General features: G+C 37.3%; 102 protein-coding genes, 1 tRNA gene and 1 riboswitch (1 of these 104 only partly in view). Of the genes, 46 read left to right on the forward strand and 57 right to left on the reverse strand.

The features are described from left to right. Positions 1 to 237: 237 nt before the first annotated feature. From AC27H3_RS01650 to moeA, 5 genes are all read right to left on the reverse strand, one after another. Complete coding sequence (locus AC27H3_RS01650; protein WP_487103189.1) at positions 238 to 966, reverse strand: M48 family metallopeptidase; 729 nt, start codon at positions 964 to 966, stop codon at positions 238 to 240. A 110-nt stretch (positions 967 to 1,076) separates the two neighbouring features. After that, complete coding sequence (locus AC27H3_RS01655; protein WP_487103191.1) at positions 1,077 to 1,496, reverse strand: YebG family protein; 420 nt, start codon at positions 1,494 to 1,496, stop codon at positions 1,077 to 1,079. Positions 1,497 to 1,671: 175 nt separating this feature from the next. Then, a complete protein-coding gene (gene dbpA / locus AC27H3_RS01660; protein ID WP_487103193.1) occupies positions 1,672 to 3,063 on the reverse strand; it encodes an ATP-dependent RNA helicase DbpA in 1,392 nt (463 codons plus the stop codon). Positions 3,064 to 3,170: 107 nt separating this feature from the next. Further along, on the reverse strand, positions 3,171 to 3,917 hold the full coding sequence (locus AC27H3_RS01665) for an alpha/beta fold hydrolase (protein WP_487103195.1): 747 nt from the start codon (positions 3,915 to 3,917) through the stop codon (positions 3,171 to 3,173). A gap of 117 nt (positions 3,918 to 4,034) precedes the next feature. Then, the gene (gene moeA, locus AC27H3_RS01670) at positions 4,035 to 5,270 is read right to left on the reverse strand and encodes a molybdopterin molybdotransferase MoeA (protein WP_487103197.1); all 1,236 of its coding nucleotides are present in this window, start codon (positions 5,268 to 5,270) and stop codon (positions 4,035 to 4,037) included. Positions 5,271 to 5,437: 167 nt separating this feature from the next. Beyond that, positions 5,438 to 5,590, forward strand: a riboswitch (molybdenum cofactor riboswitch). Here moeA and moaA point away from each other — a divergent pair. The 7 genes from moaA to AC27H3_RS01705 all read left to right on the forward strand — a co-directional run bounded on the left by moaA (position 5,577) and on the right by AC27H3_RS01705 (position 11,198). After that, a complete protein-coding gene (gene moaA / locus AC27H3_RS01675) occupies positions 5,577 to 6,548 on the forward strand; it encodes a GTP 3',8-cyclase MoaA (protein WP_487103199.1) in 972 nt (323 codons plus the stop codon). Its footprint overlaps the riboswitch before it by 14 nt. Then, a complete protein-coding gene (locus AC27H3_RS01680) occupies positions 6,548 to 7,165 on the forward strand; it encodes a molybdenum cofactor guanylyltransferase (protein WP_487103201.1) in 618 nt (205 codons plus the stop codon). Before moaA ends, AC27H3_RS01680 begins: the two co-directional genes overlap by 1 nt. Continuing rightward, positions 7,158 to 7,688, forward strand: a complete 531-nt coding sequence (moaB, locus tag AC27H3_RS01685; protein ID WP_487103203.1) for a molybdenum cofactor biosynthesis protein B — start codon at positions 7,158 to 7,160, stop codon at positions 7,686 to 7,688. Before AC27H3_RS01680 ends, moaB begins: the two co-directional genes overlap by 8 nt. A gap of 62 nt (positions 7,689 to 7,750) precedes the next feature. Further along, positions 7,751 to 8,572 (forward strand): molybdate ABC transporter substrate-binding protein, encoded by an 822-nt coding sequence (modA, locus tag AC27H3_RS01690; RefSeq protein ID WP_487103205.1) that lies wholly within the window; start codon positions 7,751 to 7,753, stop codon positions 8,570 to 8,572. A 1-nt stretch (position 8,573) separates the two neighbouring features. Further along, complete coding sequence (gene modB, locus AC27H3_RS01695; protein ID WP_487103207.1) at positions 8,574 to 9,281, forward strand: molybdate ABC transporter permease subunit; 708 nt, start codon at positions 8,574 to 8,576, stop codon at positions 9,279 to 9,281. Next, the gene (gene modC, locus AC27H3_RS01700; RefSeq protein WP_487103209.1) at positions 9,278 to 10,459 is read left to right on the forward strand and encodes a molybdenum ABC transporter ATP-binding protein; all 1,182 of its coding nucleotides are present in this window, start codon (positions 9,278 to 9,280) and stop codon (positions 10,457 to 10,459) included. The genes modB and modC overlap by 4 nt, the downstream gene beginning before the upstream one ends. Then, positions 10,452 to 11,198 (forward strand): HesA/MoeB/ThiF family protein, encoded by a 747-nt coding sequence (locus AC27H3_RS01705; protein ID WP_487103211.1) that lies wholly within the window; start codon positions 10,452 to 10,454, stop codon positions 11,196 to 11,198. The genes modC and AC27H3_RS01705 overlap by 8 nt, the downstream gene beginning before the upstream one ends. A gap of 152 nt (positions 11,199 to 11,350) precedes the next feature. Here AC27H3_RS01705 and AC27H3_RS01710 read toward each other — a convergent pair whose 3' ends face one another. Beyond that, complete coding sequence (locus AC27H3_RS01710) at positions 11,351 to 11,572, reverse strand: DUF3820 family protein (protein WP_487103213.1); 222 nt, start codon at positions 11,570 to 11,572, stop codon at positions 11,351 to 11,353. A gap of 147 nt (positions 11,573 to 11,719) precedes the next feature. Between AC27H3_RS01710 and AC27H3_RS01715 the strand changes: the two genes are divergently transcribed. Next, positions 11,720 to 12,841, forward strand: coding sequence for a DUF3083 family protein (locus AC27H3_RS01715; protein WP_487103215.1), 1,122 nt, complete (start codon positions 11,720 to 11,722; stop codon positions 12,839 to 12,841). Between the two features lie 417 nt (positions 12,842 to 13,258). Beyond that, positions 13,259 to 13,819 carry a peptide-methionine (S)-S-oxide reductase MsrA gene (gene msrA, locus AC27H3_RS01720; RefSeq protein WP_487103216.1) on the forward strand — a complete coding sequence of 187 codons (561 nt, stop codon included), beginning with the start codon at positions 13,259 to 13,261 and terminating at the stop codon, positions 13,817 to 13,819. A gap of 149 nt (positions 13,820 to 13,968) precedes the next feature. On the opposite strand, the gene AC27H3_RS01725 is transcribed toward msrA, so the two are convergent. Beyond that, positions 13,969 to 14,814, reverse strand: a complete 846-nt coding sequence (locus tag AC27H3_RS01725) for a tetratricopeptide repeat protein (RefSeq protein WP_487103218.1) — start codon at positions 14,812 to 14,814, stop codon at positions 13,969 to 13,971. A gap of 350 nt (positions 14,815 to 15,164) precedes the next feature. Here AC27H3_RS01725 and AC27H3_RS01730 point away from each other — a divergent pair, with 350 nt between their 5' ends. Further along, positions 15,165 to 16,241, forward strand: a complete 1,077-nt coding sequence (locus AC27H3_RS01730; protein WP_487103219.1) for an HDOD domain-containing protein — start codon at positions 15,165 to 15,167, stop codon at positions 16,239 to 16,241. A gap of 152 nt (positions 16,242 to 16,393) precedes the next feature. On the opposite strand, the gene AC27H3_RS01735 is transcribed toward AC27H3_RS01730, so the two are convergent. The 4 genes from AC27H3_RS01735 to folB all read right to left on the reverse strand — a co-directional run bounded on the left by AC27H3_RS01735 (position 16,394) and on the right by folB (position 19,559). Further along, a complete protein-coding gene (locus tag AC27H3_RS01735; protein ID WP_487103221.1) occupies positions 16,394 to 17,548 on the reverse strand; it encodes an acyl-CoA dehydrogenase family protein in 1,155 nt (384 codons plus the stop codon). 330 nt (positions 17,549 to 17,878) lie between these two features. Further along, positions 17,879 to 18,676: an undecaprenyl-diphosphate phosphatase gene (locus AC27H3_RS01740; RefSeq protein ID WP_487103223.1), complete on the reverse strand. Its 798-nt coding sequence runs from the start codon at positions 18,674 to 18,676 to the stop codon at positions 17,879 to 17,881. A 5-nt stretch (positions 18,677 to 18,681) separates the two neighbouring features. Beyond that, positions 18,682 to 19,188, reverse strand: coding sequence for a 2-amino-4-hydroxy-6-hydroxymethyldihydropteridine diphosphokinase (folK, locus tag AC27H3_RS01745; RefSeq protein ID WP_487103225.1), 507 nt, complete (start codon positions 19,186 to 19,188; stop codon positions 18,682 to 18,684). Then, complete coding sequence (folB, locus tag AC27H3_RS01750; protein ID WP_487103227.1) at positions 19,188 to 19,559, reverse strand: dihydroneopterin aldolase; 372 nt, start codon at positions 19,557 to 19,559, stop codon at positions 19,188 to 19,190. The genes folK and folB overlap by 1 nt, the downstream gene beginning before the upstream one ends. Positions 19,560 to 19,770: 211 nt before the next feature. Between folB and plsY the strand changes: the two genes are divergently transcribed. Next, entirely contained in the window at positions 19,771 to 20,343 is a 573-nt protein-coding gene (plsY, locus tag AC27H3_RS01755) for a glycerol-3-phosphate 1-O-acyltransferase PlsY (protein WP_085301376.1), read from the forward strand. A gap of 34 nt (positions 20,344 to 20,377) precedes the next feature. On the opposite strand, the gene tsaD is transcribed toward plsY, so the two are convergent. Next, positions 20,378 to 21,427, reverse strand: coding sequence for a tRNA (adenosine(37)-N6)-threonylcarbamoyltransferase complex transferase subunit TsaD (gene tsaD, locus AC27H3_RS01760; protein ID WP_487103229.1), 1,050 nt, complete (start codon positions 21,425 to 21,427; stop codon positions 20,378 to 20,380). Between the two features lie 338 nt (positions 21,428 to 21,765). On the opposite strand from tsaD, the gene rpsU reads away from it, so the two are divergent. From rpsU to rpoD, 4 genes are all read left to right on the forward strand, one after another. Continuing rightward, on the forward strand, positions 21,766 to 21,981 hold the full coding sequence (gene rpsU, locus AC27H3_RS01765; protein ID WP_011045067.1) for a 30S ribosomal protein S21: 216 nt from the start codon (positions 21,766 to 21,768) through the stop codon (positions 21,979 to 21,981). Between the two features lie 53 nt (positions 21,982 to 22,034). Beyond that, the gene (locus AC27H3_RS01770; RefSeq protein ID WP_487103231.1) at positions 22,035 to 22,481 is read left to right on the forward strand and encodes a GatB/YqeY domain-containing protein; all 447 of its coding nucleotides are present in this window, start codon (positions 22,035 to 22,037) and stop codon (positions 22,479 to 22,481) included. A gap of 153 nt (positions 22,482 to 22,634) precedes the next feature. Further along, positions 22,635 to 24,398 (forward strand): DNA primase, encoded by a 1,764-nt coding sequence (gene dnaG / locus AC27H3_RS01775; RefSeq protein ID WP_085301373.1) that lies wholly within the window; start codon positions 22,635 to 22,637, stop codon positions 24,396 to 24,398. 136 nt (positions 24,399 to 24,534) lie between these two features. Then, positions 24,535 to 26,382, forward strand: a complete 1,848-nt coding sequence (rpoD, locus tag AC27H3_RS01780) for an RNA polymerase sigma factor RpoD (RefSeq protein WP_487103232.1) — start codon at positions 24,535 to 24,537, stop codon at positions 26,380 to 26,382. Positions 26,383 to 26,547: 165 nt separating this feature from the next. Here the strand turns inward: rpoD and AC27H3_RS01785 are convergent, their stop codons facing one another. Continuing rightward, positions 26,548 to 27,687, reverse strand: a complete 1,140-nt coding sequence (locus AC27H3_RS01785) for an MbnH family di-heme enzyme (protein WP_487103234.1) — start codon at positions 27,685 to 27,687, stop codon at positions 26,548 to 26,550. Beyond that, positions 27,680 to 28,591, reverse strand: a complete 912-nt coding sequence (locus AC27H3_RS01790; protein ID WP_487103235.1) for an MbnP family copper-binding protein — start codon at positions 28,589 to 28,591, stop codon at positions 27,680 to 27,682. Before AC27H3_RS01790 ends, AC27H3_RS01785 begins: the two co-directional genes overlap by 8 nt. Positions 28,592 to 28,743: 152 nt before the next feature. Here AC27H3_RS01790 and AC27H3_RS01795 point away from each other — a divergent pair, with 152 nt between their 5' ends. The 7 genes from AC27H3_RS01795 to AC27H3_RS01825 all read left to right on the forward strand — a co-directional run bounded on the left by AC27H3_RS01795 (position 28,744) and on the right by AC27H3_RS01825 (position 38,754). Beyond that, positions 28,744 to 31,503: a choice-of-anchor B family protein gene (locus tag AC27H3_RS01795; protein WP_487103237.1), complete on the forward strand. Its 2,760-nt coding sequence runs from the start codon at positions 28,744 to 28,746 to the stop codon at positions 31,501 to 31,503. A 172-nt stretch (positions 31,504 to 31,675) separates the two neighbouring features. Beyond that, positions 31,676 to 31,752: transfer RNA gene (locus AC27H3_RS01800), tRNA-Ile, on the forward strand. 173 nt (positions 31,753 to 31,925) lie between these two features. Further along, entirely contained in the window at positions 31,926 to 33,170 is a 1,245-nt protein-coding gene (locus AC27H3_RS01805) for an integrase domain-containing protein (protein ID WP_487103238.1), read from the forward strand. Positions 33,171 to 33,808: 638 nt separating this feature from the next. Beyond that, the gene (locus AC27H3_RS01810) at positions 33,809 to 34,507 is read left to right on the forward strand and encodes a hypothetical protein (RefSeq protein WP_487103240.1); all 699 of its coding nucleotides are present in this window, start codon (positions 33,809 to 33,811) and stop codon (positions 34,505 to 34,507) included. Further along, positions 34,504 to 36,534 (forward strand): DNA phosphorothioation-associated putative methyltransferase, encoded by a 2,031-nt coding sequence (locus AC27H3_RS01815; protein WP_487103242.1) that lies wholly within the window; start codon positions 34,504 to 34,506, stop codon positions 36,532 to 36,534. Before AC27H3_RS01810 ends, AC27H3_RS01815 begins: the two co-directional genes overlap by 4 nt. Before the next feature lie 36 nt (positions 36,535 to 36,570). Then, a complete protein-coding gene (locus tag AC27H3_RS01820) occupies positions 36,571 to 37,869 on the forward strand; it encodes a DUF262 domain-containing protein (RefSeq protein WP_487103244.1) in 1,299 nt (432 codons plus the stop codon). Between the two features lie 6 nt (positions 37,870 to 37,875). Further along, complete coding sequence (locus tag AC27H3_RS01825) at positions 37,876 to 38,754, forward strand: protein kinase family protein (protein ID WP_487103246.1); 879 nt, start codon at positions 37,876 to 37,878, stop codon at positions 38,752 to 38,754. A gap of 26 nt (positions 38,755 to 38,780) precedes the next feature. Here AC27H3_RS01825 and AC27H3_RS01830 read toward each other — a convergent pair whose 3' ends face one another. The 3 genes from AC27H3_RS01830 to AC27H3_RS01840 all read right to left on the reverse strand — a co-directional run bounded on the left by AC27H3_RS01830 (position 38,781) and on the right by AC27H3_RS01840 (position 43,158). Then, positions 38,781 to 39,629 carry a phospholipase D-like domain-containing protein gene (locus AC27H3_RS01830; protein WP_487103248.1) on the reverse strand — a complete coding sequence of 283 codons (849 nt, stop codon included), beginning with the start codon at positions 39,627 to 39,629 and terminating at the stop codon, positions 38,781 to 38,783. 68 nt (positions 39,630 to 39,697) lie between these two features. Continuing rightward, entirely contained in the window at positions 39,698 to 41,506 is a 1,809-nt protein-coding gene (locus AC27H3_RS01835; protein ID WP_487103250.1) for an ATP-binding protein, read from the reverse strand. Beyond that, positions 41,506 to 43,158, reverse strand: coding sequence for a DEAD/DEAH box helicase (locus AC27H3_RS01840; protein WP_487103252.1), 1,653 nt, complete (start codon positions 43,156 to 43,158; stop codon positions 41,506 to 41,508). Before AC27H3_RS01840 ends, AC27H3_RS01835 begins: the two co-directional genes overlap by 1 nt. 253 nt (positions 43,159 to 43,411) lie before the next feature. On the opposite strand from AC27H3_RS01840, the gene AC27H3_RS01845 reads away from it, so the two are divergent. Genes AC27H3_RS01845 through AC27H3_RS01855 form a run of 3 tightly spaced genes read left to right on the forward strand, consistent with a single transcriptional unit; the run spans position 43,412 to position 48,624 of the window. Continuing rightward, entirely contained in the window at positions 43,412 to 44,359 is a 948-nt protein-coding gene (locus tag AC27H3_RS01845) for a DUF4007 family protein (protein ID WP_487103253.1), read from the forward strand. Next, entirely contained in the window at positions 44,352 to 47,735 is a 3,384-nt protein-coding gene (locus tag AC27H3_RS01850; RefSeq protein WP_487103255.1) for a P-loop NTPase family protein, read from the forward strand. The genes AC27H3_RS01845 and AC27H3_RS01850 overlap by 8 nt, the downstream gene beginning before the upstream one ends. Further along, positions 47,728 to 48,624, forward strand: a complete 897-nt coding sequence (locus AC27H3_RS01855; protein ID WP_487103257.1) for a phosphoadenosine phosphosulfate reductase family protein — start codon at positions 47,728 to 47,730, stop codon at positions 48,622 to 48,624. The genes AC27H3_RS01850 and AC27H3_RS01855 overlap by 8 nt, the downstream gene beginning before the upstream one ends. A gap of 40 nt (positions 48,625 to 48,664) precedes the next feature. On the opposite strand, the gene AC27H3_RS01860 is transcribed toward AC27H3_RS01855, so the two are convergent. The 5 genes from AC27H3_RS01860 to radC form a co-directional block, all read right to left on the reverse strand. Then, positions 48,665 to 49,786, reverse strand: coding sequence for a cysteine desulfurase family protein (locus AC27H3_RS01860; RefSeq protein ID WP_487103259.1), 1,122 nt, complete (start codon positions 49,784 to 49,786; stop codon positions 48,665 to 48,667). Positions 49,787 to 49,900: 114 nt separating this feature from the next. Further along, positions 49,901 to 52,099 carry an NERD domain-containing protein gene (locus AC27H3_RS01865; RefSeq protein ID WP_487103261.1) on the reverse strand — a complete coding sequence of 733 codons (2,199 nt, stop codon included), beginning with the start codon at positions 52,097 to 52,099 and terminating at the stop codon, positions 49,901 to 49,903. 193 nt (positions 52,100 to 52,292) lie between these two features. Then, positions 52,293 to 52,853, reverse strand: a complete 561-nt coding sequence (locus AC27H3_RS01870) for a tyrosine-type recombinase/integrase (RefSeq protein WP_487103263.1) — start codon at positions 52,851 to 52,853, stop codon at positions 52,293 to 52,295. Between the two features lie 140 nt (positions 52,854 to 52,993). Beyond that, entirely contained in the window at positions 52,994 to 53,413 is a 420-nt protein-coding gene (locus AC27H3_RS01875) for a DUF2787 domain-containing protein (RefSeq protein ID WP_487103265.1), read from the reverse strand. Between the two features lie 76 nt (positions 53,414 to 53,489). Beyond that, the gene (gene radC / locus AC27H3_RS01880; RefSeq protein ID WP_487103267.1) at positions 53,490 to 53,966 is read right to left on the reverse strand and encodes a RadC family protein; all 477 of its coding nucleotides are present in this window, start codon (positions 53,964 to 53,966) and stop codon (positions 53,490 to 53,492) included. Between the two features lie 291 nt (positions 53,967 to 54,257). On the opposite strand from radC, the gene AC27H3_RS01885 reads away from it, so the two are divergent. The 3 genes from AC27H3_RS01885 (at position 54,258) to AC27H3_RS01895 (ending at position 55,886) form a co-directional block, all read left to right on the forward strand. Then, positions 54,258 to 54,983, forward strand: coding sequence for a hypothetical protein (locus AC27H3_RS01885; RefSeq protein WP_487103269.1), 726 nt, complete (start codon positions 54,258 to 54,260; stop codon positions 54,981 to 54,983). A 315-nt stretch (positions 54,984 to 55,298) separates the two neighbouring features. Further along, on the forward strand, positions 55,299 to 55,484 hold the full coding sequence (locus AC27H3_RS01890; RefSeq protein ID WP_487103525.1) for an AlpA family transcriptional regulator: 186 nt from the start codon (positions 55,299 to 55,301) through the stop codon (positions 55,482 to 55,484). Positions 55,485 to 55,574: 90 nt separating this feature from the next. Then, on the forward strand, positions 55,575 to 55,886 hold the full coding sequence (locus AC27H3_RS01895; RefSeq protein ID WP_487103271.1) for an AlpA family transcriptional regulator: 312 nt from the start codon (positions 55,575 to 55,577) through the stop codon (positions 55,884 to 55,886). 72 nt (positions 55,887 to 55,958) lie between these two features. Here the strand turns inward: AC27H3_RS01895 and AC27H3_RS01900 are convergent, their stop codons facing one another. Next, a complete protein-coding gene (locus tag AC27H3_RS01900; protein ID WP_487103273.1) occupies positions 55,959 to 57,428 on the reverse strand; it encodes an ATP-dependent DNA helicase in 1,470 nt (489 codons plus the stop codon). 361 nt (positions 57,429 to 57,789) lie between these two features. Between AC27H3_RS01900 and AC27H3_RS01905 the strand changes: the two genes are divergently transcribed. From AC27H3_RS01905 to AC27H3_RS01920, 4 genes are read left to right on the forward strand one after another with little or no spacing between them, the layout of a single operon-like run. Next, positions 57,790 to 58,587: a helix-turn-helix transcriptional regulator gene (locus tag AC27H3_RS01905; protein ID WP_487103275.1), complete on the forward strand. Its 798-nt coding sequence runs from the start codon at positions 57,790 to 57,792 to the stop codon at positions 58,585 to 58,587. Positions 58,588 to 58,619: 32 nt separating this feature from the next. Beyond that, entirely contained in the window at positions 58,620 to 60,113 is a 1,494-nt protein-coding gene (locus tag AC27H3_RS01910; RefSeq protein WP_487103277.1) for a hypothetical protein, read from the forward strand. Between the two features lie 58 nt (positions 60,114 to 60,171). Further along, complete coding sequence (locus tag AC27H3_RS01915) at positions 60,172 to 60,312, forward strand: hypothetical protein (protein WP_487103279.1); 141 nt, start codon at positions 60,172 to 60,174, stop codon at positions 60,310 to 60,312. A gap of 27 nt (positions 60,313 to 60,339) precedes the next feature. After that, a complete protein-coding gene (locus AC27H3_RS01920; RefSeq protein ID WP_487103281.1) occupies positions 60,340 to 60,798 on the forward strand; it encodes a hypothetical protein in 459 nt (152 codons plus the stop codon). 102 nt (positions 60,799 to 60,900) lie between these two features. Here the strand turns inward: AC27H3_RS01920 and AC27H3_RS01925 are convergent, their stop codons facing one another. Beyond that, on the reverse strand, positions 60,901 to 61,572 hold the full coding sequence (locus tag AC27H3_RS01925) for an inovirus Gp2 family protein (protein WP_487103283.1): 672 nt from the start codon (positions 61,570 to 61,572) through the stop codon (positions 60,901 to 60,903). A 590-nt stretch (positions 61,573 to 62,162) separates the two neighbouring features. On the opposite strand from AC27H3_RS01925, the gene AC27H3_RS01930 reads away from it, so the two are divergent. Continuing rightward, positions 62,163 to 63,215, forward strand: coding sequence for a hypothetical protein (locus AC27H3_RS01930; RefSeq protein ID WP_487103285.1), 1,053 nt, complete (start codon positions 62,163 to 62,165; stop codon positions 63,213 to 63,215). Between the two features lie 428 nt (positions 63,216 to 63,643). On the opposite strand, the gene AC27H3_RS01935 is transcribed toward AC27H3_RS01930, so the two are convergent. The 8 genes from AC27H3_RS01935 to AC27H3_RS01970 form a co-directional block, all read right to left on the reverse strand. After that, positions 63,644 to 65,950 carry a S8 family peptidase gene (locus AC27H3_RS01935; protein ID WP_487103286.1) on the reverse strand — a complete coding sequence of 769 codons (2,307 nt, stop codon included), beginning with the start codon at positions 65,948 to 65,950 and terminating at the stop codon, positions 63,644 to 63,646. Positions 65,951 to 66,003: 53 nt separating this feature from the next. Continuing rightward, entirely contained in the window at positions 66,004 to 67,017 is a 1,014-nt protein-coding gene (locus AC27H3_RS01940; protein ID WP_487103287.1) for an AAA family ATPase, read from the reverse strand. 362 nt (positions 67,018 to 67,379) lie between these two features. Continuing rightward, positions 67,380 to 67,559 carry a hypothetical protein gene (locus tag AC27H3_RS01945; RefSeq protein WP_487103289.1) on the reverse strand — a complete coding sequence of 60 codons (180 nt, stop codon included), beginning with the start codon at positions 67,557 to 67,559 and terminating at the stop codon, positions 67,380 to 67,382. Positions 67,560 to 67,631: 72 nt separating this feature from the next. Further along, positions 67,632 to 68,369, reverse strand: coding sequence for a hypothetical protein (locus AC27H3_RS01950; RefSeq protein ID WP_487103290.1), 738 nt, complete (start codon positions 68,367 to 68,369; stop codon positions 67,632 to 67,634). Positions 68,370 to 68,542: 173 nt separating this feature from the next. Further along, the gene (locus AC27H3_RS01955; protein ID WP_487103526.1) at positions 68,543 to 68,758 is read right to left on the reverse strand and encodes a tyrosine-type recombinase/integrase; all 216 of its coding nucleotides are present in this window, start codon (positions 68,756 to 68,758) and stop codon (positions 68,543 to 68,545) included. Positions 68,759 to 68,929: 171 nt separating this feature from the next. After that, positions 68,930 to 71,209, reverse strand: coding sequence for a xanthine dehydrogenase family protein molybdopterin-binding subunit (locus AC27H3_RS01960; RefSeq protein ID WP_487103292.1), 2,280 nt, complete (start codon positions 71,207 to 71,209; stop codon positions 68,930 to 68,932). A 12-nt stretch (positions 71,210 to 71,221) separates the two neighbouring features. Then, positions 71,222 to 71,716: a (2Fe-2S)-binding protein gene (locus AC27H3_RS01965; protein WP_487103293.1), complete on the reverse strand. Its 495-nt coding sequence runs from the start codon at positions 71,714 to 71,716 to the stop codon at positions 71,222 to 71,224. Between the two features lie 426 nt (positions 71,717 to 72,142). Then, positions 72,143 to 72,811 (reverse strand): glutathione S-transferase family protein, encoded by a 669-nt coding sequence (locus tag AC27H3_RS01970; protein ID WP_487103295.1) that lies wholly within the window; start codon positions 72,809 to 72,811, stop codon positions 72,143 to 72,145. A 194-nt stretch (positions 72,812 to 73,005) separates the two neighbouring features. On the opposite strand from AC27H3_RS01970, the gene AC27H3_RS01975 reads away from it, so the two are divergent. Beyond that, a complete protein-coding gene (locus AC27H3_RS01975) occupies positions 73,006 to 73,839 on the forward strand; it encodes a helix-turn-helix domain-containing protein (protein WP_487103297.1) in 834 nt (277 codons plus the stop codon). A gap of 149 nt (positions 73,840 to 73,988) precedes the next feature. Here the strand turns inward: AC27H3_RS01975 and AC27H3_RS01980 are convergent, their stop codons facing one another. Together AC27H3_RS01980 and AC27H3_RS01985 are read right to left on the reverse strand one after the other, a co-directional pair. Further along, the gene (locus tag AC27H3_RS01980) at positions 73,989 to 76,601 is read right to left on the reverse strand and encodes a TonB-dependent receptor plug domain-containing protein (protein ID WP_487103299.1); all 2,613 of its coding nucleotides are present in this window, start codon (positions 76,599 to 76,601) and stop codon (positions 73,989 to 73,991) included. 423 nt (positions 76,602 to 77,024) lie between these two features. Beyond that, positions 77,025 to 78,611: an isocitrate lyase gene (locus AC27H3_RS01985; protein WP_487103301.1), complete on the reverse strand. Its 1,587-nt coding sequence runs from the start codon at positions 78,609 to 78,611 to the stop codon at positions 77,025 to 77,027. A gap of 342 nt (positions 78,612 to 78,953) precedes the next feature. On the opposite strand from AC27H3_RS01985, the gene AC27H3_RS01990 reads away from it, so the two are divergent. The 5 genes from AC27H3_RS01990 (at position 78,954) to AC27H3_RS02010 (ending at position 84,523) form a co-directional block, all read left to right on the forward strand. Then, complete coding sequence (locus tag AC27H3_RS01990) at positions 78,954 to 79,889, forward strand: LysR family transcriptional regulator (protein WP_487103302.1); 936 nt, start codon at positions 78,954 to 78,956, stop codon at positions 79,887 to 79,889. A 76-nt stretch (positions 79,890 to 79,965) separates the two neighbouring features. Beyond that, positions 79,966 to 80,322: a CidA/LrgA family protein gene (locus AC27H3_RS01995; protein WP_487103303.1), complete on the forward strand. Its 357-nt coding sequence runs from the start codon at positions 79,966 to 79,968 to the stop codon at positions 80,320 to 80,322. Beyond that, positions 80,312 to 81,028 (forward strand): LrgB family protein, encoded by a 717-nt coding sequence (locus AC27H3_RS02000; protein WP_085301356.1) that lies wholly within the window; start codon positions 80,312 to 80,314, stop codon positions 81,026 to 81,028. The genes AC27H3_RS01995 and AC27H3_RS02000 overlap by 11 nt, the downstream gene beginning before the upstream one ends. Positions 81,029 to 81,412: 384 nt before the next feature. Next, a complete protein-coding gene (locus AC27H3_RS02005; protein ID WP_487103305.1) occupies positions 81,413 to 83,587 on the forward strand; it encodes a malate synthase G in 2,175 nt (724 codons plus the stop codon). A 453-nt stretch (positions 83,588 to 84,040) separates the two neighbouring features. Further along, on the forward strand, positions 84,041 to 84,523 hold the full coding sequence (locus AC27H3_RS02010; RefSeq protein WP_487103307.1) for a hypothetical protein: 483 nt from the start codon (positions 84,041 to 84,043) through the stop codon (positions 84,521 to 84,523). A gap of 114 nt (positions 84,524 to 84,637) precedes the next feature. On the opposite strand, the gene AC27H3_RS02015 is transcribed toward AC27H3_RS02010, so the two are convergent. The 4 genes from AC27H3_RS02015 to AC27H3_RS02030 form a co-directional block, all read right to left on the reverse strand. Continuing rightward, positions 84,638 to 85,591 (reverse strand): hypothetical protein, encoded by a 954-nt coding sequence (locus tag AC27H3_RS02015; RefSeq protein WP_487103308.1) that lies wholly within the window; start codon positions 85,589 to 85,591, stop codon positions 84,638 to 84,640. A gap of 3 nt (positions 85,592 to 85,594) precedes the next feature. Then, entirely contained in the window at positions 85,595 to 86,332 is a 738-nt protein-coding gene (locus AC27H3_RS02020; RefSeq protein ID WP_487103310.1) for a hypothetical protein, read from the reverse strand. Beyond that, positions 86,322 to 86,873, reverse strand: coding sequence for an RNA polymerase sigma factor (locus AC27H3_RS02025; protein ID WP_487103312.1), 552 nt, complete (start codon positions 86,871 to 86,873; stop codon positions 86,322 to 86,324). Before AC27H3_RS02025 ends, AC27H3_RS02020 begins: the two co-directional genes overlap by 11 nt. A gap of 73 nt (positions 86,874 to 86,946) precedes the next feature. Continuing rightward, positions 86,947 to 87,840 (reverse strand): hydrogen peroxide-inducible genes activator, encoded by an 894-nt coding sequence (locus AC27H3_RS02030; protein ID WP_487103314.1) that lies wholly within the window; start codon positions 87,838 to 87,840, stop codon positions 86,947 to 86,949. A gap of 297 nt (positions 87,841 to 88,137) precedes the next feature. Between AC27H3_RS02030 and AC27H3_RS02035 the strand changes: the two genes are divergently transcribed. Next, positions 88,138 to 88,419, forward strand: coding sequence for a peptidylprolyl isomerase (locus tag AC27H3_RS02035; protein ID WP_487103316.1), 282 nt, complete (start codon positions 88,138 to 88,140; stop codon positions 88,417 to 88,419). A 148-nt stretch (positions 88,420 to 88,567) separates the two neighbouring features. Here AC27H3_RS02035 and msrQ read toward each other — a convergent pair whose 3' ends face one another. The 7 genes from msrQ to AC27H3_RS02070 all read right to left on the reverse strand — a co-directional run bounded on the left by msrQ (position 88,568) and on the right by AC27H3_RS02070 (position 94,935). Next, a complete protein-coding gene (gene msrQ / locus AC27H3_RS02040; RefSeq protein WP_487103318.1) occupies positions 88,568 to 89,206 on the reverse strand; it encodes a protein-methionine-sulfoxide reductase heme-binding subunit MsrQ in 639 nt (212 codons plus the stop codon). Then, on the reverse strand, positions 89,206 to 90,216 hold the full coding sequence (gene msrP / locus AC27H3_RS02045) for a protein-methionine-sulfoxide reductase catalytic subunit MsrP (protein WP_487103319.1): 1,011 nt from the start codon (positions 90,214 to 90,216) through the stop codon (positions 89,206 to 89,208). Before msrP ends, msrQ begins: the two co-directional genes overlap by 1 nt. 143 nt (positions 90,217 to 90,359) lie before the next feature. After that, positions 90,360 to 90,722: a glutaredoxin family protein gene (locus AC27H3_RS02050; RefSeq protein ID WP_085301346.1), complete on the reverse strand. Its 363-nt coding sequence runs from the start codon at positions 90,720 to 90,722 to the stop codon at positions 90,360 to 90,362. 55 nt (positions 90,723 to 90,777) lie between these two features. After that, positions 90,778 to 91,329, reverse strand: coding sequence for a DUF2058 domain-containing protein (locus AC27H3_RS02055; protein ID WP_487103321.1), 552 nt, complete (start codon positions 91,327 to 91,329; stop codon positions 90,778 to 90,780). Positions 91,330 to 91,493: 164 nt separating this feature from the next. Next, a complete protein-coding gene (locus tag AC27H3_RS02060; protein WP_487103323.1) occupies positions 91,494 to 93,749 on the reverse strand; it encodes a xanthine dehydrogenase family protein molybdopterin-binding subunit in 2,256 nt (751 codons plus the stop codon). 2 nt (positions 93,750 to 93,751) lie between these two features. Further along, complete coding sequence (locus AC27H3_RS02065) at positions 93,752 to 94,222, reverse strand: (2Fe-2S)-binding protein (RefSeq protein WP_487103324.1); 471 nt, start codon at positions 94,220 to 94,222, stop codon at positions 93,752 to 93,754. An 86-nt stretch (positions 94,223 to 94,308) separates the two neighbouring features. Then, positions 94,309 to 94,935, reverse strand: a complete 627-nt coding sequence (locus tag AC27H3_RS02070) for a nucleotidyltransferase family protein (protein ID WP_487103326.1) — start codon at positions 94,933 to 94,935, stop codon at positions 94,309 to 94,311. A gap of 216 nt (positions 94,936 to 95,151) precedes the next feature. On the opposite strand from AC27H3_RS02070, the gene AC27H3_RS02075 reads away from it, so the two are divergent. The 3 genes from AC27H3_RS02075 to pheA all read left to right on the forward strand — a co-directional run bounded on the left by AC27H3_RS02075 (position 95,152) and on the right by pheA (position 99,590). Further along, entirely contained in the window at positions 95,152 to 97,623 is a 2,472-nt protein-coding gene (locus tag AC27H3_RS02075) for a penicillin acylase family protein (RefSeq protein WP_487103328.1), read from the forward strand. A gap of 47 nt (positions 97,624 to 97,670) precedes the next feature. Then, positions 97,671 to 98,054, forward strand: coding sequence for an MAPEG family protein (locus AC27H3_RS02080; protein ID WP_487103330.1), 384 nt, complete (start codon positions 97,671 to 97,673; stop codon positions 98,052 to 98,054). Positions 98,055 to 98,411: 357 nt separating this feature from the next. Continuing rightward, complete coding sequence (pheA, locus tag AC27H3_RS02085) at positions 98,412 to 99,590, forward strand: prephenate dehydratase (protein ID WP_487103332.1); 1,179 nt, start codon at positions 98,412 to 98,414, stop codon at positions 99,588 to 99,590. Positions 99,591 to 99,669: 79 nt separating this feature from the next. Here the strand turns inward: pheA and AC27H3_RS02090 are convergent, their stop codons facing one another. The 3 genes from AC27H3_RS02090 to AC27H3_RS02100 form a co-directional block, all read right to left on the reverse strand. Then, positions 99,670 to 100,071 carry a hypothetical protein gene (locus tag AC27H3_RS02090; RefSeq protein ID WP_487103334.1) on the reverse strand — a complete coding sequence of 134 codons (402 nt, stop codon included), beginning with the start codon at positions 100,069 to 100,071 and terminating at the stop codon, positions 99,670 to 99,672. 194 nt (positions 100,072 to 100,265) lie between these two features. Further along, positions 100,266 to 103,370: an efflux RND transporter permease subunit gene (locus tag AC27H3_RS02095; RefSeq protein WP_487103336.1), complete on the reverse strand. Its 3,105-nt coding sequence runs from the start codon at positions 103,368 to 103,370 to the stop codon at positions 100,266 to 100,268. Then, positions 103,367 to 104,425 (reverse strand): efflux RND transporter periplasmic adaptor subunit, encoded by a 1,059-nt coding sequence (locus AC27H3_RS02100; protein WP_487103338.1) that lies wholly within the window; start codon positions 104,423 to 104,425, stop codon positions 103,367 to 103,369. The genes AC27H3_RS02095 and AC27H3_RS02100 overlap by 4 nt, the downstream gene beginning before the upstream one ends. A 223-nt stretch (positions 104,426 to 104,648) precedes the next feature. Here AC27H3_RS02100 and AC27H3_RS02105 point away from each other — a divergent pair, with 223 nt between their 5' ends. Together AC27H3_RS02105 and AC27H3_RS02110 are read left to right on the forward strand one after the other, a co-directional pair. Then, the gene (locus AC27H3_RS02105; RefSeq protein WP_487103339.1) at positions 104,649 to 105,383 is read left to right on the forward strand and encodes a hypothetical protein; all 735 of its coding nucleotides are present in this window, start codon (positions 104,649 to 104,651) and stop codon (positions 105,381 to 105,383) included. A gap of 86 nt (positions 105,384 to 105,469) precedes the next feature. Beyond that, entirely contained in the window at positions 105,470 to 106,066 is a 597-nt protein-coding gene (locus tag AC27H3_RS02110; protein ID WP_487103340.1) for an outer membrane beta-barrel protein, read from the forward strand. A gap of 130 nt (positions 106,067 to 106,196) precedes the next feature. On the opposite strand, the gene AC27H3_RS02115 is transcribed toward AC27H3_RS02110, so the two are convergent. From AC27H3_RS02115 to rpsP, 9 genes are all read right to left on the reverse strand, one after another. Further along, positions 106,197 to 106,670: a thioredoxin family protein gene (locus AC27H3_RS02115; RefSeq protein WP_487103342.1), complete on the reverse strand. Its 474-nt coding sequence runs from the start codon at positions 106,668 to 106,670 to the stop codon at positions 106,197 to 106,199. Positions 106,671 to 106,726: 56 nt separating this feature from the next. Next, the gene (gene tyrA, locus AC27H3_RS02120; RefSeq protein ID WP_487103344.1) at positions 106,727 to 107,869 is read right to left on the reverse strand and encodes a bifunctional chorismate mutase/prephenate dehydrogenase; all 1,143 of its coding nucleotides are present in this window, start codon (positions 107,867 to 107,869) and stop codon (positions 106,727 to 106,729) included. A gap of 29 nt (positions 107,870 to 107,898) precedes the next feature. Beyond that, positions 107,899 to 109,008 (reverse strand): 3-deoxy-7-phosphoheptulonate synthase, encoded by a 1,110-nt coding sequence (locus AC27H3_RS02125; protein ID WP_487103346.1) that lies wholly within the window; start codon positions 109,006 to 109,008, stop codon positions 107,899 to 107,901. Between the two features lie 329 nt (positions 109,009 to 109,337). Continuing rightward, positions 109,338 to 111,281, reverse strand: coding sequence for an acetate--CoA ligase (gene acs, locus AC27H3_RS02130; RefSeq protein WP_487103348.1), 1,944 nt, complete (start codon positions 111,279 to 111,281; stop codon positions 109,338 to 109,340). Positions 111,282 to 111,574: 293 nt separating this feature from the next. Further along, positions 111,575 to 112,267 (reverse strand): PEP-CTERM sorting domain-containing protein, encoded by a 693-nt coding sequence (locus tag AC27H3_RS02135; RefSeq protein ID WP_487103350.1) that lies wholly within the window; start codon positions 112,265 to 112,267, stop codon positions 111,575 to 111,577. Between the two features lie 374 nt (positions 112,268 to 112,641). After that, on the reverse strand, positions 112,642 to 112,995 hold the full coding sequence (gene rplS / locus AC27H3_RS02140) for a 50S ribosomal protein L19 (protein ID WP_487103352.1): 354 nt from the start codon (positions 112,993 to 112,995) through the stop codon (positions 112,642 to 112,644). 12 nt (positions 112,996 to 113,007) lie between these two features. Next, on the reverse strand, positions 113,008 to 113,817 hold the full coding sequence (gene trmD / locus AC27H3_RS02145) for a tRNA (guanosine(37)-N1)-methyltransferase TrmD (RefSeq protein WP_487103528.1): 810 nt from the start codon (positions 113,815 to 113,817) through the stop codon (positions 113,008 to 113,010). 43 nt (positions 113,818 to 113,860) lie between these two features. After that, positions 113,861 to 114,391 carry a ribosome maturation factor RimM gene (gene rimM, locus AC27H3_RS02150; protein WP_408607653.1) on the reverse strand — a complete coding sequence of 177 codons (531 nt, stop codon included), beginning with the start codon at positions 114,389 to 114,391 and terminating at the stop codon, positions 113,861 to 113,863. Between the two features lie 29 nt (positions 114,392 to 114,420). Next, positions 114,421 to 114,669, reverse strand: coding sequence for a 30S ribosomal protein S16 (gene rpsP, locus AC27H3_RS02155; protein WP_077286254.1), 249 nt, complete (start codon positions 114,667 to 114,669; stop codon positions 114,421 to 114,423). A 245-nt stretch (positions 114,670 to 114,914) separates the two neighbouring features. On the opposite strand from rpsP, the gene AC27H3_RS02160 reads away from it, so the two are divergent. Continuing rightward, a protein-coding gene (locus tag AC27H3_RS02160) for a DMT family transporter (RefSeq protein WP_085301328.1) crosses the window boundary here: on the forward strand, positions 114,915 to 115,343 show its beginning. The gene runs 549 nt beyond the window's last position; only the first 429 of its 978 coding nucleotides appear in the window; it begins with the start codon at positions 114,915 to 114,917; its stop codon lies off the right edge, out of view.

Consider the following 115,343-nt stretch of genomic DNA (forward strand, 5'->3'; position numbering starts at 1 on the left):
TGTGGGTAATTATTGATACTGAAGCACATTAAATTTTATTGTTTTGATTTTTTAATCGCTTAATTGTTCAATTGTTCAATTGTTCAATTGTTTAATTGTTTAATTGTTCAGTAATAAACAGAAGCAGATTTTGTGCCAATCATTTTTATTGAAAAGATAGCTAGAATAATACATTAGGAGCTTTCTTTAGGGTTGTTATTTTTGAAGGGCTGTCAGGTGATCAGAGTTTTAAAGCGACTAAGACCATTTAAGATTGGGCTGATTTTGATGCATCCAAATTTTAGCGTTTTTATATTCAGGACAATATATAGCAACCAGCTGCCAAAATTTTGTCGAATGGTTCATGTACTCAATATGGCATAACTCATGAATAATAACGTAGTCAACTACCCACGTTGGTAGCATTTTTAGTAAGTAATTAAAGCTTAGTTCAGCCCTGCTATTGCAACTTCCCCATCGGGATTTGTATTTTCTAACTTTGACTGATGAAGCGTGCAATGACATTTTGTTTGAAAAAAGCGCTAAGTGGTTTGCGAGATAATTCTCAATGCTGACTTTAAACCAACGCTCAATTTGCGACTTAATTTTCGACACAGTTATATCACAATGCAAACCGAGCGCATGGTAACGATTATTAATAATAACCGTTAAACTTTGCTCAAGTGGATCATGAATAACATTTGGGCTACCAAAGCTAACAATAATGCGATGGGGTAAGCCATCGATAAAAACAGATGGCTGTTGCTTAGCGTTTTCACGCTTAAATTGCTCGCTAAAAGAAGGATTTACTAAAGAGTTTTGCTGTTGTTCAGCAACTTTTTGATTTAGCCACTGTAATTTAGCTTGGATTAAACTTTCAACATACGACGTTTTAACAAATGTTGGTGCTCTGACAATAACTTGAGCATTTTTAACTTGTAAGCCAATTGTTTTTCTTCGCTCACTGCGTATTAACTGATATTCCAAAACAGCACCATATTACATCCAGTTTAACTGAGCGTTAATCAAATTAAATACACCTAAGTATGGTGGTTTACTTCAGAAAATACGCTTAATTGTGCTCGAAAAGTTAGCGACTATGCAGCAGATTTAGCTTTCGCTTTTGCTTTAGTACTTGTTGCCTTAGCTTTTTTAACGGTCTCAGTAGCAGTGCTAACACTTGGTGCTTCAGCAGTATCTTCAGCAACTTTTTCTACTGCTTTTTCTACTGTTTCGTTTTTAGCTTTATTTGAGCTAGGCGCAACAACTTTTTTGCTCTCTGCTTTAGCTTTTTTAGCTTGTAATGCAATAAGCACGTTATCTCGGTTTTGTGCTAAATAAACAGCAAGCTCTTCACGAATACTTTCAGAAAGCTCTACAGGTGCTTGTTCAAACATTTCAGATAAATTGTCTGCCATATCAAGCATTTTATCGTATTCATCTGCGGCTTTTTTATCCATGAATGTTTCTACCTCCACACCTTGTCTTATGACGACAAATCGACTTTCAACTGCCATTGTTATCCCTTATTTAACTATTTACCAAACTCTAGTTATTGCCAAAATGTATTTGTAGCACGCAGTATACATCCAAACAATAACTGTACATATTAACAGTATCATACCTAAGTTTTATCAAATTACCAGACAATGTTATCTGGCAACTGATAATTTATAAGGTAAAAAATTTAAGTTACTTTAATTCGCGTATTCTAAATGTACGGCCTTTTAGCTTACCGTGCGTTAGTTTGTTTAACGCTTTTCTTGCCACCATTTTCTCAACCGCCACATAAGCCCAATTTGGACCAAGTTGTATTTTCCCTACTTGCTCAAATGTAATACCATTTTCGCCCGTAAGTGCGCCAACAATATCACCCGGCCTAACTTTTTGCTTTTTGCCGCCATCGATTTGTATTGTGGTCATTTTCGCGCTGAATACGCTTTGCTCTAGCACGTCGCTACTCGGGAGCTCTTCACCTTCAATGGTGCGCTCTAAATAATCTTCTAATAAACCAATTTTATACCTGTCTTTATTACTAAACAAAGTAAACGCCTGTCCAGTACTACCTGCACGCCCCGTTCGGCCAATGCGATGCACATGCACTTCGGTATCATGAGCAAGGTTATAGTTAAATACCGCATCAAGCGCTTCAATATCTAAACCACGCGCCGCAACATCTGTGGCAACCAGTATTGAAGCACTTTTATTTGCGAAACGCACTAAGGTTTGATCTCGGTCTTTTTGCTCCAAATCGCCATGCAATGCCACAACACCAAAACCGTATGCGGCTAATTTGTTCGCAACATTTTGAGTTTCAATTTTGGTATTACAAAAGATTACGCTCGACTCTGGCTTGTGTGTTAACAACAGTAAACGAATAGCCAACAGACGATCTTCATCGCTTTCTACTTGATAAAAGTGTTGTGATATTGTGCTGCTTTCATGAGTCGATTCTACTTTTATCACCGCAGGCGAATGCAAGTATTTATTGGCAATTTTTTGTATTTGATCAGGGAAGGTTGCACTAAACAATAAGGTTTGTCTTTGCTGTGGCATGGTCGCAATAATATTATCTAGAGCTGCTTGAAAACCCATGTCTAACATACGGTCAGCTTCATCTAGTACGAGTGTATCAACATGCTCTAGCGACAAAGTGCCACGCCCTAAATGATCTTCAATTCTACCCGGTGTACCAACAATTATATGCGCGCCGTGCTCCAATGAGCCCACTTGTGGTCCAAAAGGTGTGCCACCGCAAAGTGTTAGCACTTTAATGTTATGTATAGCACGCGCTAGTTTTCGAATTTCTTTAGCTACTTGGTCAGCTAATTCACGTGTTGGACAAAGTACTAAAGTTTGAATTCTAAACTTTTTAACTTGTAGTTTATTTAACAAACCTAGGCCAAAGGCTGCTGTTTTACCAGAGCCTGTTTTACCTTGAGCAATAACATCTTGCCCCGCTAAAATAGCCGGCAAGCTCTTAGCTTGTATCTCTGTCATCTCGTGGTAACCAAGAGATGAAAGGTTTTCTAAAATTGCAGATTGCAAGGTAAGTGATGAAAATTTGCTGTCGCTCAACGTCAAAGTCCTAACGTAAAAAATAATTGTCGCTATTTTACACGCTTTCGCTCACGCAAGCACAGCTTTACGCAATTATATTAGTCGTTAAAATAAAAGCATGAAAAACAAGCTTAATTTACTATTAGGTTTGAGAGTACTTTCGCTAAGGCTTTTGGCGACTCTAGCGGTAACATATGGCCGGTATTAGCAACGTCTTCTATGGTAATATTTTCTGCAACAATAGGCGCTTGTGTTAACTCTGCCCTTAACGCAATAAGATCGACTAAGTTATCTTTATCACCGACAAGAAATGTAATTGGTAAGGTTAAATTGGCCAATAAAGGCAATAAATCAGGCCTGAGCAAAGAGACCTCAATTTGATGCAATAATACATTTCCGCCAAGCTCTTGGTCCATGGCGGTAATAATTTTTTTAATATCTTGATAGCGAGACAAACTGAACGCTTTAATATTTGGATGCAACAAGTCATCAATGCGCTTATCCGGAATGCCAGAGTAACCACGTTGCTTTATCCAACTAACCGTTCGTTGGCGTTGCTTAACTTCTGCTGCCGGCAGGTTTTGCGGAAAGTTTGACACTATGAGCAAATGCCTAAGTTTATTGCCAAGTTTTAACGCGATTGCACTCGCAATATAACCGCCAAGTGAAAACCCAACCAATATTGCATTATCGTGGGTTATTTTGTTAGCCAAGTTAGCAACCACTTCATCCATGCTACCGGAACTGGGTATCACTAAATGAATCAGCTGATAATCGCAGTTACATTCAACACTTTGCTGCTGTAGCAATTGCCAAGCGGGTTGCCACAGCTTTTCATTGCACATAGTACCGGGAATAAAGTAAATGACTTTTGACAAACTTAATCCTACTTTTTTAAAATTGGAATTGACATAATTACAGATAAACAATCACTAACAAACGTTATTTATAAAGCATTAACCGGTGATTTCCTGAAAATAACGTCATAAAAGTGATCAAGCAAAAAAGCGTTCAAATAAACGAATATTCACTGTTGCATTCGCTTTAACTCGACCTTGCTCCGCTGGCAGAACAATATAACAATTAGCAGCAGCAATACTGGTTAATATGCCTGAACCTTGGTTGCCAGTGCTAGTTACCATTAACTCACCTTGCCCGTTATAAGATAAAACACCCCGCTGAAAATCCATACGCCCTGGTGCTTTTCTTAAATCAGTTACCGTTTTTGCGCGTAAAGTTATTGCAGGGGGAGTTTGGTAGTTTTGCAGCTTCATTAATGCTGGCATTGCCAATAAATCAGCGGTAACCATCGCCGAAACAGGATTACCCGGTAGACCAAAGAAAATACTGTTGGGAAGTTTACCAAAAGCGAAAGGCTTGCCGGGTTTCATTGCTATTTTCCAAAAAGCTATTTCACCAATTTGCTCAAGCACTAACTTAGTATAGTCGGCGTCACCCACTGAGACCCCACCCGAAGAAATAACCGCATCGGCTTGGGCATCGGCTTGTAAAAATGCCTCTCTAATCGCCTTTTCATCATCTGCAATTACCCCGAAATTAATTACATTTACGTTAAGGTTTTTAAGCATTGCTGATAAAGCATAACTGTTACTTTCAAAAATATCGCCGCTCTCTAGCGGTTGTCCTAAGGCTTTTAATTCATCGCCAGTAGCAATTAAAGCCACATTAAGTTTTCTATAAACACTTAATTCATTAATACCAAGTGATGCTAATACGCCAATATCGATAGCTGACAATCGACGTCCTGTTTTAAATACAACTTGGTCACGACTGATATCTTCGCCTGCTAATCTAACATTATCGCCAAGATGTCTAGGTGCTAAAAAATGAATATTTTCACCATCTACTTGACAGTTTTCTTGCATTTCAACCGTGTCACAATCAGCGGGAATTTTAGCGCCAGTCATAATACGAATGCACTGGCCTTTTTTACACTCACCTTCAAAAGGTTGACCCGCCATAGAGCGCCCAACTAATGTTAAGCTTTGTTGGTTTTGCAAGCTTTCATGGGCAAATGCATACCCGTCCATAGCAGAGTTATTGTGCCCTGGTACATTAATCGGACTCGTAATATCGTTTGATAAAACCCGGCCCAATGCTTGAGTTAGGGTAATATTTTCAACATCAGTTATTGGCTTAATAGCGGCAAGCATATTCTCTAATGCTTGCTCAAAGGGTATTAATCCGGGTGCAGAGCAACAATCAACCATAATAAAACGCTTCCAGTTTTGAAATTTTATTCATAAATTAAATTTAAGTAAGAACGTTAACAATAATATTTCCATCAGTGAACACTATTTAACATAACCACGGTCTTTATCTGTTATATTAAGCCGAATCATACTATGCTTGCCATTGTATGATATAAAATATTTAATCATTTATTATTCGCCGAGCTTTCTTAGCTACACCTAATAATTTTAGGCATGCTACTTAAGCCGTAAACCAAGTTTTAAACTTGAGTTTGCCAGGGTTAACAAGGAAACTTGTTTGCCTCCCGACTTTGGAAAGGTGACATGTTAACAGACAACTTCGGCCGCAAGTTTTATTACTTGCGCCTATCGATCACTGACGTTTGTAATTTTCGTTGTAGCTATTGCTTACCCGATGGTTATAAATGTGATCACGATAGACAATTTTTAACCTTGCCTGAAATAACCCGTTTAGCTTCAGCATTTTCAGCTATGGGTACGGAAAAAATTCGTATTACTGGCGGTGAACCTTCACTGCGTAAAGACCTGCCTGAAATAATTGCAAAATGTAAGCAAACGCCTGGCATTAAGAAAGTAGCTATTACTACAAACGGCTATAAACTTCCTGAGCACTTACCTGCTTGGCTAGCTGCAGGTATTGATGCCATCAATATCAGTATCGACAGTTTAGACCCAAGACAATTTCATGCTATTACCGGCCACGACAAACTTGATCATATCCTCAAAGGTATTGATATGGCGCTCGACGCCGGCAATGTCGACATTAAAATAAACACCGTATTAATGCGTGAATATAATGGTTACGATATTGCGAGTTATTTAGCTTGGTTAAAAGATAAACCCGTTACATTACGCTTTATTGAGTTAATGCAAACAGGCGATAATAAAGCGTTTTTTGATGCGCAACATGTGCAAGGCTCTCGTATAAAGCAGAACTTAATTTTAGATGGTTGGTTGCCAGTAATTAACGATAAAACAGCAGGACCAGCACAAGAATTTTATCATCCAGATTATGCCGGTAAAATCGGCTTAATCATGCCTTATTCGAAAGATTTCTGTAATACCTGTAATCGTTTGCGCGTAAGTTCGTTAGGTAAATTGCATTTATGTTTATTTACCGAGCAAGGCTTATCGTTAAAAGACTATTTACAAACAGATGATGTTGAACCACTAAAAGCGGCAATTACCAGCATGCTAACAGATAAAAAGCAAACTCACTTTTTACATGAAAAGCTCACTGGCGCTACAAAGAACCTTGCGATGTTGGGCGGATAATGGCTCTATTTCAATCATGTTTAGGGGTTGTTTTAGCGGGAGGGAAATCTTCTCGAATGGGCGAAAACAAAGCTAATTTACTGCGCAAAAATCAAGATATGCTCTGTTATAGTAAGTCGCTACTTAACGCAGTGGGAAGCTCGCAAGTTATTGTTAGTGGCGGCGAACGCGGTATTAACGATCTTGTTGCTGACATGGGTCCGCTCGGCGGCATTCAAAGCATTATTGAACAATTTAAACCACAAGCGCTGTTAATCTTACCGGTTGATTTACCCTTAATGACCTCAAACGAACTCTCAGCGTTAAAACAGGCGGGCGAATTAAGTCAACGAGCTTGTTATTTTACTGACCATTACTTGCCGTTGTACTTACCAGTAAATGCTTTTGTTGAACAATTTTTTCAACAACCTTTATCCGTTATGAAGCCTCAAGTAGCTACACAAAAGGCTCACGGTAAACGTAATTTATCAGGGCCTTCTGTACGCAGTTTACTCGCACAAGTGCCGCACAAGGCAATTACACCTAAAAACGGTCAATGTTTATTTAACACCAATACGCCTGAGCAATGGCAACAGGCTAAACAACTTTTATCTTTGCAAAGGAAATCTCATGTCTAGCAAATCTTCTATCCATTGTGGCGATGGTTTCGTACCATTAAATATCGCAGTATTAACTGTTTCAGATACACGCGAAGAACACAACGACACTTCAGGGCAGGCCTTAGTTGAACGTTTACAGGCAGCGGGTCATAAGTTAGCCGCTAAAGCCATTTCAAAAGACGATGTATATCAATTACGTGCTGTTGTTTCTCAATGGATTGCCAGTGATGATGTACACGTTATATTAACTACCGGTGGTACGGGTTTTACGGCAAGAGACAATACCCCTGAAGCACTATTGCCTTTATTCGATAAAAATATTGAAGGCTTTGGCGAAGTATTTAGAGCAATATCTCTCACCGAAATAGGCACTTCAACGATTCAATCTCGTGCTTTTGGTGGCATGGCAAATAGTACCGTTATTTTGTCGGTCCCAGGTTCAACCAATGCGTGTAAAACAGCTTGGGATAAATTAATTGTTGAGCAATTAGACGCTAGCCATCGCCCATGTAACTTTGTGCCGCATTTAAAGGTTACATAAGCTTAATTGCTAGAACATAACTTATAAAAAAACTCTTATAAAAACACCTTATAGAAATATCGATGTTGAAGATCATGGGTAAATTAATGCCAACATTTTTATCAAAATTGAGCTCATTATGTGTGGTCGGATTAATGTTATTCACCAACGCAACTTTTGCTATGACAGAAAAGGCTCAAGCAGGGCCTTTACGCATTGCCGTAGCAGCCAATTTTGCCCCTGCACTTAAAATACTCCTAGCCGACTTGCCAAATAAAGAGCAATTTAACCTGCAAATTATTAGCGCAGCTACTGGCACGCTATATTTGCAAATAAAACACGGTGCTCCTTTTGATTTATTTTTATCGGCTGATGCAACACGCCCAGAGTTACTTGAGCAAGCACATTTAATCCTAGAAAATAGCCGCAAAACTTATGCTCTAGGACAAATAGCCTTGTGGTCGGCAACTCAACCAATTAGTCATTTAAATGCCTTAACACACTATGAAGGAAAATTGGCTATTGCCACCCCTGACACTGCACCTTATGGCGCAGCGGCTCAGCAAGCACTTACCTACTTATCCTTATGGCCAAAAATTAAAAGTAATTTAATTACCGGTATTAACATCAACCAAACCTTTCAACAGGTTCGCAGCCAAGCCGTTCCATTTGGTATAGTAGCGAATAGTCAACTGGTGATGAATAAGCTCAGCGGTGTTATTATTCCAACGCATTACTATCAGCCAATAACACAACAATTAGTGATTATTAAATCTAGCCGTCAAGTCGCCCTAGCCAAAAAAATTAGTGACTATATTCTCCAGACCAATAGCCAAGCAAAATTACAAAGTCTAGGTTATTTAGCGGTAACTTCATCAAACCCATTAGATGAGGCCAAGCTATAATATGACTGACATTTCAGCTGATATTCTCGCCCTTGTTACCACCTTAAAAATGGCGGCCGTGACTACCGTTATTCTGTTACTGATAGGCACGCCACTGGCATGGTATTTAGCAAAATGGCAAAGTCGCTTTAAAGTATTTTTTGAGGCGATAGTTGCCTTGCCATTAGTATTACCACCCACGGTATTAGGCTTTTATTTATTGTTGGCGTTTTCACCGACATCGTTGCCTGGTGAGCTATGGCAAAGTGCAACGGGTAGCCAGCTTGCTTTTAGTTTTAGCGCCATTGTTATTGGCTCTGTGCTCTACTCTTTGCCCTTTGTGGTGCAACCCTTGCAAAAAGCTTTTGAACAATTAGGCGATCATCACCTTGAAGCTGCCGCTATGTTGGGCGCAAGTCCAATAGACCGATTTTTCAGTATTGTTTTTCCATTAACCAAAGCCAGTTTTATTACCGCAACCGTATTAGGCTTTGCGCATACCGTTGGCGAGTTTGGCGTGGTGTTGATGATTGGCGGAAATATTCCTGGTGAAACAAGAGTGCTGTCTATCGCGTTATTCGATCATGTTGAAGCCTTTAATTATGCTAATGCTCATATACTTTCTGCTGGGCTGTTAATTGCCTCTTTATTACTGCTTTCTTTGGTGTATTTATTGGGTAACCATTTAAATAGCAACTTAAACAAAAAGCAACGAGTTACTAAGTTATGAGCCTTTCAACGTTGCCAAATAACTCGCCTACGCTTAGCAATGCGATTAGTACTCTATCGTTAGATTTTACAGTCTCATTTAGTCAATTCGAAACGGCCATTAAACAAAATATTAGTATCGATAACATTACTGGCATTTATGGCGATTCAGGCTCAGGAAAGTCAACTTTACTGCGGGTAATTGCCGGGCTTGAAAAACAGGCAAAAGGCCAAGTATCGTTCAATGAAGTAACGCTACAAAACAGTGAAAAACGCGATTTTGTTAAAGCTGAAAGTAGAAACATAGGCTTAGTTTTTCAAGACAGTCGATTATTTCCTCATTTAAGTGTTTATGAGAACCTCGCTTATGGTGCAAAACGACGTAAAAATCCTAAGCTAACCATAGAAGAGGTGCTGACGTTAACGCAATTAACATCATTGCAGTACCAAAATGTATCGCAACTTTCTGGCGGTGAAAAACAAAGAGTATCCATTGCTCGAGCTTTACTCGCTGAGCCTAAATTGCTGTTATTAGACGAGCCATTTAGTGCGCTCGATAAAACGACAAAATCACAAATGCTGACATTTTTAAGAACCATTCAGCAGCAACTACAATTACCCATGCTTTATGTCAGCCACAGTTTAAGTGAATTGCAATATATAGCGGAGCAATTAGTGATAGTTTCAGCTGGAAAAATAAGCCATGTAGCGCCAATTCATCAGGCTATTCATTACTTAAACAGCCGTGGTGAAACTAGCGTAAAAACGAGCTTGTCGCTAACCATTGCTGAACATTTACCTAAATACGGCCTGACACGACTGAAATTTTCTGGATTATTAGACACTGAGCAAAGTATTTATTTGCCATTACTTGCACTCAATTCTCAGCACTCAGATGAAGAAAGCTTAATAGGTCAGCAACTCCCTTGTATGATTCACGCTCGGGACATCAGTCTCTGTTTAACCGAACCAGAGCACAGCTCAATTGTGAATCATTTACCAGCAACCATTACCGCTATTGATTACAATAATACTAATGCTTTAATTGCCCTCAAATGTGCAGAGCAGGTTTTCTATGCACAAATAAGTTTATGGTCAGCAAAACGTATGGCGCTAGTAGTCAACGCCAACATCTATCTTCAGTTTAAAGCTAATGCGGTACATAGCTATCATTATACAGGCTCAATAACTCATGCTTAGTGCAAACGAAAAATTACGTTTCAGTCGACAAACCATGTTGAAAGGCATTGGCGAACAAGGCCAGCAAGCGTTAAAGAATGCACGCGTTTTAATTGTTGGCATTGGCGGTTTGGGTAACCCTGTAAGTGCTTATTTGAATGCCGCTGGCATTGGTAATATCTATTTGGTTGATGGCGACACTATTGATATAAGTAACCTACATCGACAAATATTGTTTAATGAACATGATATTGGCACAAACAAAGCTGATATAGCCGCCGAAAAACTCCAGCAACTTAATACGAGTACCAACATTGAAGTGCTCGATGAAATGCTCGACGCTGAGCTTGCCGACTATTATTTGCCATTAGTCGATTTGGTACTTGATTGCACTGATAACATAAATACACGCTATTTAATCAATCAAAAGTGTATCGAACATAAAAAACCCTTAATTATTGGCGCTGCAACAGGGTTTGACGGTCAATTTATGTTTGTAAATCCAAACCAAGTAGACAGCGCCTGTTATCAATGCTTATTTCCTGCAGAGAAAAAAGCCCCTGATAATAACTGCCAAACCCTAGGCATATTAGGGCCAGTACTCGCGGTTATCGGCGGTATGCAAGCTTTGCAAGCCATTAAGTTTTTAACCGGTAATACTGTGAAAACTAATCAATTAAATATTTTCGATGGTTTAAATAATTCATGGCAACAATTTGCTTTAAAGAAACAGCAAAAGTGCCCTATTTGCGCAGGGTAATTCAAGCTTAGCATGGTCAATAAGACAAAACTAACATAACAATAAAGCCATTAAGCTCAATTATACCTCTTTAAGTTAAATAAGCCCCTAGCGCTCAGCGTAGCGCTAAGAGTTTTAAACTGATTAGTGCTACCGTAATACTGGATTAGCGCTTAACTTCTTAACAAAGGCCTTAACATATCCTCTAAGCCATTAAGTTTTACTTCATAAATAAGTGCTAACTGCTCGCCAAGTTTGCCCTCAGGTAAGCCCTTAGCATGAAACCAAACTAAATATGGTTCGGGTAATTGAAGTAACTTTCTGCCACTATATTTCCCAAAGGGCATTATTTGATTAATCGCAGCAATTAATTCTGCATTATTTTCTACCGACATAAAGTTTGTTTGCTCAACCGAGCCCTCATATATTATTTATTATTGCTTAATTTACTGACATAAAAATGTCATGTCTGCTGCTTATAATCACATCATATTAACGAATTGGTATCAGTGTGATACCTAAATTTGATACAAGGAATTATGATGTCAATAGTTAGGAAGCGTAATGCAGCCGCTAAAACTTATATACCAACTAATGCACGCGACAATCAGTATATCTTGGCTGAATTTGCTTTAACAGACGAATTACTCGCAAGCTTGCCTGCACAAATAGCAAAAGACGGCAGCAATAATTATTATGGCTGCTATCAAGCGTTAGCTAAGTTATTGTTTACACTAAGCGATGAAAGCGGCATTAAAAATAGCATACTCGTAGCGAACAACAAATTAGTGAGAGTGCGTTATAGCCAAGAAATGCATCAGTGGCAAACAAAACAACAAATCATATTTTATTACGATCCAAATCAACACGTATTACAAAATTCGTTTTTTGACGCCAATGTCAGAGCAAAGAAAATCACCTTGTTGTTTTTAGCTTCAGGTACTGAGATTAGAATTGGTGCGGCCAGTTTTCACCAAAGGGTTAAAGCCCTACTCCAAAGTTTTGCAGAAAAAATTAAGCTACCATTAAGCGAAATACGTATGCGTGATCATCAGCATTTAACCTATGATATTTTTGCTAAAAACAAAGGCTGCAATACAAGTACAGCACATAAATTTAGACCTATTGCCCAAAGGTATTCAAGCGAAAATGTTGATTTGCCTAACAATGTAGCTTCTATCACCTATGCCATTATCGACTTAACACTTGATCATAGAATTTCGCAATTGGTAGATATTGACGCTACAGCAAAAGATCCTTACAACCCGCTTTATACTTACCTAACAGATACTTTTTCTTTAGTGGCGAAACGTTTTAACTTGAACAATGGTGCTTTAATCGCAAATGGATTAGTCCCAATTGTTAGAAACAGCTTACATGATTTAGTCTCTAAAGTAGGCGAATTACAAATGTTAGGCTACAACCCAAACCAGAGTCCTTGTGGCATAGTTAGTCGATGGCAGGCAGCTGAACTAGTTGATAATGTTCAGTTTATATTTGTTGCTAACAGTGAGAATGGCGAAGAACAAAACTATGCTAAATTTGTTAATCAAATTGAACAAGCTATGCGTTTATTAGCGACTGAATTAGAGCTTCCAACAGCAAAAGATGAACTAACTTTACGCTTTCATCAGCATATTGCTTTTAATCTAACCTCAGATTAATTTTTTCTAATTTCATATTGTAAACCTAGTGCTAACTAAGGCACTAGGTTCTCTATGTTTACTCTTATTGGCTTTAAAGTATAAGCTTAAATAAGCGCGTAAAAATGTCATAAATTTGTCATAAAAAAAACTATTCTCCTTCCTAAAGCTCGCTAAATAAAAAACAAACTCTAGAATTTGTTTTTTTGCTTTATACACGCTCACTTTAGTACCACTTCAACAATGACTCAGCGACAAGAGTCCTTATCAAATCAATTTAACGGATAAATTATTTAATAAATTAACTCACAAAACATATAGACATCTAAACGGCTAGGTGATATCTTCTGAAAAAGTTAAACACATAGACGTCTAAACGTCTTATGTTTTCATCACGTAATTATGTTGTTCACTAGCAATAGTGAAGAGGAAAAGAAAATGAGCATCGAAAAAATAACTTTAGGCGCTGGCTGTTTTTGGTGTATTGAGAATATTTTCGCCCGAATTAAAGGCGTTGTTTCTGTAACCAGTGGTTATGCTGATGGCGATATTGAAAACCCAAGCTATGAACAGGTTTGTACTGGCACGACTAATCATGCAGAAGTAGTTCAAATCACATTTTCTCCTGAGCAACTTAGCGTTGAACAAATATTAACCGTGTTTTTTGCCATACACGATCCTACAGCGATCAACCGTCAAGGCGATGATATTGGTAGCCAATATCGCTCAACAATTTTGTTTCACAATCAAGCTCAGCAAAAATTAGCTATCGCTCGAATTGCAGAGTTAACTAACAAACAAGCTTTTGATCAGCCTATTGTTACTTCAGTGAAGGCCGCTAATAACTTTTATAGCGCTGAAAGTTATCATCAAGATTACTTTACTAACAACCCAGAAAATAAATATTGCCAGTTAGTGGTCGTGAGAAAAATACAAAAGTTCTTAAATGAATTCTCTTATCTATTAAAAGATGAAGACTTAATACCTCAAGCAAGTTAAGTGTCAAAGTTTTCAGGCAAGTAAATGTTTAATAGCAACAATTTTTCTATAAAAAACGCATAACAATTTAATTGCTATGCGTTTTTTAGTTTTTATTAACGTTAAGTTTTAGCGTGAATAGCTGAGCTTAAGAATAGTCACAAACGGTGTTAGTACATAAGGGTATACAGTTTACGTCGATATTTTGTCGCTAAGGCATCGCCGTCTGGCAGTGACTTCAATACATCTAATAATAAATCTTTACTGGTAATATCAGCGCCATTACTTTGCACTAGCAAAAACAAAATTGCCAAAGCTTCTTCATTTCGGTTAACTTGGCTGTATTGCGCGGCTAACTTCTGCTTTAACTCTACATTTTCAGGATTACTTTGTAACTCTTGCTCAAGCGCTTGAATTTCTGGAGAATCAGCCGCTTGGCTTGCTAATTCTAACTTAGCCATTAATGATTTGAAGTGACTATCTTGATCAATCATTTTAATGCTATTAAGCAGCGTTTCAGCCTCAGAGATTTTACCTGTTTGAATATAAACATTTGCCAGCACTAACTTAATATCAGCACGTTCACTGTCAAGTTGATAAGCCTGGTTGATCACAGGAAATGCTTCTGTAATTTTATTCTCTAAAATTAATTCGTTAGCTTGCGCTAATAAAGCGTCTTCGGCTTTAGGTAAGTATTTCGCTAAAAATTCACTAATACTTTCATCAGTTTGAGGCCCAGTTAATCCATCTAGTGGCTGACCATCTTTAACTAAAATCGCCGTTGGTAAACCTTGAATACCAAACTGTTGAGCTATTTGCCCTTGAGTTTCACAATCAATAGTAGCGTATATAATCGTTTCGCCAGCATTCGCTAATGCGATAGCTAACTTATCTCGTAACTCCACACTTTCTGCTATTTGCTGGGCCCAAAAATCAACCAATACAAGTTTAGTTTTTGATTCTTCGAGAATAACTTGCTGAAAATTTTCTAAGGTAATCGCAATAGAATTTGCCATCAATGCAGTTCCAATAATAAAGACATATATTTTTAAGTGGGGTCAAACCCTAAAGATGCAAGCAAATGCCTTAAATATTTATTGTTGTCATTAACGCCTGCGTTACAGATATGTTAGATAGCAATTACTTTTAAGTATCTTCAAATTATTTAATTCGCATGTCGCTTTGGATTATCGTTTATGTAACAAAAAAATAGTATTGCATTTGACCAACATTATTAATAAGTTCATAATTTATCGAATTTTATTATTAAATAAGTCATGAAATGTCATTAGAATTTTTTGTTATAGTTTTCGTCATAATTACCTCGGTTCTCTGGTATTTAAAGCGAGGAAGCAGCACTAAAAAAATGAGAAGAACTCAAAATACTGTTGCTCAACGAAGTCAATTATCTACAGCGAAGATACGCAGCATAAACACAGTTATTCAAGCTCCTGTACGCCTGATTCCAGAAATAAATAATAATCAGAATAGCGTTGTAAAAAATTCAAATGACTTAATGAATTTTACCTTATTACCTTTTGATGCTCTTGATCGCAATCAGCAACAAAAAATTTATGATATGAGTCAGTGCTGCCGTCAACCAAATCCTTTATTACTGAGTTTGACCAAAGGCGAACTGGAGGCTAAAGAGCTAATATCTTTGATTAAATCTGATCCAGAAATGACAGCCAAGATCATCAATACCGTTAACTCTTCACTTTTTTCGTTACGACAGCCAATTGAGAGTATTCATCATGCCATAATATTTATGGGGGTTACATCTGTTAGAAGTATCGCTTTACAGTTTATTTTACAACAAAGCGTCCCCTTTAAAGATGAAGCGCAATCAGCAGCTTATAAAAGAATTTGGCTATCTAGTTATATTGCGAGCTCTTTAGTATTTTTAATCGCTAAGCACTTAAATAAAGAGAACGCCGCTGAATTGTCTACACTGTGTTTACTTACAAGTTTAGGGGATATGACAATGCTTTCTTATCAACCTTCAATAGCCAATACATACATGGGAAAAACATCACTGCTTGAAAGAGTAGAAAGTGTACAATCATCACTAGGTTTAAACTCCGCAGTAATCGGTAAAGCTTTAGCCGAACAGTGGCAGCTTCCAAAGTCAATTGTGTCAGGACTTGCTAATAGCTTATCTCCTTTGATTAATAATAAATTAAATCGTGTTATGCCGCACGAAGAGGCGAAAAATACATTACTGTGTTATTTAGCTTGTCGATTAGGTGATTTAATTGCTTTTGAAGGTGTTAGTGATATTTTTAAAGTTGAAAACGAGGGCTTAGCGGCTTTAAGTAGTTCAGATTTTGCCTATATACAAACCAATATTGAACAACTAGAGCTAGAACAAATTAGTCAATTATTTCGGGACCCTAGCTTTATCAGTAAAGCTAAGCGACTGATCGCTCAAGTGGTTGCCTAGGCTATAATATTTATGCGCACTAAGTTTTGTATTTAGCGCTTAATTAACGCTCTAACCCTCGCTTAATTTCAAGCGTAATAATGGGGTCAGAGCGTTTAGACTTTTAAGACTTAGCATTTTATGATTTAGGTTTTCAAAACAAGGTTAACTATTTAAACGTTCTGTAATAATTCACGAGCAATAATAACTTTTTGAATCTCACTTGTACCTTCATAAATTGCCGTTACACGCACATCACGCGCCATACGCTCAAGTGGGTATTCTTTCACATAACCTGCCCCACCCATTAACTGTAATGCGTCGTAACAAGCTTTGTTGGCATTTTCTGTGGCAAATAGTTTTGCCATTGACGCTGCCATACCAAAAGGTTGACCTTGATCTTTAGTATACGCTGCTTGCATTAATAATAATCGAGCCGCTTCCATTTCAGTGTAGCGTTCAGCTAACTTCCATTGTAGCCCTTGGAAATTTGCTAGTGATTGACCAAATTGCTTACGATCTACAATATACGCTCTAGCATAATCAAGTGCAGCAAGACCAACACCTAATGCTAATGAACCTATACCAATTCGACCACCAGCTAGCTCACCAACAGCAACGCCAAAGCCTTTATTTTCTGCCCCCATTAACGCTGAGGCTGGTACGCGACAGTTAGTAAAGTTTACTTCGTTAGTTGGTGATGCTTTTTGGCCCATTTTCTCTTCGGCTTTACCTATGGTTATTCCGTCGGTATTGGCTTCAACAATAAAACATGAGATGCCTTTACCTTTTTTAGCTTCTGGGTCGGTAACTGCCCAAACTACGAATACATCAGCAAAAGAGCCACTGGTAATATAAAGTTTACTACCGTTAATGATATAATCATCGCCATCTTTAACCGCTTGCGTTTTCATACCTGCGGGATCTGAACCTGCTGTAGCTTCTGTTAAACAGAAACCACCAGCTCGGTATTCGCCACTACAAATTTTTGGTAGGTATTTATTTTTTTGTTCTTCATTGCCTACCGCTTGAATGACTTCTGCAACCATATTAGTTACAGACGTTGTTACCGCTGTTGAAGCACAAGCGCGAGCGAGTTCGGTTATGGCTAAACTAAAAGCGACCGTACCAGCTTCAACTCCGCCATATTCAGCTTTAATATTTAAGCCCATAAAGCCTAGTTCATTTAGTTGAGCTAAGTTTTTTAAAAACAAGCTTTGATCTCTTGTTTCATCAAGCTCTGCCGCTACGGGGGCTAATTCACTATCGGCAAACTTTCTTGCCATATCTTGAATCATTATTTGTTCTTCAGTTAAAGAAAAATCCATCAAAAATCTCACTTTTATTAGTTTAGTATTATCCGATGACGGTAATGGCTAGCGTTAATATTATTAGGACTAACGATATAATTGTGTCAGCTAACTATGTTTCTAAACTATGTTTCTAAACTTTGGCTTCTAAACTGTGATTTCTAAATTACAGTCGCTAAATTAAATAAGCTTATACTGTTTTCAAACATAGTTTCTTAGTTATATAACCTGAACTCTGGATAAGCAGCACTTTCTCAATACTTCCTTTTAACTCATTATCCAGAGCTCAGGTTATATAGCAAAAACGCGCCAAAGCGCGTTTTCTATTAAATAATATTGTAACAACGATTAGAGCACAAACCAAAGCAGACCAGCGCCCAAAACTAAGCGATAGACTACAAATGGCATCATACCTATTTTATTTACCATGATAAGGAAGTAATGAATACACGCATAGGCACTCACAAAAGCTAAAACACTGCCTAGGCCCATGGCAGACCAGTCAACCGCACCCGCCTCTAAAATAAGTTTTAAGGTTAAATAACTGCCCGCCATAGCAATTGCAGGTATCGACAATAAAAAAGAAAAACGTGCAGCGTTTTCTCTACTTAAGCCTAACATTAGGCCGATAGTCATCGTAATGCCAGAGCGCGACGTGCCAGGAATTAATGCAATGGCTTGTGCTAAACCAATTAACATTGCGCCTTTAAAGCCTAAATTCTCGATACTTTTATTTTGCTTAGCTTTAATATCTGCAAAACCTAGTAAAAAACCGAACAATAATGTGGTTGCCGCAATCACAAGTGCGCTACGTAAGTGCTCTTCAATAAAGTCTTTACCTAATAGTCCAAATAGCCCAGCAGGGATAGTGGCAAAGATTATCCACCACGCTAATTTTCCATCAAAATTATCACGTTCGCCTTTTAAAGTACCAAACCAAGCCACAGCCATGCTGCCTACTTCCTTACGAAAATAAAGTACAACGGCTAACAAAGTACCGACATGAACAGCTACGTCGAATGCTAAGCCTTGATCTTGCCAGCCTAAAATAGCTGAAGGTAAAATTAAATGCGCAGAGCTAGAAATAGGTAAAAATTCTGTTAAACCTTGAATCAACGCTAAAATAAAAACTTCTACAGTGCTCATATTACTTATATTTCCTTATTTTTCCTTGCCCAAATCAAGGGCACTATTTGTAATTGTTGTTGGTCTTTATCATATTGTTGCCATAATTCTTGATAACAAAGCCCAAGACTAGGATGAACTAGATGCCCCGCTATTTCGGCTAATGGCCATAAAACAAAGGCATTTCTTGTAATTTCTTCTCGTGGTATTTGTGCTGGGCTGTCTGTTATAACATCATCATAAAGCAGCAGATCTAAATCTAATGTGCGCGGGCTAAATTTTTTAGCATTTTGGCTACGCCCATGAGCAAACTCTATTTTGCGTAAAACTGAAGCAACACTGCCTAGGCTTTGCTCTGTTTGTACGCCAACCACCATATTGTAAAATGCTTTTCCAGCAAAGCCGACTGCTTCACTTTCGAATAACGAAGACAATGTCAGCAAACCAAAGGCTTCGGTTAAGGCATTCAGCCCTTGTTCGATATAATGCTGGCGATTAATGTTACTGCCAATTGAAATATAAATTTCAGCCATTACATTGCTTGTTCAAGTCGCAGTGAACCACGTTCTATTTCAACACCTACTGTAGTAGCGTTATGTACAGCGGTTGGTTTCATCAGTTTTAAGCGTAACCAAGGTATTTGATAATTCGCGATAAGAAAGGCTGCAATTCTTTCTGCTAGCGTTTCAATTAAATCTACCGGATTAGCGTTTGCGAATTCGACAATCGCTTCAGAAATAGCTGCGTAATCAAGTGTTTTAGCCAGTTCGTCATTTTCAGCGGCTTGTGCTGTATTCCATCCCATGGCCAAATCAATAACAAGTGTTTGTTTAATTTCTTTTTCCCAGGCATAAAAACCAATGGTTGTTTGAAAAGTTAACCCTTCAATATAAACTTTATCCACACTCAAACCTTATTTATGTAATGGCGTTTCATGAGATAGTACAAACAATCGCCACAACTTACTTTACAAAATAAATGGCGAGTTTACCTGTGCAGGTCTAGAAAAACTAGTAAACAACACGCTACAATGACAAAAAGCTAAAATAATAGGTTATTTTTACAGCTTACTTTGAAAGGAACTATGTATCACTAGTTTACTTGTTACGTTTTTAATGGTGGTTATGGCCTACTTAGTAGGTTCAATTTCGAGTGCCATTTTACTTTGCAAACTATTGAGCTTACCTGATCCCCGCTCTGCTGGTTCTAATAACCCTGGCGCTACAAATGTACTAAGAATTAGCAATAAATTTGTTGCTGCATCAGTACTAATTTTCGACATACTAAAAGGTACTTTACCCGTGTGGGCTGGTTATTTTTTAGGTATAGAACCCGTTTACTTAGGTGTTATTGCTCTCGCCGCTTGTTTGGGACACATGTACCCCATATTTTTTAATTTTGAAGGTGGCAAAGCAGTGGCTACTGCCTTTGGGGTATTGTTACCTATTGGTTTAGATTTAGCCGGCTTATTAATATTAACTTGGTTAATTGTGGCAAAAACCACACGCTATTCAAGCTTAGCTGCCATTGTAACTGTATCAATGGCACCTTTATATACATGGTTGCTAAAGCCTATTTATGTTATTCCAGTGTTGATGCTGTCTGGTCTGATTATATTTCGCCATAAAGAAAATATCATCAGACTGATACAAGGCTCAGAATCAAAAATATCTTTTACAAAAAAATAAACCTGTTTAATGCTATACATTCAAAGCAAATAAATTAAATTGGCTCTAAAGTATCAAGTGGCCAACGTGGTGTCGCTTTAAAAGTTAAATCGGCATCTACGCCAGATTTTAAACGCTGTAATCCTGCATAAGCGATCATGGCACCATTGTCAGTACAAAACTCAGGTCGAGGATAAAATACTTCTCCTCCCAGCTTTTTAGTAATCTCGGCTAACTTTTCTCTTAATGCACTATTTGCACTTACACCGCCAGCAATAACTAAACGATTTAAATTACACTGTTTTAGTGCGCGCTTACATTTAATAGCTAAAGTATCAACGACAGCTTCTTGAAAAGCATAAGCGATATCGGCTTGAGTTTGCGCTTTTTGTTCTGGCGTTAATGCTTCTTTTTCTTCTTTACGAATAGTATTAGCCGCTGAAGTTTTTAATCCACTGAAACTAAAGTCTAACCCAGGTCTGTCAGTCATTGGACGTGGAAATTTATAACGCCCCTTGCGACCACTTTCAGCCATTTTAGCTAATACCGGGCCACCAGGATAATCTAGTCCAAGCAACTTAGCGGTTTTATCGAATGCTTCACCGGCGGCATCATCTACAGATTCACCTAATAGCTCATAATGACCAATACCATCAACACGCACTAACATGGTATGACCGCCCGACACTAATAAAGCAATAAAAGGAAAGTCAGGGACATTCTCTTCTAACATAGGTGCTAATAAATGCCCTTCCATATGATGAACAGGCACTGCCGGTAAGTTCCAACCATAAGCCAAACTTCGCCCTATTGAGCAACCAACTAATAAAGCCCCCACCAAACCTGGTCCTGCAGTATAGGCAACACCGTCTAAATCTGCAGGAGTTAAGTTTGCATCTGCCAACACTTCTTTTATTAATGGAATTGTTTTACGCACATGATCGCGCGATGCCAATTCAGGCACTACTCCGCCATAATCTGCATGAACAGCAATTTGACTATAAAGTCTATGCGCAACTATACCTTCAGGTAAGTTACCTTCACCGTCATCATAAATGGCAATGCCGGTTTCATCACAAGAGGTTTCAATACCTAAAATTCGCATAGCTTTAATTTACCTAGAAATGTTTCGTCAATATAAGAAGTCGACCGAGTGTAAATAAAATAATCAGTCGTCAATTGGACGCTGATTTTACCTAGCCACTTAGCAACTTTCAATTTATAGCGCATAAAAGATAGTTTTATGATCAATATCAACCATTAAGCGCCAATTACCGACAATAATTTTACAAATATAAACGAAAAAGTTATTACTACTTTACATTAGCATATGCTTGGCATTAGAATACGGCACCAATTTTTAATAGAGTGGGTGAAGATGAGGCCATGTGGCTGAAATCAGACACCGATTTAATATAGATTCTAACTAAGGTAAAACAGTACATGCCAGTAATTAAAGTAAGAGAAAACGAACCATTTGACGTTGCACTACGTCGTTTCAAACGTTCATGTGAAAAAGCAGGTATCCTTTCTGAAGTTCGCCGTCGCGAGTCTTACGAAAAGCCAACTTGGGAACGTAAGCGTAAAAAAGCAGCAGCAGTAAAACGTGCAGCTAAAAAAGTTTCTCGTGAGAACGCTCGTCGCGTTCGCATGTACTAAGAATACCTTAGTAAATCCTAAGCCAACTGAGTTAACTTAAAAGTAATTATACCATGAGTCTACTTAGCCAACTTAATGATGAAATGAAAATTGCCATGCGTGCCAAAGACAAAATTCGTCTTGGCGTAATTCGTATGGCAATATCTGCAGTAAAGCAGGCAGAAATCGATCACAACACAGAAGCAACTGACGACAATATCATTGCCTTGTTAACTAAAATGGTTAAACAACGTAAAGAATCTATCAAAATGTTTACTGAAGGTGGTCGCGATGAATTAGCAGCTAAAGAAGCTGCAGAAATTATCGTTTTAGAAGATTTTCTCCCTCAGCCATTATCTGCAGATGAAATTAACCAGCTGATAACAAAAGCGATTGCCGATACCGGTGCAGCCTCAATGGCTGATATGGGTAAAGTAATGGCGGTGTTAAAACCGCAAATGCAAGGCAAAGCGGATATGGGCGCAGTAAGCGGACAAATTCGTAAAGTTTTAAACAGCTAGTTAATCTTCCAAAATGAACTTCACTGTTCATTTTGCATATAAACCGCGACAGCTTTGGCCTCGCGGTTTTATTTTAACTAGCGCACATAAAGTTACTATTTTCCCAATATTAATTGTGTAAAAATAGCGTTTTAATTAGAAGTAATGGTATTTATGGCTGGTATGATCCCTCGACAGTTTATTGATGACTTATTGGCGCGAGCCGATATTGTCGAACTAATAGATTCTCGCGTACCATTAAAAAAAGCCGGTAAAAACTACCAAGCTTGTTGTCCATTTCATACCGAAAAATCGCCCTCATTTACTGTTAGCCAAGACAAACAGTTTTATCACTGCTTTGGTTGTGGTGAGCACGGTAATGCTATTTCTTTTTTGATGGAGTTCGATCGTTTAGAGTTTCCAGACGCAGTTGAAGAACTAGCTTCCCATTACAATATGGACGTGCCACGCGAACAAAGCAATCGCTCTCCTGCTCAGCAGAAACAAGATCAAAAAGCCTATATTCAAAAGCAAGATGACTATGAATTAATGGCACAAATCAGCCGTTTCTATCAACAACAATTAAAAGTTGCCACAGATAAAGACGTCGCGATTAATTATTTAAAAGGCCGAGGACTCAGCGGCGAAATAGTCAAACGTTTCGGCATTGGTTACATCAGCGATGCTTGGGATGGCATGATGAAAGTTTTTGGCCGCAGTAACCAAATAAATCAACAACTTGTTGATTTAGGCATGGCCATACAAGGTGATAAAAATAGACCTTATGACCGCTTTAGAGGTCGTATTCAATTTCCTATTCGAGATAAGCGTGGACGCGTTATTGGTTTTGGTGGCCGCGTATTAAGTGACGGCACACCTAAATACCTTAACTCGCCAGAAACACGCATTTATCATAAAGGCCAAGAACTATATGGCTTATATGAAGCCAAGCAAGCTGTAAAACAATTAACACGTTTAGTGGTAGTAGAAGGCTATATGGATGTAGTAGCCCTTGCTCAACACGGGGTTGACTATGCAGTAGCATCGCTTGGTACTGCGACTACGCCTGAGCAATTACAAACATTATTTAGAACCGTTAAAGAAGTTATTTGTTGTTACGATGGTGACCGAGCCGGTCGCGATGCAGCCTGGCGTGCGATGGATAACGCCCTACCAATGATTCAAGATGGTTATAGCTTAAAATTTGTGTTCTTACCCGACGGGCAAGATCCTGACTCAATGATCAGAGAACAAGGCCAAGCCGCTTTTGAAAATACATTAGATAATGCCACACCTTTATCACAATTTTTATTCGAGCATTTGTTAAGCCAAATTAATATGAACTCGCCTGAAGGCAAAGGAGCTGCTGTTGGCGCTTTTCAACCTTATTTAGCTAAACTTCCTGCAAGTAATCTTAAAGACGCTATAGTAACTAAACTCGCAAATCAGTTTGGCGCAAGTAATGAATTGCAATTAAAAAAACTTCATACAAGTTTTGCAAACACAACAGAAAATAAAGCCAAACCGCAGCGACCAAAAATTACGCCAGTGAGACTTGCTATTGCATTATTACTAGAGCATCCCCATATAGTAGAAAAGCTGCCTGATCCGAATATTTTGGCAGATTTAAATTTACCGGGCATTCCGTTACTAAACCAGTTATTAAGGTTATGTAAACAAAACCCGAAAGTTAACAGCGCACAGCTTATTGAACATTTTAGAGATCAAGAAGCCGGAAAGCAGTTAACAAAAATAATGTGCATAGAGCATCATGTAGAAACGGATCATGCTGAAGACACTTTTCTTGATATTATTGAAAAGTTTTTGAACAAATTTTTAGAAAACCGCTCAAATGAATTAATGGAAAAGCAACGCACTGAGGGATTAACCAAAGCTGAAATAGGCGAATTACATAGTCTACTAAGTGAGCAAAAATAATATAACGTGCTGAATGTATGTCAGCATTAAATTAACAACAAAAAACAGTTACGTCTGGTAATTTAGTAAACATTTCGCTATAATTTCCGGCTTACTGTTGTAATTTTGATAGCCATAAATAGGTGGACACTCGTCAATGGATCAAGCCCCACAATCTAGACTTAAAGAGTTAATAACCAAAGGTAAAGAGCAAGGTTATTTAACTTTTGCCGAAGTTAACGATCATCTCCCTCAGGATATTATCGATTCCGATCAAGTTGAAGACATCATTCGAATGATTAACGACATGGGTATTCAGGTGTTTGAAAACGCACCGGATAACGATACGTTAATGATGAGTGAAGCCAATACTGATGAAGATGCAGCTGAAGCTGCGGCCCAAGCACTTGCTACTGTAGAAAGTGAAATCGGTCGTACTACTGATCCCGTTCGCATGTATATGCGTGAAATGGGTACAGTTGAGCTACTGACACGTAAAGGCGAAATTGTTATCGCTAAGCGTATCGAAGAAGGCATTAAAGAAGTTCAACGCTCGGTTTCTGAATATCCGCCAGCAATCAACTACTTGCTTGAGCAATGGGATAATTTTGAAGCTGAAGAAGTTCGCTTAAGTGATATTATCGTTGGCTTTTTAGACCCTGACGCTGAAGATGAAGAAATTCCTGCAGCAGCAACGCACATCGGCTCAGAGCTTTCGAAAGAAGAATTAGACGACGAAGATGATACTGACTCTGACGACGATGACGAAGACGAGGAAGAAGAAGATACAGGTCCTTGTCCTGAAGAAGCACGTGAAAAATTCACTGCTTTGCGTACAGCTTACGAACATGCTAACAAAGTAATACAAACTGAAGGTCGTGGTCATGCTGATGCACAAGCGGCAATTGATGCTTTAGCTGAAGTATTTAAAGAATTTAGAATCGTACCAAAAGTATTTGATCGCTTAGTGAAAAACATGCGTAGTGTAATGGACCGTTTACGTGTTCAAGAACGCTTAATCATGAAGCACTGTGTGGTTGGTGCTGGTATGCCAAAAACAACGTTCATTAAAATTTTTCCTGGCAACGAAACTTCGAAAAATTGGTTTGAAGAACAAAAAGCTGCTGGCCTTCCTCACTCAAAGAGAATGGCTGATATCGAGCTTGATGTTGAACGATGTATTTACAAATTAAACATGTTAGAAGAAGAAACCTATCTTAACGTGCATGGCATAAAAGACATTAACCGTCGTATGTCAATCGGTGAAGCGAAAGCTCGTCGTGCGAAAAAAGAAATGGTAGAAGCTAACTTACGTTTGGTTATCTCAATTGCGAAAAAATACACTAACCGTGGTTTACAATTCTTGGATTTAATTCAAGAAGGTAACATTGGTTTGATGAAAGCAGTTGATAAGTTTGAATACCGTCGTGGTTATAAGTTCTCAACTTATGCTACCTGGTGGATACGCCAAGCGATAACTCGCTCAATTGCTGACCAAGCTAGAACAATTCGTATTCCAGTGCATATGATTGAAACGATTAACAAACTTAACCGTATTTCACGTCAAATGTTACAAGAAATGGGTCGCGAGCCAACACCTGAAGAATTAGCTGAACGCATGATTATGCCTGAAGACAAAATTCGTAAAGTGTTGAAAATCGCTAAAGAGCCAATTTCAATGGAAACACCCATTGGCGACGATGAAGATTCTCACTTAGGTGACTTTATTGAAGATGGTAGCGGTGAGTTACCGGTTGACTCTGCAACTTCTGAAAACTTAAAAGATGCAACACACGAAGTATTAGCAGGCCTAACGGCTCGTGAAGCTAAAGTGTTAAGAATGCGTTTTGGTATCGACATGAACACAGATCATACCCTTGAAGAAGTAGGTAAGCAGTTTGACGTAACACGTGAACGTATTCGTCAAATCGAAGCAAAAGCGTTACGTAAGTTACGTCACCCTTCACGCTCTGAGCAACTGAAAAGCTTCTTAGACGGCGAATAAATATCAATACATTGGTATTACAAGAGTCCAGCTATTAGCTGGACTTTTTTTAGCTGAAATTTAGTATCGTCATCAATAACCTTAACTCTGGATAAGCAGAACTTGCTTAATGCTCCTTATCCAAAGTTCAGGTTAAATAAAACCGAACCTATTAAAGTTAATAAGCTATTTTTCAGGTATTTTGTGCAGAGGTGAGGTTAAAAACTCTTGATCTGTTAATGTATCTAAAAAAGCCAATAAATCTTGTTTCTCTTCAGCAGTTAATTCAAAGCCTTTAATAAACGGGCTTTTTAATGGATTAGCTCGACCATCGCCTTGATATTTTCCATCAATAATATTGCGCCCGCCTGCGGCATAAATATCAATAACTTCTGACAAGGTTGCGACACTGCCATCATGCATATAAGGTGCAGACTGCTTTATGTTACGCAGCGTTGGCGCTCTAAATCGACCATTATCCTTTACTAATGTTGATACTTCCCCAAGACCAATATCTTTTAACGGATAGCCAGAAACCCCTTGTGCTTGGGCCACATTATACAACCCCGTATTATGAAATGGTCGACGGTCTATTAATTGCTGCTCATGACTGGTTGATTGGGTAAAGTTAAAGCCACCATGACAATGGTGACACTCTAGGCGCTCTGAAAAAAACAAATTCATGCCACGTATTGCTGATGCTGAAATTGCATTATCGTCACCTAAATATGCATACTTATCGAAAGCTGAATTAAGTGAAATTAAGCTTCGCACATAGCTTGCTAACGCTTTAACGATCAACTCAAAACTTATGGCTTGGTTTGGAAAAGCCAAGTCGAAATCTAATTGGTAAGCTGGTTTTTTAAACCGTGCAAGTACTTCATCTTCATGACCAGTTATTCCTAACTCAACTGGTGACTCATCAAACATTGGCAGTAAAATCTGCCGCTCGAGAGTCGTAATACCATCATGTGCCCAAGTCAGGGTTTTATTGTAAGCAATGTTAACCAAGGCTGGAGCATTTCTACGATGTAAAATACCTGTAGAGCCTACAGATATGGCTAAAGGCTCTGCAAATGCATATTGTTGTTGATGACAAGTTTGACAAGATTGCTGTTTGTTAGCCGATAAATTTTTATCAAAAAATAGTCTTTTCCCTAGCGCTACTTTTTCATCCGTCATCGGGTTGTTTATCGGAACTTGTGGCTTAGGAAAACCGTTAATAATTGGCCATTTATAATTGTTTTCTTTAGGTTTATTGTTATCGCAAGACCACAAAGAAACACTAAGTACTAAAGTTAAAGCAATAATAGTAAGTTTATTCAACCAAGTTGCCCTCGCTTTCATACTGACTTTTAGTTGCTTTAAAAACCCCGTCAACACGAGCATTATTAGCTATTGAATTATTCAACGATAAATTCTGGAATAGTTGCTGACAGCTTTTATTGTCTTGCTCTGACTGACAACTCGACGAAGCAGACAATTCAACACCCTTTAACAAAGCAGCTAAGTCGACGTTTAATATAAACTGGCCTTGATTATTTTTAACCAACGGAAGTTGAAAATTAAACCGGTTTGGGTACAGACAATTATATTGAGGGGAGCGCATTACACTTGCTGATTTACAACCTGTAGATCCTAAATGAAATAGCCATTGTTCTTGGTTTGTAGCAAGCTCTAAGCGCATGAATTTATGGCCTGTTTGCCAAATCCAAAACATTGAAGGTAAATTTAATGGGCTTGGTTGACTGATTGGATTAAGGTGGTTTATCTCAAAGGGTACGCCAAGCGTAAAACGTATTTTGCTGTATTCATCCAAAACATGATTGCTGTCTGTTGCAAGCTCAATCGCCCAATTAGCTTTGCTTTTTATTTTACTTTCTGCGGTATTGTTAACGTCTAACAACACATTATTATCTTTACAATTTGTGCCCAATAAAGCGGTATTTCTTGCTTGAAAAGGCGTGTTAGCCAAATTTAATTTTTTCCAGCCCAAAGTACTCGAGCCAACTTCAATATCGCTAATAAAAAACTGAAGCTGCTCTATAAACCAGGTTTTATTTTTCTCACCGATGTTAAAAGTAGTTTGGCAGTCTAGTGCTGAATTTTTCCACATCAACTTTACATCGAATTGCTGAGCATTTGAGCGTGTTTCACTAAAAAAGCAACCCGAAATACTTAACGATATTATTGATACAAGTAAAAAAGCATACCGGCTTTTTATTAACATAATGCTCACTTAATATTTATTACGGCTATCAGACTATAATTATCATAATAGTAAAAACAACGACTACTATTAGTTAGTATGATTTCAAAAACAATGTAAATACGTTACAGTAAGTTGCATTTATAACATTTTATTAACATAAGGACTATCGGATGTTTCGCATAACATTGATATTTGTCGTTAGCGCAGCCTTGTTTTACAGTGATCTAGCTATGGCTCACTCTGAGCATGACAAAGCCCGCTTTGTCGCTCAAATAGGTAAAGATACTGGAAAATGTGATCAAGTACTTAGGCCTTGTAAAAGTATTGGCTATGCTGTTCAGCAAGCGAATAAAGGCGATAAAATATTAGTATCTGCCGGGGAATATACCGTTAGTTCAAGTGAAGAGTTGTTCTATTTAAAAAGTGCATTAGTGCCAATTTTTGGTGGTTACAATCGCTTCGATCACTTTCAAAGCCAAAGCCCAGATACAAACCCTACAGAATTGAAAAATATTCCGTTAGATATGGCTGAGCAGCTACGCGAGCAAGGTTTTATAGTTTTGGCCGATGGTAAGTCGTTATTTAGCAAAAACAGCCCTGAAGGCAAGGCATTACAACGTAAGCTAGAAAGTTATACTACCTTAAGTGAAAAGCAAGTTGACCTAGCCTGTGTAGACGGTAAAGCAGGAAGTTTTGACTGTAATAACATTGATTTACTTGCTCATATGCCGCTAAGTGAATTTTCAAGCCGACCAAACAGCGCTAATGATATTTGGGGCCATGTAGATTTAAATACCGGTGACGAATATGCACTCATTGGTTTACGTAACGGCATTGCGGTGATCAATGTAACAAACCCTGAAAATCCAAAAGAAGTTGGCACCATTAGTGGTCTTAACTCAACGTGGCGAGACATTAAGGTCTATCAATACTTTGATAGTGCCATTAATGCTTGGCAAGCTTATGCTTATGCAACCGTTGACGGTACCACAGACTACGTCACTATCATCAACCTAAACCAATTACCTAACTCAGTTAGCTTAGTGGAAAAAAACACTGTAGTTACCAAAGCACATAATGTTTATATTACCAATGTTGATCATACACTTAACATTGCACTACCGGGCTTAACACCCACCTTGCAACTCATAGGAAGCAATAAATTTGGTGGCGCATTTCACAGCTACTCATTAAAAACGCCAGCAACACTTACCACATTACCCAATAACTACTTTGGATCAGGCTACACTCATGACGGTGCTTCAATCAATATTACCGACAACAGAAAAAATAGCCAATGTAATACAAGCAACGAGAGCTGCACCGTATTTATTGATTTCAATGAAAAAGAAGTAAAACTTTGGGATATTACTGACGCTTCAGCCACTCGTTTACTCGGCACTGGCGAATACAACGATGTGGCAAAGCGTGACCAATATGTACATTCAGGCTGGGGCACAGAAGACAAACAACATATCTTTTTACACGATGAATTCGACGAGAAAGATGGCGGCTTAAACTCCACAGTGCGAATATTTTCCATTGCTGACCTTAATAACCCTACCCAAGTAGGACAATGGACAGGGCCAACACGCGCGATTGATCACAACGGTTTTGTTCGAGGCAATCGCTATTACATGTCAAACTATGAACGTGGCTTAACGGTATTAGACATTACCGACCCAGCGAATCCTGAAACAGTTGGTTTTTTCGATACTTACACGCCATCAAACAATGCCGGCTTTAACGGTGCTTGGGGTGCGTATCCTTTCTTACCTTCAGGTAATATTTTAGTCAGCGATATTGGCAGTGGCTTGTATATTCTAAAAGATCGCACACAATTATCGACCCAAGGCAGCCTTGGTTTTGCTAACAACGCTATCGATACTGCCCAAGGTGAAACCCTAACTATTAACGTGCAACGCAGCAATGCAGCTAGCCCAGATCAAACGGTAAGTGTTAATTATCAACTACTACCCGGAAGCGCAAAGGCAAACAGCGATTACACGCCTCTTGCTGGCACATTAACTTGGGCTGCTAACGATACCGCCGATAAAACGATTGAAGTTGATATTGCAAATGATGCAACGGGTAATGAGTTGAAAGAAAAGTTTTTTGTGCGCTTAAGCCAACCAAGTAATAGCGCAACACTCAATCAACATAGTTATTTAACGGTTAATATCGACGGACGTAACGATAGTGGCGCTATAGCGTTTACATCTGCCAGTACTACCGTAGCAGAGAATCAAGGTGAGTTTTCCATCACGGTGGCGCGCCAAGGCAGTTCAACTGGCGCTGTATCTGTTTCTTATTTACTGAGCGCAGGCACAGCAACAATTGGTGAAGATGTAGAGTCAGCTTCAGGCATTATTAACTGGGCAGACGGTGACTCTGCAGAAAAAAGCATTCAAATTAACATTATTGACGATACCGATGACGAAGCTAACGAAACTTTTGTTATTGATTTGTCACCTGTCGCCGAGAGCAACTTAGGTGCTATTACAAAATATACCGTAACCATTTCAGATGACGACAGCAACTCAGCCCCTACTGTAACAGTACCCGAAGATAGCGAAATTAATTCTGGCGCAACTATTAGCATAGCAGCAACCGCTACCGATACTGAAAATGACGCAATGACTTACTTATGGCAACAAACGGCAGGAGCTAATATTTCCCTAACCACTGCAACATCTTTAACAACAAGCTTTATAGCACCAGCTAGCGCAGGAGAAATAACACTTTCATTTACAGCCACAGACTCAAAAGGTTTGTCTAGCACACAAAATGTTACCTTTACTGTAGTCGTTGCCCCAATAGCAACACCTTCACCTACACCACCCGTTGAGAGTAAATCTTCAGGTGGCGGTTCAATAGGATACTTCATCTTATTTATAGTTATTTTACTCACCAGAAAACAAATAAAATAACGAAATAGTTAAGTTGAGCGAACATTGCAACAACAAATCGCTCAACTATTGAACTAACGAACTCATTTATCTGTTTTTTTAACTTTATAATGGTGACAACAAAATAAAAAATGCTTATACTTCTCGCCGCTTTGAACAACCTTTCATGTTTTCAAAGCAAAAGTAGAAAGATGGCCCCTTAGCTCAGTTGGTTAGAGCATCCGACTCATAATCGGCAGGTCCCCTGTTCAAGTCAGGGAGGGGCCACCATTTCATCATTTAAAGACGTCCGCGTACGTCTTTTTTTGTGCCTGCAAGCCAGTAAATACGTTTAAATTACCTGTTATTCAGTCCATTAGCGTCCACCACGATATTGTAACATCCACGATTTAATGTAACACTGAACGTAACAACGGCAATAAATAGCCAAGGGAGTTGTTACAATGGCGAATATTACAAGACCTCTAACCAATACTGAAATCAAGCAAGCTAAGGCCAAAGAGAAAGAATACAATTTAGCAGATGGCGAAGGTTTAGCACTAAGAGTAAAGCCTAACGGGCAAAAATTTTGGATATTTAACTATTCAAAGCCCTATACAAAAAAAAGAACTAATATTGGTTTTGGTACTTTCCCTAGTGTCTCACTGGCTGATGCTCGTCAGAAAAGAAAAGAAGCACGAGAGCTATTAGCTAAGGATATCGATCCTAAAGCCCACAAAGAAGAATCAATCAAAAAAAATAAAGAAGCTCTTGAAAATACCTTCGGTGTTTTTGCCGATAAATGGCTAAAGCTAAAAAGACAACAAGTAAAAGAAGAAACCGCAAAAAAGGCTTTTCAATCATTAGACAAACATATACTCCCCTCACTTAAGAACGTCCCTGTTGAAACAATCAAGCCAAAACTTATTATTGGCATTCTCAAGCCTATAGAGGCAAAGGGCAGCTTGGAAACAATTAAAAGATTATGCAGGATCATTAATGAGGTAATGCGCTTAGCGTTAGCTGAAGGAGTTATAGAAGTAAATTACTTAAGTGATGTTACTAAGCTATTTGCAGCACCTAAAAAAACAAACATGGCAACAATTTCCCCTGACAGATTGCCTGAACTAATGCAGGCGCTTAATAACGCCAGCATAATGAAAATTACACGCTGTTTAGTTGAGTGGCAATTACACACGATGACGAGGCCTATAGAAGCAGCCACTGCACGATGGGAAGATATAAACCTTAAAGAAAAGGTCTGGATAATTCCTGAAGAACGAATGAAGATGAAAAAGCCGCATACCATTCCTTTAACACCACAAACATTAGACTTGCTAGATGCACTTAAAGAGATATCTGGGCATAGAGAGTACGTATTTCCTAGCCATAGAAACCCTAAAAGCCACGTTAATAGCCAAACAGCCAACATGGCGTTAAAGCGTATGGGGTTCGCAGGAGAGCTTGTTTCACACGGTTTGCGAGCACTTGCTAGTACGACATTAAACGAGCAAGGCTTTGATCCTGATGTAATAGAAGCTGCATTAGCCCATGTAGATAAAAATGAGGTTAGACGAGCTTATAACCGGGCAGAATACATTGAACGTAGGCGCGTATTAATGTGCTGGTGGAGTGAACATATACAGAAAGCATCATTAGGTAGTTTATCTGTTATAGGATTTAGGGGACTCAAAGTTATTTGTAGTTAGTAAAGAACTTTAACGTTCGCGAAATAAGTTTCGTTCATACTAACTTTTGTTTGTCAAAGTTAGACAGGTTAAATATATGCTACGCCTGTTCTGGTTTATAGTTGGCACGATTATGAGCTTTAGAATATAAAATATTGTTTTAATTAAATTTAACCCAACAAAAAACAACCATGATGCACACCTATTCAACGGTTGTCCTTTCAATGACCTACAAATAAAAACGAGAATAATCAGCCGCTTGCATCATAATACATTGAATTATGAAACTTTGGTCATTTTCAATAAATACAATCTTTAAGTCACAAACTTTTGTAAAGATAAATATATTTATTTAAAGTATTCTTAACAAATTACCAGTTAACGCCAGTACTATACAAATAACCAGCGCAGGTTTCTGTGAAAGTTTTTCCCATATTTGCAGAATCTGGTATCAATCCATTTTAATCACCAGCTTCTAAGTACAAAGAGCTAGGTTTGTCACTAGAGCAACTATTGATCAATAATACCTCTAAATGCTCTGTCAAAATCAAATCTATTGTCCCTGAATTACATAAACCGTTAACTTGAATAGACTTTTAGTTACTAAAAATCAAAAGTTTTGTAGTATAGCTATATCATTATTTACTTGAATTATTATTGTGCAGACGAAATTACTGTTTTCTTCAAAAGAGTACAAGCAATTACTTGGCATTTCAGATTGCGAACTGATGCACATGCGAGTTTCAGGAAAATTGGATTTTGAAAAAAAAGGCAATGCATTTTTATACCAACTCCATGATAAAAAATTATTATTAAAGCACCCTGTAGCGAATAACTTATTAAACTGGTATCAAGAAAAACACGTTATATCTCTTGATAACTTTCCTAAAGACGTAGAGTCAATTAATTCGATATTAGAGCTTATAGAAACAGTTTTACTACCCGTTAATAAAAAGTTTGGCGATGTTAAAATCACGTACGGTTTTGTATCACAAGAACTAAACAGGTATATCCAGAAAAACAGTTCAACAGGTACATATCCAACAATTGATCAACATTCTGCTTCAGAATTAAATAATGCGAATAATCATATCTGCAAAAGACACGGTATAGCTTGCGATTTCTTTATAAATGGCTTTGAAAACAAAATGGATCAAGTTATGTTGTTTATAGTAAAAAATTTGGATTTCGATAAAATTTACTATTATGGAAATGATAGACCAATACACGTAAGTGTTGGTAATAAGTCAGAAAAGCACTTACAAATAATGAATGTAAGTGCTAATGGTAGACGTATTCCTGGGAAAAAAGCATACGGTAATGAAGCAATCATACTAGCGGAAGAGTTAATCAAATGAATGCTGAACAATTTAAAGAGTTAGTTAATTCTCTGACTATTGGTAAAAAGCTACCCGATTCAATTTATTTTCATAAAGATACATTTTCAGAAGTACCAAACGCTTTATCTAAGTTCATTAAAGTAGTAGCGAAAGCTCTTAAAATTGAAGATGACAATTGGAATCTAGTTAAAGTATTTAGAAAAGACTTTCGTCTATCCCTATTAAATTATCCTTTATTTTTTGAAGACTCATACCCTGCTTTAGAACAAAGTGTAAATGTTGATTTAACTAAATTATCACACCGTATAACGAAATACTCAGAACAAGAAAACCCACCTATTCTTCACAGAAAAGAAACAATGATTTCAAAAGATCATGAGTTTTATGATCAGTTCTGTATGCTTACACAAGAAGGAGAAGCAGCAGGGTTATACGATAACAGCCGCATGATTGGCTTTAAGAATTCGTGGCAGAGGTTAATATCAAAACATGGCTATGAACTTGTAGATGGGCGTTTATTTAGAAGTTCAGCTGTAAGTACAGATAATAATAGTGACAAAGAAATAGATAGACATAAAACAGCAATAGTTAGACATGAACTATCAGCTCCTATGAAGACCCTTGCAAAAAACGGGTTTCTGTCTGGTGATTATTCTATATTCGATTATGGTTGTGGTAGAGGTGATGATCTTAGAGAGCTTGAAGCCCATGGTTTAGATGCTTTGGGGTGGGATCCTAATTTCAACCCTGATTCAGACATAGTTAATTCAGACATTGTTAATATTGGCTTTGTTATAAATGTGATAGAAGATCAAGATGAGCGTATGGCAGCCGTATTAGGTGCATGGGAGACTACCAATAAGTTATTAGTCATATCAGCTATGTTAGCTAACGAAAGCTATATATCTCAATTCACGCCATACAAAGATGGTGTTATCACCTCAAGAAACACATTTCAGAAATACTTTTCACAAGCCGAATTAAAAATATACATAGAAAGAACGCTTGATGAAGAACCTATAGCCATATCACCTGGCATATTTTATATCTTTAAAGATAAAGCTTTAGAGCAAAGCTTCTTAAAAAACAGACATAAACGCAACTATGAATGGAAACACCTAACAGCCCCGAAACCAGTAAGTGAAGACCAAGCTAGAATACTGTTTACAAAGCATCAAGAACTATTAGAATCTTTTTGGTTAAGTTGTTTAGCTTATGGCCGCATACCAGCTAATGATGAATTTAAAGATAGCGATCAAATAAAAGAGATAATAGGGTCAAATAAAAAAGCACTAAAGCTAGTAACTGATTGGTTTGGTAAAGATGAGTTAGAATTAGCGGCAAACATGCGAAAAGAGGATTTACTCATCTACTTCGCATTAGGCATGTTTGAAGGGCGAAAGAGCTACACAAATTTACCTGATGATATTACAAGAGACATCAAAGCCTTTTTTGATACACATAAAATAGCATTACACCAAGCGAAAGAATTACTATTCGATATTGCTAATATTGAACAAATTACCAAAGAATGTATCAAGGCTAAAGATACATTGCCTGCTTCTAAATTATCTCACGAAAGTGGCTTACCTCATTCATTAACCCTACATAAAAAGTTTATCGACGATTTATCTCCACTTCTCAGGGTATACGTATATTCTGCACTCCAGTTATATGGCGAGCTTGATGATATTCAGTTAGTTAAAATACATATCACCTCAGGTAAAGTAACATTATTAGGGTATGAAGGCTTTGATGACACACCATTACCTCAGTTAAAAGAACGTGTAAAAATAAAGATGGCTGAGCAAGACGTCGATTTTTTTGATTATGTGATTGAAGAAAAACGCCCTCTACTACTTAATAAAGCTGACTATATTGATGATACGTTTGAAGATTACAAAAAGCAGTCAAAATTCACTAAAAAATTAATTACAATAGTCGAAAATAATCAACAGATTATTAATTCGAACAATAAACACGCTCTATATACTCAACTTGCAATAATGGGCTTCCAAGTTGATGGTTATAATATTACCGCATAAAAATAAAAGAATTATTAATTAAAGGAGAATAATACTATGAGAAAGTGGAATTCAAGTCCTCATCCCATTTCAGATTTAAAAGACTGGAATGAGCTACATCGCCTTGAAATAAATCCTGAATTCCAAAGAGGATCAGTATGGTCTGATGCAGCAAAAATCATGCTGATAGACTCAATTTTAAATGAAATCCCAATGCCGAAAATATTGGTCTCAAAAAAAATCATTTTAGGGAGCACCCATAGAATAATTATAGATGGGCAACAAAGGACAAAAACTATTTTGTCATTTATAAATAATGAGTTTAAGTTAAAGGCCCCTTATCAAGGAGAGAGAACTGGGAAATATTTCGAAGACTTTTCACAACAAGAACAAGAACAGTTTCTTTCCTATCAAATTGACTTTAACGAATCACAAGGGTTAACAGATCAAGAATTACGAGATGTTTATTCGCGCCTAAATAAATACACCTTTGCACTCAATAAACAAGAGCTTAGAAGAGCCGACTTCCCAGGTGATTTTTTAACTTTATCTCAAGATTTAGCTAATATTGAGGATTTTGAAGATTTCAGATTATTCACTGCAGCTAACAAAAGAAGACTCAATGATGTTGAATATATATCAGAAATATTATCTGCCTTTATAGAAGGCCCGCAAGATAAGAAAAACAACCTGGATAATTTCTACCTAGAATACACTACCTGGCCTGATAAAGAGTTATTCGAAGGTAGACTATTAAACTCAATTAGACAAATTAATTATATTTTTGACGAGACATTTCCTCTAGCCAAAACACGATTTAAGCAAAAGTCTGATTTTTATTCATTAATTATTGCTATCGATAAATTCTTGACACAAGGTTATGAAATAAACCCTGCTCGATTAGAGTCAGTGAGAAGTGATTTAAAAATAGTTGATAGGAATGTATCTCCAAGCTCCGATGTTAATTTCTTTAATCTATATGCAGAAAAATGTTTGGCATCTGCCAATACTTTAGCAAGCAGAAATTGGAGAATCGACTTTATCTCATTAATCTTAAAACCTTTATTTAAAGATGAAAAGTTGAGCGACAATCATTATAAAGTTTTAGTAAGTATTTTTTCGGAACTACCGCAAGCAGATCACAACTTTTCTGAAGCAAAGTGTGATAAATGTGGTGAAGAACACTCGGAAGAAAAAGGTAACTTGTATATGACATGGGGAAAAGATAAAGAGCCCGGGTTATCTAATTTCTACTGGTCACATATAGGATGCCTTGGAGATAACATAAATTATATAAATGATGAAAATTTATATGAAATACCTGAAAACCTGAAAGATTTATCTAAATTGGTGTAGGAAAATATGGACATTACCCTTAAACATAAGTTTGATAGAAAGGAATACATAATTGACAGTAAATTCTCATGTGACGGCATTCCTTATGAAGTAGGTGACTTTTTGAATTTCGGTGGAAACGCTCTTGTTCATGAATGTTCAAGTAGTCGTTCATCAGATGAATTAGCAATCAAATTTCAAATAAAAACTCACGGTAATCGAGCTGAAAGATTTAAACAAGAGATGGATATACACAAGCGTATAAACCATACACACTTAGTACGTTTTGTTGGTTCTGGTAGTATACGTGCAAAACTAAATAAGAAAGCAGGACGTTCTCAGTTTACTAATATTCAATATGTTATCATGGATAAGTGCGATCAAAACCTGCAAGAATATATAAAAGATGGGAATTTAAGCATTCCTTATTCAGAATATATAGGACAGTTCAGAGGTTTAATTTCAGGGCTTGCTGAATTACATAAAGTAGCTATACACAGAGATATAAAGCCCACCAATATTCTGATTAAGGATGGTGTTTGGAAATTAAGTGATTTTGGTTTATGTGCTTACCTAAACCCAGAGGAAAGAAATGACTTTACACCAGACGAGGAGAAGATAGGCCCCGCAAATTGGATGTCACCAGAAAGTAATAGTAAGTTTGCCGGCTATAATACAGAGATCACAAGCCACTCAGATGTATTTCAGCTAGCCTCAATTTTTTGGATGATAATAAATCAAAAACACCCCACTGGAATTTTATCGAAAGATGACTGGATTGGTCCTGACAATTTATACCAATTATTATTCGATGCTCTACAACATTGTCCAACAAGGCGCCCATTGGATGGAGCTCTGTTTTATGAAAAGATAGTGGAAGCTATCGAGAAACCGATAGCTTTATAACTATCGGTTTTTAAGTTACTACACTGTTAAATAATTCTCAAAACTTCACTTCTTCTTCCTGGCATATAAAGCTCTATTTCATTACTTGCATAGAGCTTTAAATAAGAATACAAGTTTGCCTGGAGATCTTTAACTTCTTGTCGGTAAGGCGCGGGGTCATCTGCTAATGCATCATGCAACAACCTTGATAATTGCCCAAAACCTAAGTCACGGTCTGATTGGTTCTCAGTAATTTGTTTTTTTAGCCAGCAGTATGCTTTTGTTTGCTTGAACAACGTTGACGCTAATGCAAAATCGTTTTTAGTATTCTCAATTTGAGCAAAGGGTAATGAAGGATTGAGTTGATATTCATTCAAACTAACGCCTGGTTTACCTAACGGGAAGTCAGATACAAACAGTTCTGTTGTTTGTGGTAGTATATCTTCAGGCCATATAGCAGGTAACTCAGTTTCATCCGCCGTATCAAATTGCTCTATAAACGTCTGCATTTTATCAAGCGTATTTATAGTTAACTCAGTTGCTGATTCAACAATTTTATTAATGAATGCTTTAGATTGTTCGCAGGCATTAACTCTGCTACACGACTCTAAATTGCCATTATTCACTAACGCTAAACCTTTACCCGTTAAATTAGCGCTGCCATTAAAAATAGTATCGTGATTAACTTGATAAATTTTTGCGTGCAGATTTATGAGTGCTTTGACTTTGTAGCCATTGTTAATGCAATCACGAAGTGCATTTAAGTCACTTGCACCCTTTGCAAAATCAATTGGCGAGAAACGGCCTATCAATTCCACTTTAGGTTGGTTTTTATAAATTAACTGACTCAACCAGCGTGTCGCCGGCTGGGTCATAAAAGCAGATATGATAGTCAAATCATTACAACTAGGTAGTATACCCTCTAGCTGAACTGTGAGCTCTGAACTTGAGATTAAGCTCGTCATTAAAAGTCATCCAACTCGTCATCCTCTGGGCCTTGAAGAAACTCACTAATAACTAAGCCCCACTCTCGTCTAATGGTATTTAAATAGGCTAAACGTCGCTCATCTGTGGTTTCGTTCATCACGCGAGCAAAACCAGCAATTGTGGTTTGCATAATTTCGAGTTCATCACCATCAAGCTTACTTACAAGCTTTTGATAAAAAACGTGGTTGGTATTAAATAATACAAGTGTTAGACCTTTACTTGTTGATACGTCAAAGAATGCTTCTGAATCTCGTGCTACATCTTCAATTAAAAACCGATTTCCTGTAAGGATGAGGCGCTCTGCTTTTTCTTCGGCTTCTTCTTTGCTCATGCCACCCGCTTTTGTAAGGTGATCAACAACATCTTCTTTATTTAGCTCTTTAGTTGGTTCATCGCTTGTTTTATGGCCGTGAGTTTCACGATGAGCAGAACCTTGTGTTGCTTTAGATGCAGCACCTTCAGACACTGTTTTAGGCTCTTCCCCTTTATCTGCTTTTCCTTCTACATTTATTGTATCCAAGGCTTTCGTTAATGCTGATACATGCTTTTTAATTACTGCCACGACTTTAAGTACTTGAAGTAATGAATCAGAGTTTTCTTCCAAATCTCTTAAGTACTCTTGTTCTGAATCAAAACCAGCTTGAGTAAAAATGGTTTTCATTTCATACGGGATTAAACGAATTGCATCTTGTTTGTTATTCGTTACGCCAAAAACAGCATCAAGCGTTGGCGGGAAGGATAATTCAATACCAATAAAACGTCCTTTACTCTCTCTTAAAGCAGAAGTTAAGAATGAATCTCTTAAAACTAGCTCTCTATTGGCTCGAACAATTGAAACACCAACATTTTTGCTACAATGCTTACCCCAAGTTGTACCACCTAATTTACCAATAGTGTCCTTTAAGATACGATTTGATATATTCTTTTTGACCATTGAGGTAGTAACAGTCACATCATCTCGTTTAGGGTCACCGTTTTCATCAATATATTCAACAGAAATGACTTCCTCGTCCATCTTTTCAAAGAAAGCTTCATTTTTATAACTACCAGGTAATTCTGGTAGTGAGGTATTCTTTTTAAGATACATAGGGTCATTAGCTTTAAAAGTTTCTTTATCGTAAACATCAAGCCTGTCATCTGCAGATTTACGATAAGTTATGCTTTCTATTTTGATGTTGTCGTCACTAATGAAGTTACGATACATTCTTCCGACAAGATGTTCGCAGTGACGATAAATAGATTTGCCCGTTTTCCAGCTTAAACGATCGAGCTTAGACCAAATAATTAAAGTGCCGGATTCTGGTTTTTTAGTAAAAAATGCTTTTTCGTACTTAGCTGGTATTGCTTTTGCTGTGGGTATAGGTACTTCTTCAAGCGCACCACTTTTCATTTCATCAACATCTAAGTAAGTATGATGAGGTTCCCCACCTGCTTGCCAGCTCCATACATCAACACGTTTACACTGAGAGATAGAAGAGTTTGGTAATCCCATACCAAATTTCCCCATACCGCCTGTATCTTTACGGTGCGTACCGCCACCAAATTGCATAGCAACTCGGAGTGTATCGTTATCCATACCCACACCATTATCCCAAAGGGAGATTTCTGATACGGTATAATTTTTACGGGCTTGTTGTTGCTCTTCTATAAAACCAACTTCTACACGAGTAGCCGTTGCTTGCAAGCTATTATCGATAAGTTCAGCTAAAGCGTATGCAGTATTGTTGTAACCATTATCTCTTAACGACTCTATAACAGTCTCAGCACTTAAAAATCTATTACTCATTATTTTATATCCTTTTCTGCCCACATATCATTCCAATAACCAAATGCGAGGCTAATACTTTGAAACTCAGGTATGTTATCCATAACTGTATAAATATTACATTCACTGTTACCGCCGCTTTTATAGCCTCTCATTGCACGACCCGCCATTTGCAAGTACTGTACTAAGGAGTTCATTGGTTTAGCTATTACGGTAACGTTAGTTTTAGGTGCATCAAACCCCGCTGTTAATACATTAAAATTAACAAGAACTTGTAGCTCACCATTTTTATATTGCGCTATTTTGGCTCTTCGGCTTTCTGCTGTATCATTTTTACTATCAATCGATGCTGCTTTTATACCTTGGTAGGCGAGTGCTGTAGCTAAATTAATACCATGCTCTACAGTGCAGGCAAAAACAATAATTTGTGATCCAAGTTTACACTCATCAATAATAGTGTTGAGGATCTTGCGGTTACGCTCTATGTTATTTGCTAAAGTTGTCATTGTTTCAACACCGCCTGCATCTCTTAATTCATATGCAGCAATACCTGAATGATCATAATTTAATGATTTAAAATTGGCTTTAGCTAAATAACCCTTTTCAACCAAGTAATCTATCGGAGATAGGTAGCCTGAAATTTGCATTGATATTTTATTATTGTAAAAAAAGTTAGCTAAACGAGCATCTTCTTCCGATAGCCCATCCTCAGAGTAGCTTCTTCCCGGCGTTGCTGTTAAGCCAATCAAGTCGGCATGAAATGCCTTATCGTCGATGAAGTCTTGAACAACTTCTTGAAATTTTGGTGCAACAGCTTTGTGGGCCTCATCAAAAATAACTAATGTTACTTTTTCAGCAAGCTTGCTATATAAAAGTTGTAATTGTCTTGAGTCACTTTTTCGCAAACTTAAGAATTTATGTAAGCCAGCAACTACAAAGCCTGAATCAATACCACTCAAACTTTCAGTGGAACTTGAGTAAAATCCATAAAGGGAAGTAGGACGATTACCAAGAGATTGCCATGCTTTTGAAAATTCAGTGTAGGCTTGCGAGCAAAGTTCTTCTCTGTCAGCAAGCCAAAGAACCAAATTATTTTCAGATTGCCTTAAATGTTCGGCAGCTATATTCATTGCGGTGCGTGTTTTACCTGCCCCTGTAGGCAGATGAATTAATACTCGTTTTTTATCCTGTTCAAGCTTGGCAAATACTTGTTTACTAATGCTTTGCTGATAAGGATAAAGGCCATAGTTTGGTTCAATACACGTAATACTTTGTAATTCATTATTTTGTTCTAACTGACTTTCATACAGTGCCGTTAGCCCTAATAAACTAGCAAACTTTTCAGGGTTATCTCTAGCCCAACTAATAACTGCATCATAATGACTAGTGGTAACTTGTTTTGATTTAATTTTAAAATTAGGAAATAACGCTACCAACTGCTCAGCTGATAAACGCTCAATTAATTTATTACGTAACTTTAAGTCAAAAATAAACTCAACTTGTTTAACGTTCGCGACAGCTTTTGCTAATTTATGATTGTTATAATTATAAGAAGCCCTTTCATTAACTTCATTATTATTAACTTCCAAGGATAAAGCGAAATTTATCGATGACTTTGGCAATAAGCTTAGCAATTCATCCTCAGAAAAGTTGGATAAAACTTGTACAAGCATATATATTCCTTCAACAAAAAATTTAGCTCCCTCTAACTCGTTATTAGTTCAAAAGTCTAAAATTTAGCTTGATTCATTATCTTTATGAGAAAAACAGTACAATAAACTATAAATATCTACAAGTCGTTAGTTTAAATTACGAGACTGTATATATTTACAGCCTTTTGACTTTTAATTGCGTTGAACCCTTTCTCTTCTTCTAATTTCACGTTAACATCACCCTTGGACAAACTCTCCAGGAGCAGCAATAGCAATGAAAGCTAAATTTACCGGTCACGACACTTTTCCTTTACGGTATGGATGGTTATATAAAGCAGTTAACCATTTGAATTCCGGTGGTAAATTACAAACAAGTAAAGAAGATGAAACTCAACAAGCAATAATAAAGCTTGGTGTGGGTAAGAATATGGTTAATGCAATTCGTTACTGGGCAGAAGCTAGTAGTCTCCTTTCAATTACACGAGAACAGTCTAACATTAATTATTTTGCATCAGAAAATGGTAATTATTTATTTTCTGATTCAGGTAAAGACCCTTATTTAGAATACTCTGGTTCTATTTGGTTAATACATTTTTGGTTATGCTTTAATCAAAACGAAATGACTGCGTATCGTTATTTTTTTAATTATTCTAATGTACAGCATTTTGAAAAAACTAAACTAGTCGTTGATTGTGCTGAGTCGGCTAGAAGATTAGTGACGAACGAGATCGGCAATGAAAGCACGCTGAAGAAAGATATTGACTGTTTTTTAAATACTTATTGTAAAAAATTTAAAAGCTCTGCTGCTAAGAAGAAATTAAAAATAGATGAAGATCATTTTACATCTCCGTTATCTGAGTTAAATCTTATAAAAGATAATGGTGGTGGCTTTTATGTTAGTGATTTGATTGAGCGTCCTGAATTACCGGTTGAAATATTTATTTATGCATTAATCAAATTTACAAAATCAGAAAATGCAGAGTCAAATACAAACAGTGTAGATTTTGAATCATTACTAACTAAGCCTTATTCTCCGGGTAGAATTTTTAGATTATCTGAAAGTGGTTTGGGTCAAAAATTAGATGAAGCTTATGAGTTTTCGAATGGTGATATCTCCTGGATTGACTCATTAGGCCTTAGGCAAGTAAAAATTGAAACAACTGCTTTAAATTTTCCTGACAACTTTTTAGATCAATATTACGGTAATATTCAAGATGACTAGCCTACCTATTAATATTAATCAACGCTATAAAAGCTCCACAAGAATTGACGGAGAACTAGTTGATTATAAAAGCTTTATTGATGATTTTATCTTACATGGCACTGCTGTAAATGCGCTTGATACCTTAAGCCGTGATTTTGCAGGAAGTGAACAAAGAGCATATACACTTACAGGGCCCTATGGCTCAGGTAAATCAACTGTTGCACTTTATTTAGCTAGTCTCTTATCTTCAAACAAACAAGAACGCGCCTACGCAACTAAAAAACTTGCAAGAGCAAACGGCTTACTTGATGACCTTACTACACGTTTTAATGTTCAAAAAGGTTGGAAAGTCGTTAAGCATGTTTGTGGATTAGAAGCGCCTGCAAATTCAATTTTAATTAGTTTGTATACAGCTTATGACATTGAATTTGACCTAAACGAAGTTAAGATTTTAAATGACGAACAATGTCTTAAAGAAATTAAACTAACCTTAGCTAAAGCGTCTAAAGCTGATGGGGTGTTATTTCTTCTTGATGAAATGGGTAAAGCTTTAGATTTTCAATCTAGAGCTAATAAAGATTTACATTTATTTCAAGCGTTGGCTGATATAGCACAACAAGCTAAAACCTCAGTTGTTTTAATTGGTTTCTTACACCAATCATTTTCAGATTACGCCAAAAACAAAGATGTAAAAGCTCAAAAAGAATGGGCAAAAGTTCAAGGTAGATATCGTGATTTAAATTTTAACCCATCAATTGATGAGTCATTAATTTTAGTTGGTGATTCAATATCCAAAACACCAGAAATAACTAAAGAGCTAAAAGGTAATCATGCAAAATTAGTTAAAAATGTTGCTGTTTCGTTTGAAAAACAGGCACGGAACTATGACGCATTATTAAATACGTTACCATTGGATCCCTTAGTGAGCTTATTGCTTGGCCCAATATCTAGAAGACGATTCTCACAAAATGAACGTAGTTTATTTGGTTTTTTAGCATCCCATGAAAAGTTAGCCCTTAGGGAGTTTTTAGCAAACAATTACTCTAAAGGTTTTACTCAAGTTTCTTTATATAAACCTGAAATGTTGTGGGACTACCTTCACTTTAATTTACATCACTTAATTACTACTTCTAGCGATAGTAAAGCTTGGTTAGAAGGTTGTGATGCCATTTATAGAGCAACCCAAAAAGGCTCTGAATTACATATTTCAATAACCAAAATTATCGCTTTATTAACGATTTTTGGTTTTCATCATCATCTACACGCTAAGCGCAGTTTCATTCAAACTTATTTTGAAGCAAGAGGTGATTTATCTGCTGAAATAAAACAAGCAATAGCAGATTTAGAAAGCTGGACAGTTGTAATTTATAGACAGAAACATGACGCTTTATTTATTTTTCAAGGCAGCGATATTGATATCCATAACATGGTTTTGGAAAGAATTGAGTCTGTTAGCCAAGGTGTAGACTGGACAAATGTTTGTGATATATCTCAAAATATTTTAGCAACAACACATTATCATAAAACGGGAACGATGAGATGGGCCAATACTAAGTTGGTTAGTAAAGTAGACTCATCTTTAATTGAATTAATAGATGTAGAGCCATTAACGGGTGATGCTTTTCTACAGTTTTTGCTGCCTGCCAATAAAACAATTGCTGAAGAACTTAAAAAACTATGTGCTACCGCCCCTTACATCACTATTGGTAATGTATTTTCGTTAAGTAATTTGAAAGCAGTTGCTATTGAATATGTGGCCTTATCACAAATAGAAAAAGAAGAAGAAAAAATAAACCATGATTTGATTGCTAAAAATGAATTAGCTAATCGAATCAAATTAGCTCAGAACGGTATTGAGAAAGAGTTAGAATTAGCATTTAACAATGCAAAGTGGAAATACCTAGGTAAAAGCTTAGAGCATGCACCTCTTTCAGTTGTTGCTTCTAAAGTAGCAGATAAAATATTTTATTCTGCACCGTCCGTCATTAATGAATTAGTTAATAGATCAAAACCGTCAGGCAGCGCTAACAGCGCTATTCGTAAATTAATGCATGCTATGTTAGATAATGGCGATAAAGAAGATTTAGGCTTTGATAGTAACTCTTTTCCTCCTGAGAAAGGGATTTATTTATCTTGTATAAAAAGCAAAGGTTGGCACTGTAAAACAGATGAAGGATTTGTTTTTCCTAGGGAATGGAGTGCTGAAGCAATAAAAGCAAACCCTAAAATGCATGAACTGTGGGAAGATGGCGTTAACTTTATTCAATCTAGTGATGCAATGGTAACACTAGACGCACTTTATAATAGATGGATGAGAGCCCCCTTTGGTTTAACAGCAGGTTTATGCCGTTTATACGGATTAGCTTTACTTAAGTCTTTAGAAGGCCAAGTTGCTTTTTATGATTTAGATTCAACTAAGCAGTTTATATTTATACCTGAACTTGATGAAGAATTAATTACTAAAATTTATAAACACCCTACTGAAGCAGGTGTACGCTATTTCGAAATTTCAGAAATACAAACTCATTTATTAGGCACTTTAGCTAAAGCAACTATTGGTGATACTAAATCAGGCGATGCCGTATTAAGTATTGCTAAACATATTGTTAAAATTGTTCATACACTTCCTGCTTGGGTGAAAAAAACGAGTGGTGAAAACTTTATAAAAGGAAAAAATGTAAATGGATTAACAAAGTCTGCAAGAGACTTTCGTAATAAAGTTATTGCTGCCAATGATCCATATAAATTAATTCTTGATGATTTACCTGATATATTTGAATTAAAAAGTGATGATGAAAATTTAGATGAAAAATTGAGTCATCGCTTAAAAACTGCAATTGAAGATTTATCTGCTCAACACAGCATGCTTTTATCTGGTTTTAAACAAATAATTTTAAGTAGTTTATCCGCTGATTTTGATGATAGTTTAAAAGCACGTTGTCAGTTAATTGTAAATATAGCCCAAAGGCCAAATGTTAAAGAACTTGCTTCGAGGTTAATTAAATATATCGATGGTAAAGGTTCATTTGAGCTTGTTATTAATCTTGCTACGGGTGTACCAGAACGTAATTGGACGGATAAACACTTACGAGGTGGTTTAGATGAGTTACAAAATTTATGTACCCAATTCTTAAGAATTGAATCATTTGGCAAAAGTGATACAAACAATGTAACTCAAACACTTTCTTTTATGACAAAAGATAAAAATGGTAACCATAAATCATTTGAAGGGTTTACTAAGTTTGGATTGGAAGACGATTCAGATGTAAAATCTGCAATAACTACGGTTAAGTCATCTATTGATAATATGACTAAAGAGAAACAGTTAGCTGCATTAACAAGCTTACTTTCTTCATTGATGGAACAATCAGAATTGGAAGCGAGAAATGTGTAAAAAAATAAAACATGTTTTAGGGTTGTCGGGTGGAAAAGACAGTAGTGCTTTAGCGTTATACGTTAAAGAAACTCAACCTGAACTTGATATTGAATACTTTTTCACCGATACAGGTTATGAATTACCCGAAACAAATGAGTTTATAGATCAACTAGAAGAAAAGCTTGGTTATATACACAGACTAAATGCTCGTTCTCTTAATAATATTGAAGGGAGAGGCGAAAAAGATTTTTCTAATTTACTCAAAGAGCATGGAAATTATTTACCATCACAGCGTGATCGCTGGTGTACGGTACAAATGAAGCTTAAACCTTTTGAAAAATGGGTGGATGGTTTTATTAATGAAGGTTATGAGGTTTATAACTATGTTGGTATACGTGCTGACGAACCTGAACGTTCAGGCTTTATGGTTATTGAAAAACCAATTACTTCAATCTTCCCCTTTAGGGAAGGTGGAATAGTAAGAAGTGATATAGAGAACATTCTTCAACGTAATGGACTAGAATTGCCTGCATATTATCAATGGCGCTCTCGCTCTGGTTGTACTTTCTGTTTTTATCAAAGAAAAATAGAATGGTTAAAGTTAATGGAGAAACATCCAAAATTGTACGAAGAAGCTAAGCAATTTGAAAAAGGTGACGAAACCAATACCACTGTAGGTGAAAAATTTTATTGGATGGGGCAAGGAGAACCTTTAAGCACATTGGAAGATCCTGTTGTACAACAAAAAATAAGAGATAACCATGAAAAACAAGTTGCTCGATTTAATAAGAAAAAGCGTCGTAATGCCCTTCTTGGTGATATTGAAGGTTATTGTGAGTTCGGAGAACTTGATGATATTTATGATGAAGCAGAAGGCGGTGGAGCCTGTGTAACTTGTTATAAATAAAGTTTTTTACAGCTAATTTTCTCATAAAAAAAATAAGCGACTATTTAGTCGCTTTTTTTATAGCGTCTACTAACTGATCAATATCAGATAAATTAATATCTAACGGAAAGCTTAAACGTAGTGTTTTATCCGCTTGCTCCCTTGATAACCCTATTGCAGTTAAAACATGTGAGGCTTCAATTTCTTTTGACGAACAAGCTGAACCTTGTGCAAGACAAAACTCTGTTTCATATTCACGTATCAATAGGCTAGTGTTAGTTTCTGGTAACGTTATAGAAACGCAACTAGGGAGATTATTACCATCACCGTTTACTATAAATGATACTTTAGACTTTGTTAGCAAATCTAATAAATAATCTTTAGCATTGATTAATGTAAATTTTTGATAATAATTGGGAAATGTTTTTATTGCTTGCCCGAAGCCGATAATAAGAGGAGCTGCAACAGTTCCGCCTCTCAATCCGTCTTCTTGCCCTGCTCCATGGATAACAGGCATTAAGCTTCGTTTACGTAAATCTCTAATATAAACTGCACCGATACCTTTTGGCCCGCCTATTTTATGCGCTGAAAATGACATCACGTCAACATTTAGTTCATCTACATCAATCTCGACTTTTTGAAAACTCTGTGCGGCATCGCTATGAAATAAAATTCCCGCATCAAAACAAACCTGCCCAATTTCTGCAATGGGGTTTATAGTTCCAAGCTCATTATTTACATGCATAACTGAAACTAATGCTGTATCTGCTCTAACCACATTTTTTATTGCGTCTAGGGCAACGATTCCATTTTTATTTGGCTTAACATAAGTAACTTCATACCCTAAAGATTTTAAATATTCACAAATCGCGAACACACATTTATGTTCTATTTGTGTAGTCACTATATGCTTTTTATCAGGTGAAACAGTACTTCCTAACAACAAACTCTTAAAAGCAATATTATTTGATTCAGTTGCTCCACTAGTAAAAACAATTTCACTTGGGTAAGCACCTATTTCATCAGCTAGTTGTTCTCGAACTCTATTAATTTCATTATTCACTTGATCGCCTAATATGTGACTAGAAGCGGAGTTCGCGTAACACTTATCGAAAGCGTCTGATAGGACTAATTCGACCTCAGGAAGGGTAGGGTAAGAGGCTGCGGTATCAAAATAAATCATCAGTAAATGTATACTTCTTCGTTTAGAGAAAACTAGTTTATTATAAGTTATTTATTACTTTTTTGTAGCTAGAAGTAATAGTTAAATTTTCAACATCTCAAAGTGTTGTTATGTTTAAGGTGAAAGATTCCAAATAACTTTATCCTCTACAACCTGAATAAAACCATTAGCTGTAAAGCCATCAGGATATAAAGTAAAGTTAGGTTCTCCCTGTAATTCTTGATCTTCTACAAACCTTTCCATTTCAAATAACAGCTGACTATCATCCCTTAGTGCAATAAGAATTTCTTCAAGTGATACTTTTAAGTAGCCGGAAAAAAACTCGTGGTCAAGCTCAATCGAAGTATCAACAATCCAACCAGTTATTATGGGGTTTACATCACCGGTACCAAAGCCAAGTGACAATTTAAATTGATCATCGGTCAATAACGCTTGTTCAACCGCAGTAACTTTTCGGCTAATTTGCTGGCCAGCTTTTCTAAGCGTTCTGGTTTTATGAAACCAAGCATCATTTTTAGTACTACGTAAAAAAGTAGATTTAACTTCAAGCACAAAAACATGCCCTTCTAAGGCACAAATTATGTCTATTTCGCCGGGGTCATAATCAGGTGTTTTGGGCGGAAGATAATTTAGTAAAACGTTAAAGTTCCGCATTTTGAAATTCTCAGCCAGCCGTAATTCAATAGCTGCAGTTTCACTTCGCGCTTGTGTTCTATTAGCACCAATACGCCTAAGGTTATTTAACGCTGCAGTTGAATTGTTCTGAAATGCCACCATCCAGGGGAATTGAAATATATGTTTGCCAAATTTTAATATCGGGCGTTCATAAAGCTCTGGTATTATTACCAATGGTGAATTTTCACTTTGTGATTTCTTTGCTGTAGCTTTTAAATCATGGGTCCAAAAATCAATTATTGCTTCTGCTGCTTTTTGGTTACCATAAGGAAAGCTTTTATTAACTGTCCAAGCTTTAATTCTCGCCACTTTATCTTTTTTAGATGACCATATGATTGGGAAGCGGTTTTCACCTTGTTGCATGCCTTCAAAGGCTAAGCGGCTGATTGCTGCTAACCAGCTTTTTTCTTCAAGCAAATACTGTTGGTAGGGAGCAACAAAGTCTTTATTAAAAAATGCTGACATTAGGTTCAAAGACAATAATGCTTCATATAAATCTACGCGTAGACCTGTATCTGCAGTTAAATATTCATTTAAACCGTAAACCTCAACTAACCGTAACTGATTTGAAAAAGTTTTAATAATACTTAATTGATTCGCTTCATGGTTTTCTTTAGAGCCAATTTGTTGTTCAGCCAAACCGGAAGCTATAAGTTCATCAACTCCTCTATTAAACCAATAACCATCTAGAAGCTTTAATTTATGACCATTGCTTTGCCATGCGAGTTTAACTGATACATCAACATCTTTAATGACAGCTATGCCCTTCTCAATTTTAAATGCGATGCTATCATCAAAACAAAACGCATCAACTGATTGTGAAATAAAGCTATTGAGCGCAATCTGCTTTATTATCAATTCAGATATTTGTTGGTAAATTTGTGTATTAATTTTTTGTTCTGGAGAGGGAAATAAAAAAGGAATAAGGTGCTCATTGACTGTTTCAAGTATACGGCTTTCTGTTAAATCAAAACTTTTGATATCACTATTTTCTAGTTTCCAAGCCAATATGTATTTAAATGCTGACCAAGCCTCTTCCATATCAATATTGACAGGTGAATCACCGTCATTGCCATTATCGCCCCCAAGTAAATATTCAAACGCAAACAGACTGATATAAATTAAACACGTTAATGGTGTTAAAGAAGTTAACTCTTTTTGGGTTTGTTCTAAATCACTTAACAGTCTTTCATGCTCTTTGTGCATCAGCCTGATGATAGCGATTAATTCATCCAATTCGTTAGCATCACCTTCAGCTAATTGTTGCAATTCTTGCCACTTGTTGGAAATGGGCTTAAGTACTAGCGCTGAATAACGAACGGCATCTTTAACAGATACAGGGGATTCTGAGGAAATAACTTGAAGCAAGGAAAAGTTACTAACCGGTTCCTGACGGAAGTACCGAGTTAGTGCTAAAACAAAAGACTCTGAACTATATACGTCCAATGGGATAAGCTGACAAAAGTTACTATGCCAAAATAATTGATGCCTCTCTTCCGGCGACACCTTCTTTTTTTTCGAGCCGTAAGGTTTATTATCAAGGTAAGCATCTATGACTATTTGAGCTGCTTCAGATTTTGATTTATCACTGGCAAGACAATTTGTGAATTTTTTATCGTAGTAGTTTTGATTATCCATAATCTACTTCTTGTCCTATTAGGCTGTTCTTTGAATTGTAAGTTTTAAGTTGAATTTTATGTCACTAAATCAGGCCAGTATATTTTTGAGTTATCTAGTCCATTTCTGAATCACCTAGCCCTGTATCCTATAATTTTTCTGTTATTAATTAAAACATAAATACAAAAAATAAAGGGCGTCACCCCTCCATTATTTAAATCTCCAGCTCAACAAAGTCCTTATCAATGTTGTCCTGGGTTATCCCTATATATCTCAACGTTACCCCTTCTGAGGCATGACGCAGCATCTTCATTACCCTGCCAATATCTTTGGTCTGTTTATATAAATGATATCCCCTAGTCTTACGCATCGAATGAGTACCTAGCTTAAGCTTTAGCTCTTCACCCACCAAGGCAAACGCTTTGGTTACTGAGCGCCTTGATAATGGCTTTGGTATTGCATTAATAGCCTGTTGGTTTCGGTACGATTGAAACAAGTAAATATGCATTGGGTGCTCCTGTTGAATTCTCCTTATATATTTAATCACTTTACTATTTAATTTGATGTTGGCTTGTTTGCCTGTTTTTGATTCTTTAATTACTAATCGGTCATCTTGAATGTCACTAAATTTTATTGACAACAAATCAGATATTCGTAATGCTAGGTTCAAGCCTATGTTCCAAATATCAGACATTTGCTTACTGCATCTAATTTCCAATAAGTGACTGATTAGCTTAATAGAATCAACCTCTTTAACCGCTTCAACTTCAGCCATATTCAGCTTCCTCTTTTGTTGTATTACGTGGAATTGAGCCCCTCATAGAGCTATTTGGTGTGGAGCCCTTGATACACAAGGAGTAGCAAGTTCTCGTTTTCCCTAATTGAGAACCTGACCCCTTATGTAAATTGATGGGTTTAATCAACACTAATGCTTACTTGGTAACAATCCATCGAGTAATACTCAACAAAGTTATCAATAAACAAATTAAGTAACTCCTTAGCACTTTTGTTTTGTAGCCAACCGCAAAACAAACTGAATACTTGCTTAGTAATAAAACAGATATCAATTTCTTTGATCAGTTCAGGAAAGGGAGAACCTTGAAAGGAAAAATCCGTTATGTAAGCGATTTGCCATAATTCGCTTTTCTTTTCTAATCGTATTTCGACTGGGTGATAGCCTCCTGATTCGGCGGAATAGCCTTGGTCTCTAAAATTAAGCGTTATTGAATTAGCCGTATTTTCTGGCGTAGTTATCTCTGCAAGCTCAGTATTAATAAGTTGAAATAGTTTTTCAGGCACGGCAAAGCCCTGCACTTTGTTAAAGTTCAGTTTCATGGTGATTATCTCTTTAAAGTTTTAAGCCTTTGTATCTATGGCTTTGAAAAGTTTATTAATTAGTTTTAATGGTCTGCTATAACAGTCCACGTTCTGCGAATGATGTTGCACTGTCGCCAACAACAATATGATCAAGCACTTGAACATCGATAAGTGCTAAAGCTTCCTTTAGGCGCTTAGTAATAGCAATGTCTGCTTGCGAAGGCTCCGTTTCACCGGATGGGTGGTTATGTGCAAATATGACAGCCGCCCCATTTTCATTAAGCACTGCTTTTACAACTTCCCTTGGATACACGCTAGCAGCGTTTATTGTTCCGAAAAATAATTCGGAATACTCGATTAGCTGATGTTTGTTATTAAGAATCATAATAGCGAATACTTCTCGTTCGTATTTACTTAGTTTAAACTTGAGAAAATCGATAGTGGCTTGACTACTAGTAAAGGCATCGCTGGTGAGGTGCTTATTTGCCAATATCTCTGCCGCCTTTTCCAATACTTGGTCAGCCGTCATTGGTTGGTGTGTTATGTAGTGTATTGATTGTTCATGATGCATCACGTTGCTCCTATTAATAATTAAGGTGGTCATCGTGAAAAATAATGTAGGTTTGAAATAAATTGGGATTGATAAAAACAAGCTTACATACGTAGGCTATACCCCACTGGACGTCCTCGGACTTTTTTTTACATTCAGCTTTCATTGTTTGAGTGAATACTGCTCGCGAAATTCAACAAGGATAAACAATGAATACAAGATTAATTAGATTTAACGAAATGCAAAGAACGTCAAGGTTGCGTGAAACTCGATATACAGGTTTTATGAAGGAATACGATGCGGAGGTGGTTTATGATTTTTACAGATAAGTTTACTGGTGACAAAAATGAAATTTTCAATAAGTCAAAGTTTAAAGAATTCAGTTTACCTGATAATGCAAAATACACTACACGTTCTTTAGAGTTAGTTTACCAGATGTACTGCAAATGGCTCAATACTAGACATGGTTTCTATTTGCACCAGATGAAACTCTCCATCGATGACAGCCTTGAAAAATGCAGTGATTCACTTCTTGATTACTTATTTCATAGAGTTCAGGGAGATATTGAAAATAGAAATACCGGCTCTGATAAATCAATAAGTTTGATATCGCAGACCTATCGTAAAGGTACCAAAACAATCCATGAAGGCTTTTTTTTAATGCCAATGACAGAGGTTGAAATGACTGAAAGTCCAAGAGGTGATAAATCTGAGCACCCTAAAAGTGTGCATAGAATTTTTTCCCGTATCCTAACTCAATTTCACAATAACGATTTTACCGAAGCGCTTGATTTAGATGACGATGCATTAGATTTGCATTTTATGTACTCAAATTTAGGTGAAGGTTTTGGGGCTATATATAAAGACTCTAGTTTTGAGATGCATGAGCAGGGATTTAATACACTTTGTGAATTTGCTGAACTCCCCAAAGAAAAATCAAATATTGAGTCAATTTTATTCCAAACGCGGCATGGCTACAACCCTGCCCATAGCTATTTTTGCACTTCTATATTTGAGCCATTTTTCTTTCATATCTAATAAATTGAGTCATTGGCGCTGTGTTTATAAGCCAGTACCGTTCAATAGTGACACTAGGTTAATTCCTAGTGTCACTATAACTCTTACTATCTGCCCGTTTACAAAAATACATGAGTAACTGCTCTGCGTAGTTGAAACAAGCTCAATAATTAATGAACACTATATTGAAGTTGATGAAATCGAGTAAGTCCTTGCATGCTATGCGTCAAGGGGATATCTCAGGGTAATAAAACCCTGCACTACTTTTATCTATGAGCTGCGTTTTAAATATTTACAAACGAAGGAGGTAATATCATGACTACAAGATTAATACGCATGAAAGAGGTTATATCCAAAACAGGCTTAAGCCGTAGTCGCATATATCAATACATTGGAGAAGGAAAATTTCCCGCCAGCGTCTCACTGGGTGAGCGGTCGGTCTGTTGGGTGGAAAGCGAGGTCGACAAATGGATAGAAAATGTAATTGGCCAACGAGACAGCAAAATTCTTTACGGCTACTAGTCATTAGGACGTTACTGAGGGCTTCTGAATTAAGCCTGCAAAATAATACCGACCCGCCTCTTGTTTTGAATGAGACAAGAGGAATTCAAAATGGCATTAATGAGATTAAAGGAAGTTAAAGAATATACAGGGCTTGGCAGAAGCAGCATTTATAAATATATGAATGATGGGCTGTTTCCTAAATCTGTATCACTTGGTTGTCGTGCGACAGCTTGGATTGATACCGAAATCATTGAGTGGGTACAAGATAAAATAGACCAACGAGATGAAAGCGAGCAGCCATTACCTAATAAAGAAACTAAACCACTTTCCGAAACCGAAGTTATAGCTTGGATTAAGGATAGATTTAAAAAACATAGTTTAAGCGAGTCAATAGAATGGCTTATCAAAGTAATGCAATAGACTTTCATGAAACAGCATAAAAAACCTAACTTGACCGCATTGAAGTGGTCAAGTTAGGAAATATGCCCGTAACTATTTGATGTACAACTTGTCACTTGTGCGGGTAATGGCTGTATATAGCCACCTAATATATTGTTCACCTTTTTGCCTGCCTCGATAGGTATCCACAAAAACGTTTTTGAATTCACTTCCTTGCGAGCGGTGACACGTAATTGCATAACCAAAATTTAGGTGCAGAAAGTTTAAATACGGGTCAGCTAGCTTCGCTTCAATATAATCAGAATGACTTATTTTTTTATCAAAAAAATTTCTCTTTTTGAAGTCCACATATAAGGCTTTATTTTCCAAATTTGAAGGTCTTGGAGAAGACCTTTCTAGTAAATTCAACAGTGCTTTTCTTGTTACTAGATATGGCTCTCCAAAGCTATTTACAAACTCAACCTGTAACTCTACAAAACTTAAATCTACAACAACTGGCTTTAAACCGCCTTTAATTTTACCCATGACTTCGATAGACCTACATTCAACATTTGGAAGTACCTTTTTGATTTTTCCGAATTCACCATTAGAGATGAAGTTATCCCTATCTACCCTATAGTTGCATGTACAAACAACGGCTTCACCCACTTGAATGCTAGCTCTAGGCGAAAACAGCATTCCTCTTACATAATTGTTATATTTTCTTATTTGTTTATTTGTAAAGGCGATAATTATTGCTTCTTCGACACCCATTCCTTTTCCAGTTAACGCTTCAATATATGTTTTTAAAAAGTCATAGGTTGAAAGTCTAGATATATCTGCACTAGTAGTATCAATTTTAACCCCGTAAAAATCCCAATTAACAAGCGCCTCTCTTAATTTTTTTGCATTATCCATAACGCCACTTTTCCCTTTTTGTCGCACAACTTCAGTCAACTCATAACTTTGACACTTAAGGTTATACCTAGACTTTAAGAGCGCCTCGTCAAGTGCAGGCGAATAACTACTATTAACTGGAGGCAGTTGAGCTGAATCACCTATCATGATGATTTTTCGGTTTGTTCTGTTGGGATTGATGTGTTCGACTAAGTCATGCAGTAAATAACCCGAGCCAAACTCACAGCAGTCAGAATCACTAAAGCTGTCTGAAATCATAGAAGACTCATCAACAATATAAACAGTATCAAAATCATCATCATTTAAACTGACCTCGGATAATGTATGCGGAGGCTCTTGATGAATATCATCTACAATAAGTTTTTCTTCATCTGTACCTTCGCAAAACCGATAAATAGCACGGTGAATTGTATAAGCTGCACAACGAGTTTTTCTTGAGATTACATTAGCTGCTTTACCTGTGGGCGCAAGGATTAAAAAGGTTCTATTTATTTCCATTAGGTATCGAGTAACCCCTGACATTATATGGGTTTTACCTGTACCAGCATACCCTTTAAGTAAAAAAGTAGAGTCGGAACTTTTCTGTAAAAAAAACTGTAGTTGAGCTAATAACCCTTGCTGACCTTTGGTTAATTGCTCACCTGAAAAATATTTTAAAAGGCTCATTACTTTCTCCTGAAATGTTCATTCAAAAGAAACGACAAAGCAGTAAAATTAAACCTAAAAATTAAATCCCACCAATAAATAAACCTATATCACTTAAGCGACAGACAACCTAATTAGCTTAAGGAGCATATATGACAACCAAAATTCAATACAACATAAGAGCCCAGGCAATCGCCTGGGCTTATTATTTTTACGCCTACCAAATATTAGATTTGGTAAAAACTTCAAATTACTAAATCCAGTCGGCAAGTAATGCCGCCTCAATCAATAACATCCCACCTTATTTAACTTTCATCATAGCGTTGTCGGCTGCTCTCTAATCATAGCCATAGACTCGCTTTGTCATAAAAGGCAGTAAGTTATGGCAACAAAACCAAGCCTGAGTGACCACGTATCACTCCTTTTCGAGTTGTACAATCGTATACCTAGATTAGGCAGGATAACGGCAGTAGAGTTAAAGCAGCAGTTAACAGATATTGGCGTAGTACGTGACATTCGTACAATACAGAGAAATTTAGACATTATGGTTCAACACCTTAATGTTTATAAAGATACAAGTGACAGGCCTTATGGCTATCATAGAACAACCCTACCGATTAAAACATTCGGTTCAAGGGAGAGTATGCTTCTCCATCTCGCTGAAGGATGGCTAACCAGAAGCTTTCCTCTTGAATACAAAGCCATAATCAACTCAATTTTTACAGAAATACATCAAGTAAAAACACAATCAACTTCCATCCAAACGTCTGAGCTACAGCCATACTCAGACGTTCAAGTACAACCACTCATTAAAAATTACAGCACTAAGTTTAATGCGGTATTTGAGCAACTGACACGCGGCATCATACAACAACAAATCGTTAGCATTGTAATTGATGAAAATGAACTAAGGATTGAACCCTTAAGTTTGTGGATTCATGACAATGCGCTTTATGTTGTTTTTCGGTGTCCGGATAATGAATACCTACACATTGAAGTTGAGAAAATTAAAGACGCTAGCTTATCTACGTTTAACTTTAAATACCCTGAAGACTTCAATCTCAGTAAGTATCAAAACAAGCATACCTCAAAACCTAACTTAAATGGCAGCCCTACCACTTGGACTCACCTTGAGTCATTACGTTTTAACAAACCTTTAAATAATCAAGATAACAAATAACCTTCACCCTCATACATCTAAAAGGAACCCGTATGAAAAATTATACAAAAGTAATAACAGCAACCCTTATCAGTGCATCTCTTATAGCCTGTGGCGGCGGAGGTGATTCTAGTACAGAGCCTGTTTCAGTTAATCCACCAGCCCCTACGCCTGTAGAGTTAACTAAAATTAGTGGCATGGCAATCGATGGATATATCGTTGGTGCAACCATTTTCATGGATTTAAACTTCAACGGTATTCATGATGATGACGAACCATCAGCTAAAACAGTTGAACCTACTGAAGATAAAGACGGTAAGCTAGTTGGCTGGGTTATTGAAATCCCTGAAGTACATGAAGATTGTGGACAATACGTACCACTGATTACTCACGTACCCGTTGGCGCTATTGACCTCGATACACCTGACACGCCAATAGAAGAAGCATACGACCTAGTTATCCCACCGAGCTTTGCTCTTCGTACTGATGAAGATTTACTCAATGTAACCCCTTTAACTACTGTTATTTGGAACGCCGTTGAACAAGAGCTTTATGCTGGCGGCAATGAATTGTCTTGTGAATCAATCATTGAAAATCAGCAGTTACGGGAAGTCATTGAACAACGACTGATTGACCAAGAAATTCGAGTAGCTACTCGATATAACCTAACAGTTGATTCGCTTTACAGTGATTATATTGCTAACGGTAACTCAAGCTTACACGGTTTAGCGCGCTCATTAGTACCAGGACTTGCGAAATCTTATACTGAAACAGTTGAGCTCGAACAAGCCAATCCCAATGCCGATTATGTATTTGTTGAATACTACCTTGATGGAACCGAGCTAACACCTTTGTATATGTCTTGGTATCGCCGTGAGTACATCCTGCAAAGCAAAGGTGATTGGGATGAAAGCATTAATGCAATGCGTGGCGGTTTAAATCATATCGACGAGCTTCTTGAGCGCAGACAGCAACGCACAACTAAGGTCGGTAATATCGAAGCTGAAGTAGCATTAAGCCTTATAGATGGTTCATGTACCATTACAGAGTACTTCACTGAAATTAACGATGGCGTTGGATACGGGCTTGCTAATACCGCTTATGCTGAGAATGTAGATTGGAGCATGTGTGGAACGTTAGACCGTGTTGCATTAAATACTGGGCAATCATTTATCACAAAAACTTTCTACAGTGATAATGAAACAGTTAAAACAGAATCTAGCCATAGTTACAGCTCAGATAACCCTGCAATCTATACAGGACTAATTGGTATTTCTTTAGATGAACTAGCAAGCGACTGGTTAACTCATTCTGTATCACATATCTCATTAGACTTTTTTGATGATTACGGATATGACGCCGACGGATGGACTCGCATTGATAACCGCTATGCCTCTGAAAGCTTCTGGGAAGAAGACCAAGTTGTTCACATGCACAACTCTGATAACGAGTACACGGTTACGACTTACCGCCCTGACGGCACGCACAGCAAGCTATGTGGTACGTGGTCTGACGGCGAATCTAGTTTGGTCGACTGTACCGAATAAAACCTACTCAACTTAATACCAACGGGAGCTAACTGCTCCCTATTTCAAAAGGAAGCTTATGAAATTAATAGCAGGCTTTTTAGTCGCTGCATTTGCAATAGTATTGGCTATATCCGCACTGTCCAACGTTAAAAGCTTACCAATCTGGATATTCATTATTGTCATGATTTTGTTTAGCGGCAGTAAACGTAAAAAGTAACTCAACATACAAATAAGGAAAATCAATATGACTTTAGTAAAGAAGATAATTATAAGTTGGCTTGGCTTATCCGTTATAGCTGGCTTATGGGCGGTTGTAACGGGTAATACATCAGAAAAAGCTACCCTGCAAAATGAACTTGCTGATATCTGTGAAGATGCCTTTGAGGAAAAAAGAGGGGTAGTAGCTAATGAGTTTTTTTACTTTTCAACGAACCCAAAATTCGAATCAATAAAATCAGCTCAACCAATAATGCTAAAAGTTAAATATGACGATGATTTTAAACCTATTATAGAGGCCAAAAGAGGCGCTGACCGCCGAGAGTTAAACCTATCGTGTCAGCAGAAGCTTACTTCAAATTACAAAGATGTAGAGCCCTGGGCTGTTATCATGGTGCATAGAAATAAGCATGGCGATTATAGCTATGATGTTACTGATGTCGATATTTACGATACCAAAGAAAAGATATGGTGGTCAGAAATTTAATCAACGGCATAAAATGGGGAGATTAAACTCCCCCTTAATTCAGCAACTACAAATAAACACACATATATCATCATATAAAAACCTCAAATGAGGTTAATTAGGCTATCGCTTGCTGCATGAAAAATTTTTAGTCTTATCGCCATACCGCTTAGTAGAAAATTTAGCTAAATAACTTAACCTACGGAACACTTCATTACACTGAAAAGCATAATCCTGAGAGTTACTATTCAAACGATAGCAAGGTGAATCCTTAGGGAAATACACTAGGTTCTTAACCTCATGTGCAGTACGCTTTAGAGCACTAGCCCAAGCCTCGAATATTTTGCCAGCAAGGTTCTGACCAATAACACTGTAATCCCCTAAGCCATAATACCTGTCCTTGTTGAGTAGCAGTGCTACATGATAATGATGCCCTAATGACTGGTTAATCTCCCTCGCCCACACGTACCTAACGGTACAGGCGTGAGGACTGCCACCTACTTTTATTTTTTTGTCATAATCCCATTTAATCTTACTTTCAAGCGAACTGAAGAAACGGGTAATAACATTGGTGTCTATCTCTCTAGGAAAGTCAGGACAATCAACAATTCGTGGTAAGTGTAAGTCAAAACGAACTATTAATGTTCTTGGGTGCTCACTTAAAGCTCGCTCCAATACGACTTCAATTGACTCAAGATATTCAGTAGACAAAGTGTAGCCTGGCACCACTTGCCAGCCATTAAAGTTAAGCCCGTTAAAAACAGTAAGATTTTTATTATTTGTAAAGGTTTGCATGATTCTTCTTCCGATAGTTATTTGTCTATAGAAGTAATCACTTGTGTAAAAAATAATTTATTGATATTAATGAGTAGTATTGAACTGCTCAATTGATTAGATACTTAAAAAGGATATTGGTTAAAAAAATGAATGGATAGTATTAACATACAGAAAACCTTTACTTATCGATTTGACGCTATAGCTATCATCCAAACATAAACAACCAAGCATTAGGCTGACATCAAAAAACACAACCACTCTGATAACAAATATATTTTAGCAGTGATGTTATTGATTAAAATAAAATTGCCAATGCTCTAGATTAATACAGCTATTGCATAACTTGACGATTAACACTAACATCCAAAACAATCATCAAACAATACCTCAGACTACAAAAACAACCAAAAATCGCCACAAAGCCAAACAAACAAAGTCATCAATAAAAATCTAAGGATGAATAATGGATGTTTTACGGGGGTTATAAGGATTGATTTTGGATGTGTTCTGAAGTTTACCCAGGCATTATTAACAATAAAACAACCCCCAATTTCTGAAGAGAATTACTAAAAACTGAGATTGAGTTAGCAGTTATATTAAGGTCAGCTATGGACATAAAAAGTTTCACCCAATTGGAAGGTTTCCTTTTAAATAAGAAACAGAGGTTTGTTGATATATTCCTATTTCAACTACATCTAGAGCGCATAGTTGATAGACGTAATAGTGTTGGGTTGCATAATGACGTGCAAGCTTGCATTAAAGCCCTAAAAGGCAGTTATAGAACTTTTGAAAATGCAGAAAATAGTATAAATAACCATATCAAAACATGTCATCAGAGCTTAATTCCTGATGAATACCTTACATGGCTAGATAAAAAAAATCTTAGACTATGTAATTTCGTTTGGCTTTATTTAAAAGGCACAGGGCTTTTTAACGAGGTAACATTAGATGCTGTAAAGGCTAACTCAAATAAGCACTATATTGTAATTAGAGCTTTAGATATGTTACCTAAAAAGATGCCATTTAAAATAGAGCTAATTAATAATATTCATAATGCGTGGTTGGTGGGGATTGATTACCCTGGCTGGCGCTATGACTGGTTAGATATACGTAATGAATTACAATGTAAAAAAGCTTTCGACTTTTTAACCAAAAAGGCGAGTAAAAAATCAGTAGCGTACTCAAAACCATCTCCAATAGATAATACTCCTGAACTAAATGATTACTTTAAATTTTTAGCCTCAGTAGATGTTTGGTCAACATTTTCTAGAGACAAACAAAACTTCTATAAAAAAATTTCCGATGCTGCTCGTAAATGGAAAACTCCAGAACAAAAGAAAGCTCAAATAAAGTTAAAAAGTAAAGCCAAAGAAAATAACCACATCTTACTAAAAGATAAGAAATCATTAAAAACGCTTCAAATCATTCAAGAAAAAATGGGACACAAAACTCCAGAAGAAACTCTCAAGCACATTATTAGTGAACAAGCAAAGCAAGCTACTTTTTCTGACGTAGATCAAACTCCAGCTAAAGTCGAATTGCAGGAAGATGATGAGGCAAACTTAAAGCAACCTCAAAATGGAAAAGACGAATTATTCAGTAAAAAACTTGAGGAAATAGCTTCTGAGCTAGATATCCCTCCCCCTCCAAGAAAAAGCTAAAATAACTTAAAAATTTTTTATGAGATTCACCGAATGTAACACCAGAAGTAACAAACACAAAAACAGCAGATAACAAAAAACAACAAAATCAATCACTTAAAGTGCAATTTCAGGTCAGGGAGGGGGCCACCATCTAACTCAAAGCCTTCAGCGTAATTACTCACTAACTTTCAAACATTATCTTTCTATTTTGTAGCAAATATGTAGCTTAGAACTACATAATAATACTTCTATTATTTTGAGTGAATTTTGGTTAATTGTAATTTAAGAATAATGGAGGTTATCTAGGAAGGAATGAAAATATAATAAGCTGTTATGTGCTCAACGACCTAGCAACAGCTTATTATAAATTACACACATATAAATATCATTATAATCAATGTATTATTATCGAAAACTATTTAAATGTAGACATTATGTAGTCATGGTTACGTTCTAATTCTCACACGGTTTTGTAAAATATTTTCTACTTGTTGTAATAACCTAGCCTCTTCATTCTCTTTATCTTTAAGCTTTACAACTAATGAATAGTCTTCATCATCTTGTAATAGGCGTTCAGCCCATGGATGATCATGCCGAGTAACTACGACGAAAAACTTCTTTAAACGTTCTCTCGCATTTACCTGTTTAAAGTTCCAAGATGAACATTGTAATGTCCCATAATTGCGATGTTGCTCATTGATATGCTTTTGATTTGAATGTTCTTTAAAGTTGGTGGTCTCTTCAATAGGAATATTATTGTTAAACCTTTGTGAAACCTCTTCTAATGATGTTGCTTTAATTAATTTAAAGCTAATTCTGGTTGTTTTATAATCTATCCTAGTTGTTCTTACAAGTGGTGTGTGTGCTAAAGAAACTGAAACTTGTCTTAAACGCTTTCTACCTTCCCAAAATTCAATTGGAATTGGGATTTCATAAAAATGATGACTTTTATTACTTAACGAATCGTTAGCGAATATTGATAGATCATCATCTAGAGATCTAAATAAAGCTTCCTCATCAATCATACCGTAACCAGTTGTTAATATTGTCTTACTTTTATCTTGGTTGAATAAACTTAATACCTCTGGTGGAGTGGTCGAATGTGCAGCTAATAAACTTCGAATTTGGTTGGTAGAAGCATCTGGATAGACTCCTAATACCCTAGCAGCTATATGTGCAATAGAAGGCGCTGAATAAGAGGTTCCCACGTCTTCGGTTAATAAGCGACCTTGTGCAAAATCCTTGTTAAAGGATACTTCACCTAATAGACTCTGTATTATGTTATCCGTCCTAGTATCAACAGCGTAATTTCCCCCATAAGCAACAAATTCAGGTTTTATAGCACCTTTAATTCCGGGCCCGCTACGAGAAAATGGTGATGGTTGATTAAAGTTTGCAAAGCTCTGCTCCGCAGGGTCATTTGCATGACGTGAGGAATTTCTAGTTTGATCATAATGCGCTAACGAACCAACAGTAAGGCTACTAACTGAAGGTGCTGGATCTAATAAAGTATTTTCAAGTAATAAGTCTGGATATGCAGCTTTCCATTCTAGAGGACTATCATAAGAATAATAATTTCCTGTAGGCACTACAAATAGTACATCAAGTTCTCTAGCTAGAATATCAAGTACCACTGCTAATCCTCGAATCCTGCCGCCAGTGTATGGTTTATTACTATCGCCATATGATAAATTGAAAATTTTACAATTATAATTTTCAACAAAATATCTTACCGACTCTTCAACTTGATGCTCAATAAGTTTTGTGTCAGATTCTAATTTTTCGTCCAGAATACGCCCACTAAAAAGCCTTAATTCAGGGGTGAATGAACCATTCTCAATAGTAGTAGATACATCACCGTATAAGGCTTTGCCTGCTACCATAGTACCGTGACCATGCTCGTCATCACTACCTTTCCCATCTAAAAAACTTTGAGCATCTCCAATTGCAGCGCTAAGTAAGGGATGACCTGTTGCTAGTCCACTATCTAATACTACTATTCCAGGTGCATTCTCAGGAGGAGAAGGTACTTCAGGTATATTTTGAATATCTGTATTTAATAGAGAAATATTGAGATTGAATTTAGGTGGTAGATCTACCATTCGAACATCTCGATGGTTTAATAGCCTTTCAAGCTGTGTTGTATTAACTTCAAGTCGATACAACACAATCAAATCGTTTGATACTCTATCCTTGTTAATTAACTCGTTTTCATTTAACCAGTTTTCAAACGAAGTAATAAGCGACGTCCTTTCTAAATGGTTAGTTATAGGCCAAAGTTCAACATCTACATTAAAGCTTTGCGTTTCAGGAGTACCGAAATGACCTAAAGCCCACCCAGTTCTATCTTCAGGGGTGAAAGCATTAAACCCTTCAAGGGCTTCAAGTAAGGACTTTCGAGTTGGTACTCCTCCTTCGACTAGCATTGTTAGTCTTGCTTCAAACTCAGCTATTGCGCCCTCTGAACTAAAAACAAGAAATATACCTCTATCTTCCTGACTAATAAGTTCAACTCCGGGTATTGAATCAAGGTTAGCACCCTCGATATCAGATATTTCTACTTTAAAAAGTAATCTATTATCAAAACCTTGATTTTGAAGCTGAGCAGTTTCTTTTGCTGTTGCTAATGAGGTTAGTATCCTTTGGCCATGGCCTACTACATCAGTTAATACTGGTCTTGGAATACTCATTTTCCTAGGTCTTTTAATAGTAACTGGTTCTTCTCTATTAAAAGTTAAATGTTCTCTTGCCAATTCGATTACTCCCTTCGTTATGGCTAAATTTATTATTTATTATTTATTATTTATTATTTATTATTTATAGATTTTAAAAGGCTTTTCTTTCTAGCTTTTTCATTTTTAAAAGCATTATCTATATGTTCAAACTTTAGAAATTCTTCTCCATTTAACAACATATCTTTGATCGACCTTTTTAATATGCGTTCAATGTCTGCATGGGAAATATTTTTAAATAGGTCAATTATTGTTTTAGAATATTCAAATTCTCTTCGAACCCCTCTAAGTTTTATACCTAACAAGTTTTTTATTTGGAGAACTGTTGGGTATGTAAATGCCAATACATCTTCAAAGCGTCGCCATATTGCTGAATCCAGCATGCTTTCATGGTTAGTAGCAGCAATAATTAAGCTCTTACCTTCAAAACTATCTAGCATTTGCAAAAATGTATTAACAACACGTTTTAATTCACCATGTTCAGCAACATCAGCTCTTTCTTTACCTAGGGCATCAAACTCATCAAAAAGGGCTACCACAGGGGATGTTTGGATAAAGTCAAAAACCTTTCTTAAGTTTGCCGATGTTTCACCTAGATATGATGACACCACGCTATCAAGTCTAATAATGCATAACGGTCTATTAAGTTCATAAGCTAAAGCTTCTGCACTAATCGTTTTACCGCAACCCGGTGGTCCGCAAAAGAGAACTCGCTCAACAGGGCGCATACCCCATGTCCTTAAAACTTCTTCTCTGTTGTATTCCTTTAAAATGCGCTTAATGTTTTCTTTATTCTCATCACTAAGAACAACATCTTCAAGTCTTCTAACTGGTTCTTTAATTTCAAGAAGTGGAAGACCTCGTTCCTTATCATGTGGGATGTTTTGTTTTACATTAAACGGGAGAATGTTTTTTACGTTTTTGTTTGAATTTAAACCATAAAGAATTTTTTCTAAATCATTAGCTAAAAGATTATGGTGTTTCTGGCGCTCTTCAGCTATGAGCGCTTCAGATATCTGCCTAAACCCATTTTCATCTTTATTTACACCAGACTTTATTAACTGCCTAAGTAGTTTTCCACTTGCCATTTTTACACCATATTAGCTAAATCAACACCCAAGCGAGGATTAAATGTTCCATTTTGTATAAGTATACATCATTGAAGACAGTATTTTATCTAAAAAGTCTATTCAAACATAAGTAACTTTGTCACAAACTTAAGTGTCAGTACAGTTATTTACAGAACTCCAAGTAAAAGCATCTTTGCCATTCTGGCAGTCGACTAACTAAAGCCTTAAAATAATTATTTGAGTGTTTTTTGATGTGAGCTAAAGCCTAATTTATAGCTAAAGGCTCTTTTGATGTGTGCTGAGTTGTTCATGTTTGTAGATTTACAACAAAATAAGCCTTTAGCCTATTCTGGACGATATTAGGCTTTAGCCTAAGGCTATTATGCTTTTTCTATTTTCCATTGGTAATGACGAGATACAACCGCTTTGCCTGCGAACCATAACCCTTTTACTTTGAATATCAGCTCTCCATCATAATAACTTTGCAGGCATTCTCCTGTTTGCTCGTTAATATTTAAATCGTAATGTAACTGAATAGGTCTGACTTTAGTCCTTCTCAATCATTTAACCTTTCCATTTATAAAGTTAACCACCTAACCCTCAAGATAAGTGGTTATTAAACAATTACAGTCTTAACAATTAATTTCTAAAACAGGTTCTTTGTAAGCACCAAAATTTTGTGCAACCAATCGTTTAAGCTCATTTTTGGCTTTTTTCCCTTTTTCATTCAAAAAACCATATCTCAACTTATTAGGTTCCGCTTCAATTGTTAATCCAGCTTTAATTATATTAAATTGGCTAATAACCTCTGGCTTCGACAAAAAAGCATGAATTTGAGATAGTGAAACGGTGTTGGGGAGCTGTACTCTTTGTATTATTCCGTGGGTAAAGGATGGCGAATCAAAATCATCCGCTCGCTTTACAACAGCAGGATAAATAACATCATGTTCTGGAATAAAGACTAGAAAGGCAACTGCCTCCTTCAATGAGCCAATTCCATCATGAAGTAATGGTTGACTATCATTAGGGCTTAACTCTGAATAATCAATTTTAATATCTGTATCACCAAGATATCTAGGCATAACATGGGGCTTTGTTGCCTCTATTAATTTATCAAGTATTTCACTAACATTAACGTTTTCATATTGAAATTTTTCTTTTAAATTGCGACTTATTATATCAACAACATTATTGTCTGTTTTAAAAGTGAGGGGTAATCTAGATAATAAACCATTAGAAGTTTTATCACCTTGCGACTCTGCTAATAACTCTCTAATACGCGAGCTTTTAATCGAAACATTAGATTGTTTAATTAGAGAATTAAAAATATTAACTACAGTGTTGAACTCTTGAGAAGATATGACTTTCATATTAATCCTTGCCTGCCAATATGTCCCAGTTACCAAAGCAGTTATTGAATTAATAAAAGTTTAATAATATTTTTGAATTGTCGAATAGAGTTGGGCTCAGGCTCCGTGGCCTATGCACCTAAAAGATGCATTGGCGATAATAATACAGAAACCAATATATAAATCAATAGTTTTTAACCAATCAAATTAACTGCTGCAGCTTTATGTTCTGGCGTTAAGTGTGCATATCTTAGCGTCACTTTTAAATCACGATGCCCCATCAATTCACGTACTGTATTTAGATCAACGCTAGCCATAACTAATTTGCTAGCAAAGTGATGTCGTAAGTCATGAAATCTAAAGTCAGTGATCTCAGCCACATTAAGTAAATTCCCCCATGCTTTTTTAATATCTTAGTTTTTTATCTCTCATAAAATATCTCCCTATGAATCAAAATGCTGCATTAGATAAATAAAAAACCCTTAATTTCGAATGACCGAAATTAAGGGTTTTACCTTGGTTAATCTTTGCTAATTTAATTAATACAAAAACCTATGTAAACATAGCGTTAACTATTTATCTTAGGCATTTTTAATTGCGTCAGAAGTTATAGGTAAATCTCTTACTCTAACGCCTGTTATTTGGAAAATAGCATTGGCAATAGCTGGTGCTATTGATACTACTCCTGGCTCGCCTAATCCAACAGGAAACTCTTTGCTGTCGACAAATTCAATATCTAATTCTGGTACATCATTCATACGTAACGGTGAGTAGGTATTTAGGTTAACTTTACTTACTTGGCCGTTTTCTATTGGGCTTTGCTCGTGCAGTGCCATGCTTGTACCCCACAACATTGAACCTTGTACTTGCGCTAAGGCACCGTCTGGATGAACGATTACCCCTGCATCAACCGTCATAGTAAGTTTTTTAACGGTTATTTTTTTAGAGTCGGGCTCAACATGCACATGTGCTGCACAGGCCATCCAAGCCGGCATGGTTTTTTCTTGTCCGGCGCTTACTGCAACACCTATAGCTTCATTTTTTGCTAATTTAACTGTGCTTACTTTTTTCTTCAGCAGGGTTAATACGTTGGCTAAACGTTTTGCTCCACCAACACTTTCAGGTGCCTTACCAGCTTGTTTACCTAAACCGTCTAGCATAGATAAACGAAAATCAATGGGATCAGCTTTTGCTTGGTGAGCAATTTCATCTATAAATGATTCTAGCCCCCAAACAATCCAACCCTGCCCTACTGATCTTAACCAACCTGGCAGAATAGTTTCTTGTGCTAGTTTATTATTGATCGCTCGAACACGATGGTTGTCCATGCTGTACCAATGATCTGCACCACTGGTTGAAAACATGTCTATTTTGATTTTTTTATCTAGGCTTTCAGGCATAAAGCCAGGGGCCATTGTTAATGTTGGCCAGCCAGCCGCAAGGGCATGTTCCATCCCCGTAAATTTATTTGTTTTATCAAACGATGCTTTAAATGATACAACAGATGGAGATCTTGGTTGATCAAAGCGTGAGTCATCTTCACGGGTAAATACCATTTTTACTGGTTTACCTATCGCTTTTGAGGTTAATACTGCAGGTATTGCATAATCACCAAATAAGCGCCTGCCAAAACCACCGCCTAAATATTGTTGATGCATAACAACTTTTTCGTCTGTTACCTGCAGTGCTTTAGCTATCGCTGGCATTGTTAAAGATTGCCATTGATTACCTGTATAAATGTGCCATTGGCCATTTTTTTCTTCAACTGTTGCATTTACCGGCTCTAAGGCAAAATGCAAAACGGTATGAGTACGATATATTGCCTCTATAGTCTTTGCCGCTTTTTCGCTAGCAGCGGTAAAGTCTCCATCATCAATAAATAAGCCGCCTTCATTCTTGTCGGCGACTAAGCGCTCGCCTTCTTTAAGAATATCGGCTTCGCTGACTTTTGCTCTTTCACCTGCTTGATAACTCACTTTTATAGCATCGGCTGCTTTAATTGCGCCGTAATAAGTGTCTGCCTCAACCGCTATCCATCCTTGAAGGTTCTCACTAGGATCTTGTAATTTATGGTAGCCGATATAACCTTTGATTTTTTTCGCTGCACTATCATCAACAGCTTTAATTTTACTGCCATATCGTGTTGGCGGAATAATGGGGCGAGCATAAACCATACCCTCTAATTCCACGTCAATACCATAAACAGCGCTACCGTTAGTTTTAGCAGGAATATCTAGCGCTGAGCTAGACTTGCCAACTAAGGTTCTTTGACTGGCTGGCTTTAAAGGTAAGTTGCCAATTTCTTCTGGTGTAAATGTACGATTAAATGTACCTTTTGCAACAATATCGCCAAAACTTATAGCGCTATCTTTACCAATTACAGCGCCATTTTCAACGCGACACTCTTCAACTGAGCAATTTAATATCTTGGCTGCCGCGTCAATTAATGCGATACGTCCAGCAGCGCCAGCTTGAGATAATGGTTTAAATGACTGAAATACAGACCAAGAGCCGCCAGTTACCATGTAACCCCATTTAGGATCAGTATCTACATGAGTTATCGATACCTTTGACCAGTCAGCGCCTAACTCATCAGCAACAACTCTGGCTAGCGCGGTGCCAATATGTTGTCCCATTTCTGCCCTAGCTATGTTGATATTAATTTCGCCCATCGGGTTTATTTCAAACCAAACGGTTGGAGAAAATAGTTTATCTTTTAGCGTTTGTTGTGCATTTTGGCTTAAACCTGTAGCACTCAGTAATGGTGCAAAAGCCATTAATAGTGAACCACTAACCGAACCAACTAAGAATCGACGGCGAGATAAGCTAATGTTGTTTTTTTCATCTTTAATCGTTTTCATTATTACTCACCTTTATGATTGTTGCGTTGTTGCACGTGGATCAAAAGTTTGAACCTCAGCTGACATAGAATCAGCGGCATTTTTAATGGCACTTTTAATTCGCACATACGCCATGCAACGACATAAATTTCCACTCATGTGGTCAACAATTTCTTGGTCACTCGGTGAAGGATTACTTGCTAATAAAGTCGCCGCTTGCATAATTTGGCCTGATTGACAGTAACCGCATTGTGGTACTTGCTCTTCAATCCATGTTTTTTGTAGTGGATGATTATTTTCTAGGCCTTCAATCGTGGTGATGTTTTTATTTTCAGCCCCGAGTAATGGAAAAGAGCAGGATCTAATAGCGGCACCGTCTAGATGCAAAGTACAAGCACCACACATGCCAATGCCGCAGCCAAACTTGGTGCCTTTAAAGCCTAATTCATCGCGAATAATCCAGAGTAAAGGTGTGTTTGCATCTGCTGTGGTGGTAACTTCTTTACCATTTAATTTGAATTTAATCATAATTTCATCTCTTAGAACTGATTGTAAAAAATACTCATTTATTATCTAACGTTATAAACTAATTTTATTAGCTAACAACGGAGTAAGTTGGAGAATTTTTTGTTTCGACTTTGTGCTTATTTACTCAAAGTAAAGACATTATCGCCGCTTGTTGTAGTGGGTTTTATCAAATAAGTGAATATTGTTAAACAATAAAAAATTGTTTTTTTATTAATATAATAGCTTAGCAGGTTAGATGATTTTTGCTTAGCTTTAGCATGAATATAGACTGCAATTACACCAAACGTTTTAGTGCCAAATACAATTCGCTACTTAACGTTTTATTAGTGATAAGTTATTAAAAGGTAAGTGATAATTAATAGTTATATCGTGTATTAACGATAGGCTAACCACTTACCTTTATCTTATTGCTATTACTTTTGAGCACTAAGCAAAATCATAGCTGCCACCGGTTTTTAGGGCATTTTTATATGCTTCACGCGCCTGAAAACGTTTTACGTATGCAACAATTGTTGGGTAATTTTGATCAGCACCTCTATTAGCGGCCCACGCTTCTAATGGAAAGCTCATTTGAATATCGGCACCTGAAAGCGCTTCACCAGCAAACCATTGGTTATTTTTTAGGTGGTTTTCAATTAATGTTAAGTTAGCGGCAATATTTGGCCCAACATAACCCGCCATTACTTTCTTCATTATGCCTTTGGCAATGGGTTTAACAAGAATAGGTAATGATCGCTGCACTGTTTTTTCTAAAATAAGTTTCAACAATAATTGCTGCATTAATGTACCTTCAGCAAAGTGCATCCAATATAAGTACTGGCGATGCGATTCGGTATGCGCTTGAGGTAAAATTTTATTTTCGCCGTATGTTTGCGCAAGGTATTCAACAATTGCACCTGACTCAGCAATCGTTATATCACCGTCGGTGATCACCGGAGACTTGCCAAGCGGGTGCACTTTTTTCAAACTCTTAGGGGCTAAGTTCGTTTTTAAATCACGTTGATAATGCTTAACTTCATATGGCACGCCTAACTCTTCTAAAGCCCAAAGCACACGTTGTGATCTTGAATTATTTAAATGATGTACAACAATCATAGTTTCTCCAATTTAGTAAAATATATAACTTAATTTTCGCGACCATATAGCCAAAATCAGCGAGTTAGCTTAACTAAGCAAGCGGCTAAATATAAAATAAAGTGCAATAGTGCTATTTTGACATTATTTTAGTATCTTTATTTATTACTGTCGCATAGGATCGAACCTAATACTTGTACTATCGGACTATTTAAATGCTCTGGAGCTCTAGCGTTTTATTCAGGAAAAACATTGAACAACACAGCCATAATGTTCATGAGATGATAATTTGCTTAACAGGCAGTGTTAATATTCAACTTAATGATGAATATTATAGCTTGTCGCCGGGTCATTCTGTTTTTATTCCTGCACAATACTCCCATGCAATTAACGTTGTTAAATCTGCTGAAACAACATTATTATTCGCCTGCATAGATCTACCCACTTTTGACAGCTTATCAACTCCAACTAATCGGTTGTTCTTAAATACCATATCAACAGGTAAGTTTTTAATTAATAACACGAGTAAAAGTGTGAATAACAACACAAACACCTTGTTGGCTGCAGCTAAAGAGTTAGTCAATATTCCTCAATCTGCTTCTCCTTTACACGCAAGCTTGAAAGAAGCTGTATTCTTAAAGTTATTGTTTACGCATATAAGCGGTGCGGGTTATGAAGAGAATACCAATGAGTTAGCGTCATTGCGGATCAGCAAAGCGCAAAATTGGATAAATAGTAACTATGCATTAGATATAACATTAGAGATGGTAGCTAAGCAGGTTAATATGTCGAGAAGCCATTTCGCTCGACAATTTCGTCAGCATTCAGGCTTTAGTGTTATTGATTACCTACTCAAAGTTCGCTGCGATGCTGTGGCTAATTTACTTGCAAGTTCGAATGCAGATATTACAGAAATAGCTTTTTCTGCTGGGTTTAGTAATTTAAGTCATTTTTATCGACATTTTAAACGCCGTTACGGTATTACCCCCAGAGCTTTCAGGCAAATGAATAACCACCAAGATATTACTATTATAAATAAATTAGCTTAAGTATTTGTACAACAAAATATCTTTAAAAGTTAACTGGGTTTTAATGGCTTAATTAGACTTGGCTTAACTTGATTTAACTTTTTATAAAATAACAAAAAAAGCTCTCACCTAGGTAAGAGCTTTTGCATTTATGAACTGTTAAGGGTTATTTAAAACTTATAACTTGCTTTAACATATACAAAACGACCTTGGCTATTATGTGTGCCACTAACAAAGCCCATAAAGTCGTGATAAGCAAACGGCGGCTCTTCATTAAATAAGTTTGTCGCACCAAGACTTAACGTGGTGTTTTCAATACCTATATAATTTACTGTAGTATCAACTGTAGTCCATGAGTCAACATCACCCATTCCTTCAGTAGCTACGGCTGCATCTTGTTTAAATGCGCCAATATAGTTGATCGCCATACTTGCGTTCCAATCACCTTGAACCCAAGCAGTGTTGAATGTCCAACGTACTTCAGGTTGCTCAAAGTCACCTTCTTGAGTGTCAATACGCATAGAGCCATCGGCATTTGGACGCGCGTCTTCATAAGATAATACATAATTTACCACGTAGGTAAATTTGAATTCGCCCATGTCAGTATCTAAGCCGTAGTTCGCTTCAATATCTAAACCAGAAGTGGTGATGTTACCAATGTTTTCATATTGATCAAAAATACGAACTACTTCACCTGGATCGCCAGCAATAGTAGAAGGTAAACGCTCAACAACAGTAGGATCATTACCCAAAGTACTAAACTTAAACTGAGTATCTTTAGTGATTACGTTTTCAATATCATAATCATAATAGTCGATTGAAAAATCTAGGTTATCGGCAACTTCATAAATTAAACCTAAGTTGTAGCTTTTAGACTCTTCAGGCCCTAAATCATCGTTGCCTGATAATACGGCTGTATACTCTTTCGGGTCACAATCAAGTCCGACCGCAGCACAACGCACTGAGTCAACTAAAGTAGGCGACTCGTCAGTATTACCTAAACCAATTTGATGCAATGAAGGCGCTCTAAATGCGGTTCCGTATGAACCACGTAATGATAATGATTCAGTTGGTTGCCAAATAAAGGCAACTTTAGGGTCGGTTGTAGTACCAAAGTCACTGTAATCTTCATGACGTACAGCAACCTGTACTTCTAAAGTATCTAGAACTGGAATAGCTAATTCGGCAAAAATTGAAGTGTTGTTACGTTTACCATTTGCTTGTGTTGCTTCAGTACCAAACACTTCACCACGTAAAAATTGATCATCAGGGTTATCGCTAATACTTTCTTCACGGTATTCAACACCAACAGCTAAACCAAGTTCACCATGTTCCATTTCCATGACTGAACCACTGATTTTACCGTCGAATGACTTACTGGTTGATTTACCAATACGTGTTGTTGTGGTTTCAATAAAGTCTAATGCTTCTTGACTGTTGCTTGATGGTTCAAACGGGTTCCATAAACCGCTATCAATAGCTTCTTGAGTACGGCGAGAGTTAGGAAAACCATTTACACCACGTTCTGTCGATGTGCTTTTAATGTAGTTATAGGCAATTTCCCAACTCCAATCTTTTAATTCACCCTGTAGGCCAATAATTGAACGGTAGTAGTCTGACGTTACGCGTTTTTCACGGTTACCAATATCTAGCATACGTCGACGCATGGTTAAATCTTGCTGATAAAAAGCATGATCTGGCATGTCGGCAAATGGGTGATTTATATTATCGCCCGACATAAATAACTCATTAAAGCTTGGGCTACCAGCACCACGAATGGTGGTTTTAGAGTGTTGGCCATTTAATTCAGCAAAACCACGTAGGTTGTCGTTTATTTCATATTTACCCATGTAGATAAAGCTAGCACGCTCAGTAGCAGGCACTGAGGTCATTACAGGTGCATAGTCATAACCACACAGGTTGCCAATAATATCTTCAGGCGCACAAACATCATTGCCAAACGTATCTGGCATACGAATAGTTGAGTCATCTTTTAAAGCAATAGTACCTGGGAATCCTGATGAACTTCTAAAGTCAGTGGCAAATGGGTCGTTAGGTCTTAAAGCACTTTGGTTCGCTGATTTTGAATAGTCGCGATCAGCATAAAGAATTTCTTCACGATCAAAGTAATCTAGTGCAAAAGTATGGCTACTTTTTTCGGTTGAGTTACCCCAAACAAGGCTAATGCTTTTTTCTTCCCCACCACCGTCGGCAGTATCACCAAATTTTGCTGAAAGTTCTGCTCCTTCAACATCGTCACGTAACACGATGTTAATAACACCAGCAACAGCATCTGAGCCATAGGTAGCTGATGCGCCATCTTTTAAAATATCAACACGCTTAATTGCCGCTAATGGAATATTGTTAATATCAACAAACGCCGTGTCGATATTATTGGCAAATGGAGAAACCGAAACACGGCGACCATTCACAAGTATTAATGTTGAATCTGCGCCCAAACCACGTAACGACACACTTGAGCCACCATTACTGGTATTGTCACTGCTATTCCCTTGTGTTGAAAATGTGCCTTGCCCAGCCATAGGTAGCTTAGTAAAAAGTCCTATTAGGTCAGTAACGCCGCTATTGGCAATATCTTCTGCACTTAAAGATGTTAATGGCGAAGGCCCTTCCATGTCAGTTCTTTTAATGTGTGAACCTGTAATTTCTATTCGCTCTACACTGTCTTTTTCGGCGGCGATTACAACATGACTTTGAGAGGCAAATAAAGCTGCAGCGATGCTGAGTGCGAGTGTATGTTTACGACTATTTGAAACTTTCATTTTATCTTCCTTTATATGTTTTTATATTTCTATGTTTTTATAATGACTTGTATTTTATAACATTTTATTAACATAACTTTGTTAAAACACTATTTAACTTGATTACACAAATGAACAAAGTCATTAGATTTTTATAACAAATCAAATGACTTTTTAACAGGTAAACCACAGAGTTCTCTTCATAAAAATGTAAAGTAATGTAACCAATAAATATAAACTACGAAATTTATCGGAGTTTTAGCGCCAGTAAAAACAAATTAACTGTCGAGAGATTATTAAGATAAAAAAAAATCCGATGAACAAGTTCATCGGATTTTGCTTTTCTTGAGTTTTGAGCTAAAAGCTCGCCACTTTCGATCTTATTGCTTTAACACAATATTTTTTGGTTGGGTCTGTTTTCGACATCAATAATGATGTTGGTACTTATGAAAACTGGTTAGAGGTGTTTTTAGCGCCACCTGCTTTAAGTGCGTTTTCACCAGCAAAGTATTCTTTGTGATCATCACCCATGTCTGAACCAGACATGTTTTGATGTTTAACACAGGCAATACCTTGACGAATTTCTTTACGTTGTACACCTTCTACATAACCTAACATAGCTGCATCACCAAAGTATTCTTTAGCAAGGTTGTCTGTAGATAACGCCGCTGTATGGTACGTTGGCAAGGTAATTAAGTGATGGAAAATACCCGCTTCACGTGCTGTGTCTGATTGGAAACTACGGATTTTATCATCGGCTAATGTTGCTAATTCTGTATTGTCATAATCAACATTCATTAAGTCAGCTCGTACATAAGCAGATACATCTTTACCAGCTTCAACCATAGCGTCGTAGGCTTGTTGACGGAAGTTAAGCGTCCAGTTAAACGATGGGCTGTTGTTATAAACTAACTTAGCATTTGGAATTTCTTTACGTACTTCGTTCATCATAGCGGTAATATCAGCTACGTTTGGTGTTGCAGTTTCAATCCAAAGTAAATCTGCGCCCGCTTTTATGGCTTCAATGCTGTCAAATACACAACGCTCTTCACCAGTACCTGGACGGAATTGGTATAAACCAGAAGGTAGGCGCTTAGGACGAACAAGTTTACCATTACGGTTAAAACATACATCGCCTTCAGCCATGTCTGCTACGTCAATTTCTTCAACGTCTAAGAAAGAGTTATAGATATCACCTTGATCGCCAGGCTCTTTAACAACCGCGATTTCTTTTGTTAAACCAGCACCTTCAGAGTCGGTACGAGAAACAATAATACCGTTGTCGATACCAAGTTCTAGGAAAGCATGGCGTAATGCACGAATTTTAGAATGAAAATCTGCATGAGGTACAGTTACTTTACCATCTTGATGTCCACATTGTTTTTCATCAGCAACTTGGTTTTCAATTTGTAGTGCACAGGCACCTGCTTCAATCATTTGCTTAGCCATTAGGTAAGTGGCTTCAGCATTACCAAAACCAGCATCTATATCAGCAATAATTGGCACAACGTGAGTTACATGGTTATCAATTTTATCTTGAATTGCCGCTTTGTCGCCTTCTGCTGCTGCATCTAATTCACGGAAAAGACCACCCAATTCACGGGCATCTGCTTGGCGTAAAAAGGTGTATAACTCTTCAACTAAAGAAGCTACTGAAGTTTTCTCATGCATTGATTGGTCAGGCAAAGGACCAAACTCACTGCGAAGTGCAGCAACCATCCAACCAGAAAGGTACAAGTAACGGCGGTCAGTTTGGCCTGCAAAATGTTTCTTAATAGAAATCATTTTTTGTTGGCCAATAAAACCATGCCAGCAACCTAACGATTGTGTGTATTTAGAACTATCAGCATCATACGCAGCCATATCACGACGCATAATATCTGCTGTGTATTGTGCTATATCTAAACCTGTTTTAAATTTATTTTGAGCACGCATACGCGCTATTGATTCAGGATTGATGGCATCCCAAGAACTGCCAGCTTTTTCTTTAATCGCTTTAACTGCTTCTATTGCACTTTGGTAATTAGACATATTACTTTCTCCAAAAATTATAACTGACAGTATGTAAATACTTTATAGTGTAACTCGCTATGTAAGCTGTCACACCGAACAACATAAATACTAAACCAACCTATCAAAATAAATAAAATATATAATTAGCATACCTGCCATTCACAAAGAAAATAATAGTGTATTAACTCTAAATGCGAATATAAAATAGCTTAACAAATTCAATAACTAAGAATATTTACCATGGCTTTTTTTATGATAAAAAGGCGATATTTAATTTATTTTGTATATAAATTTACTTGATTATCAACATTAGCCATGACATATATCTTAGTTATGTTTTTGTATTAGATGATTAATTTTATGAATATCTCGAAAATTGATTTAAATTTGCTGATTTATCTTGATGTATTACTTAGAGAAAAAAATGTTACTCGCGCTGCTGGCCAGTTAAATATTACTCAACCAGCCATGAGTAATGGATTAAAGCGCCTACGTACACTATTTAGTGATCCTATTTTAGTCAGAACATCTGACGGCATGGTACCCACTGAACGTGCCCGCGCTTTAGGGCCAGCTATTCGTAAAATTTTATTAGAGTTAGAAGAAGCGCTACAAGGTGAAGAAGAGTTTAACGAGCTAAATAGCCAACGAGTTTTTCGTTTAATGGCAAGTGATTACGCCGCTTCAACTTTATTACCAAAATTATTAAAACGTATTAATCAAATAGCGCCTAATGTCACCATTGATATTATGACGCCAAGTGATGTTAATTTTCACGACGTTGAAGCCGGTAAAATTGATATGGCGATTAACCGTTTTGATGAATTACCACAATCGTTCCATCAGAAAACGATTTGGCGAGATACATTTTCTTGTTTGTTAAGTGCTGATAACCCAGTAGTATCAAAGTTCAACCTCAATACCTATCTTGATGCCAAACATGTTTGGGTTTCTAAAACAGGCTTTGGTGTTGGTGTTGGTATGGATCCAAAAGATGTACAAAAATTGGGTTGGGTTGATGAAGCGTTAGCGCGTTTAGGCAAGCAGCGTGACATTAAAGTATTTACCCGTAATTACCATGTTGCCATGCAATTAGCACTTGAAGATGAGTTAGTCGCCACACTACCTACGCGTGCAGCTTTGATTCATAAAAATGATGCTAATTACACCGTACTAAAACCGCCATTTGATATTCCTGACATAGAACTTAAAATGATCTGGAGCCCACTTTTACATCATGACGCTAGCCATATTTGGTTTAGACAACTAGTAATTGAAGCGGCAAATGAAGGTTAACTAAACGTTAAGTGCACCCGGGTTGTGAGATATTTTGAACAAGTTTAAACACAAAGTATTCAATGTTTTATATAGTATGTTTACCATATTAAGTTGTGTTGCTTTGGGTAAAGTCTGTGCTTTTTATGCTCCTTTATTACCGGGGAGTTTATATGGTTTAATGCTCTTTACACTAACATTGCACGTACGCATTTTTGATGCCGACCGTATTAAAGACAGTGTAGTGTGGGGCGTAAAACATATGGGCGTATGCTTTGTACCTGCCGGTGTCGGCATTATGAATCATTTCGACTTGATCAGGCAATTTGGCATCACCATTGTCATGATTACTTTTATAACCACCTTTATTCTACTGACTATCGTCGGCCTACATTACCAGCGTTACGCCAACGTTCAAGATGACAATGATGATGAGGGCTCACATGTTAGCTGAGTTATTAAATCATCATTTATTATCTTCAATTTTCGCGGTAGTGGCGACTATTGCCCTATTTCAATTTGTCGCTGTTTTTCAACGCAAATTAAATGCCATTTGGCTACAGCCAATGTTGGTTAGTATTTTAGTTATTATGTCATTTTTGCTATGGCAAAATATTAGCTTTGATCACTACTTTGCCAGTTCTTGGTTTTTAAACGCCTTACTTGAACCTGCCGTTGTGGCGCTAGGGTTTCCGCTTTATCAACATTTATCAACAATTACTAAGCAATGGAAAAGTATTTTATTGGTACTTTGCATAGGCGCATTTATTGCCATTGTTACAAGTTTTGTAGTTACTATGCTATTAATTGGCGATTACACAATTGCGGTTGCTTTGGCCTTAAAGTCAGTTACTACTCCCATTGCTATTGCCATTGCAGGACAATTAGATGGCAATACCGCTATAACCGCTTTTGCCATTATCCTAGCCGGATTTTTTGGCGCTTTAGTTGGCCCTCCTTGGTTAAAATTTATAAATGTTAATTCACCAAAAGCGCAAGGTTTAGCCATTGGCGCAGCAAGTCATGCTATCGGCACAGCCACGGTGAGTAATATTAGTTATGAACATGCTGCGTATAGCTCATTAGCATTAATTGTTTCAGCGGTTATTACCGCTACATTTAGCCCATTTATTATTAATTTTTTAGTTACGCTTTTATAGCTAAATGAATGTAAATAGCTTTTCATTACAGTCATTTCATCGGCCACGTGTTTATGAGCAATGTAATTTCTCTTACCAATACGATAAAAACTTTTAATATTACTCAATCAAGATAATTCATAAAATAAATAGCAAAAATCACAACAAACAATAGTATGAATAATGGTATTTAAAAAATAATAGGTATTAATTTTATCCTATACTTAACAATAAGTTATAAAATTTCATTTTGTTAAAGTAGTTATAAATCTATCTTTGTCGGCTAAACCATTAAATTGCAGCTATTGCATCAACTTCACATTATTTCTACATTGCAGGTAGTGGTTTTACGTAAATGTATTAAAAAAAGAATACTTTCTTCCAAACTTTCAAAATAGGTGTCCCATGACAAACAGAATTTCAATCGCAAATTTGCAGGTAGCAGAAGAACTTTATAACTTTGTTAACCAACAAGTGCTTCCTGGTACTGCGCTGCCTGAAGATACCTTTTGGTCTGGCTTTGGCAAACTTATAGCTGAATTAGCGCCCAAAAATAAACAGTTATTATTAAAACGCGATGATTTACAACAACAAGTAACCGCCTATCATCAAGACCATCAGGGAGATAATTTTAACTTTTCTGACTACAAACAATTTTTAACTAAAATTGGCTACCTTTCCGCCCCAGTTGACGACTTCACTATAACAACCACCAATGTCGATGCAGAACTTGCGACTATTGCAGGTCCACAACTGGTAGTACCGGTTATGAATGCACGTTTTGCTTTAAATGCTGTTAATGCTCGTTGGGGCAGTTTATATGACGCATTATATGGTTCAGACGTTATAACTGAAGAAAATGGCAGCGAAAAAACTAAAGCTTACAACCCCGTTCGCGGTAAGAAAGTTATCGCATTTGCACGCGAATTTTTAGATCAAACTATCCCGTTAAACCATGGTTCGCATATCAATGCCAAGCGTTATCAAGTTGTTGAGGGTGAATTAGTTGTAACATTAACAAATGGCGACTCAGCAAGATTATCGCAAACTAATTTATTTATCGGTTTTAATGGTGAGCAAGCATCGCCTAGTGAGTTAGTTTTTAAACATCACGATTTACACTTTATTATTGAGTTTGATCAAAACAATACTATTGCAAAAAGCGATCAAGCCGGTATGAGTGACATTGCAATGGAGTCAGCCATTACTACTATTATGGACTGCGAAGACTCTGTTGCCGCTGTTGATGCTGCAGACAAGGTAATTGCCTATCAAAACTGGTTAGGCTTAAATCAAGGCACTTTATCTGAAACATTTGAAAAAGCCGGCAAGCAACAAACCCGTTTAATGCATGCAGATAAAACCTATCAAACTCTTGATAACAAAGAAGCTCAATTAAAAGCGCGCAGCTTAATGTTCGTGCGTAATGTTGGCCACTTGATGACCAATAACGCCATTATTGATCAAAACAATAATGAAGTGCCTGAAGGTATTATGGACGCGGTTATTACGTCATTAATTTCAATTTATGACGTTAAGCAAAAAAATACCCTGCGCAACAGTGAAACAGGCTCTGTTTACATTGTTAAGCCTAAAATGCATGGGCCGGAAGAAGTTGCATTCGCTAACGAGCTATTTGATCGTGTAGAAGACCTATTAACCTTGCCACGTAACACCTTAAAAATGGGCATAATGGATGAAGAGCGCCGCACCAGTGTTAACCTTAAAGCCTGTATTTATCAGGCAAAAGAGCGCGTTGTATTTATTAACACTGGCTTTTTAGACAGAACCGGTGACGAAATTCATACCTCTATGGCTGCTGGTGTTATGGCTAGAAAAGCAGATATCAAGTTAACAAAATGGATAACCGCTTATGAAGACAATAACGTTGATGTTGGTCTAGCCTGTGGCTTTAGTGGTAAAGCACAAATAGGCAAAGGCATGTGGCCGATACCTGATCAAATGGCTAATATGCTGGCAACAAAAATTAATCATGTAAAAGCCGGTGCAAATACTGCTTGGGTGCCATCGCCAACGGCTGCTACATTACATGCTTTGCATTATCACAAAGTTAATGTTCTGCAACTACAGCAAGCACTTAAAGCGCGTGTTCCTGCCAATGTAGACGACATATTAACCATACCTTTAGCTGAAAACACGCAGTGGACGGAACAAGAAATCTCTGATGAATTGGACAATAATTCGCAAGGTATTTTAGGTTATGTTGTGCGTTGGATTGATCAAGGTGTTGGCTGTTCAAAAGTACCTGACATTAATAATGTTGGCTTAATGGAAGATCGTGCAACACTGCGTATTTCAAGCCAACATATGGCAAATTGGTTGCAACATAATATTTGTACGCCAGAACAAGTACTGGCAAGTTTGAAAAAAATGGCAGCCGTTGTTGATCAACAAAATCAACATGATAAACAATATCATGCAATGTCTTCTAACTTTGACAACAATGTTGCTTTTCAAACAGCTCTGGCACTAGTACTTCAAGGCCATAAACAGCCTAACGGATATACAGAGCCTTTATTACACAAAAATAGATTGCTGTATAAAGCCCAAGCTAAATAATAACGTAAAAGCAATAAAGCCGACTAAATTTTCTGGTAGTTAAGAATGAAGTTATCCTTAGCTACCGGGAAATTTTTTAATAAAAAATACCGTTATTTACTTTAATACTTTATTTACTTTAATACTTTATTTACTTTAGTACGTTATTAAATAATCGATTGCCTGTCCTTAACCTGCAGATAGTTTTCTATTAACTTGCCCTTCAAACTTCCCTCTACAATGTGAGATTCCAAACTCAGCTTTTTATACCTAACCTATTACTCAGTTAAGCCTAAAATTATCGAGTTAAAACATCTTAATATTAAAGCCATCGTTATTGGTCTGATAAAATAAACCATCTATCTTATTGTTCTCGCGTAAACACAAGTCATTATCTATATTAATTTGTAACATAATGGTACGATAAAGAAATCAAGGATTGATTCAGGATATAAATGTGATGAGGAATACAAAATGACAATACAATTTACCCCCAAATTAGTGGTTCCATTACTTGTTGGTTTTAGCGTATTTTTCCTTTATTGCTCAACAGCCTACGCAGAAAAAAGAATAAAACAGAAACTAAATACAAACTTAACTAAGCAAGTGGTTACTTTCAAAGTATCTTTACCTGCCATCGATGAGTCGAGTAAATTCGCTTATCCTGCCATCACTAGCGAAGTCTATAATAAATATAAAAATATCAATGTAAAACAAGCTTCTCAAACGTCACAACAACCTATGGTGGGTATTAAAGTCGCTGACTTTTCTAGCATAGTTCCTCGAAAACTTGAGAACAAAAATTCCTTCTTTGAATTTGCAGCAAAATTTAATGATAAACTGCAGCAAGTTATCGCCTACTTTAACTTTTCTTCCAAAGCTGTTGAAAATAAAGATAATAACAAAGACATAAATCAGAAAAGAAAAGTGAGCTTTATTATAGAAAGCGTTAACTAAGTCGTTAATAAGCTTTATATAGCCATGTCATTACACAAAAAAACCGCTAATTAGCGGTTTTTTTTCGTTATAATAAATATACTAACTCAGCATTATTGGCTAATTTTCATATCATTAAAATTGATAAACTTGGCTTTTATCGATTAATGTTGTCGCCGTTATTTTATCTGCTGAACAACTAGCAATATCTTGCTTAGAAAATACCAAAATACTATCTTTATATCGGCCTGCTGATTTTTCCCCTGCCGACTTTAAAATAACACTAACATGTTCATTTTTAGGTAACTCTTTCAAACCATTACCATATAAGCACAGGGTTTCACTTAACTTGACTGTTAATTCTTGAAAGTACTGCGAACGCTCTTTTATTTTCTTAACTTGCTCAGCTTTTTGCTTAACGGCTAATGCATTAGCCTTATCGGTAATTTTTTGTTTATCTGCGAGTAATTTAACTTCTTGTTTTGCAAGTTGTTCTAGATCTTGTTTGAGCTCGACTTTACGTTCATCACTGGCGCGAGCAAACTGATAATTTAAATCTCGCTTTTCTCGCTCAAGATCTCTTAAATCATAAGCAAGTTCGCGTTGTTCTTCTCTTAACTCTCTGGTTTTATCGCGGTTATGCTCAAAAATCTCTACTATTCTTTCATAGCCAACAGCTGCCGACTCCATCGCCTGACTAACGGTTTGATTAATATCAATATCAAATTTTTCATGAAAGTCTTGATTAGCCTCTGGCGCTATTGGTGCAGCTGGAATCTCTGGCATAGCAGGCATTTCAGGCATAGAAAAATTAAAACTATAGTTTCCCCATTGGCTATTACTTGCCGCAGAGCTAATAGTAAAAACAACACCTTGGCCGCGTAAATAAGTACTTTCAATACTATTTATTTTTGATAACTGATCTGTCGATTGGTCTGTAACCGATGACTTAATAATATCGCTCATAATTGACATTTGTTTGTACAAACCTGAATATTGCTCTGCATTCTTTTGTGCAGCAAATAATGCTGTCGACATAAATAAACAAGGTAATACTACGCTCGATGATAATAGGTTAAATTTCTTCATTCTTTATTCCTCAGTTGTCCAATTTGCAGGGGTACTTATGGCTTCACCTTGCTGTAATCCATAGCCTTTAACATTGCCACTTTGATAAGCGTTGTTATATTTAATTGCTTGCTCTAGCGCCTGATACTTAATTTTTTGCTCCAGTAACTCATCTTTTCGTTCAGCATTGATGTACTGAATAAAGTCACCCAAATCTTCTTTTCGTTCTTGTCGAGAAGCGCCCATGATATAACTGGCCAGTTGTAAATTATTATCTTGCTGCTTAACCTTAATATCGGCGGCGTAATTCGCTAAAACCACTTGTTGCTCTTGAGCAAAACTTTGTAAACGCTGATCAACTAACTTAGCCAGGTTTTGCTCTTGTATCTTATTATTACTACCGGCAAAACTCAGTAATATTCCATTGTCTTGAATGACTAATTCAACTTTAAACACCACTAGTGCTAACGCGAGAATAGAAAATGCCATTGATAATGCAGGTAAACCTCGCCATTGCCAAAAAGGGATTTTATCACTTTCAAAGCCACTGGCTCGGTCCCACTCTGGCACTTTTTCATCAATAGACATGGCGACTTGGTGTTCAATTGCATTAACGGTATTTTTACGTTCTTGCCATAACGATTCATTATCTGTCGGACAATCAATTGACTTATCATCTAGCCAATCAGCAAAAGCTTGCTCTGTTGATTCAGCTTTGTTCGCGTTTTTGTTTGGCACTTGCTTTGAGTCATTATTTGACATGTTCTAACTCCAAATGATCTTTTAATTTATCTAAAGCACTGTACAAACGTGACTTTACCGTATTAACAGAAATTCCCAGCTGCTTAGCAATTTCATCAAAAGTACAGTGTTGAAAAAATTTCAGCTCCACCACTAGTTTTTGATTTAGCGGTAAAGTTTTTAGTGCTTTATGCAGAGCGCTTGATTGTTGTCCTGAATAAAAGTGTGCCTCAGGGCAAGCATCGCTACTCTGTTCTTCTTGTTCGGGTGTATCATTTAAAGATTGCGTGGGCTTTTTTCGACGATAAAATTCAATGCAACGATAATGTGCAATTTTAAACAGCCAGCCTTTAAATGGACTATCGCCACGAAACGACGCTAAATTACGAAATACTGCCATAAAAACATCTTGCATTAAATCTAAGGCATCATCAGGGTTACTCACCATGCGCAGTGTGTAATTGTATAGATTTTTTTCATACCGCTTTACTAAGGTAATCCAAGCTGATTTTTTGCCTTTTAGCGCTTGTTTTACTAGCGTTTCATCGCTTCTCTCAAACACGCAATGTCCTATTTATTTATCTTCTTATATTAAAGGTAGAGCCGGGCGTGAAAATAGTTTGAAAGTTTTCAAACTATTTTAATAAATTAACTAATATGGCGGATAATTTTTGATAAACCGGAGTGGCTGCACTGGTTGAACGACGCATTAAGGCGATTTCTCGATAAACATCACCTGAGAGTTTTTCAATCGTTAAACCTTCAGCTTTAGAGAAGCCTTTTTTAACCGCCATTTCAGGTAGAAAGGTAAAGCCTTGATGATACGCGGTCATTTGCACCAAAGTCGCTAGGCTTGAAGCTGAGAAAGCGTTAATACGGCTGGTATCTGCTAACTTACAAGCAGATAAAGCATGTTTAGTTAAGCAGTGCTCATTTGATAATAAAAACACGCTATGCTCAGGTAAGCATTGATAATCTTGCTTTGGGCAAAAGCTCGTCATTAATTTTGGATCACCAGCAGCATAGAAGTGATCTTTACCTACCACCTCACTTTCAAAACCCCTTTGTGCTATCGGTAAAGCTAAAATAACAACATCGAGTTCACCATTTTTAAGCATATTTAATAGATTGTCAGTAGTGTCTTCTCGAAAATAAATTCGTAAATTAGCTAACTCGCGTTTACAAGCGGGTACTAAATCGGTCAATAAATAGGGAGCAATGGTAGGTATACAACCAATATTAAATACACCGCCATCACTTTGACCTTGTTGTTTCGCGCTATTTACTAGGTCATTAGCATCTACTAACAGCTTACGGGCTTTTTCAACAAACTCATTGCCTTGGCTAGTAAATAAAAAAGACTTGTTGTCTCGTTCAATTAGCTGACAATTAAGCTGCTGTTCAAGTTTCAAAATTGCACTGCTCAATGTTGATTGGCTAACAAAGCAAGCCTGTGCAGCTTTATGAAAATGTTGATGCTGATGCAGTGCAACTAAATAGCGTAAATGTTTCAGGTTGGGTAAGTACATGACAGGCTCATTTATTATGATTTTCAGTAATTAGCTTTTGCAAACAAATTTAACACCTGAATAATTTAACTTATCAATGAGGTGTATTTCAATTAATTAAATCGATAACAATTAATGCTATAGACAATATTAATATTAAAATGGCTGCATCAAGACCACATTCACGGGCTTATTTACTCAATATATTATCTATACGTTTTGAAACATTTAGAAATGTATTTTAATAAAATGAATCTATGATTTTAAAAAAAAATACGCTAAAGTCTTGAGATATGTAAATAAATAAGAGGTAATAAAATGTTAAGAGCGTCAGCACGTCATTTGTTGGTAGATACTGAAGAGCAATGTCTAACATTAAAACAACAAATCGCAGCCGGTGAAGATTTCGCCGCCGTTGCACAAGCCCACTCAAACTGTCCTTCTAAAGCACAAGGTGGCGCATTAGGCTCTTTTGGTCGCGGCCAAATGGTACAAGAGTTTGATCAAGTTGTATTTTCAGCTCCATTGAATGAAGTACAAGGACCAGTGAAAACACAATTTGGTTATCACTTACTTGAAGTAACTGCTCGTAGCGAGTAATGTTCGATAAGTTAGAATATCACTGCTCTTTTTGAGTATTAAAAGCGAAAGTAAGCACTTTCGCTTTTTTGTATCTGAAGCTTTAGTTAAACCCTCAACCTTTAACTCTCAACCTTTAACTCTCACTTAAGCATTGTAAAAGTAGCTGCTATTTAAACCAACGTTTTATTTTGTCTTTGCGTAAAGCTAAAAGAAATACCGCGATAGTAAAATAAATCATGGGCTCAACAATGTCAGACTTTACCGACCAAAAAAAGTGTAAGGTGATGAGCAAAGCGGCAATATAAACCCAGTTATGTAGTTTTTGCCACTTCTGCCCCATTCTCCTTCTCAGTGCAGTTATCGATGTTACAGCTAAAGAAAGAAGAATTATTAATGCAGCCATACCTACGGTTATGTAAGGTCTGTCGAGTATTTCATTAAAAAATAACTTTAGGTCAAATTGTACTTCAAAAGCCAAAAAATTCAGTAAATGCAAGCAAGCATAAGTAAAACTATACAAGCCGATAAGCCGTCTAGTTTGCACTAAATATCCTTGCCTAAATTTTTTAGCAATCGGCGATATCATTAATGAAAGAAGCAGTAAATTAAAAGCACCGATACCAGTAAAGTGAATAACTTCTTCTACGGGATCTGCGCCAAGTTGTTCAGTAAAGGCCAAAAAATAAAGCCCAAATAAAGGTAAAAAAGCCATTAAATGAATGGCAATTTTAAGCAGTAACACTCTATTACGTAAAAATACGCTTTTAAATGTTACTTGCTTGGTCGTATTTGCACTTGCTGCCACTAATAGTTTTTCCTTAAATCCATGCCTTTATACAATTGAGCAACTTCTTCACCATAGCCATTAAAAGGCAAAGTGGCGATGCGGTTTCGTGCAAATAAACCACCAGTGGTAATACGCCTTTCACTGGCTTGGCTCCAGCGAGGATGATCGACTTCAGGATTAACATTGGCATAAAAGCCATATTCATTCTTAGCCAGAATATTCCAAGTGGTTGGCGGTTTGTGTTCAACCAACTTTATGCCAACAATTGACTTAATACTTTTAAAGCCATACTTCCAAGGCACAACTAAACGAATAGGCGCGCCATTTTGAGCTGGGAGCGTTTTACCGTATAAACCCACACTCATAAAGGTAAGTGGGGTCATCGCTTCATCAATGCGTAACCCTTCTACATACGGGTATTGCACGCCACCGCCAATTCTGCGGCTTTCTTGCCCTGGCATTTGCTTAGGATCATACAAAGTTTCAAAAGCGACATATTTAGCTTTTGAGTTAGGAGCAGCCTGTTTAATTAATTGTGCTAAACCAAAACCGACCCAAGGAACAACCATAGACCAGGCTTCAACACAACGTAAACGGTAGATGCGTTCTTCTAGAGGAAAGCGTTTGAAAAGATCATCGTAGCCTAAGGTGTAAGGTTTATCGACTTCTCCCGAAATTTTTAATTGCCACGGGTTAACGTTGAAATCTTGAGCGTTTTCTACTGGGTCGCCTTTATTAGTACCAAATTCATAAAAATTATTATGCGTGGTTATTTTGGCTTCAGGGGTTAGAATTTGTGAGGACTCTTCAGCTTTTGCATAGGTAAGCGCATGACGCTGAAATACGGTGTCTTTTTTGCTACTAAAAAAATCAATTGGACTGGCTTGAGATGCAGCCGATTGTGCCAATAGGCTGCCGGCACCAAGGTAACCAAGCTTTTTTAAAAGATCGCGCCTTGAGTGGTAAACGGACTCATCTGTTACTTGCTGTTCAGACAGTTGGTAGCTTTTTCTAGTTTTAATTAACATATTTACCCCTAATAGACCTAATTATACTAACCAGATGAAATAAGAGATCACAAAGCGAGCCTTATTTCATCGGTTCAGTATAGATAGACCAAAGAATGGATAAAAAAATTCGTAATAAAACTAAATCAGTCTGTAAAACTAATCTAACGAGAAAATTTTGCTAAATAGTCAATAATGTCACTTGACTCATACATCCAGGTAACAGATTGATCTTGATTAATAATTTTCAAGCAAGGTACTGTTCTTTTTCCGCCTTCGTTAATTAACTCTTCTCGGTATTGTTCATTCTGATTAATGTTGCGCAATTCAATATTTAAACCTAATCGCTTCATAGCACGACGAGTTTTAACACAAAAAGGACAAGCAGGAAGTTGATATAAGCTTAAATGGGCTGTACCCGCATCAACTTCTTTTTGTAGTTGCGGTGAACGTTTTGGCGAACTTGGTGAAAATATAAAGTTTAATAACAAAATTAAACGGCCAATCGGCCAACGAATTAAAAACATAATAAAGCTGTGCTCACTGTTAAAGAAATAAACTAAAAATTATATACTAAGGTTATTACCACATCATATCATCTGGGATTTGGAACTCTGCATAAGGGTCATCTTCAGCAACAACGTCTTCAACAACTTTAGTGTTTTGCACCAAAATAACGCTAGCATCTAAACTCGACACTTTTTCTGCCGTTTCTGAAGTTACAATATAGGTAGTTTCATCAACTCCACATAATGCTAAACGACCATTAACCAGTGCTTTATGTGTAACATTATCAACAAATAATTTTTTAATTTTACTATTAAACGTGTAATTGTACTCGGCTTCACCATTTACATTAGTAACTTGGTGATGCTTTAAAATTTGTAAAATTCTTAGCTGCTGCTCTTTAGCAACTAGTGCTGACTTTTTCTCGTTATTTAAAGCAGTATCGCGAGCAAGCTTTTCTTTTTTTGCTAGCTCAAGATCTTGTTTGACTTGTTCTTGTAAGCTGGCATCAACCTTTACGCCACTGCGCTTTTGTTTGCCGGTTTTGCGTTTGTCGCTATTTGCTTGTCGAGCTTTTTGTTTGGTCGTTAAACCTGCTTTTAACAATTGATCTTGTAAAGAAGCCATCTATTTTCCTGCGCTAGCTTGTTAATTGAATATATAAATTGTCAGTATTTTATCAGTTCATTGGTTATTTAACAGCATTCAATAAAAAAGCAGCAAAAGTGCTGCTTTTTAAATGACTTAACAATAGCCTAACTAATAGATGGGCTAAACTGCATGCTGATTAATTAAACAATACCATACTTTTTCAAGGGTAATTCTCGATAACGTTTGCCGGTGGCATTAAATATTGCATTGCAAATAGCCGGAGCAATTGGCGGAACGCCAGGCTCACCAACACCACCTGGAGGTGCATCGCTGGCAATAATTTCAACATGCGTGGTTGGTGCATCGGCAATTCTAGCGACTTGATAATCGTCAAAATTGTTTTGCTCAATTACCCCATTTTTAGCGGTAAGTTCACTATAAAATGTTAATGATAATGCAAAGATAGCAGCACCTTCCATTTGTGAGCGAATACGCTCAGGGTTGACCGCTAAACCACAATCTACCGCCATCCAAACGTCATGAACTTTAACTTTGCCATCACTGTTTTCTGAAACTTCAACAACACATGCCACATAACTTACAAAGCTTCGGTGCATAGCAATGCCAAGACCATGACCTTTAGGAAGACTTCTTCCCCACTTTGCCATTTTACTGGCTTTTTCAATTACGGCTTTCATACGAGCAGTATCAACCGGAAACTTCTCTAATGTTTCACCGTAATTGCTGTAGTCGGCATTCTCTTGTGCAAAATCAATTTTACGATCCGAACCTAGCATGTTGATTAAGTTGTCTTTACTGTCTACGCCTTTCGCTTGTGCTAGCTCATCAATAAATGAACTAATCGCAAAAACGTGGTTGATATTGGTTACTGAACGCATCCAGCCAATTCGCGTATGTGCCGGAGCTTTACCAATGGCGCAACTTACATTAGCAATATCATATGGCATATCAACAAGACCTAAACTTGCTTCTGAGCCAATTAAGTCTGCTCCTTTACTAAATGTTGAGCCAATCGGCGGCTCGGCCACATGATGTTGCCACGCAGTTACTTGGTTATTTTCATCAATGCCGGCCATTAATTTTTGATAACTCACCGCATGGTAATAACCATTTTTAACTTCGTCTTCTCGTGTCCACATAACTTTAACTGGCACATTTAGCTGCTTAGATAATATTGCTGCTTCAACAACAAAATCTGGCTTAGATTTACGACCAAAACCGCCACCTAGTAAAGTTACGTTAATATTCACATTTTCTGGCGCTACAGCTAATATTTGTGCCACAGTACCTTGTGCTGATTGCGGTGTTTGCGTACATGCCCAAATATCAAAAATTCCATCATGATAATGAGCCGTTGCTGCAGGTGGTTCCATAGGCACGTGTATAAGCTCTGGCACATAATAAGATGCTGTAATTACTTGTTTAGCGTCTACAAGTGCTTGAGTTACATTACCTTTACTGCGTAATGTTTTTGCTGGATTATCACAACTTTCAGCCAAAGCTTTTTTATATTTTGCGCTGTTGTAACTTTTATGAGCACTTTCATGCCATTGAATATCTAAAGCTTCACGACCTTTAATTGCTGCCCAAGTATTTTTTGCGATAACCGCAACTCCACCTAACGGCTTGAATAGCGCGGGCTCTTCTAAGTCAGGCATTTGAACAACATCAATCACACCGGCAATAGCTTTTGCTGCATCGCTATTGAACGATTTAACTTTAGCGCCTAATACAGGTGGTCTGGCAATAACCGCGTATTGCATATTCTCGAGTTCAACATCAAAACCATAGGTAGTTTGGCCAGTGGCAATTTTCTTACCATCGACAAGTGCTACATCGGATTTACCAATAAGATTAAAATCTTTTTTAGCCTTTAAAATCAAATCAGATTGCTCAGGCAATGTTAACTTACTTGCCGCTGACACTAAGCTACCAAAAGTTAATACTCGGTCTGACTTTGTGTGCACAATAGTGCTATTTGTTGCAAGGGTTTCACTTACATCAACTTGCCACTGCTCAGCTGCGGCTTGTTGCAGCATCATGCGGGCAGCAGCGCCAGCTTCACGTAACGGCTGGTAAAAACGTCTTACAGAACGTGAACCATCGGTATTTTGGCTACCATATTTTTTATCACCTAGACCTTGTACAACCGCTATTTTTTGCCAATCTGCGCCGATTTCATCAGCAACAATCATTGGAATACTGGTTCTGATCCCCTGGCCCATTTCAGATCTATGTACAACAATACTCACAATATTATCAGCACTAACTTGCACATAGACACTCGGCGAGAAGGTATCTGAACTGGTAACGCCCGCTAACGCTTTGGGTATGGTTAACATTGACGGTAATTGGACGCCCAAGACTAATGCTGTTGAACTCATGCCGAATTTTTTCAAGAAGCTACGGCGACTAACATTTTCAATATGTTTCATGGTTAGCTCCCTTTAACTTCAGTGGCTAAATCTGCAGCAAGATGAATCGCTTGTTTAACTCGTTGATAAGTACCACAACGACAAATATTACCACTCATGGCAAGTTCGATATCTTTATCGTTTGGGTTTGGCTCTCGCTCTAATAATGCGACTGCTGACATTATTTGCCCTGATTGGCAGTAACCACATTGTACAACATTCAAATCTTGCCAAGCTTGTTGAACCGGATGGTCTCCTTGCTCAGACAAGCCTTCAATCGTGGTAATTTTTACATTAGCTAAAGCAGATACTGGCATAACACAAGAGCGTACAGGTTGGCCGTCAACGTGAACAGTACAAGCGCCACATAAGCCTTTACCACAACCGTATTTAGTCCCAGTATATTTTAAAATGTCTCTTAATGCCCATAACAATGGCATATTGCCATCATCATTAAATTGATGTTCTTTACCGTTAATATTCAAGGTGATCATGCCATCTTTTCCTTAATTTTAATCGTCACTAACAATGAGTAAAGCGTTAGATAAATACTTTATCACGCCTGCTTAACTGTGTTTATTTATTTGCCCAATTCTTTATACATATTACTTAACTGCTCAGGCGTGTCTAAATCGAAAAACGCCTGTTCAAGAGGAACTTTTAATAATTTATCATTGTATTTCGCTAATAATGGCTTTGCGCCTTTATTGCCTGTTAAGGCTATTAATTCAGAAAAATATTGTTGAGGAAATATAACCGGTGGACCGATGTTTTCACGGCCCACTTGTTTCGAAGTCTCAGTGCTTTGTGCAACAACAATGACATCAGAGTTTATTTGCCAATTAGATATATGGTTGTTCAAATCAAATGAAGTTAATTGCCACTGGTCAACTAACACAATCATAGCTGCACTTGTATCTGCAGGTAAAGCCGAAACACCAGCAGCAATTGAAGATGCCATTCCATCAAAAAAGTTATGATTAATAATAGTTTTTATAGGTAAATGGTTAATTCTAGACTTAATTTCATCGGCATTAAAACCTAAAACACAATAGACCTTATTAGACACTTTTAACGCTTGTTCTAATTGATTTTCAATTAAGCTTTTGCCTTTAATCGACACTAACTGTTTCATTTGCCCTAAGCGAGAAGACTGCCCAGCCGCCAACACGATAATGGCAACATTACTTTGTTCATTAGATGTCATTGTCAGCAACTATCCTTATCAACTTAGCGCTTAGAGAAACAATTAAATAATCATATCACTATATAATGCAATAGGGTAAAACAGCTAATAGCTTTTGTTTTAGCGATATTCATAAATATTTTAACGACATAGCTCAAAAAGGATCTAGCACAAGATTCAAACTTCAATTGTTTTAAGGTACTCTAACTTATCTCAATTTTGGTTTTGCTTATTGTAATGAAAAATTTAAAAAACATATTCATTGGCATATTATGCGTTCTGCTCTTGGTTCTTGCGACTGCTGGTACGTGGATATATAGCCAAATTGACAGTGCTCTACCGCAATTAAATGGCAATAAAACACTGTATGGTTTATCTGCTACCGCTACCGTAGAGCGAGATGCTCAAGGTGTTGCAACAATAAAAGCTGATAACCGTTTGGATATTGCAATAGCAACAGGTTTTATTCATGCTCAAGAGCGCTTTTTTCAAATGGACTTATTACGTCGAAACTCAGCTGGTGAGCTTTCTAGCTTATTTGGCGCAGCGGCAATCGACTATGACAGCGAAATACGTCGCCATCGCTTTAGGGAACGCGCTAGTGTAATAGTCAACCAATTATCAGCGGCCGATTCGGCCCTGTTAAAAGCCTACTCTCGCGGGGTAAACCAAGGATTAAAATATCTCAAAGCTGCACCTTTTGAATACTTACTACTTCGCCAAGACCCCGTAGAATGGCAAGAAGAAGATACCATCTTAAGTGTCTTCAGTATGTATATAGATTTACAATATCAAGATGGTAAGCGAGAGCGTACTTTAGGTTTATTACACTCGCTATTAAGTCCTGAGGTATTTGCATTTCTAAACCCCAAGGGCAGCCAATGGGATGCTGCCATCGATGGCACCGAATTTTCATCGTCACCACTACCCAAAATGCCTTGGCCTTCAGCGTCAAGTGAGCATATAGCGTTAACCAATATTGAAGGGATGATTACTCGCCCCTATTTCCCAAAAGCTATTGCAGAAAATAAACACATTTTTGCTGCTGGCATTACATCACCACTTAACAGCTACGAATCAACACAAAGCGAAGCTTTTCCAGGCTCTAACAATTGGGCTGTGGGCGGTAACTTAAGTGCAACAGGTAGTGCTATTGTCGCTAATGATATGCACTTAGGTATAAGAGTACCTAATACTTGGTTTAGGGCTTCTTTTGAATACCAAGCAGATGACCAAACTCAGGTAAAAGTTACCGGTGCAACTTTGCCTGGCACCCCTAACATTATTATTGGCAGTAATGGTCATATAGCTTGGGGTTTTACCAACAGCTACGGTGATTGGAGCGATGTTATTGTGCTTGAAACTAATGCTGATAATAGCCAATATTTAACACCCGACGGATATAAAAGCTTTAATGAGCGTAAACAAATTATCGCAGTAAAAGGCCAAGAAGCCATTAACATTACACTTTCAGACACCATTTGGGGGCCTGTTATTGGTGAAAATGAGCAAGGCCAATTACTAGCATATCGTTGGATAGCGCATGACAAAACTGCCGTAAACATGGCTATAACTGAATTTGAAACTGCGAAAAATGTTGAACAGGCCATCGCAATTGCAGCACGTGCAGGCATGCCAGCACAAAACTTAATGGTAGGGGATAAACAAGGTAACATTGCCTGGACCATAATGGGGCCCATTCCACAACGCAGCGCTGTTTTTGGTGAAATCCCAACCTCTTGGGCCAATGGAAAAAACAAATGGTTGGCCCCTTTATCATCTGCAGAATATCCCAAAGTCATCAACCCTAAAAATGCTCGATTATGGACCGCAAACTCGCGTGTAGTCGGTGCAGAAATGCTCAAAAAAATAGGTAACGGTGGTTATGCTATCGGCGCTCGCTCTACTCAAATAAAGCAAAGTCTTAACGCTAAAACTACATTCGATGAGCAAGACATACTCAATATTGGTTTAGATGACAGCGCAATGTTTCTATTTCGTTGGCAAGGTTTTTTATTAACTGAAGTACTTAACGATTCTATGCTCGCCAAAGATGAAAAATGGCGTGAAATTAAAAGTATTGTTGATATTGAAAACTTATCTGCCAGCACTAACTCTGTTGCCTATCGCTTAGTCAGAAACTTCCGATTAAACCTTAGGGATCAGCTGTTCGAAATTTTCAATGAGCATATGACCAAACTAGATAATAGTTATAGCTTTAACACTATACGTCACCAAATAGAAACACCTTTATGGCAGTTAGTTAATCAACAACCTGAAAATTTCCTTTGGCATGGTCACGATAGCTGGGCGGCATTATTTGAAACCAGCTTAGAAAAAACGCTAGCCGATATGACCACATCAACGTCACTTAAAGATGCGACTTGGGGCAAGCAAAATATCAGTAAAATTCAGCATCCTTTAAGCCGTGCAGTCCCTTTTATCGGACAGTGGCTAGATATGCCTGAGGTTGAGTTACCAGGTGATAGTTATATGCCAAGAGTGCAAGGTCAATCATTTGGTGCATCGCAACGTATGGCAGTTTCTCCAGGTCATGAAGAAAACGGAATTTTTCATATGCCGACGAGTCAATCTGGTCACCCTTGGAGTCCCTATTACGGTTTAGGCCATGAAAGTTGGGTTAAAGGAGAAGCAACACCTTTCCTCCCAGGCCCAAGTAAATACACATTAACATTGTTAAGTTATTAGCCATTTATAACTAACCTACACATATAACTTACATAAAAGGAAGAATGATGACAACACTAATTGTTTGCTTATTTATCGCAGCATTATTGCCTTACTTAGCTAAAATACCAATGGCTGTTGCCATGAATAAACTCGGCGGTTACGACAACAACCATCCTCGCGCCCAGCAAGCAAAACTAACTGGCTTTGGGGCTAGAGCTTGTGCTGGGCATCAAAATGCCTTTGAGTCGCTTATTATATTTGCGCCAGCAATATTGTTATCAATAACAACACAAAATACCGGCACTTTTATCGAGCAGTTAGCAATAACACATGTTGTAGCACGCGTACTTTATCATATTGCTTATTTACTCAATGTCGCGATAATTCGAAGTTTGTTATGGGCTGTTGGAATTATTAGTTCTTTCAGCATTATCTACTTTTGTATTTAGTTTTATCTGGTTTAACGCTCAGTTGAACACAACAAAGCTCAAGCGACCTCCAATGAGATACTGGCTATTAAATTCAGCCTATAAGCTTTTTTTATCCTGTAAGTTAAAAATAGGCATAAAGAAACGGTTGTACTCTTGCTTGATGGTGGCTAAAGTAAGGCTATGCAAATGACAAAACCACCTTTTCTCTTTAATACTTTCTTTTTCTCAGTTTACTGAGCGCTTTTTAGGTTTTGGCATTTAAGAAAACCTCCTTTAGGAGGTTTTTTAATTTTAGTAATGGTAATTATCAGTAAAAGTTACTAAAACACTTTATTTATAGTACATAAATTCATATTAACTAATTAGGAAAACACGGTGAACGAAGCATTAGACTTAAATAAAATACGTGAAAAGATTACCAGCCTTGATCAGCAATTACTGACCCTTTTTGCTGAACGTCGTGCCCTAACGCTAAATGTTGCAAAAAGCAAAGCACATCAAATTCGCCCAGTGCGGGATCAACAGCGAGAGCAAGAGTTACTTATTCGCCTGATTACCCAAGGTAAAGTACTTGGGCTAGATGCACATTACGTTACCAGTGTTTTTCAAACCATTATTGAAGACTCAGTACTAAACCAGCAAGCTTACCTGCAAACACTAGCAAACCCTAATATACAAGAGCCAACCGTAAGTGTTGCCTTTCTCGGTGATAAAGGTTCATACAGTTACTTAGCAAGTCACCGTTACTTTTCTCGCCGCGCTGAAAAAATTATTGAAAGCGGCTGTCAAAGCTTTGCGGAAATTATGCAGCAAGTTGAGTCTGGCTCAGTCGACTACGGTATGTTACCGATAGAAAACACCAGTTCAGGCAGCATTAATGAAGTTTATGATGTGCTCCAACATACAAATTTATCGATTGTTGGTGAAATAACTCAACCTATTGAGCACTGTTTACTAACCGCGGTGAACACTAAGCTAAATAAAATTAAAACTATTTATGCCCATGGCCAGCCGTTTACTCAATGTAGTAATTTCCTTGATAAACAAAACGATATTCGCATTGAATATTGTGAAAGTACCGCTGATGCTATGGCCAAGGTTTATGAGTTACAAGATGATACTGTCGCGGTTATTGGCAGTGAAGAAGGCGGAAACTTATATCAATTACATGCATTAGAAAAATCGATTGCTAATCAAACTGAAAATCATAGCCGCTTTATTCTGGTGTCACGAAAGCCCATTGATGTTGCGGAGCAAATTCCAGCTAAAACTACTCTAATAATAGCTACCGGACAAAAGCCGGGCGCACTTGTTGAATGCCTTTTAGTTTTAAAAAACAAAGGTATTAATATGTGTAAGCTCGAGTCGCGCCCTATTCAAGGACGCCCTTGGGAAGAAATGTTTTATATTGATGTAGAAGCGAATTTGAAGCACTTAGCATTACAAGAGGCGATCAGCCAAATTACTGAACAAACTAATTTCATTAAAATTTTAGGTTGTTATCCAATTGAACATATCAGCCCAACAAGTGTGCCAAGTAGCGCAATAAGTTAGTATTTATTGGCATATAAAAAAAGGCAGTTGAACTGCCTTTTTTTATATCGAAAATTTGTATTGCGCGCAAATAATATCTTTACGCTAGAACTTTACGCCTGTTTTTTAAGCGGAACAAAATCGCACTGAATGTCAAAACAATTAATATTGGTATTGCCGCAAACATCACTGAAACCAGCATAAATTGGCCAATAAGAAGAGTTAATGTTAGAAAACACAAGGTAGGTAATAACAACCAAAAGGTATGCTCACTCGCACATATTTTAAAAGCTTTATGCATAAAAACTAGCATGAATATGGTAACAATGATCGCACTTAACGCCGTGATTGAACCTGAATAATAATCAAGAATAAAATCGGTATGAGGATGAAGGATACTAGGTACAGGTGCTAAATTACCCACATGAACTAACCAAACTAAAGAACCCGCAATTAAACAACCAAAGTTAAATGACCAGAGCTTTTTATTAATGTTAAACATGGTTATTTCCACTATTTATTATTATTATTTTCCTATCTTATATATCATGTTTACTTTTTAATCAAGTCGATGTTTTTTTATACACACCATAGCTGTAATTTCAAAAAAAATTACTTAATAGGGTAACGCTTAGCTATAAAAGCAAAAAAACCAATTAGCATTACTGCTAATTGGTTTTTTAATCCGCTATTAATCTAGACCTTATTATTGCTAATTTGTGCTTGTTGACGGTCGATTTCTTGGGCAATCACTTGCGGAGAACCTGTATTTTTACAAAGCCAATAGTAAGCTCCGGGTACAATAAATAGCGTAAAAATACTCGCTAATGAAACCCCGGCAAAAATAACAACACCGATAACCATTCTGCTTTCAGCACCTGGCCCCACCGCTAAAATCAGCGGAATAGACGTAGTTACCGTTGTAAATGTAGTCATGACAATGGGTCTTAAACGTTGTGTTGCCGCTGATATTAATGCTTCTTCAAAAGCAATACCTTTATCACGCAATTGGTTAGCAAACTCAACAATTAAAATACCATTTTTAGCTGCCAAACCAATCAACATAACAATACCAATTTGACTATATATATTCAGGCTCATGCCCATTAACTTCAGACCAGCTAAAGCACCCACTAACGCTAACGGTACAGTCAACATGATAACAAAAGGGTGAATAAAACTTTCAAACTGAGCAGATAAAACTAAATAGGTAATTACCAATGCGAGTATAAAAATAAAGGCGATTGAGTTACCTGACTCTTGGAGTAATTGAGACTGGCCTTTATACGCAACTTGTACTTCTTCTGGTAAGTGCTCAGCCACCGCATTATTTAAATAATTTAAAGCCTCACCAAGGGCATAACCATCAGCCAAATTGGCACTAATAGTAACACTACGAAGTCGGTTAAAACGATTCAGTCTTGAAGATGTGGCATTCTCTTCTATGGTGATCAAATTAGAAAGAGGAACCAGTTCATTACTTACGGTTGAGCGAACAAAAATATTATCAATATCTTTCGGGTTAGAGAAATCGGTTTTTTCACCTTTAACCACTACATAATACTCTTCGCCGCGCTCTACGAAGTTTGTAACTCGTCGCTGGCCCAGCATGGTTTCAAGTGTGCGCCCTATATCACCAACCGACACCCCGAGATCGAACGCACGATTATGATCAATTTTAACTAATAGTTGCGGATAAGTTTCTTTGTAATCACTGTCTATACCACTCAGACCTGGATTCTCTTGAGCTTTAGCGATAATAATATCGCGCCACTTTGCAAGTTCTTCATAAGTATTACCCTGTAACACAAATTCTACAGGCGAAGCAGAACCGCCACCGCCGCCCAAGCCTCGGCGCATCATGGCAAATGCTCTTACATCGGTTACTTGAGATAACTCGCCATTCATTTTGTTAATAAATTGAAAAGTGTCGATAACACGATCTTTCCATGCCGGCATACCAACAATTGCAATTCCTCCTGTACCGCCAAAGCCAGGCACACGAACCAGCACGCGATCAAGCTCACCATTTTCTTGATGCGTTAAGAGCTTTTCTTCTATTTGTTGCATATTTCTTACGTTATTTTCATAGCTTGCGCCTTCTGCGCCTCGCATTACCACGAAGAAATTGCCTCGGTCTTCTTTAGGGGTATATTCTGAAGGTAAATCATTAAATAAGCTGTAAACGGCAAATAAAGATAAAATAATGACAATGAAAATCATAAAGGGTTGATGAATACTGGTTTTTATTGCACGGCCATAAGCTGCTTCTAAACTGGCAAACCCCTTATCCAACTTCTGACCAAATGACGAGCTACGCTTTTTATGCTTTAACATTTTTGAACACATCATTGGCGTTAATGATAAAGCAGTTAAGCTCGAAAAAATTACCGCGGCAGCAATAGCAATAGCAAATTCAGTGAATAAACGTCCGACATTACCAGATAAAAAGATCAAAGGTACAAATACAGCAACGAGTACTAAGGTAGTTGCAATAACCGCAAATGCGACTTCTCGCCCCCCTTCATAAGCGGCAAGTAAAGGCGTTTGCCCACCTTCGATACGACGATAAATGTTTTCTAACACAACAATAGCGTCATCAACAACCAAGCCAATGGCCAATACCATAGCAAGTAAGGTTAATAAGTTAATAGAAAAACCAAGCCACGATAGCACCATCATAGAGCCAATAAGTGCTACAGGAACAGTTACAGCAGGAATTAGCGTTGCTCTAACATTGCCTAAGAATAAAAATATCACCAGTACTACCATTAACATGGCAATAGCTAAAGTACTGTATACTTCATCAATTGAGCCTTGAATAAATACTGATGAGTCATAACTGTTGGTGATAGTTGTACCTAAAGGTAGCCCTTCACGAATTAACGTCATCTCTTTTCGTGCCGCTTTAACAACTTCTAAAGTATTCGCTTTTGACTGTTTAATGATACCTAAGCCAACCATGTTTTTGCCGTTGCCACGAAACATGTTTTCTTCATCTTCTGCTGATAAAGAAATCTTAGCAACATCACCAAGGTAAACTAATGATTTAGTATCGTTACGCGCCACTACCATAGTGGTAAAATCTTCTACCGTTAAATAACTACGTTCAACCCTGATAGAAAAATCTCGCTCAATTGACTCTACTTTACCTGCCGGTAGTTCTACATTTTCAGCGCGTAAGGTTTGCTCGATATCATTAACCGTTACGCCTCTAGCAGCCATGGCTTTTCGGTTCAGCACTACATTCATCGCATAGGTTCTGCCACCGCCAACTTGCACACGAGCAACACCATCGACGACTGAAAATCGATCAACAATATAGCGCTCTGCATAGTCGGTTAGCTGTAACGTACTCATAGCGTCACTTTGTAAAACAAACCAAACAATGGTGCTTTCATCATCATTCGCCTTAAAAACTTCTGGTGGTTCGGCTTGTTCAGGTAGATTGTTAAGCGCACGTGATATTCTATCTCGAACATCATTAGTTGCCGCATCAATATCTCGGTCCAATTCAAATTCAATAGAAATATTTGAACGACCAACACGGCTATTCGAGTTAATCGATTTAACGCCTTCAATACCGCTAATTCGATCTTCTAAAATTTGTGTTATTTTACTTTCAACTATTGCAGCTGAAGCGCCGGGATATGTGGTGTTGATACTCACTACCGGCGGGTCAATATCAGGGTATTCACGAAGCGGTAAAGTTAAAAAGGCCACAATACCAAACGTAATTAAGAGTAAATTTATTACCGTAGCAAAGACAGGACGTTTAACCGAAAGATCAGATAAAATCACGACTTACTCTCCTGAGTAGTAACCGCAACACCATCGCGTAACTTTAAAGCACCTTCAATAACCACATCAGCGCCTTCATCCAGCCCACTAAGCACCTCAACGTAACCATGGTAACGACGGCCAATTTGCAATTGTTTTTTAACGGCTTTATCGTCTTCTACCACAAAAACAAAATGATCATTTTCAATCGGAATAACTGCACTTTCAGGCACTTGTAATACTTGCTCTATTTTACGAACAACTTGCAAATTCAACAGCATTCCGGCTCGAAGCTTACCTTCGGCATTGGGAATTTTTGCCCGGACTTTTAACGTTCTAGTGACGCTATCTACACGCGAGTCTATTGACGTGATCTCGCCAATAAATACCTCATTCTTATATGCCGTGTTGGTAGCCTCAATACTATGACCAATTGATACGGTTGTTAAATACCGCTCAGGAATAGAGAAATCTACTTTAATAATACTAAGGTCATCTAAACTTGTGATCACATCACCAACATTAATCAAAGCACCTAAACTAATTTCACGAAACCCTAAAACCCCCGTAAATGGTGCTTTAATTGTTAGTTCTGCGAGTTTAATTTCGGCGCTTAACAGTTGAGCTGAAATCGCTTTAGTTTTTGCTTCTTGTTGATCTACCAAAGACTTAGATGTGGCTTTTTGTTTGTATAAATCTTGAAAACGATTCAGCTGCGACTCTGATTCTTCAAGGTTAGCTGTAAGTTCTTTTACTTTTGCGGCTTCTTCACGACTATTAAGGCGCACAAGAATCGCACCTTTTTGAACGCTTTCACCATCTTGAAATAAAACTTCATCTATTACGTCTGAATATTTACTGGTAATAAATACTTCTTCATTCGCACGTGAAGTACCAACCGCTTCCACAGCATCTTTAAACTCAGCTAAAGCAATTTTGGTTGTTTTAACCGAAACTACACGCTGATGCTTAGTTTGATTGGATACCTGTTTCGGCCATTGTAAATAAACAACTAGAGCGATTAATACGCCAACGAGTAAAAACAAAGGTATACGACGACTTATAGCGGCAGACATAATCAAAATCTCTAAATTTGCGAAAAATTACAGTAGTATTACTATAACCTAGAAAATAGTACTGCTCGATACAACTTAGCCTAAGATTTAAGGCTTTGGTCGCAAATCATAAAAAATTAATTAACTTTGTGATTATTAAGATATAATTTAAATATACATACACCTGATGAAGAATTAGCTCTATTTGCTATAACTTCACACTTTACATTTAAGGATTGAATTCGTGAAAATTATTGCCTCAATTATTGTTATTTTATTATTACTTGGCGGTGGCGCTCTTTGGTTTTTAGCTAATGGCTCGCTTAACGATTATATTAAAAGCCAAATTGAAACAGTGGGTACACAAGTTACAGAACAAACAGTATCTGTAAAAGCTGTCGACATTAAATTAGCAAGTGGCGCGGGGAGTATTTTAGGTGTCAATTTAGCTAACCCAAAAAGCTATAGCCAACCTAATGCTTTTGCTTTAGAAGAAGTTACACTTGATATTAATTTAGAAAGCTTAACGTCTTCTCCAATTATTATTGACGCTATTGTTATTAAGTCGCCTCAAGCGTTTGTTCAGTTTACCCAAACTGGTGGCTCTAACATTCAAGATATTTTAGATGCTATTGAGCGTAACACTCCTAAAGGTGATGCTAGTGCAACTGAGTCTACTGGCGGTGAAGAACCTAAAATAAAAGTCAGTAAAATTATACTTGCAGGAACTGCGCTAACTATTGATTTAAGTGCTTTTGGTAATAAAGAACACAGTGCTTCATTACCTGACATTACGTTAAGCAATGTTGGCGGTGAAGCTGGCTTGCCTGCGAGCCAATTAGGAAGTGAAATAGTTAAACAAGCTTTATCTAAAATTTGGCAACAAGCAAAAGAAACACAAAAGAAAAAACTAACCGATGACGCTAAAGAAAAGCTTAAAGAAAAAGCGAAAAAGAAATTAACTGATTTATTTGGTTAATAATAAGCCTTTAGTGGTAACCCTAGCTAAATCCAGTGATGGCATTAGCTAGGATTATAAAAATAAAAACCATAGGATAAGTTGTAATGAAAGTGAACTGCCAGTTAATACTAATAACAATGCTTTGCTCTTTAATTGTTTCAAAAGCCGTACATGCGAACCAGCTTGAGATAAGCGTTATGGTTGGACAAATGTTTGGCTCTGACTTAGTGGCAAGCGACAATAGTGATATCAGCACAGATTCAGGAAGTAATTTTGCCATTGGTATTGCATGGGAAGAGAATGTAAATGGTCAAGGCCAAGTGTTGTTAAATCGTGTTAGCCATGACTTTGTTGGCGAAAACGCTGAAAAGAACTCGCTAGACATCACCTATGCACACTTTAACGGCGTAGCTTTATTTCGCCAACAAAACTACGTAACGACTTTAAGTTTAGGTTTTGGTGGTGCGTATTTCGATGCAGATCAAGGTGGTAATGAAGTTTATCCTTCTGCGAGCGTTGCTTTTGGCACTCGTTATGAGTTTTCTAAACAAATGGCCCTAGTAACAGAGTTACGTGCATATGCAACACTCATTGATGAAGATGATGCTATGTTTTGTCAACAAGAGCTTTGTAGTGGGAATTTCAAAGATTCGCTATGGATTGATAGCTCGATTACGGTTGGTATAGCCTACAAGTTTTAAACTTTAATACTATACATATAGCAAATTAGCTTTAGCTGTTTTAGTTTTAGCTCAACAAGTTAAAGACTGTAAAATAAAAATCGCATTGAAGGTGACTTCGATGCGATTTTTTTATATTCATTTTCCCTTTTTATAGCATACTAGAAATATCTACCGTTAATGAGATTTTAGGTCGTTCAATAATTCGGCCTATCTCTTTATTATCGCGATAAACAATGAAGGTTGGCGTAAACTTTATATCATGTTTTTTAGCTGTGCCGTTAGGCTCAGATTTATTATAATCAAGGCCGATTAAACGAGAAGTCATACCGGCGGTTTCGTTCAAAACCTTCAAAAATCTCGGTACTTCTCGCTGACTATCATGACACCATGTACCAAAATAAACTTCAACGTGTAAGTCTTTAGGCCAGCTATCTATCTCAAGTAACTCTTCTTCAGTCAGGTTATGCATACGATAACTTTGCTGGAAATATTGATATTCACTCAATAGTTCCTGTGGGCCTATTTCGCCTATTGCCATACTAGCGCTTTTTGATTCGCTATTTGCACATGCAGAAAGCACGATGATTATAAAGCTGAACAGTATTGATGAAATATTTTTCATGTAATTCCTTTAACCTTAATTAACTAAATTAGCACCCTTTAGTTATTATGATTTATTTAGTGTTTTTTAAGCTGATCGGCTTTTATTAACATTTCTTTACTTTCCTGCATAAAAACATCCGCATAGTCACCAAACCACTCGGCAACTTGAGAAAACATTTTTGTAAAAGCTTCTTTATCATCAAGTTGTACATCTTCAAGTAACTCTAAAAACCGATAAGCGAAGCGTTTCATCATAGCAATATTATCTTGGTTAGCAAAAATAATATCGGTGTAAAGTATCGGGTTCTGAGCGAATAAGCGCCCCACCATAATCAGCTCTAAACGATAAATAGGTGAACTCATTTCTACCAATTGAGCAATATCGGCACCTTCAGCCATTAAATGGTAGCCATAAGCAATGGTAGAAAAATGTCGCATTACTTGCACCATAGACATTGCTTGGTCGTGGGTATGAGCTTCAACAGGATGAATTTTAGCGCCCCATACTCTGAACTGCTCAAGCAGCCAGTGATATTGATCTTCAAAACGTCCTTCACAGGCGATAATAGTTTGTTTAACTAAGCCGGTAACATCAGGACCAAACATTGGATGCAAGCCCACTACAGGTCCAGCATGCACTTTCATCATTTCGTACAAAGGTGCTTCTTTTACACTCGTAACATCGGCCAAAATACAGTTTTTAGCTAAAGAGCCTAGTTTTTGAATTACTGACGCAGTTAATCGAATAGGTACCGCAACAATGACCAAACCAGCATCCGCTAAAATCTGTGCACTGTTCGGCCAATCATCTTGTTCTAAAGATTGAACTTGATATTGAGAACGCTTAAATAGATCAACAAATATTCGCCCTAATTGCCCTTCTCCACCAATAACAACTACTTTTTTGCAATCAGGGTTTACACAACGATAACCGCTAGCATCTTGGCTTATATAAGAATCTTGCATTAACCTGCGAAGAATATCTTCTATTAACTCGGGTGGTAAGCCTGCTTCTATGGCTTGCTCACGGCGAACTTTTAACAAGTTAGCTTCACGTTCTGGAGCAAAAATTGGCATACCTACAGCGCTTTTAAGTAAACCAACTTTAGTGGTGACGGCGCGTCGTTTAGCCAGTAACGCAACGAGTTGACTATCAATATCGTCAATTTCGTTACGCAACTCGCCTAGCTGTTGTTCAAATGTAAGTTCATTGTTCATTGGCAATAACTATTCCTATGCAATAACAGTTAATCGATTCGTTTCTTTAAAGCCACTTCAAGCTTAGCACTTGCGGCAGCAATAAGTTGTTCCGTTGTTTCAAAATCAATACAAGCATCAGTCACCGAAACACCATATTTAAGCTCACTAAATGCTAAATCTGAGCTTTGGTTACCTTCGTTAATATTACTCTCTAGCATAATACCAATAATTGTTTTGTTACCGGCACAAATTTGATCAAATACATTGTCTGCCACGATAGGTTGTCGACGGTAATCTTTATTTGAATTTCCGTGTGAGCAATCAACAACAATACCCGGCTCTAAATTTTGCTTTGCTAATTCCGCTTCACATAACGCAACATTTTCTGCATCATAATTGGGCTTTTTACCGCCACGTAAAATTACATGACCATCTGGGTTACCTGACGTTTTAATTAGTGCCACTTGCCCCAAACGATTGATCCCCATAAACCTATGCGATGAGGCCGCAGATTGTAAAGCATTAATAGCAACACCTAAGCCACCGCTGGTGCCATTTTTAAAGCCAATTGGCATAGATAATCCGCTGGCCATTTCACGGTGAGTTTGTGACTCTGTCGTTCTCGCACCAATTGCCGACCAACTAAATAACTCAGCTAAATATTGTGGGCTAATTGGATCAAGTGCTTCAGTGGCAAGCGGTAAACCTAATTCTGTTAAATAGATTAATAACTCTCGTGCTTTACGCAAACCACTTTCTACATCAAATGAACCATCCATATGTGGATCGTTGATCAAACCTTTCCAACCAACAGTGGTACGAGGTTTTTCAAAATATACTCGCATTACAATGTATAAACTATCTTGGTATTTATCATGCAACTCTTTTAATTTTCTTGCGTAAGCTTTTGCTGCATCTAAGTCATGCACAGAACAAGGGCCAGAAATTACTAATAATCTATGATCTTTTTTATGAATAATATTGGCAATAATTGTGCGTGCATTTTTGACAAAAACCCGTCCTGCTTCTGGCAGAGGCAGTTCTTCTCTTAAAGCATTGGGAGTAATTAAAACATCTTCGGCATTCACATGAACATCGTTAAGTCTACTTTTAGGTATTTCAGTTGCGTTTGACGCAGTTAATGTTGAATTTGACATGGTTCTTTCCTGAATAGAGAGCAATTAAAGTAAGTTGTTAATATAAATAGTTAATCTGTGTAGTGAACTAAGGTGTTAAGTAAAACATTTTCGGTTAGCAGCTATGCCTGCTAATAACTAGGCCGCAAGAAGCGACTAGATAAAGTATGGGAGGTAATAATATCGGTATTGCAGATTGTGCACTTTTTAAACCCTAATAACTGTACATTTATGTTTACTTATTTTGTATCGTTTATATTACACTATAATTTACTTAGGTACAGCCCTATTATTAAAATTCGGATAAAAAAAAACGCCTTGCGGCGCTTTTTATAAAATTCGACTAAATGCTAGCCGTGTACAATGCGATTACTCACTAAATTATCTACAACTGCAGGGTCTGCTAATGTTGAAGTATCGCCCAAAGTATCTAAATCATTCTCAGCAATTTTACGTAAAATTCGTCGCATAATTTTTCCAGAGCGTGTTTTAGGTAAACCCGGCGCATATTGTATGTAGTCAGGTTTAGCAAAACGGCCTAGCTCTTTAGCAACAAATTCAGTTAACTCTTTTAGTAATGCATCAGATTCAGCCGCGTTATTCATTAAAGTAACATAAGCGTAAACACCTTGACCTTTAATTTCGTGTGGATAACCTACTACCGCAGCCTCAGCAACCGCAGGGTGCAAGACTAAAGCACTTTCAATTTCAGCAGTACCTAAACGGTGTCCAGAAACATTTAATACATCATCAACACGTCCAGTGATCCAATAAAAGCCGTCTTCGTCTCTTCTTGCACCATCGCCAGTAAAGTAGTTTCCAGGATACTGACTTAAATATGTTTGATAAAAGCGGTCATGATCACCATAAACACTGCGCAATTGTCCAGGCCAGCTGCCTGTTACCATTAACAAACCTTGATTTTCACCTTCTAAGGTATTGCCATCTTTATCAAACAAGGCCGGTTTAACACCAAAAAATGGTTTACCCGCTGCACCTGGTTTCATATCAACCGCGCCTGGTAGAGACGTTATTAATATCCCTCCCGTTTCTGTCTGCCACCAAGTATCAACAATTGGGCACTGACTTTTGCCTACAACTTTATAATACCATTGCCATGCTTCAGGATTGATTGGCTCGCCAACAGTCCCCAATAAACGTAGCGATGATAGATCTGATTTTTCTACAAAACTATCCCCAACACTCATTAATGCGCGGATAGCGGTTGGTGCGGTATAAAAAATATTAACTTGATGCTTATCACATACTTGCCAAAAGCGGCCAGCATCAGGGTAAGTAGGAACCCCTTCAAATACTAGTGTTGTTGCGCCATTAGCTAGTGGGCCATAAAAAATATAAGAATGACCTGTGATCCAACCTGCATCGGCTGTACACCAATATATTTCGCCTTCTTTATAGTCAAAGACATATTTATGGGTCATTGCGGCATAAAGTAAATAGCCACCACAAGTATGCAAAACACCTTTTGGAGTGCCTGTAGAGCCTGAGGTATATAAGATAAAGAGAGGGTCTTCAGCATCCATAACTTCTGGCTCACAAATAGCCGGAAGTTTGGCAACTTCTTCTTGATATTTAATATCAACTTTGTCATTCCAAGCAACGTCGCCACCAGTGCGCTCAACGACGATGACGGAATGAACACTAGGACATTCAGCTATTGCCGCATCAACATTAACTTTAAGTGGTATAACACGACCACCACGAAGACTTTCATCAGAAGTAATAACAACTTTGCAATCTGCATCAATAATACGTGAACGAATAGCTTCGGTTGAGAAGCCGCCAAATACAACTGAATGCACAGCTCCTATGCGTGCACAGGCTAACATTGCGTAGCCAATTTCGGGGATCATCGGCATATAAATACAAACACGATCGCCTTTTTTAACGCCACGTGCTTTTAATAAGTTCGCAAAACGACAAACATGGTCATGTAATTCTTGATACGTAATATTTTTATCTTCACTCGGGTCATCACCTTCCCAGATAATTGCCGTATCGTTAGCTTTAGTCGCTAAGTGACGATCAATACAGTTATAGCTAACGTTTAATTTACCGCCAGTAAACCAGTTAATTTTAGCTGATTTTAAATCTACATCTGAAACACTATCCCAAGGTTTATACCAATCAAGAAACTCTTCAGCTTGTTCTGCCCAAAACACATCAGGTTGTTCAATTGACTGCTTATACATAGCGTCATATTTGGCTGCATCGATATGTGTGTGAGCTTTGGCTTGCTCTAATACTGGATAATGGCTTTTTAGTTCTTGCATGCTTAATCCTTGAAATCTTGAATTTAATGGTTTATTTGTACCAACGAGCAAAGGGGTTGCTCAACCATCTTGTTAATTTAACTTACCAACATCATAACTCAAGTTTTAACGTTGTAATACACCACTAAAGTCGAATATTAATAGATCTTTCTTATTAATATTCGACAAAAATCACGTAATTAGATTGCAAGCTAAAAGTATTATTAATAGCGTTATTAACAAAAAATTGTGCAGAATTTCAGGAAGTTGAGATGCCTCAATTGAACAATTGAGGCTATAAAGTAAAGTTTTGGTTAACGTTTAATTCGACGAAAGACCATAAAAGACAAAAACATAGCAAATAAACCTAAAGTAGCAGGCTCGGGTACTGCAGTAGCAGGCAAACTAGGGCCATTAACATTGCTTACAGCCATTGCGTTACTTTGACGATATGTAAAAAATGATTGTATGCCTTTACCTGTTGGGGCTCTAACATAATCTGCAAGTGCTACCACTCCAATACTCTGGCTGTTACTGTAGTAAGCCATATATTGCTCATAACCATTGCCTACATTATCGCTAGTGAAACCCTTAACACCAAAGAAGTTTGAGCCTTCACTCATCGATTCACCTAATATAACTAAACTATTAACCACATTAATAAATGCACTTTCAGGTGAGCTGTAATAATGATAACCATTTCCTACTTTGGCAGTGCCGAAGTCATCATTAACTTCGTCATTTAAATCAAAGTTGCTAAATAAATTTGCGACTAAGTCACTACTTGCAAAGTTCCATTCATCATTTAATGACAAAAGGTAATCTTGATATTCAGTGAAATCCATGGTTCGAGTGAATGATAGATCAAGCCATTCTAATTGGCTCTCGGTGTCATAAGTAACACCGCCTGTAACGCCTAAATAGTCTCGTTCAATTAATGAGGCGGAGGCATTTAAAGAGAATAAGCCCGTTACAAATAGTAACTTGATAAAAAGGATACTGCGCATGAGTTTTCTTCCTCGAATATTTTTATTTTTGTTATTAATTCTTCTAATTTTTGTTATTAATTCTTCTATATATGCATAGAAACGTTAAGAAGCTCTCTATCTGTTAACATTTCGGTTACGAATTTACACACATTTAGTTACACTTGCAATAGGAACTCCCTTTTCTGCCTGTGAAATCGGCAACTTACATTAATTCACTACCTACTATAGGCAAAAAAGTTTATATCAATTGGTATAAGTTATTCCAATTTCATTATTTAAGGTTACTTAGCAAATAAAACACACAAAAAAACCTGCTTGGTTTCCCAAGCAGGTTTTTCGCATCATCTTTCTTTACTAGAAAACTAGCAGAAATTAAGCTTAAAAAAGCGTAATTATCTTTTTGCCAATTTCTCTTTGATACGTGCAGATTTACCTGAACGCTCACGAAGATAGTAAAGCTTAGCTTGACGTACATCACCGCGACGTTTGATTTCAATTGAATCAACGATTGGGCTATGTGTCTGGAATACACGCTCTACACCAACACCGTTTGAAATTTTACGAACAGTGAATGCAGAATTGATGCCGCGGTTTTTAATAGCAATTACAACACCTTCAAATGCTTGAAGACGTGATTTATCACCTTCTGTAACTTTTACTTGTACAACAACTGTATCGCCTGGGCGGTACGCTGGTACATCTTGCTTCATTTGCTCAGCTTCAAGCTGCTTAATAATATTACTCATAATACCTTCTTCCTAGGGTTCACAGTCATCAGTAGCATTATTGTTATCAGCTTTTATGGCTGTTAACATTTTCTGCTGCTCTGCTGTCAGAGCTAGGTTAGTTAATAGTTCTGGTCTTCTAGTCCATGTTCTTTCTAAAGACTGATATTGGCGCCATTGCCTTATATGTTCGTGATTACCACTTAATAGCACTTTAGGAACAGACTTAGTTTCGTTATCTGAAACGTCCATAACTTCTGGCCTAGTGTAATGTGGACAATCTAATAAACCGTCAGAAAATGAATCCTGCTCAGCTGATTGTTGATGTCCTAATACTCCAGGAACAAAGCGTGCTACGGCATCGATTACGTTCATAGCAGGTAATTCCCCACCACTTAATACGTAATCTCCGACCGACCATTCTTCGTCAATTTCTGACTCAATTAATCGTTCGTCTATGCCTTCATAACGTCCTGCTATAAATATCAGTCGGTCATGTTGTGCTAATTCGCGTACACCAGCTTGGTCCAATTTCCGTCCTTGCGGCGACAAATAAATAACCTTTGCTTTACCCTTTGCTTTAATAAGCTCAGGGCTGCTATTTTCATCTGCAGCTTTTCTTGCAGCTTGAATAGCATCTCGTAATGGTTGCACCATCATAAGCATCCCAGGTCCGCCGCCGTAAGGTCGGTCGTCCACTGTACGATGTTTATCATGAGTAAACTCTCTTGGGTTCCACGTGTGAAACTCAATTAAGCCATTACGAATCGCTCGGCCTGTCACCCCATACTCAGTAATTGCGTCAAACATCTCGGGAAAAAGGCTTATCACCCCAATCCACATTTTCTTATTGCTAAGTATGTTTGTTGATACACTATTACTCAAGTTAGAAACCTGGGTCCCAGTCAACACAAATTTGTTTATTTTCAGTGCTTACCGAAAGTATAACTTGGTCCATTAAGTAAGGGATTAACCTTTCTTTTTTCCCGAAGCCATCTTTCAAGTTAGCTTTCACAACCAGTACATCGTTAGCGCCCGTTTCCATTATGTCGGAAACCTGACCTAGGTCGTAACCTTTGTCAGTAACTACTGTCATGCCGATAAGATCACGCCAATAAAACTCACCCTCAGGCAAGTCTGATAACGCGTCTTCGCTAACAAATATTTCAGAGCCAACAAGCTTTTGGGCTATGTCACGATCATCAATACCTGCAACTTTAACAACAAGACCATTGTTATGTTTACGCCAATCGGTAATTTCTACTGATTGAACTTTATTTCCTAATTTTAAAGACCAAGGAAAATAGTCTAGTATGGCTTCTTGGTCATCTGTGAATGAATGAATCTTCAACCAACCTTTGATACCGTAGACTGCGCCTACTTTACCTAAAGTGACATCTTTACCTATTACTTCCACAACAAACTCCTAAAACCTACCAAAGTTAATTAAGCTGCTTTTTGAGCATCTTTAACTAATTTGGCCACACGATCAGATACAGTTGCACCTTGACCAACCCAATGGTTGACACGGTCTAGGTCTAAACGTAATTTTTCCGCTTGACCTTGCGCTGTAGGGTTGAAGAAACCAACTTTCTCGATGAAACGACCATCGCGAGAGTTACGGCTATCTGCAACAACAACCTGATAGAATGGACGCTTCTTTGCGCCGCCACGAGCTAAACGAATGGTAACCATATCGTCCTCTATATAATTTAAGTGTTAAAACGAATTTTCCAGACATTTCTATCGCCTCAGCGACAGAAAAGCTCGCGTATTTTACGCTTTCCTGCTGATAAAGCAACCTAAAGCGCGTGATTGATTAATTATTTCGCAAATCAGTAACGTTATTAGTATTATTAGCGCTATAATTCTGCCCTCAATAATATAATAATCGAGCGCAACTTCACTTACGCTTAACTTACCTTTCTGGCTGGATAAAAATGACCAAACTCGTCAACAATAGTGCAAAAGGATTAACGCTAGCTATGGTCACAGCAATAATGTGGGGAATTTTGCCCCTAGCGCTAAAGTCTGTTTTGCTTTTAATGGATGCTTATACCATTACTTGGTATCGCTTCTTGTTCGCGGCTTTCTTCGTTGGCATATTATTATCTGTAAAAAATAAAATCCCCAACTCTGCTTTGAAAAGCCCCAGTAGAATGAAGCAACTTTTATTTGCCGCCATATTACTGAGCTTAAACTACATTCTCTATTTGATTTCATTGCATTATATTCCGGCTGAAACCGCACAAATGCTGATACAAATGGCGCCTTTTTTCATGTTACTTGGCAGTGTTCTGATATTAAAAGAACATTTCAGTCGAGGACAAATGCTTGGCTCCTTGGTATTAGTTTCAGGTTTAGTATTA

This window comes from Colwellia sp. NW0002-52-1 (assembly GCF_057550865.1).

Excerpts from the sequence above, each read along its gene's own strand:
- AC27H3_RS01795 (WP_487103237.1), top strand. The coding sequence starts at position 28,744 with ATGTTTCGCATAACATTGATATTTGTCGTTAGCGCAGCCTTGTTTTAC.
- AC27H3_RS01655 (WP_487103191.1), bottom strand. The coding sequence starts at position 1,496 with ATGGCAGTTGAAAGTCGATTTGTCGTCATAAGACAAGGTGTGGAGGTA.
- moaA (WP_487103199.1), top strand. The coding sequence starts at position 5,577 with ATGTTAACAGACAACTTCGGCCGCAAGTTTTATTACTTGCGCCTATCG.
- AC27H3_RS01915 (WP_487103279.1), top strand. The coding sequence starts at position 60,172 with ATGAAATTAATAGCAGGCTTTTTAGTCGCTGCATTTGCAATAGTATTG.
- AC27H3_RS01905 (WP_487103275.1), top strand. The coding sequence starts at position 57,790 with ATGGCAACAAAACCAAGCCTGAGTGACCACGTATCACTCCTTTTCGAG.
- AC27H3_RS02060 (WP_487103323.1), bottom strand. The coding sequence starts at position 93,749 with ATGAAACATATTGAAAATGTTAGTCGCCGTAGCTTCTTGAAAAAATTC.
- AC27H3_RS01930 (WP_487103285.1), top strand. The coding sequence starts at position 62,163 with ATGGACATAAAAAGTTTCACCCAATTGGAAGGTTTCCTTTTAAATAAG.
- AC27H3_RS01730 (WP_487103219.1), top strand. The coding sequence starts at position 15,165 with ATGAGAAGAACTCAAAATACTGTTGCTCAACGAAGTCAATTATCTACA.
- rpsU (WP_011045067.1), top strand. The coding sequence starts at position 21,766 with ATGCCAGTAATTAAAGTAAGAGAAAACGAACCATTTGACGTTGCACTA.
- AC27H3_RS01995 (WP_487103303.1), top strand. The coding sequence starts at position 79,966 with ATGTTTACCATATTAAGTTGTGTTGCTTTGGGTAAAGTCTGTGCTTTT.
- msrA (WP_487103216.1), top strand. The coding sequence starts at position 13,259 with ATGAGCATCGAAAAAATAACTTTAGGCGCTGGCTGTTTTTGGTGTATT.
- plsY (WP_085301376.1), top strand. The coding sequence starts at position 19,771 with ATGGTGGTTATGGCCTACTTAGTAGGTTCAATTTCGAGTGCCATTTTA.
- AC27H3_RS01975 (WP_487103297.1), top strand. The coding sequence starts at position 73,006 with ATGCTCTGGAGCTCTAGCGTTTTATTCAGGAAAAACATTGAACAACAC.
- AC27H3_RS01805 (WP_487103238.1), top strand. The coding sequence starts at position 31,926 with ATGGCGAATATTACAAGACCTCTAACCAATACTGAAATCAAGCAAGCT.
- moaB (WP_487103203.1), top strand. The coding sequence starts at position 7,158 with ATGTCTAGCAAATCTTCTATCCATTGTGGCGATGGTTTCGTACCATTA.
- moeA (WP_487103197.1), bottom strand. The coding sequence starts at position 5,270 with ATGGTTGATTGTTGCTCTGCACCCGGATTAATACCCTTTGAGCAAGCA.
- AC27H3_RS01725 (WP_487103218.1), bottom strand. The coding sequence starts at position 14,814 with ATGGCAAATTCTATTGCGATTACCTTAGAAAATTTTCAGCAAGTTATT.
- AC27H3_RS01850 (WP_487103255.1), top strand. The coding sequence starts at position 44,352 with ATGACTAGCCTACCTATTAATATTAATCAACGCTATAAAAGCTCCACA.
- AC27H3_RS02115 (WP_487103342.1), bottom strand. The coding sequence starts at position 106,670 with ATGAAAAATATTTCATCAATACTGTTCAGCTTTATAATCATCGTGCTT.
- modA (WP_487103205.1), top strand. The coding sequence starts at position 7,751 with ATGTTGAAGATCATGGGTAAATTAATGCCAACATTTTTATCAAAATTG.
- AC27H3_RS02075 (WP_487103328.1), top strand. The coding sequence starts at position 95,152 with ATGAAAAATTTAAAAAACATATTCATTGGCATATTATGCGTTCTGCTC.
- AC27H3_RS01895 (WP_487103271.1), top strand. The coding sequence starts at position 55,575 with ATGGCATTAATGAGATTAAAGGAAGTTAAAGAATATACAGGGCTTGGC.
- AC27H3_RS02035 (WP_487103316.1), top strand. The coding sequence starts at position 88,138 with ATGTTAAGAGCGTCAGCACGTCATTTGTTGGTAGATACTGAAGAGCAA.
- AC27H3_RS01980 (WP_487103299.1), bottom strand. The coding sequence starts at position 76,601 with ATGAAAGTTTCAAATAGTCGTAAACATACACTCGCACTCAGCATCGCT.
- AC27H3_RS01835 (WP_487103250.1), bottom strand. The coding sequence starts at position 41,506 with ATGAGTAATAGATTTTTAAGTGCTGAGACTGTTATAGAGTCGTTAAGA.
- AC27H3_RS01740 (WP_487103223.1), bottom strand. The coding sequence starts at position 18,676 with ATGAGCACTGTAGAAGTTTTTATTTTAGCGTTGATTCAAGGTTTAACA.
- AC27H3_RS01770 (WP_487103231.1), top strand. The coding sequence starts at position 22,035 with ATGAGTCTACTTAGCCAACTTAATGATGAAATGAAAATTGCCATGCGT.
- AC27H3_RS02080 (WP_487103330.1), top strand. The coding sequence starts at position 97,671 with ATGACAACACTAATTGTTTGCTTATTTATCGCAGCATTATTGCCTTAC.
- AC27H3_RS02110 (WP_487103340.1), top strand. The coding sequence starts at position 105,470 with ATGAAAGTGAACTGCCAGTTAATACTAATAACAATGCTTTGCTCTTTA.
- AC27H3_RS01735 (WP_487103221.1), bottom strand. The coding sequence starts at position 17,548 with ATGGATTTTTCTTTAACTGAAGAACAAATAATGATTCAAGATATGGCA.
- AC27H3_RS02010 (WP_487103307.1), top strand. The coding sequence starts at position 84,041 with ATGACAATACAATTTACCCCCAAATTAGTGGTTCCATTACTTGTTGGT.
- AC27H3_RS02090 (WP_487103334.1), bottom strand. The coding sequence starts at position 100,071 with ATGTTTAACATTAATAAAAAGCTCTGGTCATTTAACTTTGGTTGTTTA.
- AC27H3_RS02070 (WP_487103326.1), bottom strand. The coding sequence starts at position 94,935 with ATGACATCTAATGAACAAAGTAATGTTGCCATTATCGTGTTGGCGGCT.
- AC27H3_RS01790 (WP_487103235.1), bottom strand. The coding sequence starts at position 28,591 with ATGTTAATAAAAAGCCGGTATGCTTTTTTACTTGTATCAATAATATCG.
- AC27H3_RS01855 (WP_487103257.1), top strand. The coding sequence starts at position 47,728 with ATGTGTAAAAAAATAAAACATGTTTTAGGGTTGTCGGGTGGAAAAGAC.
- AC27H3_RS01840 (WP_487103252.1), bottom strand. The coding sequence starts at position 43,158 with ATGCTTGTACAAGTTTTATCCAACTTTTCTGAGGATGAATTGCTAAGC.
- AC27H3_RS01950 (WP_487103290.1), bottom strand. The coding sequence starts at position 68,369 with ATGAAAGTCATATCTTCTCAAGAGTTCAACACTGTAGTTAATATTTTT.
- AC27H3_RS01960 (WP_487103292.1), bottom strand. The coding sequence starts at position 71,209 with ATGAAAACGATTAAAGATGAAAAAAACAACATTAGCTTATCTCGCCGT.
- AC27H3_RS01815 (WP_487103242.1), top strand. The coding sequence starts at position 34,504 with ATGAATGCTGAACAATTTAAAGAGTTAGTTAATTCTCTGACTATTGGT.
- dnaG (WP_085301373.1), top strand. The coding sequence starts at position 22,635 with ATGGCTGGTATGATCCCTCGACAGTTTATTGATGACTTATTGGCGCGA.
- rpsP (WP_077286254.1), bottom strand. The coding sequence starts at position 114,669 with ATGGTTACCATTCGTTTAGCTCGTGGCGGCGCAAAGAAGCGTCCATTC.
- AC27H3_RS01875 (WP_487103265.1), bottom strand. The coding sequence starts at position 53,413 with ATGAAACTGAACTTTAACAAAGTGCAGGGCTTTGCCGTGCCTGAAAAA.
- acs (WP_487103348.1), bottom strand. The coding sequence starts at position 111,281 with ATGCAAGAACTAAAAAGCCATTATCCAGTATTAGAGCAAGCCAAAGCT.
- AC27H3_RS02065 (WP_487103324.1), bottom strand. The coding sequence starts at position 94,222 with ATGATCACCTTGAATATTAACGGTAAAGAACATCAATTTAATGATGAT.
- AC27H3_RS01885 (WP_487103269.1), top strand. The coding sequence starts at position 54,258 with ATGATTTTTACAGATAAGTTTACTGGTGACAAAAATGAAATTTTCAAT.
- AC27H3_RS01920 (WP_487103281.1), top strand. The coding sequence starts at position 60,340 with ATGACTTTAGTAAAGAAGATAATTATAAGTTGGCTTGGCTTATCCGTT.
- AC27H3_RS01710 (WP_487103213.1), bottom strand. The coding sequence starts at position 11,572 with ATGTCGGTAGAAAATAATGCAGAATTAATTGCTGCGATTAATCAAATA.
- AC27H3_RS01680 (WP_487103201.1), top strand. The coding sequence starts at position 6,548 with ATGGCTCTATTTCAATCATGTTTAGGGGTTGTTTTAGCGGGAGGGAAA.
- AC27H3_RS01845 (WP_487103253.1), top strand. The coding sequence starts at position 43,412 with ATGAAAGCTAAATTTACCGGTCACGACACTTTTCCTTTACGGTATGGA.
- msrP (WP_487103319.1), bottom strand. The coding sequence starts at position 90,216 with ATGTTAATTAAAACTAGAAAAAGCTACCAACTGTCTGAACAGCAAGTA.
- AC27H3_RS01715 (WP_487103215.1), top strand. The coding sequence starts at position 11,720 with ATGTCAATAGTTAGGAAGCGTAATGCAGCCGCTAAAACTTATATACCA.
- modB (WP_487103207.1), top strand. The coding sequence starts at position 8,574 with ATGACTGACATTTCAGCTGATATTCTCGCCCTTGTTACCACCTTAAAA.
- AC27H3_RS02050 (WP_085301346.1), bottom strand. The coding sequence starts at position 90,722 with ATGTTTTTAATTCGTTGGCCGATTGGCCGTTTAATTTTGTTATTAAAC.
- AC27H3_RS01985 (WP_487103301.1), bottom strand. The coding sequence starts at position 78,611 with ATGTCTAATTACCAAAGTGCAATAGAAGCAGTTAAAGCGATTAAAGAA.
- AC27H3_RS01965 (WP_487103293.1), bottom strand. The coding sequence starts at position 71,716 with ATGATTAAATTCAAATTAAATGGTAAAGAAGTTACCACCACAGCAGAT.
- tyrA (WP_487103344.1), bottom strand. The coding sequence starts at position 107,869 with ATGAACAATGAACTTACATTTGAACAACAGCTAGGCGAGTTGCGTAAC.
- modC (WP_487103209.1), top strand. The coding sequence starts at position 9,278 with ATGAGCCTTTCAACGTTGCCAAATAACTCGCCTACGCTTAGCAATGCG.
- AC27H3_RS01870 (WP_487103263.1), bottom strand. The coding sequence starts at position 52,853 with ATGGCTGAAGTTGAAGCGGTTAAAGAGGTTGATTCTATTAAGCTAATC.
- AC27H3_RS01900 (WP_487103273.1), bottom strand. The coding sequence starts at position 57,428 with ATGAGCCTTTTAAAATATTTTTCAGGTGAGCAATTAACCAAAGGTCAG.
- rplS (WP_487103352.1), bottom strand. The coding sequence starts at position 112,995 with ATGAGTAATATTATTAAGCAGCTTGAAGCTGAGCAAATGAAGCAAGAT.
- AC27H3_RS02005 (WP_487103305.1), top strand. The coding sequence starts at position 81,413 with ATGACAAACAGAATTTCAATCGCAAATTTGCAGGTAGCAGAAGAACTT.
- AC27H3_RS01860 (WP_487103259.1), bottom strand. The coding sequence starts at position 49,786 with ATGATTTATTTTGATACCGCAGCCTCTTACCCTACCCTTCCTGAGGTC.
- AC27H3_RS02125 (WP_487103346.1), bottom strand. The coding sequence starts at position 109,008 with ATGTCAAATTCAACATTAACTGCGTCAAACGCAACTGAAATACCTAAA.
- AC27H3_RS01865 (WP_487103261.1), bottom strand. The coding sequence starts at position 52,099 with ATGGATAATCAAAACTACTACGATAAAAAATTCACAAATTGTCTTGCC.
- AC27H3_RS01990 (WP_487103302.1), top strand. The coding sequence starts at position 78,954 with ATGAATATCTCGAAAATTGATTTAAATTTGCTGATTTATCTTGATGTA.
- AC27H3_RS02015 (WP_487103308.1), bottom strand. The coding sequence starts at position 85,591 with ATGAAGAAATTTAACCTATTATCATCGAGCGTAGTATTACCTTGTTTA.
- AC27H3_RS02135 (WP_487103350.1), bottom strand. The coding sequence starts at position 112,267 with ATGCGCAGTATCCTTTTTATCAAGTTACTATTTGTAACGGGCTTATTC.
- trmD (WP_487103528.1), bottom strand. The coding sequence starts at position 113,817 with ATGTGGATTGGGGTGATAAGCCTTTTTCCCGAGATGTTTGACGCAATT.
- AC27H3_RS01970 (WP_487103295.1), bottom strand. The coding sequence starts at position 72,811 with ATGATTGTTGTACATCATTTAAATAATTCAAGATCACAACGTGTGCTT.
- rpoD (WP_487103232.1), top strand. The coding sequence starts at position 24,535 with ATGGATCAAGCCCCACAATCTAGACTTAAAGAGTTAATAACCAAAGGT.
- AC27H3_RS02020 (WP_487103310.1), bottom strand. The coding sequence starts at position 86,332 with ATGTCAAATAATGACTCAAAGCAAGTGCCAAACAAAAACGCGAACAAA.
- AC27H3_RS02000 (WP_085301356.1), top strand. The coding sequence starts at position 80,312 with ATGTTAGCTGAGTTATTAAATCATCATTTATTATCTTCAATTTTCGCG.
- AC27H3_RS01890 (WP_487103525.1), top strand. The coding sequence starts at position 55,299 with ATGAAAGAGGTTATATCCAAAACAGGCTTAAGCCGTAGTCGCATATAT.
- AC27H3_RS02055 (WP_487103321.1), bottom strand. The coding sequence starts at position 91,329 with ATGGCTTCTTTACAAGATCAATTGTTAAAAGCAGGTTTAACGACCAAA.
- radC (WP_487103267.1), bottom strand. The coding sequence starts at position 53,966 with ATGCATCATGAACAATCAATACACTACATAACACACCAACCAATGACG.
- AC27H3_RS02030 (WP_487103314.1), bottom strand. The coding sequence starts at position 87,840 with ATGTACTTACCCAACCTGAAACATTTACGCTATTTAGTTGCACTGCAT.
- AC27H3_RS02100 (WP_487103338.1), bottom strand. The coding sequence starts at position 104,425 with ATGTCTGCCGCTATAAGTCGTCGTATACCTTTGTTTTTACTCGTTGGC.
- AC27H3_RS01705 (WP_487103211.1), top strand. The coding sequence starts at position 10,452 with ATGCTTAGTGCAAACGAAAAATTACGTTTCAGTCGACAAACCATGTTG.
- AC27H3_RS01820 (WP_487103244.1), top strand. The coding sequence starts at position 36,571 with ATGAGAAAGTGGAATTCAAGTCCTCATCCCATTTCAGATTTAAAAGAC.
- AC27H3_RS01925 (WP_487103283.1), bottom strand. The coding sequence starts at position 61,572 with ATGCAAACCTTTACAAATAATAAAAATCTTACTGTTTTTAACGGGCTT.
- tsaD (WP_487103229.1), bottom strand. The coding sequence starts at position 21,427 with ATGCGAATTTTAGGTATTGAAACCTCTTGTGATGAAACCGGCATTGCC.
- AC27H3_RS01825 (WP_487103246.1), top strand. The coding sequence starts at position 37,876 with ATGGACATTACCCTTAAACATAAGTTTGATAGAAAGGAATACATAATT.
- AC27H3_RS01910 (WP_487103277.1), top strand. The coding sequence starts at position 58,620 with ATGAAAAATTATACAAAAGTAATAACAGCAACCCTTATCAGTGCATCT.
- AC27H3_RS01940 (WP_487103287.1), bottom strand. The coding sequence starts at position 67,017 with ATGGCAAGTGGAAAACTACTTAGGCAGTTAATAAAGTCTGGTGTAAAT.
- folK (WP_487103225.1), bottom strand. The coding sequence starts at position 19,188 with ATGGCTGAAATTTATATTTCAATTGGCAGTAACATTAATCGCCAGCAT.